The sequence below is a fragment of the Clostridium hydrogeniformans DSM 21757 genome (assembly GCF_000686705.1).
GTDB classification, from domain to species: domain Bacteria; phylum Bacillota; class Clostridia; order Clostridiales; family Clostridiaceae; genus Clostridium_Z; species Clostridium_Z hydrogeniformans.
This window is the reverse complement of the sequence record NZ_KK366005.1, coordinates 195,512-310,854: the sequence shown is the minus strand read 5'-3', so window position 1 is coordinate 310,854 and position 115,343 is coordinate 195,512. Positions and strand designations below refer to the sequence as shown.

At 28.7% G+C, this 115,343-nt stretch carries 91 protein-coding genes and 1 pseudogene (1 of these 92 cut by a window edge); 63 read left to right on the top strand and 29 right to left on the bottom strand.

The window, feature by feature from the left end; translation table 11 throughout:
• From BR69_RS0118515 to BR69_RS0118490, 6 genes are all read left to right on the top strand, one after another.
• Nucleotides 1-86, top strand: partial view of an ABC transporter substrate-binding protein gene (locus BR69_RS0118515; RefSeq protein WP_027634537.1) — the 3' end only. It extends 859 nt beyond the left edge of the window; the window shows 86 of its 945 coding nt (coding positions 860-945); its start codon lies beyond the left edge, outside the window; its stop codon occupies nt 84-86.
• A 218-nt stretch (nt 87-304) separates the two neighbouring features.
• Nucleotides 305-2,026, top strand: a complete 1,722-nt coding sequence (locus BR69_RS0118510) for an ABC transporter ATP-binding protein (protein ID WP_027634536.1) — start codon at nt 305-307, stop codon at nt 2,024-2,026.
• Nucleotides 2,027-2,253: 227 nt separating this feature from the next.
• A complete protein-coding gene (locus BR69_RS0118505; RefSeq protein WP_027634535.1) occupies nt 2,254-2,664 on the top strand; it encodes an OB-fold protein in 411 nt (136 codons plus the stop codon).
• 644 nt (nt 2,665-3,308) lie between these two features.
• Nucleotides 3,309-3,845 (top strand): sigma-70 family RNA polymerase sigma factor, encoded by a 537-nt coding sequence (locus BR69_RS0118500; protein WP_027634534.1) that lies wholly within the window; start codon nt 3,309-3,311, stop codon nt 3,843-3,845.
• Between the two features lie 12 nt (nt 3,846-3,857).
• A complete protein-coding gene (locus BR69_RS0118495; RefSeq protein ID WP_027634533.1) occupies nt 3,858-5,216 on the top strand; it encodes a DUF4179 domain-containing protein in 1,359 nt (452 codons plus the stop codon).
• Between the two features lie 356 nt (nt 5,217-5,572).
• The gene (locus tag BR69_RS0118490; protein ID WP_027634532.1) at nt 5,573-6,073 is read left to right on the top strand and encodes a GNAT family N-acetyltransferase; all 501 of its coding nucleotides are present in this window, start codon (nt 5,573-5,575) and stop codon (nt 6,071-6,073) included.
• 91 nt (nt 6,074-6,164) lie between these two features.
• Here BR69_RS0118490 and BR69_RS0118485 read toward each other — a convergent pair whose 3' ends face one another.
• Entirely contained in the window at nt 6,165-6,995 is an 831-nt protein-coding gene (locus BR69_RS0118485) for a PhzF family phenazine biosynthesis protein (protein ID WP_027634531.1), read from the bottom strand.
• 193 nt (nt 6,996-7,188) lie between these two features.
• The gene (locus tag BR69_RS0118480; RefSeq protein ID WP_027634530.1) at nt 7,189-8,451 is read right to left on the bottom strand and encodes an amidohydrolase family protein; all 1,263 of its coding nucleotides are present in this window, start codon (nt 8,449-8,451) and stop codon (nt 7,189-7,191) included.
• Nucleotides 8,452-8,746: 295 nt separating this feature from the next.
• Here BR69_RS0118480 and BR69_RS0118475 point away from each other — a divergent pair, with 295 nt between their 5' ends.
• Both BR69_RS0118475 and BR69_RS0118470 read left to right on the top strand, forming a co-directional pair.
• Nucleotides 8,747-9,847 carry a sensor histidine kinase gene (locus BR69_RS0118475; RefSeq protein ID WP_051623682.1) on the top strand — a complete coding sequence of 367 codons (1,101 nt, stop codon included), beginning with the start codon at nt 8,747-8,749 and terminating at the stop codon, nt 9,845-9,847.
• Between the two features lie 29 nt (nt 9,848-9,876).
• Nucleotides 9,877-10,503 carry a response regulator gene (locus BR69_RS0118470; RefSeq protein ID WP_207640787.1) on the top strand — a complete coding sequence of 209 codons (627 nt, stop codon included), beginning with the start codon at nt 9,877-9,879 and terminating at the stop codon, nt 10,501-10,503.
• A gap of 365 nt (nt 10,504-10,868) precedes the next feature.
• Here the strand turns inward: BR69_RS0118470 and BR69_RS22025 are convergent, their stop codons facing one another.
• From BR69_RS22025 to BR69_RS21900, 5 genes are all read right to left on the bottom strand, one after another.
• Entirely contained in the window at nt 10,869-11,006 is a 138-nt protein-coding gene (locus BR69_RS22025) for a hypothetical protein (RefSeq protein WP_162832182.1), read from the bottom strand.
• A gap of 20 nt (nt 11,007-11,026) precedes the next feature.
• Nucleotides 11,027-11,176 (bottom strand): hypothetical protein, encoded by a 150-nt coding sequence (locus tag BR69_RS21905; RefSeq protein ID WP_160169967.1) that lies wholly within the window; start codon nt 11,174-11,176, stop codon nt 11,027-11,029.
• A gap of 214 nt (nt 11,177-11,390) precedes the next feature.
• Nucleotides 11,391-11,774, bottom strand: a complete 384-nt coding sequence (locus BR69_RS0118450; protein ID WP_027634526.1) for a hypothetical protein — start codon at nt 11,772-11,774, stop codon at nt 11,391-11,393.
• A 600-nt stretch (nt 11,775-12,374) separates the two neighbouring features.
• Nucleotides 12,375-12,506 carry a hypothetical protein gene (locus BR69_RS22350; RefSeq protein WP_278246110.1) on the bottom strand — a complete coding sequence of 44 codons (132 nt, stop codon included), beginning with the start codon at nt 12,504-12,506 and terminating at the stop codon, nt 12,375-12,377.
• A 25-nt stretch (nt 12,507-12,531) separates the two neighbouring features.
• Nucleotides 12,532-12,675 carry a hypothetical protein gene (locus tag BR69_RS21900; RefSeq protein ID WP_160169966.1) on the bottom strand — a complete coding sequence of 48 codons (144 nt, stop codon included), beginning with the start codon at nt 12,673-12,675 and terminating at the stop codon, nt 12,532-12,534.
• Between the two features lie 243 nt (nt 12,676-12,918).
• Here BR69_RS21900 and BR69_RS0118435 point away from each other — a divergent pair, with 243 nt between their 5' ends.
• The 6 genes from BR69_RS0118435 to BR69_RS21300 all read left to right on the top strand — a co-directional run bounded on the left by BR69_RS0118435 (nt 12,919) and on the right by BR69_RS21300 (nt 17,314).
• Nucleotides 12,919-13,194, top strand: a complete 276-nt coding sequence (locus BR69_RS0118435) for a hypothetical protein (protein ID WP_027634525.1) — start codon at nt 12,919-12,921, stop codon at nt 13,192-13,194.
• A 764-nt stretch (nt 13,195-13,958) separates the two neighbouring features.
• Entirely contained in the window at nt 13,959-14,552 is a 594-nt protein-coding gene (gene rbr, locus BR69_RS0118430) for a rubrerythrin (RefSeq protein ID WP_027634524.1), read from the top strand.
• 91 nt (nt 14,553-14,643) lie between these two features.
• Nucleotides 14,644-15,150 carry a YcxB family protein gene (locus BR69_RS0118425; protein WP_027634523.1) on the top strand — a complete coding sequence of 169 codons (507 nt, stop codon included), beginning with the start codon at nt 14,644-14,646 and terminating at the stop codon, nt 15,148-15,150.
• A 345-nt stretch (nt 15,151-15,495) separates the two neighbouring features.
• Complete coding sequence (gene mntA / locus BR69_RS0118420) at nt 15,496-15,909, top strand: type VII toxin-antitoxin system MntA family adenylyltransferase antitoxin (protein WP_034850116.1); 414 nt, start codon at nt 15,496-15,498, stop codon at nt 15,907-15,909.
• Complete coding sequence (locus tag BR69_RS0118415; protein WP_027634521.1) at nt 15,906-16,331, top strand: HepT-like ribonuclease domain-containing protein; 426 nt, start codon at nt 15,906-15,908, stop codon at nt 16,329-16,331. Before mntA ends, BR69_RS0118415 begins: the two co-directional genes overlap by 4 nt.
• Before the next feature lie 386 nt (nt 16,332-16,717).
• Nucleotides 16,718-17,314, top strand: coding sequence for a hypothetical protein (locus tag BR69_RS21300; protein ID WP_027634520.1), 597 nt, complete (start codon nt 16,718-16,720; stop codon nt 17,312-17,314).
• A 203-nt stretch (nt 17,315-17,517) separates the two neighbouring features.
• Here the strand turns inward: BR69_RS21300 and BR69_RS0118400 are convergent, their stop codons facing one another.
• Complete coding sequence (locus BR69_RS0118400; RefSeq protein ID WP_027634519.1) at nt 17,518-18,807, bottom strand: FtsW/RodA/SpoVE family cell cycle protein; 1,290 nt, start codon at nt 18,805-18,807, stop codon at nt 17,518-17,520.
• Nucleotides 18,798-19,139, bottom strand: coding sequence for a PadR family transcriptional regulator (locus BR69_RS0118395; RefSeq protein WP_027634518.1), 342 nt, complete (start codon nt 19,137-19,139; stop codon nt 18,798-18,800). Before BR69_RS0118395 ends, BR69_RS0118400 begins: the two co-directional genes overlap by 10 nt.
• A 344-nt stretch (nt 19,140-19,483) precedes the next feature.
• On the opposite strand from BR69_RS0118395, the gene BR69_RS20855 reads away from it, so the two are divergent.
• On the top strand, nt 19,484-20,365 hold the full coding sequence (locus BR69_RS20855) for a class I SAM-dependent methyltransferase (protein WP_051623681.1): 882 nt from the start codon (nt 19,484-19,486) through the stop codon (nt 20,363-20,365).
• 342 nt (nt 20,366-20,707) lie between these two features.
• Here BR69_RS20855 and BR69_RS21895 read toward each other — a convergent pair whose 3' ends face one another.
• A complete protein-coding gene (locus tag BR69_RS21895) occupies nt 20,708-20,851 on the bottom strand; it encodes a hypothetical protein (protein ID WP_160169965.1) in 144 nt (47 codons plus the stop codon).
• Nucleotides 20,852-21,151: 300 nt separating this feature from the next.
• Between BR69_RS21895 and ybaK the strand changes: the two genes are divergently transcribed.
• From ybaK to BR69_RS0118365, 4 genes are all read left to right on the top strand, one after another.
• Entirely contained in the window at nt 21,152-21,628 is a 477-nt protein-coding gene (gene ybaK, locus BR69_RS0118380) for a Cys-tRNA(Pro) deacylase (protein WP_027634517.1), read from the top strand.
• Nucleotides 21,629-21,702: 74 nt separating this feature from the next.
• A complete protein-coding gene (locus tag BR69_RS0118375) occupies nt 21,703-22,632 on the top strand; it encodes an alpha/beta hydrolase (protein ID WP_027634516.1) in 930 nt (309 codons plus the stop codon).
• 621 nt (nt 22,633-23,253) lie between these two features.
• On the top strand, nt 23,254-23,376 hold the full coding sequence (locus tag BR69_RS22345) for a hypothetical protein (RefSeq protein WP_278246109.1): 123 nt from the start codon (nt 23,254-23,256) through the stop codon (nt 23,374-23,376).
• A gap of 486 nt (nt 23,377-23,862) precedes the next feature.
• Nucleotides 23,863-24,609, top strand: coding sequence for a class I SAM-dependent DNA methyltransferase (locus tag BR69_RS0118365; RefSeq protein WP_027634515.1), 747 nt, complete (start codon nt 23,863-23,865; stop codon nt 24,607-24,609).
• 79 nt (nt 24,610-24,688) lie between these two features.
• Here the strand turns inward: BR69_RS0118365 and BR69_RS0118360 are convergent, their stop codons facing one another.
• The 4 genes from BR69_RS0118360 to BR69_RS0118345 form a co-directional block, all read right to left on the bottom strand.
• On the bottom strand, nt 24,689-25,093 hold the full coding sequence (locus tag BR69_RS0118360; protein ID WP_027634514.1) for a hypothetical protein: 405 nt from the start codon (nt 25,091-25,093) through the stop codon (nt 24,689-24,691).
• Nucleotides 25,094-25,158: 65 nt separating this feature from the next.
• Complete coding sequence (locus BR69_RS0118355; RefSeq protein WP_027634513.1) at nt 25,159-26,049, bottom strand: RNA methyltransferase; 891 nt, start codon at nt 26,047-26,049, stop codon at nt 25,159-25,161.
• A gap of 302 nt (nt 26,050-26,351) precedes the next feature.
• Nucleotides 26,352-27,932, bottom strand: a complete 1,581-nt coding sequence (locus BR69_RS0118350) for an ATP-binding cassette domain-containing protein (RefSeq protein WP_027634512.1) — start codon at nt 27,930-27,932, stop codon at nt 26,352-26,354.
• Complete coding sequence (locus BR69_RS0118345; protein ID WP_027634511.1) at nt 27,933-29,507, bottom strand: ATP-binding cassette domain-containing protein; 1,575 nt, start codon at nt 29,505-29,507, stop codon at nt 27,933-27,935.
• 423 nt (nt 29,508-29,930) lie between these two features.
• Between BR69_RS0118345 and BR69_RS0118340 the strand changes: the two genes are divergently transcribed.
• Together BR69_RS0118340 and BR69_RS0118335 are read left to right on the top strand one after the other, a co-directional pair.
• A complete protein-coding gene (locus BR69_RS0118340; protein WP_027634510.1) occupies nt 29,931-30,431 on the top strand; it encodes an RNA polymerase sigma factor in 501 nt (166 codons plus the stop codon).
• Nucleotides 30,432-30,444: 13 nt separating this feature from the next.
• The gene (locus BR69_RS0118335) at nt 30,445-31,962 is read left to right on the top strand and encodes a DUF4179 domain-containing protein (protein WP_027634509.1); all 1,518 of its coding nucleotides are present in this window, start codon (nt 30,445-30,447) and stop codon (nt 31,960-31,962) included.
• 233 nt (nt 31,963-32,195) lie between these two features.
• Here the strand turns inward: BR69_RS0118335 and BR69_RS20850 are convergent, their stop codons facing one another.
• Nucleotides 32,196-32,564 (bottom strand): hypothetical protein, encoded by a 369-nt coding sequence (locus BR69_RS20850; RefSeq protein WP_051623680.1) that lies wholly within the window; start codon nt 32,562-32,564, stop codon nt 32,196-32,198.
• A 1,231-nt stretch (nt 32,565-33,795) separates the two neighbouring features.
• On the opposite strand from BR69_RS20850, the gene BR69_RS0118325 reads away from it, so the two are divergent.
• From BR69_RS0118325 to BR69_RS0118315, 3 genes are all read left to right on the top strand, one after another.
• On the top strand, nt 33,796-35,703 hold the full coding sequence (locus BR69_RS0118325) for an endonuclease MutS2 (protein WP_027634508.1): 1,908 nt from the start codon (nt 33,796-33,798) through the stop codon (nt 35,701-35,703).
• 320 nt (nt 35,704-36,023) lie between these two features.
• A complete protein-coding gene (locus BR69_RS0118320; RefSeq protein ID WP_027634507.1) occupies nt 36,024-36,356 on the top strand; it encodes a PadR family transcriptional regulator in 333 nt (110 codons plus the stop codon).
• 4 nt (nt 36,357-36,360) lie between these two features.
• On the top strand, nt 36,361-37,284 hold the full coding sequence (locus tag BR69_RS0118315; RefSeq protein WP_027634506.1) for a permease prefix domain 1-containing protein: 924 nt from the start codon (nt 36,361-36,363) through the stop codon (nt 37,282-37,284).
• Nucleotides 37,285-37,540: 256 nt separating this feature from the next.
• Here the strand turns inward: BR69_RS0118315 and BR69_RS0118310 are convergent, their stop codons facing one another.
• Genes BR69_RS0118310 through BR69_RS0118300 form a run of 3 tightly spaced genes read right to left on the bottom strand, consistent with a single transcriptional unit; the run spans nt 37,541 to nt 40,148 of the window.
• Nucleotides 37,541-39,430 (bottom strand): DUF4153 domain-containing protein, encoded by a 1,890-nt coding sequence (locus tag BR69_RS0118310; RefSeq protein ID WP_027634505.1) that lies wholly within the window; start codon nt 39,428-39,430, stop codon nt 37,541-37,543.
• 2 nt (nt 39,431-39,432) lie between these two features.
• Nucleotides 39,433-39,639, bottom strand: coding sequence for a helix-turn-helix domain-containing protein (locus BR69_RS0118305; protein ID WP_027634504.1), 207 nt, complete (start codon nt 39,637-39,639; stop codon nt 39,433-39,435).
• 14 nt (nt 39,640-39,653) lie between these two features.
• Entirely contained in the window at nt 39,654-40,148 is a 495-nt protein-coding gene (locus BR69_RS0118300) for a DUF2975 domain-containing protein (protein ID WP_027634503.1), read from the bottom strand.
• A gap of 395 nt (nt 40,149-40,543) precedes the next feature.
• Here BR69_RS0118300 and BR69_RS0118295 point away from each other — a divergent pair, with 395 nt between their 5' ends.
• The 6 genes from BR69_RS0118295 to BR69_RS0118270 all read left to right on the top strand — a co-directional run bounded on the left by BR69_RS0118295 (nt 40,544) and on the right by BR69_RS0118270 (nt 45,511).
• Nucleotides 40,544-41,305 (top strand): VCBS repeat-containing protein, encoded by a 762-nt coding sequence (locus BR69_RS0118295; RefSeq protein ID WP_242840718.1) that lies wholly within the window; start codon nt 40,544-40,546, stop codon nt 41,303-41,305.
• A 259-nt stretch (nt 41,306-41,564) separates the two neighbouring features.
• A complete protein-coding gene (locus BR69_RS0118290) occupies nt 41,565-41,903 on the top strand; it encodes a P-II family nitrogen regulator (RefSeq protein ID WP_027634501.1) in 339 nt (112 codons plus the stop codon).
• Between the two features lie 22 nt (nt 41,904-41,925).
• Nucleotides 41,926-43,128 carry a cation:proton antiporter gene (locus tag BR69_RS0118285; protein WP_027634500.1) on the top strand — a complete coding sequence of 401 codons (1,203 nt, stop codon included), beginning with the start codon at nt 41,926-41,928 and terminating at the stop codon, nt 43,126-43,128.
• 562 nt (nt 43,129-43,690) lie between these two features.
• Entirely contained in the window at nt 43,691-44,188 is a 498-nt protein-coding gene (locus BR69_RS0118280) for a GNAT family N-acetyltransferase (protein ID WP_027634499.1), read from the top strand.
• Between the two features lie 6 nt (nt 44,189-44,194).
• The gene (locus BR69_RS0118275; RefSeq protein ID WP_027634498.1) at nt 44,195-44,539 is read left to right on the top strand and encodes a hypothetical protein; all 345 of its coding nucleotides are present in this window, start codon (nt 44,195-44,197) and stop codon (nt 44,537-44,539) included.
• A gap of 102 nt (nt 44,540-44,641) precedes the next feature.
• On the top strand, nt 44,642-45,511 hold the full coding sequence (locus BR69_RS0118270; protein WP_027634497.1) for an AraC family transcriptional regulator: 870 nt from the start codon (nt 44,642-44,644) through the stop codon (nt 45,509-45,511).
• 56 nt (nt 45,512-45,567) lie between these two features.
• Here BR69_RS0118270 and BR69_RS20845 read toward each other — a convergent pair whose 3' ends face one another.
• The 6 genes from BR69_RS20845 to BR69_RS0118235 form a co-directional block, all read right to left on the bottom strand.
• The gene (locus BR69_RS20845) at nt 45,568-45,777 is read right to left on the bottom strand and encodes a hypothetical protein (protein ID WP_034850115.1); all 210 of its coding nucleotides are present in this window, start codon (nt 45,775-45,777) and stop codon (nt 45,568-45,570) included.
• A gap of 191 nt (nt 45,778-45,968) precedes the next feature.
• Nucleotides 45,969-46,133 (bottom strand): rubredoxin, encoded by a 165-nt coding sequence (rd, locus tag BR69_RS21630; RefSeq protein ID WP_084315574.1) that lies wholly within the window; start codon nt 46,131-46,133, stop codon nt 45,969-45,971.
• A gap of 122 nt (nt 46,134-46,255) precedes the next feature.
• A complete protein-coding gene (locus tag BR69_RS0118250) occupies nt 46,256-47,473 on the bottom strand; it encodes an NAD(P)/FAD-dependent oxidoreductase (RefSeq protein ID WP_027634496.1) in 1,218 nt (405 codons plus the stop codon).
• Nucleotides 47,474-47,774: 301 nt separating this feature from the next.
• Nucleotides 47,775-48,452, bottom strand: coding sequence for an ABC transporter ATP-binding protein (locus tag BR69_RS0118245; protein ID WP_027634495.1), 678 nt, complete (start codon nt 48,450-48,452; stop codon nt 47,775-47,777).
• A complete protein-coding gene (locus tag BR69_RS0118240; protein WP_027634494.1) occupies nt 48,453-49,805 on the bottom strand; it encodes an FtsX-like permease family protein in 1,353 nt (450 codons plus the stop codon).
• 2 nt (nt 49,806-49,807) lie between these two features.
• On the bottom strand, nt 49,808-50,875 hold the full coding sequence (locus BR69_RS0118235; RefSeq protein WP_027634493.1) for an ABC transporter permease: 1,068 nt from the start codon (nt 50,873-50,875) through the stop codon (nt 49,808-49,810).
• 167 nt (nt 50,876-51,042) lie between these two features.
• Between BR69_RS0118235 and BR69_RS0118230 the strand changes: the two genes are divergently transcribed.
• The 12 genes from BR69_RS0118230 (at nt 51,043) to BR69_RS0118175 (ending at nt 67,681) form a co-directional block, all read left to right on the top strand.
• On the top strand, nt 51,043-51,456 hold the full coding sequence (locus BR69_RS0118230; RefSeq protein ID WP_027634492.1) for an arsenate reductase/protein-tyrosine-phosphatase family protein: 414 nt from the start codon (nt 51,043-51,045) through the stop codon (nt 51,454-51,456).
• 234 nt (nt 51,457-51,690) lie between these two features.
• Nucleotides 51,691-52,047 (top strand): ArsR/SmtB family transcription factor, encoded by a 357-nt coding sequence (locus tag BR69_RS0118225; protein ID WP_027634491.1) that lies wholly within the window; start codon nt 51,691-51,693, stop codon nt 52,045-52,047.
• Between the two features lie 229 nt (nt 52,048-52,276).
• Nucleotides 52,277-53,326, top strand: coding sequence for an ACR3 family arsenite efflux transporter (arsB, locus tag BR69_RS0118220; RefSeq protein ID WP_027634490.1), 1,050 nt, complete (start codon nt 52,277-52,279; stop codon nt 53,324-53,326).
• A 19-nt stretch (nt 53,327-53,345) separates the two neighbouring features.
• Nucleotides 53,346-53,717 (top strand): arsenite efflux transporter metallochaperone ArsD, encoded by a 372-nt coding sequence (arsD, locus tag BR69_RS0118215; protein ID WP_027634489.1) that lies wholly within the window; start codon nt 53,346-53,348, stop codon nt 53,715-53,717.
• Nucleotides 53,718-53,734: 17 nt separating this feature from the next.
• Complete coding sequence (gene arsA / locus BR69_RS0118210; RefSeq protein WP_027634488.1) at nt 53,735-55,477, top strand: arsenical pump-driving ATPase; 1,743 nt, start codon at nt 53,735-53,737, stop codon at nt 55,475-55,477.
• 631 nt (nt 55,478-56,108) lie between these two features.
• Entirely contained in the window at nt 56,109-56,822 is a 714-nt protein-coding gene (locus BR69_RS0118205) for a diacylglycerol/polyprenol kinase family protein (RefSeq protein ID WP_027634487.1), read from the top strand.
• Between the two features lie 7 nt (nt 56,823-56,829).
• Nucleotides 56,830-57,615 (top strand): DUF92 domain-containing protein, encoded by a 786-nt coding sequence (locus tag BR69_RS0118200; protein WP_027634486.1) that lies wholly within the window; start codon nt 56,830-56,832, stop codon nt 57,613-57,615.
• A 532-nt stretch (nt 57,616-58,147) separates the two neighbouring features.
• On the top strand, nt 58,148-59,353 hold the full coding sequence (locus BR69_RS0118195) for a cation:proton antiporter (protein ID WP_034850113.1): 1,206 nt from the start codon (nt 58,148-58,150) through the stop codon (nt 59,351-59,353).
• A 463-nt stretch (nt 59,354-59,816) separates the two neighbouring features.
• On the top strand, nt 59,817-62,219 hold the full coding sequence (locus BR69_RS0118190; protein WP_027634484.1) for a cation-translocating P-type ATPase: 2,403 nt from the start codon (nt 59,817-59,819) through the stop codon (nt 62,217-62,219).
• Nucleotides 62,220-62,471: 252 nt separating this feature from the next.
• Entirely contained in the window at nt 62,472-63,416 is a 945-nt protein-coding gene (gene menA / locus BR69_RS0118185) for a 1,4-dihydroxy-2-naphthoate polyprenyltransferase (protein ID WP_027634483.1), read from the top strand.
• Nucleotides 63,417-64,388: 972 nt separating this feature from the next.
• Nucleotides 64,389-66,275, top strand: a complete 1,887-nt coding sequence (locus tag BR69_RS0118180) for an FAD-dependent oxidoreductase (RefSeq protein ID WP_027634482.1) — start codon at nt 64,389-64,391, stop codon at nt 66,273-66,275.
• Nucleotides 66,276-66,706: 431 nt separating this feature from the next.
• Entirely contained in the window at nt 66,707-67,681 is a 975-nt protein-coding gene (locus tag BR69_RS0118175) for a polyprenyl synthetase family protein (RefSeq protein WP_027634481.1), read from the top strand.
• Nucleotides 67,682-67,805: 124 nt separating this feature from the next.
• Here the strand turns inward: BR69_RS0118175 and abc-f are convergent, their stop codons facing one another.
• Nucleotides 67,806-69,548: a ribosomal protection-like ABC-F family protein gene (gene abc-f, locus BR69_RS0118170; RefSeq protein ID WP_027634480.1), complete on the bottom strand. Its 1,743-nt coding sequence runs from the start codon at nt 69,546-69,548 to the stop codon at nt 67,806-67,808.
• 926 nt (nt 69,549-70,474) lie between these two features.
• On the opposite strand from abc-f, the gene BR69_RS0118165 reads away from it, so the two are divergent.
• The 6 genes and pseudogenes from BR69_RS0118165 to BR69_RS22225 form a co-directional block, all read left to right on the top strand.
• Nucleotides 70,475-73,558: a GNAT family N-acetyltransferase gene (locus BR69_RS0118165; RefSeq protein ID WP_027634479.1), complete on the top strand. Its 3,084-nt coding sequence runs from the start codon at nt 70,475-70,477 to the stop codon at nt 73,556-73,558.
• A 628-nt stretch (nt 73,559-74,186) separates the two neighbouring features.
• A complete protein-coding gene (locus tag BR69_RS0118160; RefSeq protein ID WP_051623679.1) occupies nt 74,187-75,125 on the top strand; it encodes an amidohydrolase family protein in 939 nt (312 codons plus the stop codon).
• A gap of 724 nt (nt 75,126-75,849) precedes the next feature.
• On the top strand, nt 75,850-90,003 hold the full coding sequence (locus BR69_RS0118155; protein ID WP_027634477.1) for an RHS repeat-associated core domain-containing protein: 14,154 nt from the start codon (nt 75,850-75,852) through the stop codon (nt 90,001-90,003).
• A gap of 1 nt (nt 90,004) precedes the next feature.
• Nucleotides 90,005-90,349: a hypothetical protein gene (locus BR69_RS0118150; protein ID WP_027634476.1), complete on the top strand. Its 345-nt coding sequence runs from the start codon at nt 90,005-90,007 to the stop codon at nt 90,347-90,349.
• Nucleotides 90,350-92,322: 1,973 nt separating this feature from the next.
• Nucleotides 92,323-92,613, top strand: coding sequence for a polymorphic toxin type 24 domain-containing protein (locus BR69_RS0118135; protein ID WP_027634475.1), 291 nt, complete (start codon nt 92,323-92,325; stop codon nt 92,611-92,613).
• 77 nt (nt 92,614-92,690) lie between these two features.
• Nucleotides 92,691-92,924, top strand: a pseudogene (locus BR69_RS22225) (Imm53 family immunity protein); the annotation flags it as partial.
• Nucleotides 92,925-94,168: 1,244 nt separating this feature from the next.
• On the opposite strand, the gene BR69_RS0118120 reads toward BR69_RS22225, so the two are convergent.
• On the bottom strand, nt 94,169-94,699 hold the full coding sequence (locus tag BR69_RS0118120; RefSeq protein WP_027634474.1) for a YcxB family protein: 531 nt from the start codon (nt 94,697-94,699) through the stop codon (nt 94,169-94,171).
• A gap of 261 nt (nt 94,700-94,960) precedes the next feature.
• Complete coding sequence (locus tag BR69_RS0118115; RefSeq protein WP_027634473.1) at nt 94,961-95,557, bottom strand: hypothetical protein; 597 nt, start codon at nt 95,555-95,557, stop codon at nt 94,961-94,963.
• A 967-nt stretch (nt 95,558-96,524) separates the two neighbouring features.
• Here BR69_RS0118115 and BR69_RS0118110 point away from each other — a divergent pair.
• The 10 genes from BR69_RS0118110 to BR69_RS0118060 all read left to right on the top strand — a co-directional run bounded on the left by BR69_RS0118110 (nt 96,525) and on the right by BR69_RS0118060 (nt 108,047).
• Nucleotides 96,525-98,105, top strand: a complete 1,581-nt coding sequence (locus tag BR69_RS0118110) for a DEAD/DEAH box helicase (protein ID WP_027634472.1) — start codon at nt 96,525-96,527, stop codon at nt 98,103-98,105.
• Nucleotides 98,106-98,546: 441 nt separating this feature from the next.
• Entirely contained in the window at nt 98,547-100,118 is a 1,572-nt protein-coding gene (locus BR69_RS0118105) for an aldehyde ferredoxin oxidoreductase N-terminal domain-containing protein (protein WP_027634471.1), read from the top strand.
• Nucleotides 100,119-100,383: 265 nt separating this feature from the next.
• Entirely contained in the window at nt 100,384-100,692 is a 309-nt protein-coding gene (locus tag BR69_RS0118100) for a hypothetical protein (protein WP_027634470.1), read from the top strand.
• A gap of 606 nt (nt 100,693-101,298) precedes the next feature.
• Nucleotides 101,299-101,850, top strand: coding sequence for an NADH peroxidase (locus tag BR69_RS0118090; protein ID WP_027634469.1), 552 nt, complete (start codon nt 101,299-101,301; stop codon nt 101,848-101,850).
• A gap of 577 nt (nt 101,851-102,427) precedes the next feature.
• Nucleotides 102,428-102,985, top strand: a complete 558-nt coding sequence (locus BR69_RS0118085; RefSeq protein ID WP_027634468.1) for a sugar O-acetyltransferase — start codon at nt 102,428-102,430, stop codon at nt 102,983-102,985.
• A gap of 198 nt (nt 102,986-103,183) precedes the next feature.
• The gene (locus BR69_RS0118080; protein WP_027634467.1) at nt 103,184-103,546 is read left to right on the top strand and encodes a hypothetical protein; all 363 of its coding nucleotides are present in this window, start codon (nt 103,184-103,186) and stop codon (nt 103,544-103,546) included.
• Between the two features lie 162 nt (nt 103,547-103,708).
• On the top strand, nt 103,709-104,446 hold the full coding sequence (locus BR69_RS0118075; RefSeq protein ID WP_027634466.1) for a hypothetical protein: 738 nt from the start codon (nt 103,709-103,711) through the stop codon (nt 104,444-104,446).
• Nucleotides 104,447-104,836: 390 nt separating this feature from the next.
• Entirely contained in the window at nt 104,837-105,772 is a 936-nt protein-coding gene (locus BR69_RS0118070) for an ABC transporter ATP-binding protein (RefSeq protein ID WP_027634465.1), read from the top strand.
• A gap of 11 nt (nt 105,773-105,783) precedes the next feature.
• Nucleotides 105,784-106,905: an ABC transporter permease gene (locus BR69_RS0118065; protein WP_027634464.1), complete on the top strand. Its 1,122-nt coding sequence runs from the start codon at nt 105,784-105,786 to the stop codon at nt 106,903-106,905.
• Entirely contained in the window at nt 106,905-108,047 is a 1,143-nt protein-coding gene (locus tag BR69_RS0118060; RefSeq protein ID WP_027634463.1) for an ABC transporter permease, read from the top strand. The genes BR69_RS0118065 and BR69_RS0118060 overlap by 1 nt, the downstream gene beginning before the upstream one ends.
• A 185-nt stretch (nt 108,048-108,232) precedes the next feature.
• Here the strand turns inward: BR69_RS0118060 and BR69_RS0118055 are convergent, their stop codons facing one another.
• Nucleotides 108,233-108,994 (bottom strand): DeoR/GlpR family DNA-binding transcription regulator, encoded by a 762-nt coding sequence (locus BR69_RS0118055; protein ID WP_027634462.1) that lies wholly within the window; start codon nt 108,992-108,994, stop codon nt 108,233-108,235.
• Nucleotides 108,995-109,510: 516 nt separating this feature from the next.
• Here BR69_RS0118055 and BR69_RS0118050 point away from each other — a divergent pair.
• The 3 genes from BR69_RS0118050 (at nt 109,511) to BR69_RS0118035 (ending at nt 111,968) form a co-directional block, all read left to right on the top strand.
• Complete coding sequence (locus tag BR69_RS0118050) at nt 109,511-110,041, top strand: hypothetical protein (protein WP_027634461.1); 531 nt, start codon at nt 109,511-109,513, stop codon at nt 110,039-110,041.
• 617 nt (nt 110,042-110,658) lie between these two features.
• A complete protein-coding gene (locus BR69_RS0118040; RefSeq protein ID WP_027634459.1) occupies nt 110,659-110,886 on the top strand; it encodes a hypothetical protein in 228 nt (75 codons plus the stop codon).
• Between the two features lie 515 nt (nt 110,887-111,401).
• Complete coding sequence (locus BR69_RS0118035; protein WP_084315570.1) at nt 111,402-111,968, top strand: putative ABC transporter permease; 567 nt, start codon at nt 111,402-111,404, stop codon at nt 111,966-111,968.
• A 10-nt stretch (nt 111,969-111,978) separates the two neighbouring features.
• On the opposite strand, the gene BR69_RS20835 is transcribed toward BR69_RS0118035, so the two are convergent.
• On the bottom strand, nt 111,979-112,713 hold the full coding sequence (locus BR69_RS20835) for a 5'-methylthioadenosine/adenosylhomocysteine nucleosidase (protein WP_034850108.1): 735 nt from the start codon (nt 112,711-112,713) through the stop codon (nt 111,979-111,981).
• Between the two features lie 759 nt (nt 112,714-113,472).
• Between BR69_RS20835 and BR69_RS0118025 the strand changes: the two genes are divergently transcribed.
• Both BR69_RS0118025 and BR69_RS21295 read left to right on the top strand, forming a co-directional pair.
• On the top strand, nt 113,473-113,652 hold the full coding sequence (locus tag BR69_RS0118025) for a hypothetical protein (RefSeq protein WP_027634457.1): 180 nt from the start codon (nt 113,473-113,475) through the stop codon (nt 113,650-113,652).
• Nucleotides 113,653-114,012: 360 nt separating this feature from the next.
• Nucleotides 114,013-115,343: DNRLRE domain-containing protein (locus BR69_RS21295; RefSeq protein ID WP_242840717.1), on the top strand; the 1,331-nt coding region annotated here is incomplete at its 3' end.

Sequence of the window (115,343 nt, the reverse complement as noted above, 5' to 3'; positions counted from 1 at the left end):
AATTTTCTTCAAAGGCATTTGGACCTCTAGGAAAAGAGGTATTAATAGAGCAAATAGCTGATAGAATAATTAAGAGCTTTTCTTAAGAAGATTTCAAATTTAAATTAGAATAATTCTAACTCTGAGGGGATTTTATGCCCTCAGAGTTTTATGCATTTATATTATAGGTAATAAAACTAATACTTTTTATATATATGCTTATAATACTTAATGGAGTTTTGGTATAATAAAGTTTATATAAAAATTTTTAAACCATATTTGAAGTGTGTAATTATTAACATTATAAATTTATAGGAGGAAATATATGATTAAAACATTTGCAAAATATTATAAGCCTTATAAGAAGCTGTTTACATTAGATCTTATAGCAGCATTTCTTGTGTCAGCTTGTGATTTAATATATCCAATGATGACAAGGGTTATAGTTGATGATGTACAGGGAAGGAATCTTAGAACCCTTTATGTATTCGGAGGAACCCTTATTGTAATATATATAATAAAAGCAGGACTTAACTACTTTCTTCAATATTGGGGACACGTTGTAGGAGTTAGAATGCAGGCAGATATGAGACGTGACTTATTTAAGCATCTTCAAGTACTTCCTAATAAGTATTTTGACAATAATAAGACAGGTGTTATAATGTCTAGAATAATAAATGACCTTATGGAGGTTTCAGAACTTGCTCACCATGGTCCAGAGGACTTATTTATATCTTTAGTAATGCTAATTGGCTCATTTATAATTCTGTGCACAATTAATGTGCCTCTTACTATAATTGTATTTGCTTTCATACCAGTATTACTTTGGTTTACTTCTATAAAAAGGCTAAAAATGAAAAAAGCCTTTATGGAAACTAGAGTAAAAACAGGAGAGGTTAATGCAGCTCTAGAGAATAGTATATCTGGAGTGAGAGTAACTAAGGCGTTTACTAATACAGAACACGAGCTTGAAAAGTTCCATAAGCATAATAACCTATTTAAAGAAGCTAGAGAGTATGCTTATAAAGCAATGGCAGAGTTTTCATCTGGAATGGGCTTCTTTATGGATATCTTAGACTTAGTTGTTTTAGTTGCAGCAGGATACTTTGTTTATAAGGGTAAGATAACTTTAGGAGATTTTACAGCTTATCTTTTATATATAAGAATGTTCCTTCAACCTGTTAAGAGGCTTATAAGCTTTACTGAACAATATCAATCTGGTATGACAGGATTCCAAAGATTTATGGAAATAATGAATGAGAAACCAGAAAATGAAAAGGACAATGCAGTAGAGCTTAAGGATATTAAAGGAGAGATAAATATAAATAATGTTTCCTTTGGTTATGATAATAAGGAGCATATATTAAATGGACTAGACCTTCATGTTAAAGAAGGAAAAATGGTTGCTTTAGTTGGTCCTTCAGGTGGAGGAAAGACTACCCTATGTAACCTTCTCCCAAGATTCTACGAAATAGAAAATGGGGATATATTAATAGATGGTCAAAGTATATATGATGTAACCCTAGAGTCTTTAAGAAAAAATATAGGAATAGTTCAACAGGATGTGTTCCTATTCACAGGAACTATAAGGGATAATATACTTTATGGAAATCCAGATGCCACTGATGAAGAAATAGAAGAAGCAGCTAAAAGTGCTAGCATTCATGACTTTATACTTGGTTTAGAGGATGGATATGATACTTATATAGGAGAAAGAGGAGTTAAACTTTCAGGAGGACAAAAGCAAAGAATATCTATTGCGAGGGTGTTCCTAAAAAATCCTCCAATCCTTATATTAGATGAAGCTACATCAGCTCTTGATAATGCTACAGAGTATTTAATACAAAAATCTCTTGAGAAGCTATGTACAGGAAGAACTACTTTAGTTGTTGCTCATAGATTATCTACTATAAAAAATGCTGATGAGATAATAGTATTAACTGATAATGGAGTAGAAGAGAGAGGAAGTCATAAGAAGCTATTAAATACTGGTGGAATATATAGTGAATTATATAATTCACAGTTTAAGGATAAAGAAGCTTCTTAAAAAGCATTAGGATAGAACGAATCTTCCTTAAGATGGTGTTCTTTCCACCGCCTGAAGGTTAGATGAGTTAATCTAGGGGCGTAGCAACTGTTATCCCCCACCTTACACGTGGATGGGGGTGTTAAAGCTTATAGCCATCAGATAAACCTTCTTATACTGTATTTGAAGAATAGAATTAGCTATATTTGCTAAAACTATGTTCAAAGAGTGTAAGGAGGTTTTTTTGTATGAGAATAAATAAAAAATCTATGTTAATAGTTGTTATAATGTGTCTTATGGTTATTGTATTCAATAATTTATATGTTAAGGCAGCTACTGATAATGAAGAAAATAATATAGTTAAGGCAGAAGATCTTATAAAAATATATATGGAAAATAATAAAAGTGGAGATAGTATATTTAAAGAAAAAAATATAGAGATTACTGGAAAGGTAGATAGCATTAATAAAAACTTCTATGTTTCAAAAGTGAATATGAAAGGCAGTGGAGGAGGATATATAGTATTTAGACTTAATGATACTAGAAATTTATCTTCGGTGAAAAAGGGAGAGGTTATAACAATAAAAGGAGTATGCACAGGGAAGTTTGGAAATAACATTTATATAAATGAGTCTTCTATAGTAGAAAGTAAATCCTGATTACATACATTACTTTAAAAATTTAGTATTTATACTATCAAAACTGTAGATGAAAACTATAAAGCTTTTATCCTATCTAAATTTAAGCTAAGGAAAAGGCTTCTATAAATTAAGCTTACTTTCATATACAAATATAACATTAAAATATAGTTTATAAGAATGAAAAGACCTTAGAGTTAGTTAAATACTCTAAGGTCTTTTCATTCTTATAAGGCTTAAGCTTTGGAGAAGTAGATATTAATTTAGAAATAAGTTTACTACAATATAAATGAGAAGTTGCTAAGAAAAATTTGTGATTTTAATATTTATTTTTGGAAACTATATAAAACTATGAATTGTAAATCGAATTAGAACAGCTTGGATTAAGTAAAATCTTTATCTAAATTAGGTTCTAATCTAGTATAAAATAAAAAAATATATAAATATTAGAAGAAAATGTAGGTTACAAGCATCTAATATATGAAATCTTAGCTAAGGTTTATACTAGAAATAAAAGATCTAATCTAATGATTACGAATTTGTTAGGATAATAATATGACACTTATAAGAGAATTATATGTAGGAAAGAAAATTAAAAAATACAAGGGGATATTTATTAATTAGGGGTAAGGTATACCTTAAGACATATGGGGGAGGGAGATAGGTTGGATATTACATCGCAACTTAAAAAAGATAAAGTTAATAATGATTTAGATGTAAGGTTAGCTAAAAAAGGAGATAAAAATGCTTTTGAGAGAATTATAAATGATAATATTACATCCATGTATAGGGTAGCTACATCAATACTTAGGCACAAAGAAGATATTGAAGATGCTATTCAAAATACAATTATAAAAATTTATGAAAGTATAGAGGGATTAAGAAAGGATGATTTCTTTAAAACTTGGCTTATAAGGATATTAATAAATGAATGCAACAAGATTCTTAGGAATAAGAAGAAGATAATTCCCATGGAAGAAATACTACATGGAGAGGAAGTCAGTGGTTTTAATATAAACAATATGGATATATATAATGCAGTTAATTATTTAGAGGATGATTTAAGAATAGTAACAGTGCTTTTTTATTATGAGGACTTAAAACAGAAGGATATTGCTAAGGTCTTAGGAATAAAGGAAGGTACAGTGGCATCGAGGCTTTCGAGGGCAAGAAATAAACTCTATGATATTTTAAAAGATTAGGAGGGTTATTTTATGAATAGGGAAAAGATTATGGATGATATATTAAGAGATAAGATTATGGAAAATAAAATAGAAGTTCCAGAGAATATTAAAGCTTTAGTTAAAAATACTATAGATAATTTACCTAAGAAAAGTAAAAAGAAAAAAATAATAAAAAGAACTATTATTACAGCAGCTACAATAGTTATTGCCTTTAGTTTGTTTAGCGCAACTTTTCCAGCTGTAGCTAAAAATATACCCATAGTGAATTCTGTATTTTCTTTTTTAATAGAAAATAATAGTATTTCTGATAGTAGTTATATTGATTATTCAGATGATATAAAACTATCTCAGACTAGCAATGGAGTTACAGTAGTAATTGATAGCATAGTTTATGATACAATGAAGATTGCTATAGGATATACAGTTAAAAGTGATAAAAAAATAGAGGTTGAACCTCATATACTTGATAAAACTTTTAAGATAGATGGGAAAGTAGTAAGTTTTGGGTCAGGGGGAACGGGGGAATTTATAGATGAATATACTTATGTTGGTATGGATGAGTTTAGTGTAGGTAAGAAGAGTTTTCCTAAATCTATTAAAGCTAGTATCTTAGGAGGAGAGGTGGATATTCCAGACACTTTTAATATGGATCTTAATATTAGAGAATTACTTGGAGAGGTAAAGGGAGAATGGGATTTTAGGTTTAAGGTTACTAATGAGAAAGTTAAGGGAAAAGTTAAAAATATACCTTTAAACTTAAATCTTTCTAAAATAGATAAAGATATTAATGTTAAGGAAGTTATAACGACACCTATAAATACAGTGATTAGAACTTCTATGAAAAATACCACAGAATATGTTGATACTCTTAGCTATATTGTAATGGATGATAAAGGGAAGTATTTACAGATTAATGGAGCTTCAGGCAATGGGGGGATAAATACTTTTCATAACGAAGAGTATTTTAGTAAAGTCAATGATAATACGGCATCATTAACTTTTATACCCTATATTCGTAGAAGTAATGAAGCAATAAAGAGTGGTAGTAGGAAGTTTAAAGAAGAAAAATTAAATAATAAGGGAGAAACAATAATAAGCTTTGGAAAGCTAGGAGGAGTTACTGTAGAGTCTGTGGATTTTTTAGAGGATAAAACTTTAGTAAGGCATAAAAGTACAGGGAATTTAAGCTCTATGTATGAAACACACTTAGTTTTAGTAGATAGTAATGGAAAGGAATATGAAAGCACAAAAATTACTGAAGATAATGACATAATAATAAGAGAGTTTCCTAAGCTAAATCCTAATGAGAGTTATAAAATTAAGATTGCTGATTATGAATCAGAGATTAAGCTAATGGAGGATAGTTCATTTACAGTGAATATTAAATAATTATCAGTGAAGATATATATAATAAGGTTGATTTTTATGATATAGAAGATTTAAGATTTTGACATACTTAAAATATTTTAAAAAAGGATTTTTCTAAGGAATAAAGGGAATATATTTTTAGGTGAACTATGAGGGATTCATAAATAGAAATGACTTAAATATTGCTTTATTCTTATTCATAACATTATTTTCAAATAATTCTTTAAATTGAAAAAGTATTATTATATAATATAGGAATATATTTTTAATTTAAAATTTGAATCATAAGAGCAGATAATTATAAAGAAAAAGGTTCCATTAAATAATAGCTCTTGAAAAATAATGTAGTATATAAGTAGAAATAGGGGGAGAAGGTTATGGATATAGAACTTAGAGCATTAAGCTTAAAGGATGGGGAAGTCGTATTCAATATGCTTAAGGAGATGCCAGCTGTTAGCAATGGTTTTTATAATACTGGATATGAAATATCTAGAGAAGAGTTTTCTTCATATCTTATGGAGAACTACAACTGTAGTAAAGGAATAGATATTAAAAAAGGATATGTACCTCAAACCATGTATTGGCTATATGTAGATGGTAAAATAGTAGGTATAGGTAAGTTAAGACATTATTTAAATGATAACTTAAGAAAAGAAGGTGGACATATAGGCTATGGATTACTTCCAAAGGAAATAGGAAAGGGATATGGAAGTATACTTCTTAGGGAGCTTTTAAAAGAAGCTAAAAAAATAGGAGTAAAGGAAGCCTTACTAACATGTAATACTGACAATATTCCTTCTAAAAAGGTTATAGAAAGAAATGGAGGAAAGCTTCAAGATATATTTGAGGATAAATATAGATATTGGATAGAGCTATAATATGATAAAACACTATGAAGTCCATTGGTTTAATGAGACTACATAGTGTTTTTGTTTTTAATAACCATGATTAGGGTATAAAATACAAACTTTAAATATATATTTCACCCTTCATTACTATAACAGATTTACCTATTATTTTTACCCTATCTTCAATGATTTTTAAATTCATTTCGCCACCACGTGGAGAGGCTTGATAAGCACTGAGCTCTTTCTTATTAAGGATTTCTCCAAAGTAGTTAGCTAGTAGAGTATGAACTGAACCTGTAACTGGATCTTCATTTACTCCCATCCATGGATTAAAGTAACGAGATATAAAATCATATTTATCATTTCCTATAGCAGTAATTCCAATGCCTTTTACATCAAAATTAAAGGATAAGGTTTTTAATGCCTCATAATCAGGATTAATAGATAATACCTCTTCTGAAGACTTAAGTCTAAGAACTAACTTTTTAGTTTTTTCACCTAATATACAATCCTCAAAGGAAGTTATACCTAAGGCATTAAGTAGCTCAGTAGTAGGTAGAATTTTTTTAGGAGTATCTAAAGGGAAGTCTAGACTTATGCCTAGGGGGGTCTTTTTACATATGAGATCTCCGCTTAAAGTTTTAAATATTAATTCCTCATTGGAGTTTTTATATTTAGAAAATATAACTTCACATGTAGCTAAGGTTCCATGGCCACATAAGGGTACCTCTGCCTTTGGAGTAAACCATCTTAAAGAAAAAGTTTTTGCATTTTTAAGTGAAGAACCATCAATAGGTTTAACAAAAGCAGTTTCTGATAGGTTCATTTCCTCAGCTATAGATAGAAGATCTTTATCTTCTAAGTCTTCTGTCAATATGCATACTGCAGCAGGATTTCCTTTAAATTTTTTATCAGTAAACGCATCTACTTGAAATATATCTAGAATTTTCATAAGTTTAATACCTTCCATAAAATATATTAATTCTAACTTATTGCAATAAGAAAATCTTAAAAGAGTTTAACTAAAAAATTAAAGGCTAAGAAAAAGATTAAGTTTATAAAAAGCAATAAATTCCACAAGTTAGAACCTTTATCGCAATAATTTAGTATAAGTATAATTATATAACTAATAGTAAATAAATTAATTATTTTTTACATATTTTCTCTAAGATTTCTATATAGCTTTTATTTAGGTTTTCTTCATTTATAAGAAGGGATTTTCCATCTTTAACTATCCAATTACCATCAGTCATTACGTGAACAACCATAGAAGCATCCCCTTCCATTACAAGGTTATGGAGTATATTTGAAAAACCATCTTCATTTATCATAGGATATAGTCTAATATCCTTCTTATTTAAAAATACTAAGTCAGCCTTATAGCCATCATCTATAACTCCTAGGCTATCATGAACATTGAAAGCTTTGGCTCCATTTATTGTAGCCATTTTCATAATATCCTTAGCAGAAAACTCCTTTATAGGAGAATTTAATTTTAAAAGTAAATAGGATATTCTTATAACCTGCCATATATCAGTAAAAGAGAAATCCGTTCCTAGTGTTATATTTATATTATTATTTAATAAAGTTTTAATATTAGCATATCCAGATCCTGATTTTAATGTTGTCACTGGACATGTTACTACAGAGGCTCCAGTTTCCTTAAGGATATCTATATCTTCTTCTGTAGTGTGGATACAGTGAAAGAAAACTGTTTTATTATTAAGAAGATTATTCTCATGAAATAATTCAAGAGTAGACTTTCCGTAAGAATTAGATATAATATTTCGTTTTGATAAAGTTTCTAGGCAGTGAGTACAGAAAGGTGGATCTAAATGCTTCTTTATTTTTTTTGACCTCTCAAGAGTCTCTTCATTTATCTTATCTTCTTCTGGAAGATGAGCCATGTATTTAATTTTACCGTCATCCTTATCAACATGTAGATCATAGTCATCAAAGGTATCTATTCTAGCCTTTAATCCTAAGTTTTTAGCTATATCATAAAGAATTGATGGATTTCTAGTAGAAAATGGAGAGTCTTGTATAAAGGTTACCCCTTTTTTCATAAGTTCTAAATATCCTTTAATACATAATACCCTGTAGTCACTTTCTGAAAGTCCGTAGTTAAGGGCATGAAAAAACTTACTGTGAAGTTTTCCAGCATAACTATTATTTTCCCAATCTTCCATAGTCATATCTTTAAAAAGACCTCTTAAGATATTAGAGCCACTATGGTAGTGAGAGTTAAAAAGTCCAGGAATAACTATAAAATCCTCACAGTCTACAACATCCTCATATGAATCATCAATTTCCCCATTAAGAATCTCTAAAGACTCATGTTTAATAAAAATATTCCCCGTTTTAAATTCCATATCCCTATTAAGATAAGTAACATTTTTTAAATACATAAATATATATACCCCCAATATATAGTGATTTTGACTAGAATTCTAGAATAAGAAAGAGACTTACTGCACCCATTAAAATAAATTAAATTAGAATATTAAGTACTTTATTTTACCATATATTAACTAGATTTAAGAAATAATATATAACTATGATATAATAATTTTACATTGATATAATTAAAAAAATATAAAACAATAAGGGAGTTTTTTTTCATATAGGTTATTATTTAGTTGGTAAATTGGAATAGTCTGAATAATTGAAAAATTAAATAAAACTTTAAAGGAGCTAGAATTTATGTATTGGTCACTTATATTCTTAAACCTCATAGTATTTTTAAATTTTATATATAACAGTATTACTTTAGGATATAGTATAGCTCAATCTGTAATTATTGGGATAACATATATAGCTTTGTACTTGATTATGAAGAACAAATTTATTAGTGAGAAATCTATAAAAAGATTACATATAATAATTTTAATAGGACTTTTTGTGGTGATTATAAAAGTTAATTCCTATGCATATGTTTTTTTATATATTTTTTTATGTGAGACTATAATAAAGTTCAAAAAAGATATTATATTATATACCTTGATGCCTGTATTATTAAATATTAGCTTTTTAATTAAAAATATAGATACAGCTTATATGCTTCTAATAGCTCAGATTTTTATATATAGTTATTATGAAAATAAGAGTGTTGTAAATAAGGCGTGGGTTACTAATGATGAGCTTAGAGTGCATAATGAAAGGCTTTTAAGTAGTAATAGAAGAAAGGATACCTTAAATAGGCAAATATATTACACATCTAAGTTAGAAGAGAGAAATAAAATAGCTCAAAATCTTCATGATAAATTAGGGCATACCATATCAGGAAGTCTTATGCAGTTAGAAGCAATTAATATACTTATAGATAAAGATAAGGACAAGGCTAAAGAAATGCTTAAAGTAATAACTGGGGTTTTAAGAGAAGGTATGGATGATATAAGAGGAACATTGAGGGACCTTAAGCCTAATAAAGAGGAAGTAGGATTTAATAGGGCAAAGCTTATGTTAGAGGAGTTTTCCTATAAGTCACAAATTAAAACTACTTTATCATATACAGGAGATCTTCAGGTTATAGATTATGATATATGGAATGTAGTGATAGAAAATTTAAGAGAGATTTTAACTAATACAATGAAATATTCAAAGGCTACAAACTTAGGATGTAGGATAGTTATATTAAATAAACTCATAAAGATAGAGATTAAAGATAATGGAATAGGGACAAAAGCATTTAAAAAGGGTGTTGGAATAATGGGAATAGAGGAGAGGGTTGCTACTCTAAATGGAAAGGTAATTTTTCATGGTAGTGATGGATTTTCAACTGTTATGCTTTTTGAGAGAAAGTAAATAATAGGTATTATGTAAAGGAGATAATTATGATAAAGGTAGGGTTAGTAGATGATGATATCTTAATAAGGGAGAGTCTTAAGATAATTCTTAATAATGATTCAGATATTTCAGTGGTTTTTTGTGGGGAAAATGGACAAGAAGCTGTGGATTATTGCAAAAATAATGAAGTTCATGTGTTTTTACTTGATATGCGAATGCCTGTAATGAATGGAGTAGAGGCTTTAAAAATAATAAAGAATATAAGTTCATCAAAGGTGTTAGTTCTTACTACTTTTGATGAGGATGAGTTTATAAAGGATGCATTAAAGTATGGAGCTAGTGGGTATTTACTTAAGAATAACACTCCGGACAAGATAATAGGGGCAATAAAAACAGTTATGAATGGAAGCAGTGTAATACAAGAGGAAGTTCTTGAAAAGATAGTTGATGATATAAGGGAAAATAAAGAGAAACCTCATTTTATGGAGGAGATATTTACAGATAGAGAAATGGATATAGTAAGGCTTATATCAGAAGGATATTCTAATAAGGAGATATCAAGCAAACTATATATATCAGAAGGAACAGTTAAAAATTATATAACTACTATACTTAGTAAAATGGATTTAAAACATAGGACACAAATAGCAGTTGCCTATTTAAAGGGACTATAACATTCTTATTAAAAAGTATATATAAATTATAAACCATGGATAAAGGGAAGAAACTTAACTATATCCATGGTTTTATAATTAAAGATTCTGAAAAAATATCTGTATTTGATTAACCATAATAACTTCAAGAATTATTGTAATTATAATGAGTCCTATAAACATAAAAAGCTTAAATTCAGATATTTTATCTTTCATATATTTTCCCTTTATAAGAGAATAAAAATCAGGGGTGATACTGTATTTTAATGATTCATTAAGACTTTCTTTGTTTCCAAATATGATTTTAAAGTACAATTTAAATAAAAATATATCTAGAAAAATGAAGATTAAAGAAAAAATAATAGAAATCATAGCTCTACCATCCTTTACTTACCAGTGGTTTTTAGTTTTTTTAAATCTTCTACTAATATACCTATTCCAAGACCTATTAATGTAAAGCCTTGGACATTTCCAAGTATCATTCCCATGCCTATACCTATAAATAGACAAGGAGCTACAATCATTTTATACACCTCTTAAATACTTATTTAGAATGATTATTGAATTTGTTTGTATCTTCTAGAATGTACTTTATAAGCAGACCAAAGCCCAATCCAAGGATTGTTCCTGCTCCAGTGTGACCAAGTATCATTCCAATACCAATACCTATAAACATACAAGCTGGTATTATCATTTTAACCCTCCTTATATAATTAAGTTTAAAACTTAAAATCCTATAAAAAAGTTCTTTAATTAATAATATGATTGAAAAATACAAAGAGTACATAGTGAAGATAAATCTTATAATATAATAATACAGTTTATTGGAAGATTTATCTATTAGGAAAAATGTAAATTATAAGATGTTCATAGTATTTATAGATAGAGAAAAAAATAAGTACAGAGAGTTAAAAATCTCTGTACTTATTTAAAATATATGAAGAGCATAGAAAGCTTATAATTCCTCCAAAGATTAAGGCGGATAAAGATCTTAAATCAAAAATTATACCATTATTAAAATAGAAGTCATATAAAAATAAACCTACTATAGTGAGCAGAGTATATACTAAAATTCTGCTATGGCTTAGACTTTCTCTTGCAAATATATTGAAAAATGATAAAAGGCATACTATTGATATTATACACAGTACCTTTGGAAAACTATAAGATATAAAGGAGGAATCTAGAGAATCTCTATATAAATAAACCTCATAGATGAACTTTGTTATAAGAGCTATAACACCACTAATAAATGAAATTGAAAAATATCTAGCTAATAATTTATTATGCATAAAATCACCTCGTATAAATATTTTTATTGCTACATAATAGTAAGTTTAATAACAGCAATATATAATAATAGTTATTTTATATATGAATATGATTTTAAGATTTAACCTTCTGTATATGGATAAGTATTTTAAGCACATAGTGAGGTTATTTTAAGCTTCATAAAACATAGGAAGTATTATTTTATGATATGCATCAAGCTGTAATAGCTATATTTATTCCTATATAAAATCAAGGATATTAAGTGAGTTTTATATAAATATATGACGGACTTAGGTAAAAAGTGAGTAAGGAATTTTAGTAAATAAGTTTCACAAACATATTAATATAGTAAAATTAGGCTCAAGAGGGGTATAAGATATTGTTATGGTGTATAAAACCAAATTATATTAGAAATTCCATAAAAAGTCAATAGATTAAAGGGTAATTGTTAGAATATTAAAAAATAAAGTTTTACAGTGAAGTAAAATATGTATTCCTTATGAAGTCTTATTAAAAAACCAAAAAATAAAAAGCTTAAAACCACTAGCTAATCTATAAAGATTTAGTTAGTGGTTTTAAACTTTTATGATGTATTCAATTTTATTCATTTTTCCTCCAAGCTACCTAGAAAGAGTATTATTAATTCTATTCATCATTTCAATTATTTCTAAATTCACCTCATCATCTTTATTTTCTAGGGGCTCTACTTCATCACATAGGTTAAATAATTTTTCTATAAATTTTTTAATCATAGCTAGTTTCTCCTTTCCCATAGTACTATCCCATAATATTAATTTGCATGATTTGGAAAACTTCTATGGCTTCTTTTTCATAGTTCTTGTCCATTTCAAATAGTCCCTTTTCTTCCTCTACTTGAACCTCATCAGTATTGAATAACTTATCTAAAAATTTCTTAAGCATTATGTTTCCTCCTTAAATGTTTTTCTCTTACCTTATGAATTAATTATACTTTTTTTGAACTATATGAACCATTTAAGTGGATTACAATAGGGTAGTTTTCACTTACACTTTTGTAACTAGAGGGTAACCTTAATGAAATATTTAAAATAGGAGGGAAGAAAATATAAAACTTATCATAATAATATATAGATTAATATTATATTAATTGAGGATATGCACTACTAAAATAGGGGGAAGGGGTTCTTGAATATAGCGGTATTTATATCATTAATATTAATAGTTGTATTCATAATCGGTATGGCTTTAATTATGATGATAAATAATAAGAAAGTTAGGATCTCTTGGATAGAATTAATAATAACCTACATTGTAATCCATACATTTTTATCAAAGGGAATTTTTAAGTACAAAAACTTTCATATAGGAGTAAAAATAGTGGGGGTTCTAGCTACTGTGATTTTAAGGATAGGAATTATATTTATAATTATTAGGGGTTTTTATTTATTGGTTTACTTATAAGAAATGTAATACTATGAATTAAAAAAATATAAAACCACTAAGTAAAATTTATATATACTTAGTGGTTTTATATCTTTAAATTTATTATATTTATTGTATAAATCATTAAAAAATCCTTTCTATTTTTAGTTATTGTATTAAAAGATTTTAGTCTTCAACTACAACAACTTCCTTAGTATTAAATAAAGCATCTAAGATTTTGTTTAACATAATTACTTCCTCCTTAATTTTTAAAATATCTATTTTTAGAGTTTAACTTTCTAGTCTTCAACTACCACAACTTCTTTAGTATTGAATAAAGCATCTAAAATTTTATTTAACATAACTGTTACCTCCTTAAGTTCTTATCTTTTCTATGATTTAATTATATATTTTAACTGCATAATCAGCCATTTATCTTTATTACAAAATTATAGTCTAACCTTACACTTTTGTAATTTATAAAAAATATAGGGGAATGGTACAAGTAATCTTATAGTTAAAGAGTTTAGAATTAAGGATAAATCTATAATTAAGAGAATTATGGGGTGTTATCAAAGTTAGTGTTAGGTTTAAGAGATAAAGTAGGGGTGGACTTTAGAAAAAGTTAGAAAGATAAGTGATTAGATTGTAAATAAAGTGTTACCTTATAATAAACATAAAGTGAAGTTTTACATAAGGAGGAAGGATTAAGTAATATATGGTATATAATATATGTAGTAAAATAAATATTAACATATCTAAAAGATAGTGTTACAAATTTTGTTTATGAGGGGGAAGTTATTATGAAGTCACTAAAAGGAACAAAAACTGCAGAGAACTTATTAAAGGCTTTTGCAGGAGAGTCCCAAGCAAGAAATAGATATACTTATTATGCAGGTGCAGCTAAAAAAGAAGGATATAATGAAATATCTGAAATATTTATGGAAACTGCAGAGCAGGAGAAAGAGCACGCAAAAAGATTTTTTAAATTCTTAGCAGAAGATTTTAAAGATGAAGAAATAGAGATAACAGCTGGTTATCCTGTGGCTCTTAGCACTTCTACTATGGATAACTTAAAGTCTGCTGCTTCAGGGGAAAATGATGAGTGGACAAACCTTTATCCAACTTTTTCTAAAATAGCTAAAGAAGAAGGATTTATAGAAGTTTCTATAGCTTTTGATAGAATAGGAGAAGTTGAAAAATTCCATGAGGCAAGATATCTTGATTTACTTAAGAATGTAGAAGAAGGAAAGGTATTTAAAAAAGACGAGGATGTTATTTGGCAGTGTGGTAACTGTGGATACTTATATACAGGAAAAGAAGCACCAGAAAAGTGTCCAGCTTGTGTACATCCAAAGTCATATTTTAGACCTTACTCAAAGAGTTACGGAGTATAATATTTTAAAATTATTTGGAGGTGGTAGTATTGCCACCTCTTTTTATATTCAGTATAATAGGCTTTACTAAAGATAAAGAAGAGGTGTTAAAATGACTATTGAATACGAATTAACAAAGGATGACTATATAGGTTTTAATATGTATCATATAGAAAACTCTGAAAAGATAAAGAAGACTATATTTTTTCAAAGATATGTAATGTCTTTAATATTACTCCTAGCTCCTTTAATAATAGTATTAACTACAAACAAGACTTTTGGTCAGTGGTATTTTTATTTTATTATGGTTTGGGTCTTGTGGATAGTATTCTATGAGAAGAATTTTAAGAGAAGTATAAAAAGAAAACTTATAAAGATGGCTAGTAAAGGTGGAGCTAATGGAATAATAGGACACCATAAATTAACACTAACTGAAGATAAGATAATAGAACATAAAACTGAGGATTTATCCTATGATAAATCTATAATAAATAAGGTTGGGGAAACAGATAGCCATATATTTATATACATATCAGATGTTAATGCTTATGTGGTTCCAAAGAGTGCATTTGAGAATAAGGAAGAAGAGGAAAAGTTTAAAAAGCTTTTGGATATATAGTATAATAGTTACTTATATTTTAGTTAAGACAATTAAGTATATACATTTAAAATATAAGTAAGGATATTAAGTTATATTCTTTAAAGTGAGAGTTTTAAGATATATATATAATGGTAAAAATATAGTTGAATAACAAAAATAAAGTACTAGTATCATGACTATGTAATGCTCTCTGTCTATTTGACAGGGAGCATTACACTAATGAAACATTAGTGCTTTTATTGTATGTTTAATATATTAAATATGATAGAATTATATAATAAGAATAAATATGGTAAAATTTAAAAGTTGATAAATAATATATTTTATAAATAGAAATGAAATTTAAGAAAGGTAGATATAGCTATGAGTAATGAGCAAAAACTAATTTTAGAAAAGTTACAAGCCGATGAAGTAGTAAGTTTTATTAAGTCATTACATATTAATAGCATGATAGTGTTTGGAAGTGTTATAACTGAAGAGTTTACATGTGAATCGGACATTGATATAGCTATTTTAGCTAATGGAAAACTATCTATAAATGATATATTAAACGTAGAATTATTTCTAGAAGATATACTTAATATACCTATTGATGTAGTTGATCTAAATAGTAGCAACTTAGATTTGTTTATAAAAATAGAGATATTAAATAAGGGTAAGGTATTATATACAAATGACAATAATAAAGAGTTGGATAATTTTATAGATAAATTAGAGTGGACCTATAGAGAAAATGAAAATTACTTCTATTATAGAAGGAGGGATTTGTTAAGATGAATAATGATAGGTTAATAAAGATTATAGAAGACATGGCTGAAGTTATAAAGAATCTTAATGAATGCAAGGATATTTTAAAAAGTCATGATGAGAATAAAACAACTATATTTATTGAGTTTGGATTAAAACAAATATTTGTAGATTTTTTTATTACAGTAGAAAGCTTTACTTCCATGGTTCTAAAAGAGCTTAAGGAATTTAAAATAGGTTTAGATATGAAGCAATCTTTAAGGATTTTAAGAGATAAAGATATTATTAATGAGGAAGTATTTTTATTCCTAAGTCAAGCTAGACTTTTAAGAAATAGAATATCTCATAGATATAAAGAACCATCAAGAACGGAATTATTAGAATTTATCGATTCAAATATCATGAGGTTCAATGATGTTCTGGACTTAGCTAAACAGTTTGCAGAAAATTAGCCAGAAGGTAATAATGGATAAGGTTATTTCTACAATTTAAATTTAAAAAGTATAATTAAGAGTAAAATACGTATATTAAATAAGGAAGATCACTAGTAAGCTTATTAACGGCATGCTAGTGATTTTATTATGTCTTTAAAAGAGTTATTATGGTAGGATATACATAAAAGTAATAATTATCCAAATGGGGTGTGGTTGTAGTAGAAAGGGAAACTGATGAAAAAGGAGAAAGTACTGTGTTTTGGAAAGAAGATGAGGGGGTAACCTTACCCATAGTATAAAAACAGTGGTTTTTTTAAGGTTCAAATAAACTATAGAAAGAATAGAGTAGTTATTAATAGGCGGTTGGTTGATATTATAAATAAGAAGGGGAGTATTGGGGTTATATGAATAAAAAATTACTTATGTTAATAGGTTCAGGGGTAATAATAATTTGCATAATTATTGCAATGAAGTTTATGAAGGGTGTTAAGACAATAGAAGAGGCTTTAGGTATTCCAAGCAAAAATTCTGCAAAGATAATTGCTGAAGATAAAACTCCTAAAGGAAGTGTGGTTTTTTCTTATTCTAAAGAGAAAGATAGTCTTTATACAAGCTTTATAAGAAAGAGCTTATTCGGATATGAAGAGTTATATAGTGGAGTAGCAGGTGATATTACTGAGGCTTCAGAAAAACTTAAGTTATCCTATAATTATTTTCCAGCAATAAAACAAAGTTCATTACCTATCTACTTTGGGATTATGGGAGAGGATAAAATAAAGGAAGTTAAGGTAAAGGAAGCAGAAAGTAAAGATGGGTGGAAAAGTGCAAAGATAATTGAAGCTGAGGGAAAAAGAATATGGATTATATATATGGAAGGATTTAAAGGTTCAAAATTTAATATTGTTGGGATATCTGAAAGTGGAGAAGAAATTGTGAGTATAACAGATAATATCTCTCCTCGTAAAGCTGAAGATAAGCCTATAAAAAGTCCATATAAATAGACGGAATCTTCCTTTAGATTATGTCCTTTCTACTATCTGAATGTTAGAGGAGTTAATCTAAGATTGTCACAACTGTTATACCCTACTTTTAGAGTATAGGGTGTTAAAGATCCGAGCCATAAGATAGAAATATATAGGGAAATATTAATATCCTGCTTTCAATAGGAGTGAAACAATTCCATATTAAAGGCAGGATATTTTATTTAATTTATAGAGGTTTCGGGAAGGGTTTTTCCCTTATATATGTTTAGTACAATACCTATAACTAATAAGCTAATAAGAGAGCTTGATCCACTATAGCTTATAAAAGGTAATGTTACATATGCTGTAGGTACTAGATTTAAGTTCATAAGTATACTAAAGAAAGCTTCAAGGGCTAGGATTGAAACAATACCACTTATTAATATCTTTCCATAGCTATCACGAACAGCAAGAGACATTTTAATCATTCTTATAATTAAGAAAAGGAAAAGAGTAATAACAAGAGCTCCTATTATCCAACCCATTCTATATATAATATAGGTAAAAACAAAATCAGTATGAATTTCAGGTAGTATTAATGGATCAAAGTTTTCTGCCTTACCAAAGAAAACTGAAGATCTTAGCATAGAGGCTATGGTGCCACGAATTTCAGATTTTCCACTAAGGCTACTATATTGCTCTATAATCTTTAAGTATCCTCCCATTGCAAAGAATAAAAAGCTGTTAATAATAAAAGTTAAAATTATATATTTTATATTTATATTATTAATCTTCATAATCACACATAAAGTCAGAATGTAGATTATAGATAAAAGAAATGATTTTGTTGTTAAAAGCATAGCCCCAGGAATTATAGACAGGACTATAAGGCTAATCCTATGACTTTTTATATTAAAATCTATATTATGGAATAGTCCACTTAAAGCTATAATAAATAAAAACACACTAATTGTAGGCATATTAATAGTTATAGGTCCTAGGGGTAACCAACCACCCTTTCCATTTATGGTGGGATATAATAATGAGGAGAAGCCTAGCAAAATTAGAGTGATTACATATATATGCATTGAGTATTTCTTAAGTTTTCTATAATCTAAGAACATAGCTCCAATTAAAGTTATTAATCCTAGAGATGTAAAGATTAAGGTCTTTTTTAAGAAAAAGAAGCTATCTGAAAATCTTCTATAGGAATAATCGCTAGACTCAATAAAATATAGAGTGAAAAATCCAAATAGTATAAGTAAGGAAACTGTTATTATAAGTTTTAAATCTATTTTTTCCTTGTGAACACTATTAAGCTCTTCTCCTACTATATCTGAACTTCCCATTTGAGAAAGGGACTTTTTTATGGCTTCTTCTTCACTTAATCCACTTTCTAAATAGTCTAATGTCATTTCTTCTACATGACATAAAAGCTCCTGTTTAATCTCTTCATGGATTCTCTTATTCTTAACTTTTAAGCAGATATGATCCAGATATAAATTAACTTCATTGTTATCTTTTATTTGCATGGTACCACCTCCAGAAGGACTTTATCTACTGAGGATTTAAATATATCCCATTCTTCCTGCTTTTCTTTTAGATATTCTTTTCCTTCTTTAGTGATTCTATAATATTTTCTTTTACGTTTTGATTCCCCTTCTTCCCAGTAGGATTCAATTATTTTATCTTTTTCTAAGGAGTGGAGTATTGGATAGAGAGTTCCTTCTTTAAATGAGAAAACACCGCTAGATTTTATCTCTATCTCTTTAATCATTTCATAGCCGTACATTTCTTTTCTTTGTAGAAGACTTAAAATAAGTACAGAAGTACTTCCTTTAATTAGTTCTTTATTAACTTTCATAAAAACCTCCTCTTATACCTAGATTTACTATACATAGATTATCTAGGTATAATTATAAAATGATTTTATATAAATATCAATAGGGATTTAATTTTCTTTTAAAGATTTATTGCTTAAGTTTTTCAGATGAAGGAATAATATAAGTTAATGATGCTACTAAGTTTAACTTATATTATAGATTTAATAAGATAATTGCTATATAATAAAAAAATAATTTACAACATTTCATTCTAGAAGAGCTAAAAATTCGTCTAAAGTTAGGCTGATTTTATTTAAGGTATTAATATTTTAAGTTAATTTTTAATTATGTTTTTATAATTATAAGGAAAGGATTATAGATAAGTATGAGGGAGAGTAATAAAGACACCGAAAGAGATGAAAATAAAGAGGAAAATCATATACACAAGATATCTTCAGAAAAGAATCAGGAATCATGGAATAAAGAAACCTATAATGCTTGGATAGAAAGATTAGGAGAACCAAAAGATGCAGCTGATAGGATTAAAAAAAATCCAAGTAAAGTTTTATCTGTAATCCACAATAAAATGGATAGGGTAGAGGGTAAAAAGATAATGAATCTTATGGGGTCTAATGGCAATAAAGCTGTGGCATTAGCATTACTTGGTGCAGAGGTAACTGTTGTAGACTTTTCAGAGGGAAACAAAAGGTATGCAGAAGACCTGGCGAGAGAGGCAGGAGTATCTATAAACTATATTTTATCTGATGTTTTAAAAATGCCTAGGGAGGTATTTACAGGGGATTATGATATAGTTTTTGCAGAGATGGGAATAATTCATTATTTTATTGACTTAAAACCCTTTATAACCATAATAAAAAGATTATTAAAACCTAATGGAAGACTTATAATTAGAGATTTTCACCCAGTTACAACTAAGCTTATTTCCTCCAGAGGATCAACAGCTAAGATTAGAAAGCATAAAGTTACTGGAGATTATTTTGATACTTCTTTAGAGGAAAAGGAAGTAGCTTATTCTAAGTACTTAGAAAAGGGTGAAGAGGTACATAAAGTCTTACTTAGAAGATGGAACTTAGGAGAGGTAGTTACTGCTGTGGCTAAGGAAGATCTATTTATAACTAGCTTAGATGAGGAGCCAAACTTATCCTCAGAGATCTTTGACAAGGGTATTCCAAAGACATTTACCTTAGTTGCAGAGAAAAGATTTATGAAGGGTGAATATCCTTTATATGAGGATTTTATACTATAAGAAATAAGAAAGTATGGTATATAAGCAACTTTAAAAGTTTAAAAATATTCATAAGAAATACAGGGAATAAAAAAACATGGGTATATAAGTAACTAAGGGCTTCTTTGGACTCTTATTATATAAATTACTTTTATTTAGAAAATAATATTTTAATATAAAAACATTAAAATATAAAAACACCATTAAGCTACTATTAAAGTTACTTAATGGTGTTTTTCTCGTATAATATATTTTTAAATATTAGGGGGGACATCTTAAGTTTCTCCTTTAGTTTTATCTTATTAACCCTAAGATTAATACTTGTACATTTTATATTTTTCATAAGATTCTATTTAAAGTTTCTTATGCTCTTATATTTAATTGCATAGCGTAAAGAGCTTCTATTGCCTCTTTCTCATATGCCTTGTCCATCTCAAATATACTTTTTTCTTCTACTACTTCTACCTCATCAGTATTGAATAATCTATCTAAAAATTTTTTAATCATTATTTATTCCTCCTAAACCTTACTTAATCACCTTATATCCTTATTATAGCCAGTCCACATTTTTTTAAACATCGAAGGAGATTACAAAAAATAATTTTTAACTTACACTTTTGTAATATAGATATAACTCAATTTATGCCCTATTAAAAATCTTATGTAAGGCTTAAAACTTATGATATAAAATCAGGTGTAAGTATATGGTATAATTTAGTTAGAGGGTTATATTAGAGAGAAATAATATATGAAATTATCTTGATATATAAAGAGGTAATAAATTTAATAAAAAGTGAGGAAGAGACTATGGCACAAGGAAAAACTAATGCAATGAGAATATTGGATTCAAAGAATATAGAATATAATATGATAACTTATGATAATAAAGATGGAAAAATTGATGGAGTATCTGTTGCAGGTAAAATTAATAGGGATGTAAAAGAAGTTTATAAAACCTTAGTAGCCCAGGGACAGAGTAAGGAGATATATGTTTTTGTAATACCTGTTGAAGAAGAACTAGATCTTAAAAAAGGTGCAAAGGCAGCTAAAGAGAAAAAGATAGAGATGATTAATGTAAAGGATATAACAAAGCATACTGGATATATAAGGGGAGGGTGCTCTCCTATAGGGATGAAGAAACTATATAAAACATTTATAAATGAAAGTGCTAAGGATATGGAGAAAATTATAGTAAGTGGAGGTAGAATAGGAGTACAAATAGAGATAAATCCTTTAATTCTACTAGAGGTAATAGAGGGAGAGTTTCAAGATATTATTAAGTAAGATAATATTAGTAATTGATATAATAACGAAGTATAAAAGTAAGTTAGAAGATAAAATTATAGTGGAGGGAAGTTATGGGTGCTTTAATATTAATTTTCATAATTATGATTTTCATTATTTTACTTGGGAGCTTCTATTTTTATAATATTGCCATATTAAGATCAGAAAAAAAGTTTCTAAACAGCAATAGAGATTTAAAAAGCAAGGATATAAATGCTATTTGGAGAGCAGATAATAAGTGGATAAGCAATCAGAAAGTAGAAGTTATAAATCTTAAGGGTTACAAGGACGCAAATTTAAAAGCTTACTATATAAAAGCAGAGAAGACTACTAATAATACTGTAGTATTAGCCCATGGCTACTCAGGAAGAGCTATGGGAATGACTGCCTTTGGAAAATTCTATAGAGAGAGTCTTGGGTTTAATGTTCTTATGCCAGATGCAAGAGGGCATGGAGATAGTGAAGGGGACTATATAGGTTTTGGATACCATGAAAGAGAAGATTATAGAAGGTGGATTAATTATATAGTGAAAAATAAGGGAGAAGATTCAAACATAATTCTTCATGGAGTATCAATGGGAGCAGCTACAGTACTTATGGTAAGTGGGGAAGGGAGTATATATAATATTAAGGGGATAATTGCTGATTGTAGTTATACTTCAGCGAAAGATATTTTATCCTATCAGATGAAAAAGATTTATAGAGTACCTAGTTTTCCACTTATATATACCACTAGTCTTTTATGTAAATTAAGGGCTGGATATTTTTTTAGTGATGCATCACCCCTAGAGGCGGTAAGAAGAACAACTAAACCCATACTTTTTATCCATGGGGAGGAAGATAAGTTTGTACCCTTAGATATGGGATATAAGCTTTATAAGAATTGTAATAGTAATAAAAAGAAAATATATATAGCTAAAGATGCTAATCATGGTAACTCTTATTTTGTAGACAAGAAAGAATATTTAAAGAAAGTTAAGGAATTCTTACATGAAGTTATTTAAGTTTATAATGGAAAAGGGATGGTTAAAGTGTACATTTAGACACTGTAACCATCCTTTTTCTGTAATTATAGTTTAATTATATTAGAAGCATTTTTTAATAGAACGAATCTTCCTTAAGATGGTGTTTTTTCACTATCTGAAGGTTAGATAAGATAATCTAGGGGTGTAGCAACTGTTATACTCCCACCTTTAGAGGATTGGGGGGAAAGATTATAGCCATCAGATAAATCTTCTCTATGACTTATAGCTAAAGAAATTCAAGGGATGAAACTCTTTGAAGTTAGAACAATATGTTAAGAGTTTTAATAAATTTAACAAATAATTTTGTCATAAATCAACAATATGATTAATATATATTTATTAAAAGTTGGGTTTAATAAAGTTTTTAATTTTATTAAAAATAAAATAATAAGGGGAGTGGAGAATATGAGTTAATAATTTAAGTGTTAAATTATAATAGGATAAGGTTAAAGTGAGGTTATATAAAATTAATCTTATTTTAAATTAAAAAGGAGTATAAATATTAAACTTAGAATTAAATAACTAGAATATTAGAGAAGATATCTTGAGTGAAGGCCTTCGGTTATTAGACATGTCAGTTCTAAAATAGGAGGTGAAGATATGAAAAGGAGAAAAAGTGGTTTAAAAAGAAGGGAGAATATAGAAAAAAGGCTTTTAATCCTTCTAGATATCACATCTAAGTTGTTGTATATACTTTTTCTAATTAAACAAATAATTAGTTAATTAAATAAAAATAGATTCAGAGGTACAATGAAATGCAGGTTTTAAAGAGTTAAAAGATAAGCTTAGTTTAAGGACTTAAGCTTATCTTTTTTCACATAGATTTAGTAATTATATAAATTACATAATAATGCTAGAGGGTTTTAACCAATATAGATTTTTAAAATTATCTTAGGGGTTTTATGAAAGCATTATAATAGAAAATGATACTAGTTACATGAGAGGAAATAGCTATAATAGAAGCCTATAAGCACTATAAGAATTTATAATACTTGTAGCTTGATTTACTAATTAGTATCACTTATTAATAGTAAAATATATGATATAATATAATAAAATTATTAAATTAATAATCTGCTATAAGTTAATTTATATAATTTATTATATAGTAACTTGTAGTAAACTTAATATTTATATTTACTTCTTATTATAAGAAGTGTGCTTTATTTAAAACTAGGGGATTTTATTAATTAAAATGGAGGGGTAGTTATGAGTGGTAAACACAGAGAGTTTTTTGCAGAATTCTATGATATCTTACATGAGGGGAACTATAGCCATAAGATTTATGTTGAAAAATTAAGAGAGTATGGAGAAGATATACTAGAACTTGGTTCAGGTACAGGGCGTATTCTTATACCTTTAATTGAAAATGATTACAATGCTGTGGGTATTGAAAAATGTGAGGATATGATAGCTCTTTGTAATAAAAAGTCTAAGGGAAAAGCTGAGGTTATTAAGGGAGATGGTAAAATTTTTTCCTTAGATAGAAAGTTCAATGTGGTATTAGCTAGTTGTAATTTTATTAATAAATTTAATAAAATAGAAGACTTAGTTTCTATGTTTAAATGTGCTAAGGAACATTTAAAGGATAATGGGGTATTTATAATAGACTGCTCTCTTCCTTACATGGAGCTTATGGTGAATAGTAATGGACTAGAAGAGACTTTTGAGTTTTATAATAAGGAAAATAGTACTAAAATAGTGGATAAGTTTAAAGCTACCTACGATTTTACTCATTCTAAGGAGGTAAATGAAAGAATCCTTGAAGAGTATAAAGGGGAAGAGCTTTTAAGAAGGGCAGAAGTTAAGGAAGAAATAACTTATTATATGCCAAGGGAGTTAAAGGCTATAATAGAACTCAGTGGTCTTAAGATTATAAAAGAAAGCGGCTCACTTAAAAAAGATATACCTATAGAAGGGAACGCAGGTGAAATGATACTTTATTGTACTGCTTAATAATATATAATTAATAAATATATAAGTAATAAAGCTATACATGACTTAGGTCTGTATAGCTTTTATATTTTGAAAGTAATTAAACATTAGGATGTTTTTCTGGAAACATAATACGGAATAGGTAGAATATATCTGGTTTTGATTTAAAGTCAACTCTACTTTCAGTTGAGTTATCAAGTTCAGCAATGCAATAGAACTTTTCTTTGGTTTTAGCTATTTCATCCCTAATATCTGAAAAGTCTTGTCCCTCATCATTATCGTTAAAATAAAATTTAAGGGAGGTATTGTTTAAGATTACCTCTTCTTTTTTAGATAGTAATAGGTTATACCTATCTCCACCAGGCTCAATACTTTTTAGGATTTCAATTTTTATCTTACCATTGTCTGAGGTGCCTATATATTTTTTAGGAGAGAATAAGGCTGTGATGAAAATAGCTATAATAAGTACTAAAATAAGAGATTTAAAGGGGGAGCTTTTAACCATAAATATAACTTTTTTAATAATAAACATCTCCTTTTTAAAGTTATGTAATATTTATTCCCTATAAATTAAGCTCTATTTAGTAATAATTCTTTGTTTTTTAAGGTTGCCTCATAGAGTACAATAGTAGCAGCTATTCCTACATTTAAAGAGTCACAGTAACCAAGCATTGGTATAGATATACCAGTGTAATTTGTTTTATACCATTCCTCAGAGATTCCGTATTTTTCACTTCCTATAACAATAGCAATCCTATTTTTATAATTAAAGTCATAATAACTAAGAGGTGCATCAGTATCTGTTAACACCACATTATATTTATTATGATTTAACCATTTAATAGCTTCATCATAGCTACTTTCAATTATAGGAAGGGTAAAACAGGACCCCATACTACTTCTTATAAGTTTAGGATGATTTAGCCTAGTTTTTTTATTGGTTATTATTACTCCATCAATATCTGTAGCATCACAGGATCTTAGTATAGTGCCTACATTGCCAGGTATTTCTAATCCATCTAATATAAGTACAATACTGTTTCTTCTAGGATGTATATCATATAGAGAGTGGGTAGGCATATAACAAACAGCGGTTATTCCACTAGAGTTTCCTTTTTCACTTATGTAATCATAAGTCCTTTCTGAAACTATATAGGAGGATTCTGAAATATTAATATAATCCTCTATAAGCTTTTGTGACTCTATGGATTTTATTTTTTCGGGACAAACTATAAAGTGTTTTATTCTAAGAGAATGTGTTATACCAAGGGTTAATGCCCATATACCCTCTATAACTGCTAGCTTTTCAGGATTAGGTTTACTATTATTATTTAAGGCTATCACTTTATCTATAATAGGACTTTTTTTACTTATTAATTTAAAGTAGCTTCTATATCTTTCGTAAATCAATTTATGTTTTTCCTCTGGAGTATAGTTACTTAAATCGAAAAAGTTACTCACATAATCACTCTTTTCTATACTATAATAATTAACTGTAATAACCATATTAACTATCATTTTACATATGGAGAGAAGGATTGTCTATTATATTTCTTAACATATTATATAATTCTAAAAATATATTTATAGGGTTTATAAATTAAAATTCATTTCATACAATAGTTAAGTTATAGTATTAAACTCTATATAGGGTTTTTGATTCAAAACTTATCTTATGCACTATTTAGGAGCTAAGGTTTTAAAGAATTTAAGTCCATGCATAAGCTAAGATTCAAGCTAAAAATCCTATAATAAAGAACTTATCATTGAGCGGCTTTAAGAATTATATTTCTACCCATCCATCCACTATCATGGGTTATTACAATAAGAGTGGAATCTATGGAATTAAAATACTCTTTAACCTTTTCTCTAGTTGTATAATCTAAAGCGGTATCAGGCTCATCTAATATTATTAAAGAGGCTTTAGACACCATGGCATGAGCTAAAGAGATCTTTTGTCTTTGACCACCTGATAGTAAATTTCCATTATAGCCGGTTTTCTTATCTTTTATTTCATTTAGGGATAGTATATTCATAACTTCCTTAGTCTTATATTTTAAATCTTCATGGGCTAGGTATAGTATGTTTTCTTCTACAGTTTTATCTAATATAAATGGGAATTGAGAGGTTATAATAATTTCACTTCTTAAGGAAGCTAGATTGATATTTTTAATAGGAATATTATTTAATAGGATTTCTCCTTGAAAGTCTTTATATATGGCAGTAAGAAGTTTAGATAATGTAGACTTACCACTACCATTTTCTCCTTGAAGAATTATCCTCTCACCCTTAAATATAGAAAGGTTAAGATTTTTAAAAACTTCTTTATTACTGTAGGAGAAGGATAAATCTTTTATTTCTAAGGAGTTTATGGTAGTTAAAAATGTGTTACCACCTTCCTCATTTTTAGTAAGCTCTATCATCCTATCTAAATATATATGAAATTTTATAAAATATTGTACTATATCATTTAAGTAATAGGTATTGTCTTTAAGCACCATGGAAAAGCCAAGGAATTTTATAACATCAGGTATAGTCAGCATATTCTTAGATACCATATAGCTTCCTATAAAATATATAGTTATAGTACAAGCTGTTTTATAATATTCTTTTATTTCTCTTAGAGCTTTTTCTGTGGTTAGTTTTTTAGAAAGAAATTTATAATAACTCTTAAAGGCTTTTTTAAAGCTTTCTATTACTTCATTTTTTATATCTTGACTTTGAATAAAGAGAATATTGTCTACCATAGATTTCTCTTCTCCAGATATTTCAGAAAGATGGTCATTATCTTCTCTATTAAGTTTTCTTATTTTACTCATAAGAAAAAAGTCAAGAAGTATGGGAGTAGTACTTAAAAGCAAACATATTATAGAAAAAATCATATTTATCTTTATCATAAACCCTAAGGTTATAAATATTATGGTTAGATATACTAAAGAATAGCTTATTAAAAAATGTATATTGAATCTATAATTTATAGGATCCATCTCTAATCTATAAATTAAGTCACCTTTTTCATACTTATCTATTAAGGTTTTATCATTTCTTAAAAAGTTTTTAAAAGTAAATCTATCAATTGCTACACCATTTTTCATCATATATTTAACTTCTACCATTCTTAAGGAGGGAATTAATATTAAGGATAAAATTGTAGCTAAGACTATTTTCAGTGCATCCTCCTTTAAAGCGGAGATGTCCCTAGATAAAATCATATTAGCCACATTTCCTGTTACTAGAACTATATATATGGTAAGAAGCTGTTTGGTAAGTTCATAAATTATTGTGGATATAATATTCATTTTAAGTTTTTTTGTTGTGGTCAATACAAAGTTTCTTTTATCCATTTAAATCACCTCTTTTAGGGTGGTAAGATTTAATTCCTTATGGAATAATTCTTTTATATTAGGGTCATGGGTGATGACTATTAGAGTTTTATTAAGTTCTTTAATTAAAAGTTTTAGCTCCTCTATAGAAGACTTATCTAAATAGTTTGTGGGTTCATCCATAATAATAAAATCGCTATCTTTAATCATAGCTCTTATTAGGGATAATTTTTGTCTTTGGCCACCTGAGAGATGATTACAAGAAACCTTATTCATATCATCATCTGTAAGTGATAGTTTATCCATAAATAGCTTTATATCCTTAGGACTCTTGTTAAATAAAGAAGCATTTTCAAGGGGAGTACCCAAAAGGAAGAATTGATTTTGGGATATAAGAGAAATCTTCTTTCTTAAAGTACCTTTATTTATTTCATTTATAGGAGTATTATTTATTAGAATTTCTCCAGTAAAGTTTTCATATACCCCTAAAAGAAGCTTTAGTATAGTAGATTTACCACTGCCATTCTCTCCTTGGATAATAAGTTTATCTCCTTTATCTACCTTAAAGGAAATTTTATTAAGGCAGGGTTTATTTTCATAAGAGAAACTAACATTTTTGAATTCTATGGATTCTAATGATGGTATAGGAAATCCTTTAGATTCCTTCTCATGGGAGAAAACCTCTTCTATTCTTTTTAAGGATATAAAAGCATTTTGAAAATTTTTATACTCATTAAAGATATTACTTATATTAGATATAAGATATTTACCAAGAAACACCCATTGAACTCCATGGCTTAAGGATATAGCATCCTTAAGTATGAAATAAGTTATAAAGCCATATAGTGTAATCTTAGCAACATTAGAAAAACCATCACCAAGAGAGCCTTCTACTATACCAGCCTTTTCAAGATCATATCCTAGAGATTCCATTTTATTAAAGCTATCATCAGCTTTATCATAGAAATAATCATATTTTCCATGAAGTTTCAAAAACTCATAGCCCTCTATAGAAGAATTTACAGTATCTCTAAGATTCTCTTCTAAGGATGAATACTCCTCATAATAGTTATGAAACTTACCCTTAAATATCATAGGTGGAATTATAAGAAGTAGAGAAACAAAAACATTTATTAGAGCTAATGTAATATTTATTGAGGAGAGGTATAAAAAATAAGTTAGTGCTCCTAAGGTTGAGGCTATAACCACCACAAAACTATTACAAAAGCCATTGATAAATTTATCAGCATCTTTATCTAATCTATTAGCTATTTCTCCAAAGGTTCTTTTTTCAAGAACTACATATGGCGTATTCATAAGAGCTTTATAAATATAAAGCTTTATACTTTCTTTAGATCTCTGCTTGCTTAGTTCTAGTGACTTATTTACTAGAAAGGATAATAGAGAATAGAAAGCTAGTACAAGAAGTATTAAACACCCGTTTTTAAGAAGGGATAGACTCTCTCCTTCAGTAGCCATATGAAAAAGCTTTGCTAGTTTATCTCCAATAAATATATCAACAAAGGTTTTTCCATAAATCCATAGTATAGAAAGTAAAATAACAAATTTATAGGTTTTATAAAAAGTTTTTTTCATTGTTTCCTCCAGTATAAACTTAATTTAAGGAGGATAAAGACAACTAATTATTAATAGTCACTGTCCTCCAGCAAAAATAAATTTTCAAATAGTGAATATAACATTCTATTCTCCTCCTTTCTTTAAAATCATTTAAATTATATTTTAATATATTTAGGGAGTTATAACAATATATAGTAAAATTGTTAATAGAAGTTCAGGTTAGAATTTTAATTTATTACCTTATAAAAATTTTATATTAAATACATTGATTTAGAATAATGAAATAACTTTAGGGGTACGTATACTTAGTATTAATTATTAGTTAAATTATGGTCTTGAAATAAAAATAAGATAAGATTTATTAAAATTTACATATTTAGAGAACCGAAAATAAAATATTAATATCTAATGGGTGAAATACAAAATAGGGGGGACATAAACTTGGATATAAGCCTTTTAGTAAAAAGGGCTCAGAAGGGGAATAAGGAAGCCTTCTCAGACCTTATTAAAAATACTAGAAATGATATGTTTAAAGTGGCTATGGGAATACTTAAAAATGAAGAGGATGCCTTAGATGCTATACAAGATACTATACTAGATTCCTATAAAAACATAGAAAAACTTAGTAGTTCAAAATATTTTAAAACTTGGATAATTAAAATCCTTATAAACAACAGTATAAAAATTCTTAGAAAGACTGAGAAATATGTTAAGAATGAGGAGCTTTATATAAACTATAAGGAAGAAGGCTTTAGTGAAATTGAACTTATGGATATAATAGACAAGCTACCCAAGGAACTTAAGGATTTAGTTAAGGCTTATTACTTTGAAGATTCATCAATAAAAGAGATATCAAGTGAATTTAATATTCCAGAAGGTACAGTAAAGTCCAGGCTTTCAAGATCTAGAACATTTCTTAAGAATATTCTTAAGGCTAATTAAAGGAGGGATAGGTATGAAGAATAGATCATTAGAAGATAAGCTTAATGTAGCCTTAAATTCTCTAAATCATATAGAAATAAGTGATAGTGCTTTAAACAAAATAGATGAGATGCTTCAGGGACTACCTCCAAAGGGAAAGGTTAAACCCTCAAAACGAAGGCTTAAGAGTTCACTAGTTGCAGCAGGGGTTACTATGGGGTTATTAGGAGGTTTTTGCATAACATTTCCTACCTATGCAAGTAACGTACCTATATTAAATAAAATTGTAGGAGAAAAGTCTATTTTTGGATGGGATTTTGGAAGACCTTCTCAAGATTTTAGTGATGACTTAAAGGATTATTCAATCTATATAGGGGAGACAAGAGAAAATAATGGGCTTAAGGTCACCATAGAGGAGCTGCTCTTTGATGGAAAAGAAATGTATTTAGCTTATTCCGTAGAAGGGGAAGCTATAAAAGGTATAGAGGATTTATTTAAAGATATAGAAAAATATCCAATGCCTGTTAGGTTTGACTTTAATATAAATGGAGAAAGACCTCAGGGAATATCATGGGGGATAGAAGGTAAGAAAATAAAAGATGATAAGATTATGTGTATAAGTAATATTACTCTTGGAGAAGAGACAAAAGAAATTAAGGAGATATATGATATTAATTTTAAAATAAACTCCTTTGCAGATATAAATGGACAGTGGGACTTTAAATTTAGAATTAGTGGAGATGCAATAAATAAAAAGATAAGAACTTACAAAGGGGAAAAAGATAAATTTAGGGTACGAGGGGGAGAGGGATACGTGAATAATGTGGTATCAACTCCTGTGAAAACTTATGTGGAGATAGTAGAGGAAATAGGTAAAGGTAGAACCATAGAGCTTTTAGCATTTAATAGCTCCTATATATCTTTAATAGACCATAACAATGAAGTGATTAATGGAAGTAATAATAGAATGCTTGCTCATAACTCAGATGAGAAATATTTTCTTCAATATATGTTTGAGGCACTAAATCCTGAGCACAAGGTTAATTTAAAAGGGGCTGTGCTTAAAGAACACATAGAAAAAGTAAATGAAGGTATACAAGGTAAGCAAGGGGATGAGGAGTATACAAAACTTAAAAGTGATGTATACAAAAATGTATTAGAGGAAATTCAAAATAAAAAGACTATAAAATTAAGTAATATTAAGGGTGAGTTTTTAGAAAGTAAAGACTTTGGAACAATAAAGTTAAAATCTATAAGTAACTCTAAAGAAAACCTTGATAATGGTTATAAAAGTGATTACCATAGTATAGAAATGGATTTAGAAATAAGTGGACCAATGAAGGAGGCTTTAGCATTTGAAGGTATGTATGTGTATAATAAAAAATCTAATAGTTATTCTAAGATAACTGGAGCAAAGGGGAAAGCCATTATAATTAATGAAATTAAGGGTGAAAAGTTAAATGTGGAGGACTTAGAGGTGATTCTTATAGATCTTAATGAAATATATGATATGCCAAAGGAGCTTAATAAAGAAATAAACTTTAGTTCTTAATAAAAGTATAAGATTTAAGTTAATATACCCTAAGACAGGGGAGAAATATAAAAGAATATAAAAAAGAGCTATTACATTAGTTGTCATTATTTATCCTAGTATATTAGGAAAATTAACACTTTAATAGCTCTTTATAAGGTTTAATTCAGATTAAAAGTGGTCTTTTGGGTAGTAATAATCTACATAAAATAGATACTTATTAAAACTTAGAAAAATTTATTGTGATTAGTTCTTTAGAAGATAAAGCTAGCTAGGATTGAAATAAGCCCTCCAATAACGAAGGCTGCCATGCTTAGGCTGATACTTAGGGTAGTTTTAAGGGAGGCTCTACTTTTTTCTCTTTTAGATACTTCAAGATTTGCATTTGCAACATATTGAGAGTTCATTTGACCTAAAGATTGAAGGGATAATCCCATAGGATTTCCACCAAGTGAAGATAGTACCCCTATAACAACTAGTATCATGCCTTCAACAAATAAAACATCATTAAAGTTGTATTTAGTGAAATTCACAATTAAAAGTGCGAGAATAACTAAGATAATAAACCATAGCAGTCCAAAGAGGCCACATTTCAGTAATCTTTTAACTATACTATTATACATAATTGATACCTCCATTTTATTTATAGTATAGGGATTAATCATAGTATTCTACTTATTAAATATTGTATATTATAGAATAAGTTCATTATGAATGGATGGATTTTAGGAGTAAAATAAAGTAGTAACCTAAGAGAAGTTTTTTATAGTTTGAATTCATTTTACAATATTATACAAACAATTCAATAAAATGGAGAGAGGGTAACGGAATATATAAGTATATTAATTTAGTTAATGACTTATATATTATATATGGGAGTGTGTTTACATAAAATATAGGTTTATGATAAACTTTTAAAGTATTTACTATCCTTATTATATCTTATTGTGGAAATGAATAAAGTTGTCCACAGGTTTTAAAGTTTTTTATTAGAAAAAATTTAAAAGCTGTGGATAGAATCTTGGAATTGGAACAATTTAATCGCCAATGTGGTGGTTGCTAGTATAGAGTTATTAATTACTTCAAAGATATTTAATTCAGATAAATATGTAATAATGGGAAAAGAGTAAGAAAACATATATTTACAATAATATGATACTATGATAAGATTACATTAAATAGGTTTGAAAATATAAAGAAGAGGTGGCTTATGAGCGTGGTATTTAACTAGACCAAATTTAATAGAGTAAATTCTTATAAAAAGGTATTTAATATACCTCTATTTGTCATGGGGATTTATTCATTAGTCTATGAAGATACCAGATATGCTTATATTACCTCCTATGTAGAGGGTGTTTTTCTAATACCCTAAATAAGGCTTTTTTAGTGAGGAATTTTAAGCTGTGGAAACATTAAAGGTATCCACAGCTTTTTTATGCGATTTTTTATAGGACAGTGATTTTTACTAAAAGTTAAGAATTACTGTCTAGGTAAAATAATAATTAAGCATTAGGAAGAATTAATTTTCTTAAGAAAAAGCAAGGAAATATCATCTTAGTTTGGAGGATTACATTTTCAAGCCTATTTTAATAATTTAATAGTTATAGGAAGATTAAATTCATTATATCTATTAAAAGATTTTATATGATGACTAGCAGAGTTACCTCCCCATCCTCTTTAAAGTGGGGATAAGAGCTGTATGTCCCTATATAAGTTATTCTAAGATTTAGGTGAAGTGAGGCATTCCCTTAATTAAACTCCATCTAAACTTAAGAACCATTTGATATTGGTATCTTCATGATTTTAGTTATACAAAAATTAAGTAAAATTTAAATTATGAAGGAGAATCTTTAAATGAATATAGATACTTTTAATAAATTACAATATGAAGATTTAAAAGAATTAGTAAAACAATACTGTGTTAGTGGACTTGGAAAAGATCTTATAGATAAACTAAATCCAAGTAGTGATATAAATGTAGTAAATAAAAGACTTATGGAAACTACTGAGGGTAGAAACATTCTTGATGCATACTCCCATGTACCTTTAGAAGGAGTATTTAACTTAAATCCAATTATAGAGAAACTTAAAAAGGATATTATTTTAAATCCTAGTGATCTTGAAACTTTAAGTAATTTCTTAAGGGGATGTAGGACTATAAAAAGGTTTATGAAGGATAAGGAAAGCTATGCACCTAACCTTAGTAGTTATAGTAATTCTATAACAGAGCTTTTATTTATAGAAGATGAAATAAATAGGTGTATAAGAGGAAATAGGGTAGATTCACAAGCTACTAAAGCTCTTCAGAAGATTAGAAGAAACATTGATATTGTAGAGGGAAAAATTAAAGATAAATTAAACAAGTTCTTAAATTCATCTGAAAATAAAAAATATATACAAGAATTTTTTATAAGTAAGAGAAATGATAGGTATGTGATTCCGGTAAAGTCATCCTATAAACATCAGGTGGATGGAGTTGTGATTGAAGCTTCATCTAAGGGGTCATCAGTGTTTATTGAACCTCAAGGAGTAGCAGTTCTTAACGTAGAGCTAGCTACATTAAAGGCAGAAGAGAAGGAAGAGGAATATCAAATCCTATGTCATTTAACCTCTATTGCTTATGATAACCTTAAAGTCATAAGTATAAATGTAGAAACTGTAGCACAATATGATATGGTATTTGCTAAGGCTAAATACAGTAAAGCCATAGATGGAATATGTCCTAAGATAAATTGCAATGGATATATAAATATAATTAAGGGAAGGCATCCACTTCTTAAAGGGGAGGTAGTACCTTTAGACTTTAAGATAGGAGAAGATTATAGAACCCTTGTAATAACAGGACCTAATGCAGGAGGAAAAACAGTAGTTTTAAAGACCTTAGGACTTTTAACCCTTGCAGCTCAAAGTGGGTTTCATGTAAACGCAGTTAGTGGTACAGAGCTATCGGTATTTAAAAAGGTATTTGTGGATATAGGAGATAATCAAAGTATAGAAAACTCATTAAGTACATTTTCATCTCATGTTAAGAATATAGGTGATATTATGAAGGCTTCTAATAATTCTACCTTACTTTTATTTGATGAAATAGGTAGTGGTACAGAACCTAATGAGGGAGCGGCACTTGCCATAGCTATACTAGAGGAGTTTTATCATATGGGATGTATAACTATTGCATCAACCCACTATGGAGAGATTAAAGAATTTGCAGAAAGCCATGAAGAATTTATAAATGCTTCTATGACATTTAATAAAGATACATTAGAGCCTTTATATAAGCTTGTAATAGGAGAAGCTGGAGAGAGTAATGCTTTATTTATCTCAAGAAAGATGGGAATTAGGGAAAGAGTAATCTTAAAAGCTAAGAATTATCTTGAGACTAAAGACTATAATACTGAATTAGTTAAAAGAAGTAAGATAAATATAAATAAAGATGAGAGTACTACTCTGAAAGAAGAAGAAAAATATTATAGCTATAAAGTTGGGGATAAGGTGAAGGTATTAGACCATAATGATTATGGAATAGTATATGAAGAAATAGATAGCCTTAATAACCTAAAGATATTTTTTAGAGGCACAGTTATTACTGTTAATTATAAAAGATTAAAGTTAGAGATAAAAGGAGAAGACCTTTATCCAGAAGGCTATGATATAACAACTATGTTTACATCCTATAAGGAGAGAAAACTTGAGAGGGATCTTGAAAGAGGATCAAAAAAGGCTCTAAAGAAAATAAGAAAGGAAATAAAGAATAAGAATTAATATCTTTAAAGTGATAAAACTATTTTAGAAATATTAGATTTTTATTATAAACTACAATATAAGTAATTATATAAAAGAGTGGCTTTTGAGGCCACTCTTTATTTTACGTAAACTATATGATAAATCAAATTTTCTTAATAGGTTCGAAGTCAAAATCAAAAGTTTATAAGGCCTAAATTAGAAATATATATATTCAGATTTATATTTTTATAGGAAAGTTATAGAATTAAGATTTAAATAAATTTAGAAAGTATTTTTTATTATTAGGTACATTGCATTATTAAGTACTGTATGTTAATATGTTCATAGGAGGGGAAAATATGGAAGTTAATAAAGAGGTCCTTAAAGGTTATATAGATACCATACTTATGAGTTTAATAGAGACAGGACCAATGTATGGGTATGAAATAGCTAAAAGTGTAAGAGGAATAAGTGAAGAAACTTTTGAATTAAAAGAGGGAACCTTATATTTATCATTAAAAAGATTAGAGAAAAATGGTTATGTAACCTCCTACTGGCATGATGGAGAAAGTGGAGGGGGAAGAAGAAAATATTATTCAGTTACTGAAGAAGGAAAGATCTATATACAAAACAAAAGAAAAGAATGGAGTTTTATGAAGGGATTAATAGATAAATTTTTAGGGGGGGTATAATCCTATGGGGAAGGAATATATCATAAGTAATAAAGGTATAAAAGAGGTTAAAGATTATGTAGACAAGCTAACTTATAAGTTAGATGAAAGTTCTAAAGCGGTTGTGGATTTTAAGGAAGAAATACTTTTTAATCTTACTATGAGCATAAATGATCTTATAGAAATAGGGTACAAGGAAGAGGATGCAATAAGCACAGCTATAGATAGGTTTGGTGAGACAGAAGTTCTTAAGGAAGAAATAAATAGATTATATAAGAGAAAGAAAAATGTAGGCAAAAACATATTATTAATGGCTTTAATATCTCTAAGCATATCTGTTTTACTTATTACTATTGGAATAATACATGATAGAGGAAGCTTTAAGTTTTATAAAACTGTAGATAAGGCAATTAGGGCTAGTGAGTTAACTTTAGAAAATCCTATTACTGAAGAGTTAAAAGAAGAAGTTAACAATATAGTAAATAGTAACATTCATGTTAAAGGGGCGGCTATATACAATTCAAAGGTAGAGAGATATGAAAATGGAGTAATGTCATTTGGTGGCTTTGAACCTTTTAGAAAAGGCATTGAATTTGATTATAATTATATATATCCTTTAAATGAAGAAACTAAGGACTCTAGATACTTTAAGGATAATTTAGGAATAGTATTTGATGAAATAACAAATCATTACTCTAATCAGATAGAAGATTCTGATCAGGTTATTGATATTATTTTTAGGGAAAAGAAATTTACAATTAAATATTACATGTTATGTGCTATTTTATTTATAGTGTTTTGGTGTCTATTTGGGGTTTGGGCGGCTGTTAACATATTTTATGAGGAAAGAAATAAAGCTTGGATAATATCTGTATTTTTTACTAATGTTATTGGATATGGTATCTATAAAATTTATTATAAGGATAAAAAAGAATTAACATTTAATTAGAGGATTTAGGATTATTGACAAGAATATTTGCTTAGAGTATTTAGAATTAGTGATAAAAGTATTTATATGTTAAAAGTTTAAGGAAGTGCCTACATGGGCACTTCCTTAATTTAAAATTAACCTTTATCTAATGGCTATAAATTTTAACACCACCATCCACGTGTAAGGTGGGGGATAACAGTTGCTATTTCCATAGATTAATTTATCTAACCTTAAGGTGGTTGAAGGAGCACCACCTTAAGGAAGATCAGTTCTATTAATCTAAGGTTCTAGATTTTGATTCATAATAATTAGTCTCATACCATTTAGAGCTAGTATCTATTTTATTGTTACTCTTCCAGGTAGTATAGATATCATAGTCTATTATCTTTTCATCATATGCTTTCTTTATTGGGTCCATGGCATCATAGGATAACTCTGATAAGTACCATAAATCGCCATTGCCACTTTTAGAATAAATTTCGATATTTTTTGAGGCTATAAACTTGTCCATATTAAAGAAGTTTATTCCTAGATAGAACACTAAACCTAGGGAGAATACAAATTTTATAATATTAAAGCTTTTCCATATATAAACTAAAAGCATAACTAAGGAAATGGCTAAAAATATTAGGAATATAGATACCAATACCCTAAGTCTTGTGTAAGCAAAGACATCAATATATAGATTCATTTTATATAAGGCTGAAAATAACATATTAAAGGTTAATAAAGTTATAATAGATAAAAGAGAATTTAAAATTTTACTATGATTCTCCATGGTAAACATAGTTCTTACTTTAATTATAAATATACCTAAAACATTTATTAAGGCTATAAAAGCTAGATGGAAAAAGCCTTCTCTTGCATATTCAGCGTAGGATAACCCTCCAGGAATAGATTCATGATTTCCTCCATATAGGTAAGTAAGTTGAACTATAGTAAAAGTAATATATAAAAGTGTAACAATTAAACATATTGTAATTAAGGTTACAGGATGAAAAGTCTTTTTCTTCTTTCTATTATTATAGGATAAATTTTTATATCTAAGGCTCCAAGTAAGTCCAAAGATATAGAGAGAAGATAAAACTAAGGCAATTATTTTATACAGGTTAGACATATCTCTATTACTAAATATATCTGTTATATTTTTTAAATAGAAAGCAAAAACAGAGTCTGCTGAGGTTAATAAGAGAGTAAGAATAAATACAACAGGTATAGATATAATTAACCCATTTTTTATATTATTTATATTTGAAGAGGGCTTATTCTTAAAAGAATTTTTACCTAAACTAAATATAAGTTTAGGAAGTTTTAAAGAACTTGAAAAACTCTCTCTAAATACCTTTATCCTAAATACTTTTAATACCATGGAAGGATTATCCCATATATTCTTATAAGTTAAAGTAATTAATGACAATGCAGTGAGTAGAGGAAGTAGTATATGATTAATACCTCGGAGTACAGGGTTTGTATATATTCCAAAGGTTATAGATAACAAAATAGATAATATAGTAATAAATACACCTATGATATTTTTTGAAATTATAGGATTAATTGTAAGTGAATAATATAAAATAATCATAAGGGTAAATAGTGAATAAGATACTCCGCTATAACTAAAAGCAAAATCTTTATAGAAGAAACCTAGAATTATAGCTCCTATTATGGATAAAACCTTTTTATTAAGGGATACATTATTATCTACCTTTTTCTGTAGGAGATCCATTTCATATTCTTTAAAATATTTCTTATCAAATGAATTATTAAAAAGTTCTTCTTTTAATTCCTCTATAGCACTAGAGGTATAATCCTCTTTTATACACTCTTTAACTATGCCTTCTAAAGCATCAAGAGATCTAAAGGGTAAGGACTTAACTAAAGATAAATTATCAAAACCATTTAAGTCATCTAATTTGGAACTAGAATAATCTAAAAGGTAGTGAGGATACTGAGCTCCATTAGAGCTAAAGTTTTGAGGAGAAGTATATCTTAAGATTTTACTAGGTAAGGTATTAAACTTCTTATTTAAGAAGTTTAATACCTGAGTTTCCTCATCAGAGTTACTATTTAATTTAAGGCTGGGAAGTACTATTCTATTTAAAGTATCTTTACAGGTTAAAATCTTATCATCCTTAAGTATTATAAGAAAAGCTTCATTTTCCATAATTATTCATCCTCCCTATACTCTAATATGTCTCCAGGTTGACATTGAAGTACCTTGCATATGGCTTCTAAGGTAGAGAATCTTACAGCTTTTGCCTTATTATTTTTAAGCACAGATAGGTTTGCATTAGTTATACCTACCTTTTCAGCTAAGTCTTGAAGGGAAATCTTTCTTTTTGCCATCATCACATCTAAATTAACTATTATCATAAAAATATCCCTCCTTATATGGTAAATTCATTTTCTTCTTTGTATTCAACAGCTTTTTTAAATACCTTAGATAATATAAGGATAAATAACCCTGCAAATATAAAGATTATGAATTCCATGTCTGTATGAACTCCCTTAGAGTCAACATATATAAACTTAAATTCCTTAAGATCTGAGCTAAATAGAGTATTTAATATATAGCATAGAGCTATTATAAAACATTCATAGGAAATCCTACTTAGAGCTTTAACATTAGAATGAACAAAGGGATCTCCACTTTCTAAAGTGATTAAAACCTTTCTTAATCCTAATACAATTAGGAATACACAGGTTATGCCTATAATCAATAAAGATAGTATCAGTATCTTTTTTGGAGTAGATAGGATTTCAGTGCCTTCCATATAAGTGGTCTTTAGGGTAAGTATAGCAACTATAAATCCAACTATCATAGCTAAATCTAAGGATAGTTTTATTAAGGTTGATAATGACCCTTTACCATAATATTTCATTTATATCACCTCTTTAAAAATTTTATATTCTTATAAATACTTGTATATTTTATCAATATATTGAACTAACCTTATAAACAATAAGTATAGATCTTAGATTGATAGAGCTAAACTCAATTAATATAGGCGTTAATTAAGTTTAGAATTACTCTGTCAATAAAGGTTTTAGAAGTTTTTAAGACTATAGAATAAATATTACAATAAAGGTTATTAAAAAGCAATATAAATTTATTGTTTTTCAATAAACTAATACTAAAAATAAAATACAATTAGATATATAGGTTAAGATAGTAGTTAATAAAAAAGGATTTTTACCATTTTAGAGTTATATTAGGATAACATACCTGGAGTAATTACATATTATAGTAATGTAATTACTTAAAAGGAGAAATCTTATGGAATATACAAATTTAGAGGAATTTTTGGTTAGAGGAGAGGACATGCCAAAGCCTATAGTTATAGACGTGAGAATGGGAGATGTTACAGGAGACAAGGTTTATGACAGAGTAATGTTAGTTGGAAGTAAACCTTATGGAAAGAATAGTCCTTTCGTTAATAACATGTATGTAGTTGTTTTTAACTCTAAAACCAAAAAGTATATAAAAGTTCCTTTAAAGAACGATGTGGGATATAATCCAAGACTATTTTTAGGAGACTTTACAGGAGATGGAGTACTAGATATATGGGTAAGTGTGGATTCAGGAGGAAGCGGAGGATTTGCTTACTATGACCTATTTACCTACGATGGAGATGGCTTTAAGAATATATTTAACAATGATATATTTAACACAAGATCTAGATTTAAAGTAGAGTATATGGATAATTACGTAGTTAGGGTTTATGGAGGCAACAATGAAAAGAGTTATCTTATAGACATAAGGGATAAGGACCCAGAATATTTAAATGAAATATATAATTCAGATGGAACATTAAAGGCAAAGCTTTCAGGGGATGTAACACCATTAAATAGGGCATACCCTGTAGACTTTGAAAGCGATGGTGTATATGATATATATGCGATTCAAAGAATAACAGGAAGATATAATGCTGATGAAATAGGTCTTGTAAATAATGCTCTAAAGTGGGATGAAAGCTACTTCCAAGATTTCACTGAAAATGTATCTATATTCGGAAGCAATCTGGGAGAAAAGGAATAGTTAATTATAAGCCATGGTATACACTTTATGTATATCATGGCTTATAACTATTAGTTTAATTAGTTTTACTTTTAAGTCAGTTATAGATTATTAAAATTAAAGATTTTGTATAAGAAAAATAAATATATGGTGAGAAGTTAAGAAAAATAGATAGAAGGATAGTAATTCCAATATATTCAAGGGACAAGGAAGCCTAATATGGTCATATGCACCAAAATTTTACATAGCTTATGTTATCCTAAAGTAAAGGAGGTGCGTTATGGAGCTACTTATATCAGTTCTAAATGATATGAACCATGTAGAGGAAGTAATAAAATCTTTTAATGAAGTAGGAATTCATGGAGCAACAATTATTGATAGTACAGGTATGGCAGAAATACTTTCTACCATAGAGGAAGAGATTCCTATGTTTGGCTCTTTAAAGATGTTCCTAAATAAAGGGAGACATGCTAATAAGACTATTTTTACTGTACTTAAACATGAGCAAGTGGATGTGGCTATAGATACCATAAAAGATGTGGTAGGAGACCTATCAAAACCAGGAGTTGGGATAGTGTTTACTATTCCAGTTAATAGGATAGAAGGAGTTAGCCTTTAAAGAAATAAGAAGGGAGAAAAAAATGCATTCTTTATATTACTTAGGGATAGTTTTATTTACAGGTATAGTTATGGGGAAGGTTATATCTTATATAAAGCTACCTAAGGTTACAGGTTATTTAATTGGAGGGATACTAATAGGGCCTTCTCTTATGGGATTAGTTCCAGCAGCTGATGCGAGTAAATTAAATATAATATCAGAAGCTGCCTTAGGTTTTATAGCTTATAGCATAGGAAGCTCTTTAAACTTCAAAAATCTAAGAAAGGTAGGAAAAGGCATAATAACCATAACCTTATTTGAAGCTTTAACTGCAGTAGCTATGGTTAACTTTGCTATGATATTTGTATTTGGACAGCCGGTAGCTTTTAGTATTCTTATTGGATCTATAGCTGCAGCTACAGCACCAGCAGCAACTATTATGGTAATAAGACAATATAAGGCAAAAGGACCTTTAGTAGATACACTACTTCCAGTAGTAGCCATAGATGATGCGGTAGCTGTAATAGCTTTCGGTCTTTCTGTAACTGTAGCTAAGGTATTGATGGATTCTAATTCTATTATATCTATTACTACGTTGTTTTTACCATTTGGAGAAATATTAATAGCACTGATTATAGGGGTTATTATAGGATTAGTTTTATGTTTAATAGGAAGAGACTTAAGAAATGAAGATCAACTTATGAATATAACATTAGCTATAATATTTTTTACCATAGGTTTAGCTATGTATTTTAATGTTTCTCCATTACTTACATGCATGGCTTTAGGAGGAACTATAAGCAATCTATCTACAAATAACACTAAGCTTTTATCAGTGGTAGATAGATTTACACCTCCTGTATTTATAGTATTTTTTACTTTATCAGGAATAGAGTTAGATTTATCTGTATTAGGTAGTGTAGGTCTTATTGGTATTGGATATGTTGTATTTAGAATATTAGGAAAGGTATCAGGAGCCTATATAGGGTGCAAACTAGCTGGATGTCCAGAAGTTGTGCAGAAATATTTAGGATTGACTCTTATTCCCCAAGCTGGAGTTGCTATAGGATTAGCCATGGTGGTGGAGACTGCTGTGCCAGAGTATGGAGGAACAATAAGAACTATAATACTAGCAGCTACAGTGATTTATGAACTTATAGGACCGTTAATAACTAAGATTGCTATATATAAGGCTGGAGAAGCACAATCAGAAAAATCAATATCATCTAAGGCTTCTACAATATAAAATAAGAATTGAATAGTACTAATATATATTTATATCTAGGAAAAATTCTTAAGTCATATATAATGTCACAAATATTTTAAAAGGCCTATTTTAGGTAGATATAGTTTCCAAGAATATTATATCTATATAAGGAGAAAAGACACTTACTAAACAGTAAGTGTCTTTAACATCATATTTATCAGTTTTTTATTTTTCCAAGCGTACCCCGAAAAACTGCTTATATCTAGTATCGGTTTTTTATTTTGCCGAGGGCACTCCGAAAAACATCTCCTATCTTTCTTATGTAGATTATGCACGATTCCACTAAATAATGAAATATTTTTTTCTTTTGTATTTATATCATATATAGTAATATATTATTTATAATTTACTATAAATTGTTAAAATAATATAGAATCCTAGGGTAGGGATATTTGTAGATTATAAATATAACTTGGTAGATAAATAAAAGCTAATAGTTCATGAGATTATAAAGATAAAAATTCTAAAAGTTATAAATTAAATATGGAAGATAAGGTCATATTGATAAGGGAAAAGTTAATAAATAGGGGGGGAGAAAGATATGGATATAAAAATAAGAGATGTTAGGGTAGGGGATTCAGAAGAGCTTTATAATATAAGACAAATGCCAAAGGTTATGGAAAATACATTAGCTACTAAGGGAGAACCTAAGGAATTTTTAAAAAAGCGTATTGAGAATATGGGAGACAATAATTATTGGATTGTAGCAGAGGTAGAGGATAAGGTGGTAGGACTAATTTCTCTTATGGTTAATGAAAATCCAAGGAAAAATCATGTTGGATATATTGCTATAATGGTTAATAGCGATTTTCATGGTAAGGGGGTAGGTTCAGCTCTAATGGCTAAAATTATAGATATGGCAGATAATGAACTAAAGCTTAAAAGGTTAGAGCTTTCAGTGTTTAAGGAAAATGAAAGAGCCTTAAACCTTTATAAAAAGTTTGGTTTTCAAGTTGAAGGAACAGTAAGAATGTCAGCCCTTAGAAATGGAGTATATAGTGATGAATATTCTATGGGTAGAATAAGTGAAGAGGTTTAAGGATATATGAATAAAAATAAAACTAAGGTAGGAATTATTAGTTTGTTACCAGGAATAATTATGATCATTCTTATGGTAATTGCCTTTAAGAGTAGTAATATGGATTTTGGAAAACAGTTTTCAATAATGACAATAATCTTAATAAATCCATTACTTTTTATATTACAGGGAGCATTTGCAGGAGTGCTAAGAGTTAACATAATACTCACTACAATGTGTTCCATAATAGGATTCCTAGTATGCGTATTTGTATTTTTAAATAATTCTGCACTGCCTTATGTTGTATTTTATGGAGGGCTAGAGTTACTGGCATATTATTTAGTAAAAACTATGAAATATAAAAATAGCTAATCTTGAAGTAAATATTTAAAACTATCTATAGAAAGCAATATAGAACAGGATAATATTTTTGGAAAGTAATATGATTAAGTTGTAGAAGAAAGGAATGAGGATATGAATTATATTAAAGATATGAATAATGCCTTAGATTATATTGAGAAAAATATTGATAAGGACATATCCCAAGAGGAGGTAGCAAGGGTTGCTCATATTTCTAAGTTTCATTTTCTAAGGATTTTTAATATTTTAACAGGAATGACTCTTGGACAGTATATTAGGGAAAGAAGGTTGACCCTTGCAGCTAAAGAGATTATGTCCACTAATATGAAGATAATAGATATCTCATATAAGTATGGTTATGAAACTCCAGAGGCATTTACAAAAGCTTTTAAAGCCTTACATAAGGTTTCTCCTACAGAGGCAAGAAAAAAGGGTGAAATTTTAAGGGCTACTACTCCCATATCCTTTCAATTAACAGTAAAAGGAGAGAAGAGAATGGATTATAAAATTGTAAGTAAGGATAGTTTTAAGGTGGTTGGACTTTCAAGAAGGTTTAGCACAAAGAATGGAGAGAACTTCAAGGAGATACCTAAGTTTTGGGATGAGGTTAACTCAAGTGAAATAGATAATATATTAATAAATAATCAAGGGAACTTAGGGATACTTGGAATATGCACAGGATTTTGTGAGGCTAAGGATGAGATGAAATATATGATAGCGGTTCAAGGAGATGAAATTGAGGCGTTAAAGTCATATAAGGATTATGAAGTTTTTGAAATACCAAAGAGTACTTTTGCAGTATTTGAAAGTATAGGACCTATGCCTAATTCTATACAAAATACTTGGCATAAAATTTTTGCAGAATGGTTTCCTGCAACTCAATATGAGCATGCAAATGCTCCAGAGTTTGAAGCATACTTTTCAGGGGATCCTCATGGAGAGGATTATAGATGTGAGATTTGGATACCTATAATTGAGAAATAAGAAGATCTAATCAATTATTCTAAAAAGTATAATTAATTAGACCCTATTATATAGGATTAATCCAGAGAGTTTTCATCAATTTCTTTAATTTTATTAGGTGCTTTAGCATCCTTGATAACTTTATTATAGATTTTCTCTAAGAAATAAAAGGGTGGGGCAAGGAAGCCTATAATTCCTCCAAATATAGCAAAGAGTTCAGACTCTAGTGCACTACCTATAGAGAGTCCTAAAAGTCCAAGAACTATAGAAAGTAAGAGTATGTTCATAATAACCTCCATAAGCTTGTAATAAAATACATTATTAAACAATTATATCAATATAATACTATAATATGGATATTAGTATAAAGATATATTTGAGTTTCTGAGTAGTAGTTATTATGAATATAATTATAAAGGTTTATAAACTTTAAAAAGACCTTAGAGGATATTAAATTCTCTAAGGTCTTTAACACTTATTATTCTTCTACTAGTTCAAAGTCTTCTTTACCTACTCCACATAATGGACATACCCAATCATCTGGAATATCTTCAAAGCTTGTTCCAGGTTCTATTCCTGAATCAGGATCACCAACCTCTGGATCATAAATATAACCACATGGTACACATAAATATTTTTTCATTTCTCTACCTCCTAGATTATTATTATTATTATTATTATTTATTTAAAATAATTTTAAGCAGTTTAGAGTTATTTAGAATTAACTTATTCCTAATATGTTTTAATGATTTTACAATATAAACTTTAAGATTTAAGTCTATTTTTAATCTCAAGAATAAAGTTTTTAATAGATATATTCTTAAGGTTAATACCATCTAAAGATACTTCTTTTTCTATAGAAGTTTTAAAAACTTGAGAGTAAGTAACATCTCCAATGGAAATAGCACCTACTACTTTATTATTCTTAATAAAGATCTTTATATACTTATGATTTATTTCCTCTTCTATGCTATCATCATAACTTCCTTCATTAACATCACCAATAGAAAGTAAGGAAATATTAAATCCATTAAGCATGGTGATAGGAACAGCCTTTTTATATTTAATATTATTCCCTGCCATATTACTTCCAGATACCTTACCTTGATCCATAGCTTTAGTCCAAAGGCCTTCTATAGCACCTTGAAGCTCAGCTACATCACCAGCAGCATATATTCCATTAACAGAGGTCTCCATATTATCATTAACTATAATACCTTTATTCACTTTGATTTCAGTGTTTCTTATAATTTCAATATTTGGAGTTATACCTATGGAGTAAATTATGCTATCACAAGGAAGGATTTTATTTTTATTTACTGCAATTCCTTCTACTTTTTCAGAACCTAAGACTTCATCTATAGTTGTATTTAAAAATAAATTCACTCCAGATTCTTCTATTTTATTCTTTAATATAAGGGAGGCTTTTTTATCTAACTGTTTAGCCATAAGCCTATCACCTATTTCAATAATAGATACTTTTTTACCACTGGTATGTAGAGTCCAAGCGGTTTCAAGACCTTGGATACCTCCACCAATATGAACAACATTATTTCTACCCTCTAGATAAGTTCTAATATTATTTGCATCCATTATATCTCTAAGGGTAAAGACTCCCTTTTTATTGTTACCTGGTATAGGAAGACTTCTGTTATTAGCTCCTGTTGTAATTAGTAATTTATAATAAGGGATTTTTTCTCCCTCTGACGTTACTATTAAGTTATCTTTAATATCTATGCTAGAAATTCTTATATTATCAAAAACTTTTATATTATTTTCCTCATACCATTGAGGTTTTTTTAAAAGGATTTTGTCATTATTTAAATCATTCATTAAGTTTTTAGAAAGTTTTATTCTTGAATAAGGAAGGGAGGCTTCCTCTCCATATATAGATATATTACCATCCTTATCAGCATCTCTAATAGCCTTTGCAGCACTTATTGATGCAACACCACTTCCTATAATTAAGTAGTTTTTCTTCATGTTTTTACCTCATTTAACCTTGGTTAGAATTATTTTATTATATAATATTTAATATTCTTAAGTTTTTTCTAATATCCTTTATTTTTCTTAAGAAAATTCTGTTGAATTTTCATATTTCACAGAATTTTTACTATTTATCTTATCTAAAGTAAGCTCTAGGAGTATGGAATTAAGTAGAACCATTAATAGTTTCTCACATAAATGAAGAATCTATAACAGTAAAAGTCAATGGAGCTGTGGTAGAAAGAATAAAACTACAATATGATGTAGTAGATTTTTAAAGTCTATGTAGTTATATTTTTTAATGCGGAAGTTCAATTATTCCATCATCTAAATTGAGAATTCTATTGCAGTGGGATGCAATATTAGAATCATGGGTTATAATTATAACAGTTTTGCCCTTAGAATTTATGTCTTTTAATATATTCATTATTCCCTCACTAGTTTTTTTATCTAATGATCCTGTTGGTTCATCAGCTAAGATTATATTAGGATTATTTACTAGAGCACGAGCTATAGCAACTCTTTGTTTTTCTCCTCCTGATAATTCCTTTGGTGTTTTCTTTAGGTGTTTTTCAAGTCCTAGGGACTTAAGAACCTCAATAGATTTATTTTTCATAGACCCCTTAAAGGTAGTACTATAAGTAAGGGGAAGGGCTACATTATCAATAAGGGAATAATCATCAAGAAGATTAAAACTTTGAAATACAAAGCCGATAGTCTTATTTCTCATTTGGGCTAGTTCATAGTGAGATAGATTTCCAGTATCTTTATCAAGGAGGAGGTATTCTCCTTCAGTTGCCTTGTCTATGCAACCCATTATATTTAATAAGGTGGATTTTCCAGAGCCAGAAGATCCCATTATCGCTACCATTTCTCCCTCCCTTATATCTAAGGTTATACCTTTTAATACTTCAGTTTTAAGGCTTCCATCACTATAGGACTTTTTTATATCAATAAGACGAATAACATTTCTCATTTACTTTTTCCCCCTAACTAAGTCAACTACACTTAAGGTTTTTAACTTTCTTATAGCAGGTAAAATGCTAAGTATTACAACTAGTGTAATTATTAGATTTACAATAAGAAAAGGAATTAAACCTAGGTTTAATGCATAACTATAATCCGTATTTAAGGTGTAATAATCATCAAGAATATTCTTTGCATAAAGGTAAGGGATAAGAGATAAAAAGGAAGAAATAAGGACTTTAATTATATTTTCTTTAATAATAAGAAAAGCTATTTTATTTATGGTTGCACCTTGGGACAATCTTACCCCAAATTCCTTCTTTCTACTTTCTAGAGAATATAGAGTAGTTAAACCTATACCTATTATGGTAAAAAAGAATATTATTATAGAAAATACCAATGTTCCTAAAAGAAAGGTGTTAAATAAGCTTATTTCATCCCATTGATTTACCTTAAGTTCTATAACCCTCAGTGGATAGTTATTACTTTCAAATATAGAATTACAAAGAGAGCGAACAGATTTTATATCATCTTTTTCATTTACAATTAGTTGGAATTTTAATCCTCCTATAGAATTAATAAAATCACTATTATAAACTACAATTTCATTATCTTTAATTTCATAGGGGAGATTAAACTTTTCATTATATCCAGCCCTAATGGGTATATTAATTCTATCTTTAGTTTTATCAGTAAACTTATATTTCCATATACTTATTGGTGCATATATACCATAATCATTTATTCTTATATCTAAATTAGTAGAATGATTATCTACCATTATCATAGAACCAGCCTTAGCTATGCCAACAACTTTAAAATTTCTTTTATAATCAGAAATTGAATCCTCTGAATTTACCATACTCTCTAAAGTAGTGGTATCTCCAACTTTAACTTGGTCCTTGAATTTATTGCCTACAATAATAGGTATGTAATCCCAAGTTTTATTAGGATCTAATTCTTCATAGGTAGGCATAGTACCCTCTTCTAATTCTATATTTAGAGCCATTAAGTATTCTCTTGAAATTGTATAATAAGGGTAATAGTTACCATTAAACTCAAGACTGCTTTGTCCTTTATTTATTATCCTAATTTCTTTTATCTTACCATCGTCCTTAAGCTTAGTGAGGGTTGGTACTAGATTATCCCAATCCGACCATCCATGATTAGAAACAGAGCTGTTATTAACTAAGGTTTTATCTATATCAATGATTTTATCATAGATGTTTTTCTTTATACTATAGTAGTTATAGCTGTGATAAAGAATTAAGAAGGCAAGGGTGGATAAGGTTAATTGTATAATTAAGAGAGTAGTTTCTTTCTTACGTTTTCCTATGGATTTTAAGCTGCTAAAATACTTCATTTCTACTCCTCCTTTAATATAATTGATGGTTGAATATTAGTTGCTTTTTTATAAGAGGGAAGAGCTGTAATTATAGAAAGTAAGATAGAAGCTAGGGCAGATATTATAATAGTCTTAAAAGATAAAATCATATAAAAATCTAAGATCATTAGCTTGTTTATAACTGAATTTATAATAGTTATAGTTAAGAAACTTAAGGATAAAGCTATTAAATTTAATACTACAATTTCAGTAAATATCATTCTTCTTATGAGGAGATTGGTCCCCCCAACTGCCTTTCTTATAGCAATTTCTTTTTTTCTTTCCTCTATCCATATGGAGATAAAATTAACAATATTAATAGATGCAACTAAGAGGGTTATGATGCTGGTAAACATTAAGAAAACAGTATTTAGGTCATAGACGTCATTATTTTTAAGGTCAATAAATAATTCTTTAGGTGAATTAGAAATTCCTAAGGTAGATTTTATGGTACTTAAACTAAGACTGGGGCTTATGACCATCCATGAGAAGTCCATTATAGGATCATTTTTAGTAATATTAAAAAAGGACTTCATAGGTAATAAAATAGAATTTAAATAATAAGACTCCTTGCTTACTCCTATGACTTCATAAGGAGTATTGTTTATAGTTATAAAGGATTTATTATTTTCTTTGTATATTTTATTAGATAAGTTTTTTCCTATAATAGCTACATTAGTATCCTCATTTATAGGATCTTTAGAAAAAAACTTTCCACTTGTATTAGGGGTATATATTTTTTCATCATAAAATCCTATACCATGAATATCACATCTATTTTCGTCTATATAGATACTAGTTCTCAAATCTATATAAGAATCCCTAGAAAGGACTAGTATATTTTTCTCAAGATAAGCTAGCTTAGCATTATTTGCCCACTTAAAAGTAGAATAGTCTTTATCCTTAACTCCAGATATTTTAGACTTACTTTCCAGGGAGTTTATGTAAGATAGGGTGAAGGTAAGGAGGGATGTACCAATCCAGAGACCTAGAGTAAGAAATATAGTAGCTCTTTTATGGTTCTTAAAGCTTTTTAATATATTACGCAAGAAATCACCTCTAAAAATTTTCATGTTTACTAATATTATACATTAAAATTGAAATAATTAGTAAAAGTATTGACAATGACATTATGTAGGAATATCATATGAGTATAGAGTAATATGAGTATGGAGTAATGTGAGTGTAGAACCATATGTTTAAAGGAGGATATTTTATGAAGCCGAAAGTTGCTTTTATATGTGTACATAATTCTTGTAGATCTCAGATGGCAGAAGCTTTAGGTAAGGTTTTTACAAGGAATATCTTTGATTCTTATTCTGGAGGAACAGAGGTAAAGCCTAATATAAATGAAGATGCAGTTAAGGCTATAAAGGACTTATATCATATAGATATGAATGAGTCTCAACATTCAAAATTAATTAGTCATATACCAAAGGTTGATATTGTTATAAAGATGGGATGTAATGTTGTTTGTCCATTTCTTCCTTCTAAACATGAAGAGGATTGGGGATTAGATGATCCTACTGGAAAAAGCTATGAAGAATTTATTAATACAGCAAAGATTATTGAAGAAAAGGTAAAGGACTTAGGAAAAAGAATAGAAAATAATGAAATTCCTTTAGGTTAGTTATTTGAATTAATATTTAGTATAAATATAGCCAAAGTTTATTGAACACATAGAAGAATAAAGATATTTTAAAGTTAGAAGTATAGGATCTTAAGATAAGTTCTTAACTTATTCATTAAGAAATCATTGATTTATATTGCTTTAGCTAAATATATAAATTAAATTTAAAACTTAAAACCTATAGAAGTGGAATTAAAATATCTTGCAAACAAGTATTAAAGGAGAGAAAAATATATGGATATATTAGAAGTTTTAAAAATGCTATCAGATACAACAAGACTTAGAATACTTAACATACTATATGATGGGGATTTATGTGTTTGTGAAATAGAGCATGTACTAGAGCTTACCCAATCTAATGCCTCTAGACACCTAAATAATATGAGTAAGGCTAAGGTTTTAGAGAGCTATAAGGTGAATAAGTACACCTATTATAAAATTAATGAAGAATTATATAAGGATTATCCTTTTGTAGAAGAGGTTATAGGAAAAGAACTTTTAAAAAATCCTATGTTAAGAGAAGACAAGGATAACCTTATAAAATATAAAGATAGTGGCTTAAACTGTGATTGCTTAACTAAAAAGTGTTAGTACATATTTATCCCATGTTTAATAATATATAAGAATCTTGGTTAAAAGATGTAGAGATATTTATTACAAGGGATAAACTTGTCTAGGTGGACTCTTAATAGATTATTAAGTAAGGTAAATAAATTTTTTTATTAAAAATAATATATCTACTAAGAGGGTGAACTTAGAGTATATAAAATATTAAAGGGAGGTGGAGAATTAGTAAGGATATTCCTTACTAAAGTAAATTATGAGTAATGAAGTTAAAGAAAAAGGAAAAGGTCTTGGGTTTTTTGAGAGGTATTTAACCTTATGGGTAGCTATTTGCATAGTTTTAGGAATTGCTATAGGTAAGTTTATACCTTTTATACCTAATACTTTATCAAAATTTGAGTATTATAATGTTTCAGTACCAGTGGCTATTTTAATATGGCTTATGATTTATCCAATGATGCTTAAAATAGATTTTTCAAGCATAGTTAATGTAACTAAAAAGCCTAAGGGACTTATGGTTACTTGTGTAACTAACTGGCTTATTAAGCCTTTTACCATGTATTTATTTTCATATTTTTTCTTTAATATAGTTTTTAAGACATTTATACCAGAGGATTTAGCAAGGGATTACCTTGCAGGAGCAGTGCTTTTAGGGGCAGCCCCTTGTACTGCCATGGTGTTTGTATGGAGTTATTTAACCAAAGGTGATCCAGCTTATACCTTAGTTCAGGTAGCAGTTAATGATCTTATAATATTAGTAGCTTTTGCTCCAATAGTGGCTTTTTTACTTGGAGTTAGTGATGTGGCTGTACCCTATGGAACCCTTGTATTATCAACTATACTATTTGTAGTTATCCCTTTAGTAGCAGGGTATTTAACAAGAAAGAATGTTATAAAAACTAAAGGAGAAGAGTATTTTCATAATGAATTTTTAGGAAAGTTTTCTAATATAACTGTGGTTGGACTTCTTTTAACTTTAGTTATAATCTTTTCCTTCCAAGGAGAAATTATATTAAATAATCCACTTCATATAGTTTTAATAGCAGTACCACTTACTATACAGACGTTCTTTATATTCTTCTTTGCTTATGGATGGGCTAAGTTTTTAAAGCTTCCTCATAATATAGCTGCACCAGCTGGACTTATAGGAGCCAGTAACTTTTTTGAATTGGCAGTAGCTGTTGCCATAGCTTTATTTGGATTAAATTCAGGAGCAGCCCTTAGCACAGTAGTTGGAGTACTGGTTGAGGTTCCTGTTATGCTTACTTTAGTTAAAATAGCTAATAAAACTAAAAATAAGTTTTAATATAAAAGGAGAGATATTTATGAGTAAAATGGAAATTTTTGATCCAGCAATGTGTTGCTCTACAGGAGTTTGTGGTCCAAGTGTTGATAAGAATCTTTTAAGAGTTGCCACAGTTATAAGTGCAATTATTAAAAAGGGTGGAGAGGTAAAAAGGTATAATCTATCCAGTGATCCTCAAGCTTTTGTAGATAATAAGGTTATAAATGAGTACCTAATGAAGGAGGGAGTAGACATACTTCCAATAACCTTACTAGATGGAGAGGTAGTTAAGACTAAGGAATATTTAACTAATGAGGAATTTTACAAGGTTCTTAATCTTAAGGAAGAACCTCTAACCTTGAATTTAAATAAAGGAAATAGCTGTTGCTGCAACAATGACGGATGCTGTTAGAGAAAGAAGGGGTCTTTGTGTATAAAACTTTTAATCTAGATAATATTGAATTAACTAAATATATTTTCTTTACAGGTAAGGGAGGGGTAGGAAAAACCTCTACAGCTTGTGCTACAGCTGTAACTCTAGCAGATAAAGGAAATAAGGTTCTTCTTATAAGTACAGATCCAGCATCAAACCTACAAGATGTATTTAATAGAGATTTAGATAATAAGGGGGTAACTATAAGTGAGGTTCCAAATCTAGTGGTTATAAACCTTAATCCAGAGGAGGCTGCTAGGGAGTATAGGGAGTCTGTAGTTGGACCTTATAGAGGAAAACTTCCAGAAACAGTTATAAAAAATATGGAAGAACAGCTTTCAGGATCTTGCACAGTTGAGATTGCAGCCTTTAATGAGTTTTCAAACTTTATAACTGATGAAGAAACTGAAAAGAAATATGATTATATAATATTTGATACAGCACCGACAGGACATACATTAAGAATGCTTCAACTTCCTTCAGCCTGGAGTAATTTTATAAGTGAGAGCACTCATGGAGCTTCTTGCCTTGGGCAATTAGCTGGACTTGAAAGTAAGAAGGAAATGTATAAAAATGCTGTAAGTACCTTAAGTAATAAGGATAAAACTAAGTTAATATTAGTAGCAAGACCAGAGGAAACTCCTCTTAAGGAGGGGGAAAGAGCATCTTTAGAACTTAAGGAACTAGGAGTTAATAATCAAATTCTTGTTATAAATGGAGTTTTAGAAGGGTATACAAAGGGCGATGCTATATCAGAGGGTTTATATATAAAGCAGCAAAAAGCCTTAGAGCATATTCCAGAGCACCTTAAAACCATAGAAACCTTTACCATACCATTAAGGTCTTATAATGTTATAGGAATTGAAAATATAAGAAAAATGCTTAAGGAAGATTATATAGAAGAGAAGGAGAAACCTTTAGAAAAGGAAGACTTAAAGGGAATACATGATTTAATTGATGATTTATATATTTCTAATAAAAGGGTTATATTCACCATGGGTAAAGGAGGAGTTGGAAAAACTACCTTAGCTTCAGCTATAGCTCTTGGACTATCAGAAAGAGGGGTAAAGGTACATTTAACCACCACAGATCCAGCTCATCATTTAGCTTTTACCTTGGATAAAAAAGATAACATAGAGGTAAGCCATATAGATGAGGAGTTAGAACTTGAAAAATATAAGGAAGAGGTTTTAAGTAAAGCAAGAGAAGAAATGAGTGAAGATGATATTGCTTATGTGGAAGAGGACTTAAGATCCCCTTGTACCCAAGAAATCGCAGTGTTTCGTGGGTTTTCAGAACTGGTGGAAAAAGCAGATTCAGAGGTTGTAGTTATAGATACAGCCCCAACAGGACATACCTTACTTCTTTTAGATTCTACGGAAAGTTATCATAGAGAGATTGAAAGGTCTAAAGGGGAGGTACCAGAATCAGTTAAAAAATTACTTCCAAGACTTAGAGATAAGAATGAAACAGAGGTGGTAATAGTAACCCTTCCAGAGGCAACTCCGTTCTTTGAAGCTAAAAGGCTTGAAGAAGATTTAAAAAGGGCAGGGATAAATAATAAGTGGTGGATTATAAACTCTAGCTTATCTATAACAGAAACTAAGAATCCACTCCTTATGACAAAAGCATTGGAAGAGGAAAAGTGGATCAAGAAAATTAATGATCATTCTAATGGAAACACTGTTTTAATTCCATGGAGTGAGAAGGAAGTTAAGGGCTCTATGTTATTAGAATAGGAGATAATTTATATATAATATGTTTTAGAAAATAAGTTAAATTTTATTGATTAATAGCTCAGTGAGTTTCAACTGAGTAAATGGAGTTTTAATAATAAAACCTATATATTATAAAAGAGTTTATTATATTGTATAATAGTTAGAGGTTAGGCTCATTATTTATTAAGATTATGCCTAACTTTTAACTATTTTCTTTTACATTACTTTATCTTTTATAAGGCTTATATCTTTATTTTATAGAGTCATAAGTTTAAGAAATAATTTATACATGTATCTAAAGGAAAATAAATGAAGGATATTCTTAAGAAGTAAGTTAAGGGTTTATATTAAAACCCTATAAGTGTAAGTGATAAATATCAAGATTTACTTACATATTATACTAAAAAGGTTCAAAACAGAATAATATTAAGGAATACAGTGACTTAATATTAAAGATTTCTTACAATTTTCTTAACTAAATTTAATTACAATATAACTATGAAAAAAATATATTATAATATATAATAAGTGAGGTTATAGTTTTTTCATAGTATTGTATTTTATGGTATAACCATATTATGGTATATTGTAACAGCAGATATTAAAAAATGTACTTAAATATATAGTTGTTTATTACGTGCAGGAAGTTATTATGGGTGGCTACAAATTAAGTAGAAAGGAGATAGCCATGGAGAATGCAGTAGGAATTTTAGTATCATTAGCATTTGTATTTTTAGCAATAGGATTATCTACACTTCTTACAAAATTTAATATATTAAAGGATGAAGGAAGTCGTAAGTTTATACATATAGTGGTTTCAAATTGGTGGATAATAGCTATAATCTTTTTCAGAAATCCTATTTATGCATCTATTGTCCCTTTATTATTTATCATAGTTAACTATATCTCTTATAAAAAACAGGTATTTAAGGCTATGGAAAGGGATGGGGGATTAAAAGATTTAGGAACTGTTTATTATGCTATTTCATTATTTATACTTTCTCTTATAACCTTTAATGGTGATAAGACTCCTTATATAGGGCTTATGGGTATACTTGCCATGGGGTATGGAGATGGCTTTGCAGCTGTGGTTGGTGTAAGATATGGAAAACATGAATTTAAAATTCTAGGATATAAAAAATCTTTAGAAGGAACCTTAACTATGTTTTTAATATGCTCAGCACTAGCTTATGTAATTATGATGGTTTTAGGAATTAATAATTCCTTTGGAATAAGTGTTATATTAGGCTTAGTTGCAACAGCTGCTGAACTTTTAACTCCTATGGGGTTTGATAACATAACTGTTCCATTAATAACTTCAGGAGTCTTTTATTATTTAACAAAGGGATTAACTATTTGGTGGTGATTAAAAGGTGGAAACTTTAATAGGATGTATTATTTCTATTGTAATAGCAGGGCTAGCTTTTAGTAAAAAATCTTTGAATTTAAGTGGGTTTATAGGGGCTGTTATTCTTGGGTCATTAATATATACCTTTGGAGGAGCTTCTTTCTATAGTATAATGATGGTATTTTTTATATCATCCTCATTACTTACAAAGATTAAAAAAGAAAACAAGCTAGAGGATAACTACGAGAAGGATAAAAAGGGGAGAAACTACATACAGGTATTGGCCAATGGTGGAATAGGCCTTATACTTTCATACATGTTTTATAAAACAAATAATAACATCTACTATCTTATTTATTGTATATCTTTCGCTACAGCTAATGCAGATACCTGGGCATCAGAAGTGGGAGTTTTAAGTAAAAGGAGTCCAATATCTTTAATAACATTTAAAAGAATTAAAAGGGGAGAATCAGGTGGTGTATCATTATTAGGTACATTAGCATCATTTATGGGGTCAAGCCTCATTGGAATATTCTTTGTAATAGGATATTTAAATATAGGAACGGAAGAGAAGTTAGTATGCTATTTTATACTGTGTATAGCATTAGGATTTTTAGGATCTATAATAGATAGCATATTAGGAGAAACCATTCAAGTTAAATACAAAAACTCTAAGGGCGATATAGTAGAAATTTACTCAAAGGAAAATCAGCTTATTAGAGTTAAAGGGATACCGGGAGTAAATAATGATGTGGTAAACTTATTAAGTAATATTATTGTGGTGGGGATATCATTTGCCCTTATATTTTAATATTATTTAGACCGTAATATTGACTCAAAAATAATATAGTAATATAATTGTTTTATAAATTTATAGGTCATGGAGTTCGACCTTTAACCGCTTACTTTATCTGATGGCTATAAGCTGTAACACCCCCACACGCATGTAAGGTGGTGGATAACAGTTGCGACAACCCTAGATTAACTCATCTAATCTTCAGGTGATGGAAAGAATACCACCTGAAGAAGATTCGTTCTATGAAGCTAATGACTCCTACAAATGTGCATACCATATTTGTAGGAGTTTTTTGTTCTTAAAATTGATAAATCTTACAGAGTTTTAATATAGGGTTTTAAGTTTTAAACTTAATTTATATATCCAGGTAAATCAAGACAAATCAATGATATTTTTAATGGATAAGTTAAGGACTTATATTAAAATCTTATAGCTTTAAAAAATTAAAAAAGGAATAAGAATTAAGGTTTCACATAAACCTTTTTTATTAAACTATTAAGGTTATGAAAATATGATGCACAAATATATTAATATAAGGAGAAGTATTATGAATATAATAGTTATAGCTATTAGTTTAGTATTAATGGCAGTAGGAGCTAATATTTTAGGAAAGGGAGTAGAGAAGATAAATCTTCCATCCTTACTAGGAATGATGATTTTTGGAATGCTTATTGGACCATCTTTTCTAGATATCATTCCAAAGGAGACTTTAGATTTATCACCTATTATTAAGGATATAGCCTTAGTTACAGTGTTATTTATAGGAGGGCTTGGCATAAGCAGTAGTGAAATGAAATCTATAGGAAGACCAGCAGTACTACTTAGTATCATACCTGCAACATTAGAAGGCTTTGCCATAGCTATATTATCTACAGTATTTTTAGGGTTTGATTTTATTCAAGGAGCCATATTAGGATTTATAATAGCCGCTGTAAGTCCAGCTGTGCTTATTCCATCTATGTTAGATTTAATTGATAAAAAACTTGGCACAAATAAATCAATTCCTCAAATGTTACTGGTTGGAGCATCAGCAGATGATACCATAGCAATAACCTTATTTACCACTTTCTTATCCATATATATTGGAAGGGAGCACGGAGCACAGGTATCCTTAGAAAGACAACTCATTTCAATACCTATAGCTATAATGATAAGTATAGGAGTAGCATACTTATCATCAAAATTAACAAGTCCTATTATAAGTAGAGTTAAAGATATAAGAGTAAAAGCATTAATAGCTTTTTTAGTATGCTTAGGACTAAGAAGTATTGAGTCAAACTTTCATGTGGAAATATTCAACTCTCTTTTATCTATTATGATATATGGATTTTTCTTAAGGAGCACCATAGAAGAAAGTACATTTTCAATAAAGAAGATCATGGATAAGGTGTGGAGCATGGGGAAGTTATTCCTATTTACTTTTGTTGGTGCAGCTATAAATCCTTCTCTTGTAGGACAATACTTTTTAGTTGGAGTATTAATCTTAACAGGTTCCTTATGTGTAAGATCAATTGGAGTTTTAATTTCTCTTACAGGAACTGATTTAACACCTAAAGAGAGACTGTTTTGTATAATAGCTTATCTTCCAAAGGCCACAGTACAATCAGCAAAAGCTGGAATACCCCTTCAAATGGGAGTTGTTTATGGGGAAGTTATGCAAGCAATAGCAATATTAAGTGTATTAATTACTGCACCTATAGGTGCTATAGGAATAAGAATTACAGCGCCTAAGTATTTAAATAAGTCTTCTTAGACTTATGAGTTTTTATCAGTGGATATATGGCTTAATGCAAAGTATTAACCTATTTATTAGAGTATCTTTGATTTATAGTGATTTTTAGACAGATTTCTAAATTAACTTTAAAACTTAAAATCCTATACTTACTGAAGTTTAAATAGTGTTAGTTTAAAGGACTTAGTACTGTAATTTGCAGAACTAAGTCTTTAGTTTTACCTAGTAAAATCTTAAAGTATTCTTAATTTAATAGGGGATTTATAGAATATTTTAATTTATGGATTATAATATTTAATATACTTACTTTCATATGTGCCTAAATATAGAAAAATAAACTACATTTTAGGTTTATCTTTCTATGTTTAGGATTAGAAAAGGAAAAGAAGGTAGAAGGAGATAGGCATCGGATAAAAACCTATGTAATGGCAAGAATAAAAATGGTAGAGTCATAAAACTTTGAAGGAATAAGAGGTGGTAACCTTTGAGTGATAAAGATTTTAAGCAAAAAGATAAAAAACAGCCCTTTGGGCTTACTGAAAAAGAGGTAAAGGATAGAGTTAAAAAGGGACAGGTAAATATTCTTCCTAAAGCTCCTTCCCGTACTATGGCACAAATTATAAGAGCTAACCTATTTACAAGATTCAATGCCATAAATTTTGTTCTAGCAATACTTGTTATAGTTGCAGGATCTCCTAAAAATGCTATTTTTGCAGGGGTAATATTAACCAATACCATAGTTGGAGTAGTTCAAGAAATAAGGGCTAAAAGAACTTTGGAAAAGCTTTCAGTGCTCAATATGGCAGAAGCCAAGGTTTTAAGAGAAGGAATAGAAAAAATTATAAATGTAGAGGATGTTGTCCTTGATGATATTATAGTTTTAACTCCAGGAAGTGAAATTGTAGTTGATGGAGAGGTTCTACCAGGAGATAGTTTTGAAGTAGATGAGTCTATGCTTACAGGAGAAGCAGACCCTGTATTTAAAAAGGAGAAATCAAAGCTTTTATCTGGAAGCTTTGTGGTTTCAGGTAGTGGATATGGAAAAGTAACTCATGTAGGTAAGGATACCTATGCGGCTAAGTTATCTAATGAGGCTAGAAAGTTTAAGAAGATAAATTCAGAACTTGCTCAAGCCGTAGATAAAATATTAAAGGTTATAATGTGGCTTATATTTCCTATAGGAATACTTCTAGTTATAACACAGATTTTCTTCACAAATAGAACTTGGCAGGAGGCTATTATTAGTGCTGCTGCAGGAATTATTGGAATGGTACCAGAAGGATTAGTACTTCTTACAAGCCTTACCTTTGTTGTAGGGGTAGTTAGGCTTTCAAAATGGAAGACTTTAGTTCAAGAGCTTCCAGCAACAGAGGTTTTAGCAAGGGTAGATGTTTTATGTCTTGATAAGACAGGAACTATTACAGAGGGAGCATTAAGACTTCATGATATAAAATTACTTAAAGATTATAAAACTGAGGATATAGATAAGGTACTATGTGGATTAGCTTATGCTTTTCCAAGTACAAATCCAACTCAGCAGGCTATCCTTGATAAATATAAGGAAAAGTCAGACTTAGAAGTTAAGAGCACCATTCCATTTTCTTCTGATAAGAAATGGAGCGGGGCAGAGTTTAATGAATATGGTGCTTGGATTCTTGGAGCACCAGAGATGGTTCTAAGAGAAAAATATGATGATATAAAGAAAAGTGTAGAAGAGGAAGCAGAAAAAGGAAGAAGAGTTTTAATTCTTGCAAAGCTTAAAAATAGTTCCTTAAGTGAAGAGCTTCCAGAGGATGTAGAAGGAGTTGCTCTCTTACTTATAGAGGATATAATAAGGAAGGAAGCACCGAAAACTCTTGAATATTTCCATAGAGAAGGGGTTAATGTAAAGATAATATCTGGAGATAACCCGGTTACAGTGGCAGCTGTGGCAAAAAGAGCAGGAGTTAAAGATTCAGAGAATTATATAGATGCAAGGACATTGCCAGAGGATGAAAAAGAGTTAGAAGAAGTAGCTGAAAACACTACAGTATTTGGTAGAGTTACCCCTCACCAAAAGAAGGCATTAGTAAAGGCACTTCAAAGAAAAGGTCATATAGTTGCTATGACAGGTGATGGAGTAAATGATGTTTTAGCTTTAAAGGAAGCAGACTGTGGAATATCCATGGCAAATGCTAGTGATGCTACTAAGGCAGTAGCACAGCTAGTGCTTCTAGATTCTAATTTTGCATCTCTTCCAGAGGTAGTAGTGGAAGGAAGACGTATGATAAATAACTTAGAAAGTGTTTCAGATCTTTATTTAACAAAGACTGTATATTCTATATTATTATCACTTATATTCGGGATTATATTGTTACCATATCCTCTACTTCCAATACAATTAAGTTTAATTGGAGCTGTGGCTATAGGAATACCATCTTTCTTCCTTGCCTTAGGACCTAATAAATCTAGGGTTAAGAAAGGGTATTTAAAGAGAGTCTTAAGTACATCTATAACTAATGGGATTATAATAACTGGTGCTACTATTATTATATTTATGTTATCAAGTATTCACAATCTTACCATAGTAGAGGGACGTACTTTAGCTACTATTGTAGTGGGAGGAATAAGTATAATGGTTTTAAAAAGAGTAGCTCAGCCGTTAAATCTTTTAAAGACAGGGTTAGTTATAGCTATGGGAGGAGTATTTGCATTAGCTTATTTACTTCCCATTGGAAGAAGAATTTTCTCCTTTAGTATTACAGGAGATATAGTATATATATTAATTGCTGTGCTATTAGTTCTGGTATCAGAACAATTAACCACTATTGTGTTAGTTATCTATGAAAGTATTGTTTGTAGATTTAAGAATAAGAGGGAAAAAAGAAAAGAGAAGCATAGTCATTAGTTTTGTGAAAGAGACTATGTTATAGTCTATAGATTTTTTTTAATAGTTTTTAAAATGAAAATTTATATAAATAAAATTAAGAATGCTAAATCTTTAATACATAGAGATTTAGCATTTTTATTTTTGTATTAACCTTTATTAAAATAGATAATAAACATTAATTTAAACTTATAAAAAATTAAAGTTGAGTAAAATCTTAAGATGATATAAAATAATCCAAGAAGTTATAACTTAAGAAGGAGGGATTATGCTGTGAATATTACAAGCTTTTTAAAATTAGTAGAGATACAAACTAAAGTGGCAAGTATCATGCCTTTTATCCTTGGAACCTTATATTCTATATATAGATATAAGACATTTAACCTAAAAAACTTTATATTTATGTTTGTTTCACTACTTTGCTTTGATATGGCAACTACTGCAATAAACAATTATTATGATTATAAAAAAGCTACAGAGGTTAAGGGGAATGATTATAGGGAAAAAAATGTAATAGGTAGTGACAACTTAAGTTTAAATACAGTTAAGGCTACAATAGTTATATTACTTTTACTGGCTGTATCCTTTGGGATTATATTAACATTCAATACAGATGTGGTGGTTTTAATCATAGGAATGGTTTCATTTTTAACTGGAATACTTTATACCTTTGGACCTATACCGCTTTCACGTATGCCTTTAGGTGAACTATTTTCAGGGTTCTTTATGGGAGTTATCATAATATTTTTATCTATCTATATACATATATATGACAGTGGAATAATAACTCTAGGATATGAGAATAACATAATTTCTTTAACATTAAATATAAAAGAGGTTATATACATATTTTTAATGGCATTACCAGCCTTTGCTGGAATATCAAATATTATGCTTGCTAATAATATTTGTGATTTAGAAGAGGATATAGTGAATAGAAGGTTTACTCTTCCTTATTACATAGGAAAGGAAAATGGGGTGAAGTTATTTAGGGCGTTATATTATATAGCTTATTTAGATATAGCCTTAATAGTGGCTTTAAGAATAGCTCCTGTAATATTAATACTTTCTGTGTTGTCATTTAAAAAAGTTAAAGAAAATATAGATATTTTCTCTAAAGAACAAATAAAAAGCAAGACTTTTATAGTTGGAGTTAAGAATTTTGTACTTATGACTCTATGCCAAATAGTCCTAGTGGCCGTGGGAATATTTATATAGTCATAGGTAAAATTCATATTAGGATTTTAAGAGTTATTTAATTAGATATACAAAATTGAGTAATTATATAATTATATTTAGAGCTCTAGAAGTTAGAAGGGAGATACTTAAAAGTCATGATGCATGGTTTAAGTATCTTCCTTTTGGCTTTTAGATTTCAAGTCTAGTATATATTTTTAAATCTAGGGAAATTGGGATATTTTAATATGAAAATAAAGGGCTTTCAAAAGTTGAATCATACTAACCTAGTTTTAAAGTAACTGTTTAATATGATAAATATAAATAGCAAATAGTTTTATGATATTCACTATCCATTAAGAATAAAAATTAAAATTAAAGAATATTATATTTTTAAAGAATGATAGTTTATTATCATAGTTAAGAATAAATAGTAAAGCAAGTCTTTTTAATAATTAAATATCACTAGTTCTAAAATAATTTATTTTAATATTTAAAAACTCTTATAAGACTTAGGTTTAAAAATTAATTTCTATAAGTTAAAGATATTTCTAATGGAGCGATTAAGTTTTACTATTAAAATATCTTAGGCTATAAGAAAAGGTTAAGTGTTAAAAAAACTTCAATTTTTCCTATAATTTTTATAAATTCTCAACAAGAAAAATTTTACAATAGTTATATCTTAAATCACTATAGTAATATAAAAAGTATTTTATGTAATTTTCAGAAAAAAACTTTTAAAAAAATTTATGCAACAAAATTGAAAATGGTTGCAAAAGCAACTAGTTAAAGTAGATGAAAACCATATAGATTAAGAAATTGTAAACACTGGATATATTCATATGAAAGATTAATAAAGATAAAATTGCATAATAACATAAAAAGTAATTTATGAGAGGAAAAAACACAATGTTAAATGCTAGACAAAATCACTGATTGATTATAAAATGTTTTAAGAACTAGTATTTTATTATATTAAATATTAAATAATATATTTTGATGAGGTGTAGCAAAATGGACAAGAAGGACATTTTAATTTTAGGTGCGGGCTATGCTGGTGTGTGTGCAGCTAAGAAGCTAGCAAAAAAGTATAAGAAGCATTCAAATGTTAATATTACATTAATCGATAAAAATCCATTCCACACACTTATGACTGAGCTACATGAAGTGGCAGGAGGAAGAGTACATCCAGAATCAGTACAAGTTGATCTTGGAAAAATCTTTAATAAGACAAAAGTTAATGTAGTAACAGACTACATTACAAAAGTGGATAAGGATAATAAAGTAGTTACTACTAAAAATGGACAATATAAATATGACTATTTAATCATAGGAACAGGTAGTGAACCAGCATTCTTTGGAGTACCTGGAGTTAAAGAACATGGATTTACACTATGGTCTTTTGAAGATGCATTAAGACTTAGAGCTCATATAAAAGCAACCTTTGAAAAGGCATCAAAGGAAAGAGATGAGGAAAAGAGACGTAAACTTCTTACCTTTATAGTTGCAGGTTCAGGATTTACAGGAATAGAAATGGCTGGAGAGCTTTTAGAATGGAAGACAAAGCTTGCAAAGGAATATAAGATTTCTCATAAGGAAGTAAGACTAATAGTAGTTGAAGCCTTAGGAACAATACTTAACATGCTAGATAGAAAACAAGCAGATAAGGCTGAAAGATATATGATAAAACATGGTGTTGAGGTGATGAAAAATTCACCAATAGTTGAAGTAACACCAAGTGATATAAAGCTTAAGTCTGGAGAAGTTATAGATACTGAAACATTAATTTGGACATGCGGTATACAAGCTAACCAAGAAGCATCAGAGTATGGTTTTGAAAGAGCTAGAGCTGGTAGAGTTAAGACCAATGAATATATGCAGGTAGAAGGTAATGAAGATGTTTATATAGTTGGAGATTTAACTTACTTTGAGGAAACTGAAGGAAGACCTACCCCTCAGATAGTTGAGGCAGCTGAACAAACAGCTATAACTGCAGTTAATAATATAGTTGCAGATATAGAGGCTAAGGAAAAAGTTAAGTTTAAATCTAATTATCATGGATTTATGGTATCAGTAGGTGGAAGATACTGTGTTGCAAGCTTAGGGGGAATGAAGTTATCAGGCTTCTTTGCAATGGTTATGAAGCACATGGTTAACATGTATTACTTATTTGGAATTGGTGGACTATACACTGTATGTAGATATCTACAACATGAGTTCTTCCATATGGAGGACAGAAGATCTATAATGGGAAATCACTTATCTTCTCATGGTAATAGATTATGGCTTGTACCTCTTAGATTATTCTTAGGATGTATGTGGCTTATTGAGGGATTAAAGAAGTTCTTTGGAGAAGAAACATTTAAAGCAGCAACAGAAAGCTTTAGTTCTTTAAAGCAGCTATTTAATGGAATAGGTAGTGATAGCTGGCTTGCTAGTGGAAATGTAAAAATGCCATTTGATTGGCTTCAAACAGCAGCTAATACTGGTGCTAGCCAAGCAGCAGATTCAGCAGGGGCAGCAGCAAACTTCCCACAACCAATACTTAAAGAAATGCCAGGATTCTTTAAATCCATTATGGAATTTATGATGCCAAACCCAGATGTAGCAGTTTGGTTCCAAAGAATAGTTGTTATAACTGAAATAGGAATAGGCTTATGTTTACTAGCTGGATTATTCACATGGCTTGCAAGTGCAGCATCTGCATTTATGGTAGTTAACTTTATACTATCTGCAATGGCAGGATGGGAAATCCTTTGGTTCTTCTTTGGTGCTATAGCTTTAATGGGTGGAGCAGGTAGAACCTTTGGTCTTGATTACTATGTAATGCCTTGGCTGGCTAATACCCTTGGAAAATGGTGGTATGGTGAAGAAAAAGCATTATACGGAGTGGATAAGTAAGAGTAATAAGAATACTGTGATTAAATCATATTAAAAGTTATCTTATGAAGTCAATTAAAAAATTATAATAGATTTTTTATAAATTAAAGGTTAAGCCTGGCTTATTTTAAGCCAGGTAAAACTTTAGTTTTTATTATTTACATAGAATTATTAAAATTTAGATGTAAGGTGATTCTAATTTTTATTATATATATATTATATTAAACAACCTACATTCCACTGGTTGATAACTCAATAAGTTTCAGCTGAATCTAATGTAGTTTTAATATTACAACTTATATATATTATGAAGCTTACATAAAATATAGTATAATTAGTTATTAAGACTTAGTGACTAATTTGTGGATAACCATAAAGAAAATTTAACTGATATGTGGATACATTCTAAAAATTAGATTAAGATTTTAAATACATTTATAAAGGGTGGTACTATGGAAATCAATAAAATGTGGGATAAGTACCCGGAACTTAAAGGAGACTTAGAAGAAGTAATTCTTTTAATGGACAGAAACGTTAAATGTAAAGATAAAAAGATAGAGAATTCTATAAAAGAGTTAATATATTCAGGAGGAAAGCTCCTAAGACCAAGCTTTTCTATAATAGCATCAAGGTTTGGTAATTATGACAAAGAAAAAAGTAGGGCTGTGGCAGCAGCACTTGAAATCCTCCATATGGCAACATTGGTCCATGATGATATTATAGATGATGCAGATACAAGAAGAGGAAAAGAAACCATACAATCAAAGTACGGAAAAAATTATGCTGTATATATTGGAGATTATTTATTTTGTGTTTGTTTTAAGCTACTAGCAACCCATTCAGCATCCCTAGCTAGTATAAAGATGGATACCAAGGCAATGGAAAAGATATGCCTTGGAGAAATAAATCAGATGAATTCAAAGTTTTCTTTAGATACTTCTTCTAGAAAATATTTATCAAGGATATCAGGAAAAACTGCTGAATTATTTGCTCTTAGTTTTTATAGTGGAGCATCAGAAAGTGGATGCTCTGAAAAGCTTAGTAAAATGTTTTTTAATATAGGACATAATATAGGAATGGCTTTTCAAATAATTGATGATATCTTAGATTATACAAGTAATGATGAGGAACTTGGAAAACCAGCAGTTAGTGATATAAAGCAAGGTATTTTCAATCTTCCTTTAATCTATGCAATAAATGAAAATAAAAAAGCCTTTAAGTTTATTGAAGGAAAAGAATTCTTAGAGGATTCAGATGTAGATATAATTATGGATCTTGTATATGAATATAAGGGTGTAGATAAGGCTATGGATGTAGCTGTAAAGTACACTAACAAGGCATTTAAGCTTATAGATAAACTTCCAGAGAATCAATATAAATATATATTAAAGGAAGTAGTAGAAAAGCTTTTAGATAGAACTGCTTAACAAAAGTATTGTGATATACATTGCATAAAGCTATATAAAATTCAAGAAACGATGCATAGGGTGGAAAGCGATTTTTCCTATATGCATCGTTTTTATAATTTAAGAATATTATTTTTTAACTGCACTAAAGCATTGATTTTAATATACTAATTTCTTTAGAAAACTCTAGAAATTTATTATTTACTTCTATTTTCTCCTCTTCATCTAAAGACCTAGAAAGTTTTCCACTTAAGAAGGCAATTTCACATTGGAGCATCAAAATGTTATCTTTTATTTCCTTAGAATTAACATAAGAATTTTTATGATTATTTTCCTTAAGTTCTTTAGAGGTTTTTATATATTCATCATAGTTATATGGATAAAGCACAGTATTTAAATCTTTGATTTCCAGAATCTTAGTTGCTATTGTAGAGGTAAAGTACCTATCGTGAGAAACAAAGATTATATTTCCTTTATACTCTTTTAGAACCTCCTCTATTGTTTCTTTAGATTCAATATCCATGTAGTTAGTTATTTCATCTAATATTAGAAAGTTAGAATTACTTAGTAAAAGCTTTGAAAGTGCCACCCTTGATTTTTCTCCCATACTTAAGTTTTTTACAGTTTTAAACACATCTTCACCTTTAAATAAAAAGGAAGCTAAAAGGTTTCTTATATCTTTTAAAGTTACATTTTCATACAAAAGGTTATCTACTATGGATTTTTCTTCGTCTAGGCTATTTAAGCCCTGAGAAAAGTAGGATATTTTTATAGATGGATTTAGATAAACCTCACCAGAGTAATCCATATCTTCTCCAATTAAAATCTTTAATAAGGTGGTTTTTCCACAGCCGTTATCTCCAAGTAAGGCTATTTTATCTCCACGTTTTATATTAAAGGAAGCATCCTTTAGGAGAGTCCTATTTCCAAAAGACTTATTAAGATTTTTAATATAGCCTATGTGCTTTGGTAGTTTAGAGTCTAAAAGGTTTTTATTTATTAGGTTAAAGGTTGGTGATAGAACTTTAGAAGGAAGTTCTGTTCTATTTTCCTCTAATTTTTTAAGTTGTTTTTCTTTAGAACGAAGGATAGCTATATGCTTCTTAGAATGAGCTCTTAAGTTGTCATCTTTACCAGCGGCTTTATGAGCCTTGTGAAACCAAGTTTTCCTATCCTCTATCATAGATTTTAGGCTAGTAATTTCCTTTTCTTCTTTATTGTATGCTTTAGTAGATGCTAAAACCTCACGGTGAAGTTGGATCTTATAACTTGAGTAATGTCCTTTATATTCTTTTAAGGAATTATTATTAAGACACCATATTTTATTACAGGTATTATCTAAAAAGTATCTATCATGGGATATTAAAATTACAGGTATATTCAATGAAGTTATAAATCCTTCTAAAGATTTAATAGCAGTAATATCTAAATGATTAGTTGGTTCATCTAGTATTAAAACGTTAAAATCCATAATATATGCTCTGCATAGCAATACCTTAGTTTTTTCACCACCACTTAGATTTTTAAACCTTTCTTTTAATAAATCCTCTTTGAGTCCAGTCTTATATAAAAGAGATTTCAGAAATCTTTCTTCTAAAGAATAAGGGGAAGAGGAAAGAAAACCTTTTAAAACATCATGCACAGTTAGCTCTCCATTAATATTTTCATTAGTATTAAGGTATAAAACCTTCAGAGTGGAAGGGGAATAAACAATAGCCCCACACTCATAGTTTTCAATACCAGCTATTATTTTACATAGGGTAGTCTTACCAACTCCGTTTCCTCCAATAAGTCCAATCCTATCATTACTGTTTAATTTACAGTTAATATTTTTAAACACCATAATTCCTTTATAGTCTTTATATAAATTTTTTATTGTTATAGTCATATATTATATCTCTCCTTTATTTGAAATTGTCTAAAGGATAAGATAGTTAATAAATATAAAAAAGCCATAACCAACCTTGGTTATGGCGCAATAGGCATATTAAAAGTAGCACTAAATTATATCTTATACATACTCTATGATAAATTAGCCTATTACTTTAGGTAAAATCATAAAGATAAGATAATGAATACTTAAATTAAGTAAACCTTATATACATAAGGAATAAATTTTATTTAAGTTAAGTGCATAGAAAAGCTATAAGCTTTTTAGTAAGGTGCCTATGGTCCATATTTAAAACCTAATATAAAAACATGGTATATTTACTAAGAAATTTATATTAGATGTATTAATTCACCAATGAGTTGTTTTTAACTATCTTATCCTAAAAAAGTGCGCAAAAGTCCCTTGCAATTTTTTAGGGATTTTAAAATTAGATAATTAAAAACGAATAATCATATTACACCTCACAAAATTTTAAATATTATAACTTATTTTTTAAAATATTTTGTAATGTTTATAAATTAAAAATTATTTTATACAATAGTTAAACTCAGTATCTTGAATGAGTCAATATTTGTATAATTTAAGTTCTAAAATGAAAATCTTACATACTTATTATAACAAAATTATTAAATAATACAAATATAATTTAAGGAAAATTCGGAAATTATTGAAGTTATTTGATACCTTATTTATACTAAATGTATTATAATGAAATTTAAGCATTTACAAAAAATAAATATAAATGTAAAATTATTCTATAAATCTTAATTATAGGATTAAGTCTATTCTTAAATTCATGTTTAATTCAGCCGTTCTTAGTTTAAGCTAAGTTTTAAAATAATATTCTTACTTTAAATAACGGAATTTGTGATTCTAATAGGAACATAATAGATGATTTAGGGGAAACCTAGAAGGGGGCAAGTATGAAGGGATTAGAAATTATAGAATATGATAAGATTTATGCTAAAGAAATTGCAAGAATGTGGAGATTAAGCTCAAAGGGATGGAATGGTGAATGGGGTGATACCACAGAAGAAGAGATATTAAGGGCTAATGAGAATACAGCAAATATAAATACATATCTTGCAAAAGAGGGGGAAGAAATTTTAGGGTATTGTTCCTTTAAGAAATATATTTATGATGAAAATACTCTCTATGTGGAGCTGTTAAATGTTAGATTCGATAAACATGGACAAGGTATAGGAAAGGCTTTAGTTAAAAAGACAGTTGAAAGAACAATGGAACTTGAGTGGCCAAGATTGGATTTATTTACATGGCCAGGGAATACTAAATCAATACCCCTATATAAAAGATGTGGATTTTTTCTTGAGGATAAGAATGGACAGGGGCATCTTATGAATTTTATACCTTATGCAGTTAATACAGAAGCAGTAAAGGAATATTTTAAAACTTTAGACTGGTATTACGATTTAAAGAGAGAAATAAACTTAGAACCAGAAGGTAGAAAAGATAGGAATTTTGAGTTCTATGAGTATAGATGGAATAATGATGATTTAGAACTTAGAATGGAATTTGAAAGACGTTCTAGGGGATTATCCTTAATAGAAACTAAGGATTATTTAATATCATTAAGGGCAGAAAATCAAAAACTTGTATTTGGGGAAACACATAAAGCTGTATTTCAAGTAGTTAATAAAAGAGGGAAAGACTTATCTATTGAAATACAAGGAATTAATCATAAAAATATAGACTTTAACATGGAACATAAGACAAAAGTTAAGGAGAAGGAAATTATTAAAGGGGAGTTTTTTATAAATCCTTTAGATTTTAAAACAGATGATTTAAAGACTCATCCTTCAGTTAAGGCTAGGGTTTTAATTAATGGAAAGGAAGCAGAATTTGCAATAGGTATAATTCCAGAACCTCCTGTAGAGATCAAATTTAATAGAAATAATGAATTAGTATATTGTGATCAAGAGGATATATTAAATGTTGATATAGAAAATAAGTTTAATGAAGAAGTTAGTTTGAACTTTATTATACCTAAGAGTGAAGATGTAGATATAGATCGTAGAGAATTTAATTTAACTTTAGATAAAAAGGAAAGAAAGACTATAAAACTTCCCTTTATTTTAAGAAAAGCTACTTTTTTTAATCCTGATGTAGCATCTAATATAAGGGTACGAGATGGAAGAGAAATTAATTTTATTTCTAAGGTAGCATTACCTATTCAAAGTTTTTCAGGAGGCTTTGGAGGAGAGATGGAGGATAGGTATAGGATAGCCAATGGTAAGTATAGTGTAGACTTTTATAAGGGAGAGAACTCTGTATTTTTAAGAGGAGAAAAAAATATTACCCTTATGACATCTGCAATATTTTGTCCAGAAATAGGTATGCCCTATAGTGAAGAGCTTACTAATGCTACTCCTTTAGAGGTTAAGTCTTATGAAGAAAATAATGCTATGACTCTTAGATGTGTTTATGGTCTAGAAAGATTTAAGGATACTTATATACATATGATATTCTCTCTTAAAAGCAATGGAATTATGGAGAGTTATTTTGAGGTTGTTAATAAGGGAGAGGATAAAACTAATGAAGTTTTTATAAAACAACCAGTAATTTATAGGGTTAATGATGGAATTCTTCCCTATGATAATGGGATTTTAAAAATAAGAGATATAGGTACCTCCTTTATTGAGGATTTTAAAGAAGAAAAAATAACTGAAAATTGGATCTTTGGATCTACTAAGGATGAAACAAGAGGTCTACATTGGCAGAAGGGTTTAGTTCCTAGAATTCAAGATTATCTTATATATTTCCAACATGAAATAGGAGTAATAAATAAGGGAGAAATAAAGAGGTCAAAATCCATATTTATGTCCCTAGGAACCTTTAGGACATTTCAAGAACTTAGAAATTATGCAATGGGAAAAGTTTTAAGGGATTATGTAGAAATTAAAAATGACTATGATGTTAAACTTAATAAAGGTAATCCATTTATATATGATAAATTGAACCTTAAGATTTCTGAATACAAGAATTCTAGTTTAGAAGGTAAAATTAGAATTTCTTCTAAGAACTCTATAGTAGATCAATGTGAGGTTGATCTTGAAGGAGATAGTAAAGAAGTTTATCTAGATATATCAGGAGATATAAATAAAGATATTGTAACTATTGAAAGAGAAGGACGAGCTTTTTTAATAGAGGATAATAAACTTATGTTTAGGGTATTTAAAGGGGACGTTAAAAGAGAGATATATCAAGGAACAGGAGATACCATATATTCCTTAGATAATGGAATTATAAAAATAAAGGCATGTAAAGACTTTGGACCAGGGATATACTCTATGAATTATAAGAATGTAGAGTTTCTTGAAACAGCATTTCCAACACATAGTATTAAAAGTTGGTACAATCCATGGTTTGGGGGAATTCAAAGCTTTGTAGGATTAAGAAATGGGTGTAGATATTTCCTAAATGAAAAGATTAAAATGTACTTTGAAGATTTAGTAGATAATAAAGGAAATAAATGGTCAGACTTAAAAATATCTTTAAATATTAAAAACTTTGAGGAGCTAGAAGGATTAACTGTAAATGAGCATTATCTTATGTTAAAAGGGGTACCAGTATTATGCTCCTTTATGGAGATAATTGGAGATAACAATAAATATATAAGTAAGGTTACTAATACAACTATGTTCTTTAATACCCATGGAGATATAAAAAAATGCTATGCTCAGGTAATAAACTCTCAAGGGCAAAAGGTAAAATATAAGGCAGGAGTTGAAGGTATTAATATTGTAAACAAAAATACTATTTTATTTGGACATGAAGATATAAATGAGAAGCTTCAAGTATATGGTGATTTTAATAATAGGAGACTTATGAGTGATTTAAACTTAGAAGCTATGGATATGAATTATGCTGATTTCATTGGTATAGCTAAAGGAGAAAGAATAGTTTCAAACCCTATATTTTTTATAGGTACAGAAGAATATATAGGCGAATATCTTCTTAAGGATTTCAAAAATATAAGATTTTTCTAAAGTTAATATAAAGAATAGTATTATTACAAAATTAAGCTTGCTATAGATAGAAATCTATTTTATCTATTAGTAAGCTTAATTAATTAAGGGAATATATACTTCTTCTTTACATATGTAATAGGATAAATAGTAGAATTTATTGTTAGGTTCATAATAGCTAATTTTCATATTAAATATATTTTCATAAGATTAGATAATATAGAGATAGTATAGTTGGAGTTTACAAATTTAGATTGTAAATATAAAATAGGTTTATAAAAATTATCTGATGGCTATAAGCTTTAACACCCACATCCGCATGTAAGGGGTGGGATAACAGTTGCGACACCCCTAGATGAGCTTATCTAACCTTCAGGTGGTAGAAAGAACATCATCTGAAGGAAGGTTCCTTCTATAATAATTTTTAAGAAGGACATAGCTTAAATATAGATAAGAGTAACAACTTTTATATTATAAATAAGAGAAACTTTAGATATATAGGTTGCAATTTAAATATTACAATTAAAGAATAAAAATAAAAGATAAAATCTAATCATTGTTTTTATTCTTTAAACGTACAAACTTTTATGCAATATATATATTATAAAAAAGATTTAACATAATAGGATTAAGAATAAAGGAGAAGAAAATGGATAGTGAATTATTTAAACAAGGATTAATAGAAAATGATTTAAGTAAAATAAGAAAAGCATCAAAGGTGGATGTTCATAATCATTGTGGACTAGGAATGAGGTTTTCTACCTTTAATAAGTGGGCAGGAGGACAAGTTACAGCACCGCCTAAAACCATGGATGGTATTAAGGGATTAGATGAGTATATATTTGGAGAAACCTTTAAGTATATAAATAAAGAGGAGCATATAGAATTCCTTATAGAGGAAGCCATAAAAGAGGCTATAGAAGATGGCGTTAAAATAGTAGAGCCTAGCATAGATTGTAGTACCATAACATTCTTTGAAAATAGTAAAGATTTCTTTAAGTTAATAGAAGATATAAGAGAAAAATATAAGAATGTAATAGACTTTAGACCAGAGGTAGGAATGCCAAAGAGCATACTAAATGAAAATATAGAAAAATGGATGGTTCCTTGTATAGAGAGTGGAGTGTTTAAATCCATGGACCTATATGGAGATGAGGCTTTAGAGAAGTTTGAAAGATTTAAAGAGGTATATGTATATGGAAGGAAAAAGGGATTAAAGCTTAAGGCACATGCAGGAGAGTTCCAAGGACCAGAAAATGTTAGAAAGGCTATAGAAATCTTAGAAGTAGATGAAGTGCAGCATGGAATAGGTGCAGGTAATAGTAATTATGTTATGGATCTTATAAAGGAGAGGAATATTAGATTAAATATTTGCCCAAGCAGCAATCTGATACTAGGAGCAGTTAAGGATATAAAAAGCCACCAGGTTAGAAAATTATTCTATAAAGAAATAGATATAACAATAAATAGTGATGACCTTCTGATTTTTAATAGTGGTGTTTCAGAGGAATATCTACTTCTATATAAAATGGGAGTATTTAATGAAAATGAGCTTAATTATATAAGAGAAGAAAGTCTAAAGAGATAACAAATAATTAATAGGGTTAATATTAAAAATAATAATAACTAAGGATATCGAGTGAGTATAGACTTAAAGTTATAGGGTTTTAAGTTTTAAAGTTAATTCATCCATATTAGGAAAGCAAGACAAGTCAAGGATATTTTTAATGGATAAGTTAAGGGGTTATATATAATGACTGGATATTAAATAATAAGTTAAAAATATTGAGAAATCTAGATGAGTTATAAAGTGTATATTTATAATTCATCTAGATTTTTTTGCTTAAGTGAAAAGGTTAAATAGTAAGAATAAAAGCTTACCTAAATTATGTTATTTATAAAAATAATCAAAAATGTTCCAAATGTACTTAAATATATTACTTAAATCACAATTAGATTCAATATATGTAATAAAATACATATATTGAATCTGAATAAATATACATAAAATTACAAAATAAAGATAAAGTTCGAATAATTATTAAATTTATCTTTAAATAGATAGATTAATTACGGATTATTTAATATTATATTAAAAAAATTTAATTATAATTAATAAAAAATTTAAAAAGGTAATTTTTTATATTGACATGTAATGGAAAAATGTATAAAATATACCTTGTAAAATATAGAATATGAGAAATGCTTAATAAATTATAACTTAGAATCAACTTATAAATTCCAAAAATTACAATTAATATTAATTATATCTTTGTTATATTATTAAGCATTAGATTAAAAGGAGGGATAGTTTGGATAAAAAAAGCTTTTCAATTATCACCAGAATGTTATCATTTTTTATGATTTTTGTTGTATTGAGCACTTGCTTTGTAGACATTACTAGAGCTACTGAATATAATTCAATAAAAACTGGTGAAAATGAAGCTGAAAATCGAAAAATTATATTGGACGAAAATCTCAATAATATAAACCAAGACATATCCATAGAGTGGTCAAGAAATGGAGGTGAGATTAAACTTCAATGGACTAAAGTGCCAGATTTAAATAGCTTTAGTATTTTAAGAAAGGTATCAACGGAAAAGGGGTACAGTGAGATTACTTCTAAGTTAGAAGGAAACACCTATATAGATAAAGATATAAAAGAGCATGAAGAATACTATTACAAAATCAAATTATTTGATAATAGATCAATGGCACATTTGTTAAAAGAATTTTATGTACCAGCCCCAAAACATATTGTAGAGTCTATGGATGGAAATCAAGACAATAAAAACTTTAGTTTTAAAGATTCTCAAGGTATATTAAAAGAATTAAATACATTAGATATTAATAGTCTAGGAATTAATAAATCTAATAGGGATGTTAATAAGGGTATTGATGAAGATGAGATTGATGTTGAGGTTATTGATGATTCTAATAATATAACAGAAGATAAAGATGAAGAATCAAATAATGTTAATAAGAATCAATTTAATATTCACAATGATGATTTATCTATAGCTTATGCAGGATTAATCGCTAACACTTTATCATCTCTAGATAAAGATAGCATATCTGATTATTTTAACAAGATTCCTAAGGGGAAAGGTATTTGGGTAGCTGAAAAGGATAGAGAATATGTTTTAGGTAAGATAAATTCAGTTACAGATAAAACTTATTTTATAGATGAAATCGGATATTTAAGAGAAAGAGTAGAAATACCTATAAATAAAGAAAAATCAAATATATATTCAAGCATAATTGATAAGGTCATTAAAAATCAAAAAGTCATAATAGGTAAAGATATTGGAGTTACTACTTACAATGGGGAAGAAAAAAAGTATCTAAAGTCAGAGTTTAAAGACGAAAATTCAAAAATAATAAATAGTAAAGATAAGAGTAAGAAATTAATAATATTAAATAGCAAGTACTTTACTAAAAGTACTAGCCTTATAAAGGAAAAAGAGAAAGAAAATGAACTATTTAATTTATTTCAAACTCTAAGTAACAGTATAAATAATAACTTAGATCCTGTAGAGGATAAAATAAATTCAAAAGAGACAACTACTGGAAGTAATCCAAGAGAAAAGGCTACTGAAAGTAAGGTAGAAGGAAAAACTACTGAAGTCAATATAGTAGACAAGTCTGCTGAAAGTAAAGTAGAGGTAAAAACTACTGAAAGCAAAACCGTAGATAAGGCTACTGAAAGTAAAGTAGAAGGAAAAGCTACTGAGAGCAAGATAGTAGACAGTTCTACTGAAAGTAAGGTAGAAGGAAAAACTACTGAAATCAAAACAGTAGACAAGTCTGCTGAAAGTAAAGTAGAGGTAAAAACTACTGAAAGCAAAACCATAGATAAGGCTACTGAAAGTAAAGTAGAAGGAAAAGCTACTGAAGGCAAGATAGTAGACAAGTCTACTGAAAGTAAAGTAGAGGAAAAAACTACTGAAAGCAAGGCAGAAGAAGAGTCTGCTGAAAATAGTATAGAAGAAAAAACTATTGGCAGTAAAGTAGAATCAAAACCTATTGAAAACAAGATAGAAGAACAAACTTCTGAAAATAATATAGGAACTAACATAGAAACGAAAGAGACATCTTCAATAAAGCCTACAACTGGACGTTCCAGAGTCGCTAGATCTATATCAGCAAAGAGCGGTTGGGTGATGGAGAACAATAAGTGGCAATACTATCACAGTAACGGCTCTAAGGCCAAGGGATGGACAAAGATATATTGGAATAATGGAAATAGATGGTACTATTTTAATGATGATGGAATGGCATCTGGATGGCAATTTCTAGATTGGGATGGAAAGAAGAATTGGTACTACTTTGATGGAGATGGACTGATTTATGGATGGCACTCTCTAGATTGGAATGGAAAGAAAAATTGGTATTTCTTTAATGGTGAAGGGCTAGTTTCTGGATGGCAGTATCTAGAGTGGGATGGAAAGAAAAATTGGTTTTATTTTGACGGTACTGGATTAGTTTATGGATGGCAGCATCTAGAGCGTAATGGAAAGAAAAATTGGTACTTTTTCGAGGGCTTTGGAGCTTTCTATGGATGGCACCACTTAGAGCGTGATGGAAAGAAGAATTGGTACTATTTTGACGATAACGGAATGGCTACCAACCGCATAGTAGATGGATACATAATAAATAGTGAGGGGATAAGAAACGAGTTACCTTTAAGAATGAGTCTTGAGATTCCTAAAGGAGGAACTGAAGTAACACATCACACTACTTATGTAGGAGGATGGGCTTTAAATCCATCAGGAGTAAAAGAAGTAGGTATATATGTAGATGATAAGTTTATAGGTAAGGCTAATATTGGTGGAGAAAGAGCTGATGTAAATAAAACATTCCCAGGATATAAGGGTGGAGATAAGAGTGGCTTTGGATATACTCTTGATACAAAAAATATGTCAGCAGGACAACACAAAATATCAGCTAAAGCCGTAGGCAATGATGGAACAACTTTAGAGCATACAACTAATATTACAATAAAAAAGTTACCGTTAAAGATGTATGTTGAAAATCCTAAAGAAGGATTAGAAATTACTCAAAATAAAGATGTTAAAACAATTTCTATTGGAGGATGGGCTTTAAATCCATCAGGAGTAAAATCAGTTGATATATATGTAGATAGTAAGCTTATAGGTAAAGCAAATATTGGGGGACAAAGATTAGATATAGATAAAACATTCCCAGGATATTTAGATGGATCTAAAAGCGGATTTGGATATACTCTTGATTTAACAAAAATAGCACCAGGTGAACATAAGATATTAGCTAGAGCTATAGGTAATGATGGAACAACTTTAGATGATTTAAGAACAATTAAAATAAATAAACTAAAACCACTTATGGATATAGAAGCTCCTGTGAATGGTAGTAAAATAAATAATGCTACATTAATACACGGTTGGGCACTTAATGCTTCAGGAATAAATAGAGTAGAGATACATGTAGATGGAAACTTAGTAGGTAATGCACATATAAATGAAGCAAAACTCCATGTGGATAAGAAATTTCCAGGATACCTAGATGGTGATAAAAGCGGATTTTCATATATGTTAAATACAGATAACATATCTCAAGGAACTCACAAAATTGTAGCTAAAGCTTTTGGAAATGACGGTACTATGATAAGTGAGGAAAGAACTTTTGAAAGATTACCTAAGAGCACGGAAATGAATTTAAAAGTTGAAACTTATGGACTCTTTGGTGGAAGAATGATGTGGACTGGTTTCCAGCAGGATGGAGCATATGGTCCTATTGGAAGTCCTATACAAGCAATTAAATTGAGTTTAAACAATCCTTTAAAAAATATGAGTATAAAATATCAGGTTTATATAAAAGAAAATAAGGATTGGCAAACATGGAAGTCTAATGGTGAACAGGCTGGAGAAATAGGAAAAACTATTCAAGCCATAAGAGTTAAGTTAGATGGAGTAGATCATGAATATTCAATAAAATACACTTCATTTACAGAAAAAGAATCCTATAAAGAAGTTAGAAATGGTGAAATATCAGGTAATTTAGTAGATGGAGCTCATTCTATAGTTGGATTTGTTCCTATATTATCAAAAAATAATATAGATATAAACAAAGATACTATATGGAAAAAACAAGATGGGATAAAAAGTATTGATGGAATATTAGAAATCAAAGAAAATGCAACTTTAACAATAGAACCAGGAGTAGAGATTTTATTTAACAATAAAGAGGGAATAGAATCAGGGATTGTAATTTCAGGAAAATTAATTGCTAATGGAGAAGATGGAAATAAGATTAAGATAACATCATATAATAATTCCAAGATTTTAGTTAATATTAGTGGTAAATTAGAAGGAAAAAATATAATAATAGAAACTAATGGAATAAATGATGATAATATTATAAATAATTATGGATATCTAAACCTTAATAAAGTAGATATAATAAATAAAGGTAAAAAATCAAGTACAGCAATATCTACTAAATCAGCTAATGAAGTAAAAATATCAGAAAGTAAGTTTACAAACTTTAATACTGGTGTAGATAAAAAAAATTCAGGGAAATTAATTCTTGATAAAAGTAAATTTTTAAACAATACAAATGGAATTAGTATTGAAATAGCAGAAAATAATAAAAACAAAGATGATATTTTAATAGATAACAACTTTATGGAGGGAAATGACTATGGTATTAAAATATTTAATAGAGACCATAGTGATGTAAATAGATTACAAAATGTAACTATTTCTAATAACCATATAAGTTTAAGTAAGATATCAGGAATAAATATAAACTCTAAGTTTATTTCAAAGATTTATATAAATAACAATGAAATAGTTAAAACAAACTTAGATAAAAAATCAAGTGAGTCAGCAGAAGTAGGGGCTATATCTATAAGTTCAACCATAAAGGAGAATAAAGAAGATATATTCGCTAATATAAATCCTATAGATCCTAAGAAAATAAATAAGCTATCAGGAAATAATTATGATGCCATTGTATTAAACAATTTATCTATTGATGGAAATGCAACAATTGAAAAAGGAAGCTATGATTATATAATAAGAAATGGACTTAAGGTGAACAAAAATCTTAAAATAGGTAAAGGTGTAATTATTAGAGGGATAAATTCTAAGTACCCTTTATTTGAAGTTCGTGGACAGCTTTTATTAAATGGGTCTGGAACAGAAAAAATTATATTAACTAGTGTTAATGACAATAGCTACCCTATGAAGTACATAGATAATAATGATGATAATGAGAAAAAGACATCTTATATCTATATAGACAATAAGGGTGTATTAACAGGAAATAATGTTTTACTAAAAAACTTCAGTAAAAGAAACAATGATTTAGCTTCCAGCATTCTTAATAATGGAAACTTAACATTAAGTAATTCAACCATGGAAAACTCAGAAGGAATTAGAATTTTGCCAGATGGTGTATTTAATATCAATAGATTCTTTGTAAAGAATAGCTCTTTTGGTATTTATAACGAAGGAAAAGGAAGTATATTTGATTCTAGCATAATGGGTGGTAAGATTGGAGTATATAATTCAGGAAGTTTATTAATGAATAAAAACATAATAGATGGTTCTGAAACTGGAGTAAGTGTTGTATCAAATAAAGAAACAAATATACTAGAAAATCAATTCTTAAATTGTGATGTAGGAATTAATGTTTCAAAAGGAAATGTTAATATTGTAAATAATAAAATTATGAATTATAAGATATCTGGAATTGATTTTAATTCATCAGATGATTATAAAATAGTAAGTAATTCTTTTATAAATGATCAAAATTCAACAAATAGAGGAACTTATATAGCAATAGACACCAATGGAACTGGAGGTTTATGGCAAAACAATGTAGGAATCAAAAAGAATACTAAATATACATTAGAATTTAAGGGATGGAAACAAGAAAATATAAAATTTATATCCTTTATGATTGAGTATACAGACAATAATGGTAATAAATTTACAAACCAAACTATTAATTTGAATGTGGATAATACAGATGAAAAACATACTTTTACAACTTTAAATGATGATAGAATCGTTAATGGTCATGTGGGATTCTATATTATAGGAAAAGAAAGAACGGATAGGAATGTATTAGTATATTTAGATAAAGTATCCCTAAAAGAAGAAGGAACTAAGGATGGTTTACCAAAAAGAGATTTAATTCAGAATGGTTCATTACAAGAAAACTATAAGCATTGGTGGACATGGGGAGATGTAAATGTTTATAACAAATATAAATCAGATGTTGGTGGTTACATATCAATAGATACCGATGGAACTGGAGGTTTATGGCAAAATAAAGTAGGGATCAAAAAAAATACTAACTATACTTTAGAACTTAAGGGATGGAAAGAAACTAATATAAAAAGTATATCCTTTGTTATTGAGTATTTGGATAAGTCAGGAAAAGTAACATTAAAAGACCCATCAAGTGGATTAAATATAAGAAGTGGATCATCAACATCAACAAGTATAGTAGGAAATTTAAATCATGGAGCAGTAGTACAAATATTAGGCTCTGAAAATGGTTGGTATAAGATAAGCCATAATGGAAAAACAGGATATGTAAGAGAAGACTTTATAGTAATGGTAGAAGGAAATAAGTTCATAAATCAGACAATTCCTATAAGGCTGGACAATACAAATGAAAAACATACTTTCTTATCCTTAAATGATGATAGAATTGCCGATGCAAATGTAGGTTTTTATGTTGGAGGAAAAGAAACAACTTATATGAATGTAGTAGCTTATTTAGAAGGAGTATCCTTAAAAGAAGAAAATTCTGTTGATTTAATTAAAAATGGATCATTTAAGAATGATAGGCAATCATGGTGGATGTGGGGAGATGTAAAGGGATATAGAAGTGGTATATATGCTATTAAAAATAATTCTAGTAAAAATATTACTGCTCAGTACAATTATTGGGGCTCTAAATATGGACCAAATCAATTAGGAAAGCCTGATGATTCTAGAAAAGGAGTATATGTTGCTGAGAAAGTCGATTATTCAAATTATTTAGCGGAATCTAATTATGTTAATTTACCGATAAATTTAAATGAATATCAAAAGCAAATTAGCGATTATATTAATGAAACTGACTATGCTATTAAGAGACAATTTGGTGGAGATGGTATAGATATACCAACAGGAAACTATTCTAAAAAAGTTACTGATTGGTTAGGAATATCTCCAGTTAGTAATATAGAAATCTATAGAACATATAATTCTAGATCTAAGGATATAGGAACATATTTAGGAAAAGGTTGGAGACTGTCTTATGAAAGTAGTATTAAAGATATAGACCCAAGTTTTAAAATACCAGGTAAAGTCGTAACATTACCTGATGGAGGAGTTCAAAGCTTTAAACTAAATAGTGATAATACATTTACAGCCTTAGATTCAAGAAATACATTTGAAAAAATAAATAATCAATATATTTTAACAGCAAAAACTAATAATAAGTTTATTTTTAATGATAATGCTTTAATTGAAATAAGGGATAAAAATAATAATTCCTTAAAAATAATTTATAATCAAGATAAAAAAATTAGTAAAATCCATAATGAAAATGGAGTGGAGTATGATTTTAGTTATAGTGACGGGAAATTAGTTTCTATAACAGAAAATATCAATGGTTTAAAGGAAAGAAATATAGTATATAATTATTCAAATAATCTTTTAAAGAGCGTTAAAGATTTAAATGGAAATATTACTGAAACCTATGATTATGATAGTGAAGGTAGATTAAATGCTATAAATAAAAATGGACAACTTATAGAAACTATTACTTATTATGATGATGCAGCGAATAAAGGTAAAATTAAAACTCATACAGACGAATTAGGAAGTAACAGTGAGTACACTTATGATAATAGTAATAGAATAGTAACTATAACAGACTCAAATAAAAGATTTAAAGAGGTATACTATAATAATTCTATGAATGTAGTAGTTAATGTTAATCCTGATGGCACATCAGAATACATTGAATATGTATTAGATGAAAATGGTATAAATGCTTTGGGAGAGATAAAATCAATCATAGATAAAAATAGAAATACTACTAGCTATGAGTATGATAAAAAAGGAAATGTAGTAAAACAAATAAATCCAGAAGGTGGAGTAAAAGAAAATTTCTATGATGATAAAAATAATTTAATCAAAGAAATAGATGAATCTGGTAAAAAAACTTTCTATATCTATGATGAAAATAAGATTAACATTATTAAGATAGTTAAACCTATAAATGGAACAGATGAGTATAATAACTTTGATGATCATAACTTTTTAATTGAAAGATTTGAATATTATTCACCAGAAGAGCTTAAAGCAATGGGATGTAATTTTAAAGGATTACTAAAAAGAAAGATAAGTCCAGAAGGTGGAGTAAAAGAAATATCATATGACAGATTTGGAAACATTAAAAAAGTTATTGATGAGGAGAAAAAAGTTGTAGATATTAAATATAATAACTTTGGACATAAGATAGAAGAAGTTGTAGGTAATAAATTTAAAACTCAATATGAGTATGATAAGAAAGGTAATTTATTATCAACTACTTATAGCAATGGTTCAAAGAGTAAAATCATTTATGATATCTATGGAAGAAAAGTAAAGGAAATTTCTCCAGATCTATATGACAAGTTTAAAGAAACTAAAGGGAAAACTTATATTTATTACAATAATGATAAGGTAAAATCAATTACTAATGAAGAAGGTTATATAACAGAGTTCACTTATGATATATACGGTAATATTAAAAGTTCAAAATTATCTAATGGATCTTACAACATATTTGAATATGATGAAATGGGTAGAGTAATTAGAAAATATGTTAAATATAATGATAATTCTGAGCCCGTATTACTTGAAGAGTATTCATATTATGTTGAATATGAATATAATAAGAGTTCAAAAACCAAGGTAATAAAGACAATATATAGCCAACCTAATCAGTACAGTGTTACAGAGCATATTTATGACTTTAGGGACAGTATAGTAGAAGAAATTGATGAAGATGGTGTAAGGACAAAACATTATTACAATTTAAATGGTACTAAAGCTTATAAAGTCAATGAAGATCAAAGCATAACCTATTATGAGTATGATGGAATTAATAGGATTATAAAGGTCTTAACTCCTGTTAAGGAAGAAAACAATGAACTACTCTATATCTATGAAAGATTCTATTATGATAGAGATGGTAATAAGATAAAAGAAGTACAAGGAAAAGAATTAGTAAAAAAAGTTCAAGAACCTACTAATCTTATAAGTACTGAGTATTCTTATTATAAAAATGGTAAGTTAAAAGCTAAATATAATGAAGAAGGAAGAAGAACTGAGTTCTATTATGATGAAGCTAATAACTTATCTAAAGAAATTACTTTAAAAACTAAATATGATAAAAGTAATAATCTTAATCAGAAAGAATTACTTAAAAATGGCTCATTACAAAAGAATTATGAGAGCTGGTGGGTACACGGAAAAGTAAGTACTTATGATAAAGTAAAATCAAATAATGGTGCATATGTATCCATCAATGACAAAGGGGAAGGTGGATTATGGCAAAGTAAAGTTGGAATCAAGGGAGACACTAATTATGTATTAGAATTTAAAGGACTAAAAGAAAGTAATATAGATAAAACAAACTTTATTATTGCGTATATAGATGGCAAAGGAGACAGGATATTAAGACAAGAAATTCCTGTAGAGTTTGATAACACAAGGAAGATATATTATTTCAAAACTTTAAATGATAATAGAATTGAAAATGCTCATATAGGTTTTAATTTTACTGGAAAAGAAAAAACAGATAAAAATATATTAGCTTATTTAGAGAATATATCTTTAAAAGAGAAAAATCTTAATGATGAAAATACTTCAAGTATTAGTGATAAAGATGAAAAAATAGTTTTAGAATATGAGAATAATTATTTAGGGAAACCAGTTAAAAGTATTGAGTATTTTAAAGCTGGAGATATTTATGGTAACAACATAAATGATAATAAATTAATAAAGGTTATTACAGAATATACTTATGATAATAATGGAAACTTAGTCAAAGAAGTTAAAGATAAAAAGAAAGAGACTAATTATCAATATGATAACCTTAATAGAGAAACTTCAGTTAGAAAAACTCTAATAGATAAAGACAATAACTCTAAAGTAATAGAAACTAAAAAGGTCTATGACTGGAATGGAAGTGTAACAACTTCTATAGATGGCAATGGAAATTCAACTTCAGCTGTTTATGATTCTAGAGGATTTTTAAAATCTAAAACTAATGCTAATGGAGAAGTAAAAGGATATTACTATGATTTACAAGGGAGATTATTTGAGGAAACAGCTAATAATAATCCTGACAGTCGTATTAGATATATATATGACAATAAAGGTAATGTAGTAGCGGAATTAAATGTCATATATGTAAATGGCGAAGAGAGTACTTCAACTGTTAAAAAAGCATATAAGTATGATAAAAAAGGAAACAAAATAAAAGAATTAGATGCCATAGGGTTTGCTCATGGTAGTGGAGAATCTTTATATGAAAAAATTAATTCAGGTTATGGAAGAGAATATGAATATGATTTAAATAACCAATTAATTAGAGTATTAGATCCAGAAGATAAGTCTAAGAACTTAAAGTATACTTATATTTATGAATATGATGGATTAGGAAAAAAGATAAAAGAAACTAATTCTAAAAATCATGTGTTTACATTTGAATATAATAATTTAGGTGATTTAATAAGCAAGAAAGCTATGTTAAATAATAAACTTGTTGAAATCGAAAAATATAAGTACGATTTACTAGGCAATGTTATATCTAAATTTGATGGAAATGGTAACGAAACTAAAATAGAAATTAATAGTTTAAATAAACCTGGAAAAATAACATTCCCAGGAGATAATACTATTTCTGTAAACACAATAGTATATCAATATGATATTTATGGGGATGAAGTATTTAACCAAGATAGCTTAGGAAAAACTCATAAATATATTTTAGACAGTGATGGAAGAATACTTAAAGAAATAGAGCTTGATTCTAATGGTAAGAACGAAATATCAAAAGAGTTTAAATATGATAATAATGGAAATAAGGTATATGAAAAAGACGGTAATGGAAATGTTACTGAATACATGTACGACTCTTTAAACAGAATTAAAACTGTTAAATTCTATGATAATAGTATTCCTTCAAAGCCAGTTATAAAAACTAAAACTTATGAGTATGACAAATATGGTAATCTAATAAAAGAAATTAACTATATGGGTAATATAACATCATATAAATATGATAATCTAGGAAGATTAATAGAAAAGTATGATGGTGGAGGAAACCTAGTAGAAAAGTTAGAATACTATAATAACGATTCTCAAAGCAAATCAATAGATGCTGAAGGCAATGTAAAGACCTTTAATTATGATAAGAATAATAGATTGGTTTCAACTACAGATGGAGAAGGAAACAAATCTATTACTGGCTATGATAGTTTAGGAAATATTGATTATAAAACTGATGGAAATGGAAATAGAAACACTTATCAATATGATGAACTAAATAGATTAAAGGCAACATTAAATCCTAAAAAAGAATTAACTATCTATAACTATGATAATAACGGAAACCTAATAGAACAAATTGAAGGCAATGGTAATAAGACTACATTCTCATATAATGTTGCTAATAAGAAGACAAAGATATTAGAATCATTTTCTGGTAAAGAAGACGGAAAAAATAACATTGGTGAAGAATTTACTTACTATCCTAATGGAAATATAAAAACTAGAAAAGATAGAAATGGTAAAATCACGAATTTCACTTATGATATTCATGGAAGATTAATATCAGAAACTGTTGATAAATTAAGTATAACTTTTGGCTATGATAATAATGGAAATCAAGTTTCCATGAAGGATGCAACGGGTACCACTTTAAGAGAGTTCGATGGTTTAAATAGGGTAGTATCTAAGGTAGTTCCAGTAGTAGGTAAATCAACATATGTGTATGATGAGAAATTAGAAAATGGTCATTACATGGAAACTACAATTGATCCTAAAGGTAACGTAACTAAAAAAGTTTATAATAAGGCAGATAGATTAATAAAAGTAATAGCTGATGGTAAGACAGTTACTTACGAATATTACAATAATGGTAATAGAAAATATATAATCTATCCAGATGGATCAAAAGAAGAGTATGAGTATAATAAAAATAATGCCTTAAAGAAATTAACTAATAAAAAAGCTAATGGGGAAGTTCTAGAAACCTTTAACTATACCCATGATAAATCAGGAAATATAATTTCAAAAACTGATAAAAAGGGATTAACTAAATATAACTATGATGAGTTAAATAGAATATTAAAAGTAACAGAGCCAAGTGGTAAAGAGGTAGGTTATACTTATGATAAATCAGGAAACAGATTAAGTGAAACTACAACTGAAAAAGGTGCTAAAACAGTTACAATATATTCTTACAATGAAAGAAATAGATTAATAAGTACAGTAACTAAAAGTGGAGAGGTAGTTTTAGGTTTCAAAAACTATGATTATGATAATAATGGAAACATAATAAAAGAAACTACAGCTACAGCCTTGAAGGATACCACATCCACCTCCATAAGTAATGACAGTAGTAAGTTTAATATAACTACTACAGAATACACCTATGATGAGTTAAACAATCAAACTGAAGCAAAAGAAGGGAATAGGGTATTAGTTAAGAATACTTATAATGGGGATGGACTAAGAGTATCAAAGGAGAATAAAGAAGGAAAGAGTCATTTCTTATACGAAGGTGATAAGATAATATTAGAATTAGATGATAAAACTTCTTTAGAGAAAGGTAAAAATGTATACGGATTAAACTTATTGATGAGAAAAGACAAAGGTAATTTAGTATACTATATGTATAATGGGCATGGTGATGTTACAAACCTTATAAATGAAAAGGGTGAAATAGTAGGAAGTTACTATTATGACGCATTTGGAAAGGTGTTAGAATCTAAGGAGGATATAAAAAATCCATACAAGTATGCAGGATATGAGTATGATGAAGAGACAGGTAAATACTACTTAAAGAGCAGAATGTATGATCCAGAATCCGCAAGATTTATGCAAGAAGACACCTATAGGGGAAATGGAGCAGATCCACTAAGTTTAAATCTATATACTTATTGTGTAAATAATCCATTGATTTATGATGATCAAAATGGTCATTGGCCTTCATTGATTGATAAAGGAATTTCATGGATTAGAAATGAAGCTAGTTACGTAGGCAGCGTAATAAAAAATGAAGCTAGTTACGTAGGTAGTGTAATAAAAAATGAAGTTAGTTACCTAGGTAGTGTAATAAAAAATGAATACAATTATGTAAAAAAGGTATTAAATAATAATAATGATTATAGGTATATAAAAAATGTAGTAAAAAATGAATATAACTATGTAAAAAATAATTATAACTATGGAAAGAAAGTAGCAAAAGCTGTAGCTAAATATGAATATAATAGTAGAAAAGACACGGTAGTAAAAAAATGGAATAATGCTAAAAAAGTAGCTGATACATTAAAAGTAGGAGCAACAGAAGTAGCTAGTGGAGTAGTAGATTTCGCAAAGAATATTAATGTACCTAAATTAGTATTTGGAGGAGTATCAAGTATATTAGGTGTAGGTGCAATGCAAGCTGGGCTTTTATCAATGGCAGTTCCTATGATTGGAATACCAGTGTTTCTTGCTGGAACAGCAACTCTTATATATGGATCTAGTGAGGTACATGAGTCAATGACTGGTGTTAATCAAATGAAAAGTTTTTTTACTGATAATATAGGAATATCAGAAGATGCTTATTATTTTGGTGGAGATATGCTTACTGCTGTAAGCTCATTTGGTATAGGAGCAGCTATGATGGTGGCTAGACCATACGTGAAAACATCAACTGTAGGAGTAGGAGAATCAAAGTCACTTAATGGCAACTCAAGCAAGCAAATAAAAACACAAAAAAACTTTAATCGTACTTTAAATCAAAGGGATATTAAAACTTCTGAGGGTGAGGGTAAAGCTCCTTTGATTATGAATTTACAGCTATTCGGAGAAAAGGGGGTGGATGAAGCTAAGTATCAGGTTGGTGCTTATCAGGATATAAAAGGTGTAGAAGGACTAGATGCACATCATGCAGGACAAAAAGCTGTGATGAAAAAATTAGTTGATGGATATGACGAAATGACTGCACCAGCAATAAATGTTCCTAGAATAGGACATACAAAAAGACACCCAGTCAGAGGAATAGTTTCAAGAAGTACTAAGGGAATAACCGATGCAAGACAATTGCTTGCAAGAGATATAATGGAATTGAGAAGAGTCTATCCTGATATTCCAAATTCAAAATTACAAGAGTTAATTGATATGAATAAAAAACTGTATAAAGAAATGAGGAAGTAGAATGAAGGAAATTTTTATTAGAAGTCTTTACAAAACTATAGTTCAAGAAGGGAAGAACGAATATAAAGAGCTACTTGATAATACCAATGTAGAGGAAGCTACTGATAAGTATTGGATAAGTGCATTGCAATTATACGAAAATCTGACAGAAGAAAATAAAAAAAAGTTAATGGGAGTAATAGAATTAGTAATGATTGATACTATTTCAAGTATTCTAGGTATAATTGATGGAAGTAGTACATTAAGTGGGTGTAAGACTGAACCTAAATTGTATTTAGACAATATTGATACTGATAATGAGTTACAAGATTTATTTTTAGAATATGTAGAGGAAATAGAAGAATAGGCAATATAAGTAGATGCATAATAAATAGGTGATTAACTGCATAAAAAATAATAAGAGGACAATCTAGCTAAATCAATAAAAGTAATAAGATTTAATACTGCATAACTTAAATAATGCAGTGAAAGAAGTTAAAAGGTTAATGTTTCAGTAATTGGAGCATTAACCTTTTTTTCATGTGCTGAAATATTTATAAAAGCTAAGAGGACTAGGGTTAAAAACTATCGTAAGCTGAAAGCATAGGAAATCCTAGGGTCAATAATTCCACTTGAAATCGAGGGGAATTGGGAACAATAAATATATAGGGGAAAATCAATTCCACTAAAAAATAAAAAGAATTGAAAAGATAAAACATATAAATAATGGAACTTGGAACTCGGGACTTGGAAAGAGCAACGGGGGGATAGGGGGGAACAAGAACCTAAAGATAAATAATAAAAATAAAGAAAGATTAAGAAAAGATAAATTGATAAATAAAAAATAATCAGAATAAATAATAATAAGTTAATAAAAGAAAATCTAATGAGATAAGAACTAAAGTAATAATCAATGAAGAAATTATAATAAATAACCAATAAAATAATTCAATAAAATAGATAACTAAAAAATACAATACATCAATAAAGATAAATACATCAAAAAACAACGATAAGGTAGATAAAAACAGAGATTTACAAGAAGGTGAATAACAATACTATTCAGCTTGAAAAGCTGTAAATAATGGCTAAATCAACTGAATTTAAAATAGATAATTTGAGTTTACTTTTAACTCCAAAATTTTAAATAAACTAACTGCAAAAGCTATTAATACGAATGATAATTATAGAAATGATTTATCTTAAAGGATTCTAACAAAGTCGATTACTTTAGACTTACTACATAATTATTATAATGCAGTTAGCTGTAATTAAAAGAAAAACTAAATATATATTATAACAATTATAAGAGTCAATGTTTCTAATTAAGAAGCATTGGCTCTTTTTACATATAAAGAAATTGAGAGGAGTAAAGATGGTGTATAAAATAATTGAAGATTTCAAAGTAAGCCTAATTGGGATGGTAAGGGTGTCGAAACAATAGAAAGCTAAGGACTTCATATAATTTCCGATAATTAAAGACGTTGATTTCAATGATAATCTTCTAAGTTACAAGAGTTTTCTAGTATAAAGTAACTATGAGGTAGAAACAATCAATAAAAAGATAAAGGATATTCATTCATCAAACATATATCTAATAGCAAATAGGAACATGAAAAAGTTGTTGTAGTAAGTCTATTATAAAGATTATAGAATAACTATAGAGAAGCGATTAGATTTACATACTTATTGCAAAAATAATTCTTTAATTTATGATAATCAAAATGGTCACTAGACTAAACTATTTGATAGCCTTGGTTTATGGGGAAAGAACCAAAGTGACTATTTAGGTAGCAAAATAAAAGGTGGTTATGAAACAGTAGAAGAAACTGGTTCTTGGGCATGGAATAGTGCCAGAAGTTGGGTAAGTGGCACATATAATAAGATTAAGGAAATGGATTAAATGAAGCAAAGAAATATGTAAAATCGGCGATTAATATAATAAGAAATAAAGTTAAATATGTATATAATGACAGAAAAGTTATAAAGAATGCAGAAATGATCGCAGCTGAGATGGCGAAGCTAGGAATAGCTTCAGATGTTGTAAATGGATTAGACATTGCAGAAAATATTAATGTATCATAACTAGTATCTAGAGTATTAGATAATTCAATTGCGGTAAGTTTACCTGTAGTTAATATGATTTTAAATTTAGCAAAAATCGGACCAGCATTAGCAGGAGCCGGAGGAGGAGCATTAAAGTTATTTAATAATAACTCAAGTAAGAAAGAAATAATTAAACAGACAGAAACATAAAAGAGCTTTAATAGTAATTTAAGGCAAAGGGATATTAAGTTTTTTGAGGAAACGGGTAAAGCTGAGGATACTTTTATAATAGATTTGCAGCTGTTTGGAAGAAAATCTTCGAATAAGCTAAAACCAGATACACCGGCGAATGGATATCCTCATAGTACTTTCAAAACTGATCCATCAACAGGAAAAGTTACTAACTATGAAATATATAAATCAAATCCGAAGAATCCAACAGGATTAGATTTAGGAAAACGCTATGATGGAACAGGTAATCCGCATTATAATCCAGTAACTGGTGAGGATCTAATGCCACATGTGCATGATAAGTCAGTACCAGGTGGAGTAAGAATACCAAGAATTGACGAAATACCGAAATAGGAGGAAATGATTGGATGAATGTGATAAAAAAGATAGAGGAATGGTTTGAAAAAGAATGTAACTGAGATTGGGAACACAGCTATGGATTTAGAATACAAAATTTAGATAATCCAGGGTGGCTTGTTGATATTGATATAGTTGATACAGTGCTTGAGGATAAAGATTTTACACCAATAAAAATTCTAAGAAGTGGTGATAATTGGATTAACTTCAAAATTAAGGAAAAAGTGTTCAAAGGTAGGGGGGGAATTTGTAACTTAGAAGAGATTCTAAGTACATTTATAAATTGGTCTGATTGTAATAGGTCTTAGTAGAATGATTGAAAAAGTCAGGGGATACTAACCACAAAAAACAGTTGACAAGCAAGATGTAACTATAATCATTATCCAGCAATGGATTGAGAGATTAATTTAAAGTATGAACTGTTTGCATAATTTCAATAATTTAGTAAGCTGTAATAAAAGTAAAAATCAAATATATATTATAGTATTAGTAAAGGTTAATGTTGAAGAAAAAGGCGTTAGCCTTTTTTCTATACCTAAAACATTAAAAGGAGTAAAGAAAAATGAATGAACTGCTAAAAAATTAAAAATAAACTTAGAGGAAGATAGGAGAGCTTAAAGACAGTTGAAAGCTATGTTTGATATACTTCTGATTTTGGAGCATTCCTTGAAAGTAAGGGAGTTGATTTCAATGGTGAAATAAAAAGATTCTATATCACTAGTTATAGGAATTATCTAATTGAAAATCAGTATTAACTAGCCACTATTAATAAGAAGGTGAATAGTATACATTCTTTCAATAATTATTTGGTTGAAAATGGGTACACAAAAGATATGGTAGTAGACATTGCAAAAGATAAGATGAAGGTCAGTAAAAGAAATTGGATGAAGATAAAAATATAATTTTAAATAAGATTGAAAGTAGACCAGAAAGATAATACTAGCTATCTAATTAGATGCATAAAATTACTGTATATAAATGCAAAAAAGTTAGTACAATAAGTTGATAGTAAAATCAATATAAATAGCAATAAACTTCATAGCATAATATTAATAATGAAGTGAAAGAAGTTAAAAAGATTAATGTTTTAGTAATTGGAGCATTAATCTTTTTTTCATATACTGAAATATCTTTAAAAGTAAAGACAACTAGGAGTGAAATAACACCGCAAGATGAAAGAAAAGTAAATCCTAGCGTTTTTAATTCCACTTGAAATCGAAGAGCAAAAAGAACATACAATATGTAATAGATAATAGATAATAGATAGAAAAGGAAACACACTACTCATATGAATCCGTAGGTGTAAGTTCCACTAGCTAAATATAAAATTTAGGGTCTCACTTAAAGATAAAAAGAATTGAAAAGATAAACATATAAATAATGGAGCTCAGGACTAGAAAAGAGGAACAGGGGGAGGAGGAGATAAAAACTTAAAGGAAAATAGGGGGTAAAGTAGAGAAAAATAATAATAAATAAAAATTAGTTCAATTTGATATTGCAATTTATAGTTTAGGCTTTAAGTAAAAGTAAGTGATATACACTCATATGTATATCATTTATTTTTAAAATTTTTATTGATATAACCTATGAAATTAGCTGTTTTTTCTGATGATTTGAATGAGTCTATAGGTATTTGAATGCAAGATATCAATTTAGTATGTACATATATATACTTATGATCAATTATTAGATTAGTTACAGAAGACCAAGGCACTTTAGATTTAGAAGCAATAGTTTCTATAATTATTTCAGATGTATTCAATAATACTTTTGTTGAAGCATTTAAGTATTCATCAAGATTAGTAATTCCCTTAATGGATAAACGATAAGATTTTTTTGTTAGCCAAGGAAAAATTTTAGAAAGTATAAGTGTTCCAATTATACTAATGGTGATTTGTACAGTTGCTGTAAATAAAAAGTTATTATGCCATGGATAATTAGAAATAATTGTATACAGTATCACAGATGAGAAGGGTAGCCATGTGAAAACCTGTTTCTGTATTTTAAACGATTTAGAATCTTTAACAAGATGATAGTTTAGGTCAATAATATGTTGCATTTCATTTTTAAATTCAATCTCCATAAATTCTCCTTTCAAGATAAAAATTTAGCTTGAATAAATATATATATTAACTATTATATGGTATTTTGGATAAAAATCCTAGATTTTTAAAATCATAACACGTTCAATGTGGATTATATGTCAAAGTTAATGTCATTTTCATCAATCCTTGAGAAATAGGTCTAAAAATTTTCTTCTAAAATATCTACATTAAGAGAATACAACAATAAAAAGAGTCAATGCTTCAATTAAGAATCATTAACTCTTTTAAAAATATATCCTTTAAAAGTCTGGAGTATCATATAAGCTAAAACCAACAACTTCTTTTAAATAGTTATTTACATATACCTTTATTATATCTAGGTTTTTAGATTTAAATTTAACCACATCTATGGATTTATCTTTGGAGGCTTCTTTAGACAAGAAAACAAGTTCTCCATCTTTTGTTTCTAAGTTTTTCTCATATATGAACTTTTCGGCAAGGTTTTTAGCTTCTGTTTCACTTATACTTCCATCGGGAGTATAAACTAATTTAAAGAGTTTTAATAGGGTATCCTTATCTCCAAATTCTCCAACAAAGCTTATTATTCCAAGATCTTTTACCTTTTCTTTTAAGGTGCCACTAAGCCTATCACCCTTATATATGGGTTTATTAGTTTCAGCTTCTATGAGAGCATCTTTATAATCAAGGTTATAGGAAAACTTTTTTTCATCTATTTCTGTATTTAAGTAATCACTTAAAGCACTTATAGTTTTATTTTTTAGTTTATCTGTGTCTTTTGAGTAATCATCAGAAAATTTATTTATATCTATACTATCACATCCAACCAAAAGGAAGATGGGGATTATAAGAAACAACAATTTTTTAAAGATTTTCATATTATCACTCCTTTAGGGTTGAGTCTTTAACTTAAAATATCTATACTAATTAAGTTTCTATTTACAATTATTTAATATTTTAATTATATTACCTAACTCATCAGTATTTTTAAAATTAAATAGAATTAGTGATATTTGTATCATATAAGAATTAGGCAACTATAAATCCTTAATTTAATCATATTTTACCACATAATTTTAAGTTTTAAACTTACACTTTTGAAAGGTAGTATTCATTAGGTAATAACCTAATGAATACATGATTTTAATACAATAGTTTAATATATTTTAAAAGGTTTTCATTTAATAATAAGGAAAGCTTTTCACTATGGAACTAATAGGATAAATTATTTAGGTGATTTTAAGGATATAAATATGAATATAGAGGCAATAATATAGTAATAACTCTTATTTTATAACAGAGTCATTAATATGTATGGAGGTAAGTATATAAAAAAGGTATTAAGTAGAAACAGGTATGAGATAAGTGACAATTAAATTGTTATGTTCTAATAGAAGGATTGTAGTATTTTGTGGAATAATATAAAGAAGATTCATTAAGTATTTATATATAAGTTTTAGTGTAGAAGGTAGTGATAGCATAGAAGCTTATAAGGAATAAAATGAATTTTTTTCTTTAGATAGCTATGGCTTTAATTAAAAGCAAAATTCTTATCCAATCTATAATAAGAAGAATTAGCCAGTATTATACATTATAATTAGGGGAGATACTACAATAAAGTAAAATAATTACAGTAATAGAAAATAAAAAGTTTAATTCTTTTAAATTAGGTGTTGCAACTTTTCACTTTTAATGTCATACTTAACAAGTGCGTTTTTAGAATATAGGTCTCTAGAAGAATTTGTTGATTTATATTTCCTAAGTAAGTGGATACTTATGAAATATAAATCAACAAATAAGTTAGGAAGGCCTATATATACATTAAATATATAAGGATGGTTTTAGATGGAAAACAAAAAATTTAGCGATTTAGGATTAAGTAATGAGGTACTAAGAGCAATAAACGACATGGGTTTTGAGGAACCTTCAGCAATACAGGGAGAAGTAATACCTGTACTTTTAGAAGGACATGATGTTATAGGGCAAGCTCAAACAGGAACAGGAAAAACTTTAGCTTTCGGAGCACCAGTTTTAAGCTCTATATCAAAGGATGGAAGACATGTTAAATGTTTAGTATTAGCGCCAACAAGAGAGCTTGCAATACAGGTTAATGATGAACTTGTAAGAATAGCAAAGCATGCAAGAAAAAATATATTACCAGTTTACGGTGGTCAACCAATAGATAGACAAATAAAAGCTATCAGAAGAGGTGTTGACATAGTAGTTGGAACTCCAGGAAGAATTCTTGACCTTTTAAGAAGGGGAGTTCTTGATTTAACTGATATAGAATTTTTAGTTCTTGACGAAGCAGATGAAATGCTTAATATGGGATTTATTGATGATATAGAAGAGATAATAAAGTCAGCTAATGATGACAGAAATACTCTTTTATTCTCAGCAACTATGCCAAGAGAAATAAAGAACTTAGCTAGAAACTACATGAAAGATGATTCAAAGCATATATCTGTAGTTAAGAATGCTATAACTTGTAGTGCTGTAAGCCAGTTTTACTTTGAAGTAAAACATAAGGATAGATTTGAAACTTTATGTAGAGTTTTAGATGTAGATGAGCCAACAGCAGCTATAATTTTCTGTAAGACTAAAAAAGGTGTTGATGAGCTAGTTGAATCTATGCAAACTAGAGGTTACAGTGTTGAAGGAATGCACGGTGATATGACACAGAACCACAGAATAAACACTTTAAGAAAGTTCAAGGAAGGAAACCTTGAGTTCTTAGTTGCAACAGATGTAGCAGCAAGAGGAATAGACGTTGAGAATGTATCTCACGTTATAAACTATGATCTTCCACAAGACAATGAGTCTTATGTTCACAGAATAGGAAGAACAGGAAGAGCAAATAGAGAAGGAATAGCATATACATTAGTTACTCCAAGAGAGTACATGGCATTAAAGCAAATAGAAAGAGCTACTAAGGGAAAGATAAAGAGAAAAGAAATACCAACAGTAGATGATATATTTGTAGCTAAGTATAAGAATATATGCACAAGAATAACTGATACTTTAAGTAGTGAAGATTATAAGAGATTTGTTCCACTAGTTTCTGAGCTTGATAATGAATATAGCTTAGTTGACGTGGCAGCAGCTTTAACTCATATGATATATAGTAAGGAAGTATCATTTGACTACACTGAGAATAAGATAGGAGCTAAGTCAGCTAAGTTTGTAAGATTATTCTTAAATGTTGGAAGAATGGATAGTGTTAATCCAAAATCCCTACTTCAATTCTTAGGAGATCAAGGAAACATAAGAAAAGAAGAGATAGGTGATATAGACATAATGGAGAAGTTCACTTTCATAGATGCAGCTGAAGATGCAGTACAAGATATAATAGATAACTGTACTAATAAGAGATTCAACGGTGGAAGAAGAGTTAGAATAGAAGTTGCAAATAGTAAGAGAAGATAATTATTATATATAAATGAGAAGTATCCTAGGGATTTAAATCCTTAGGATACTTTTGTTTTATAACTCATTAGTTTATAACTTATAGGGTTTTAAAGTTAAAAGCTAATTTATACATTTGCTTAAAGTAAGAGGAATCAAGGAGATTTCTAATGAATAAGTTAAGAATGTATCTTAAAACCCTATACAAGGTTATTAAAATAATAAAGACTCATCTGTACCCATATAATAATAAATGTGATACGAAAAATATTTTATTAATTTATATAAGTGATAGGAGCTATTAAATTTACCTATATGTGATAAAAGTTAATGGTTTTCATGATAGAATTTATATAATGTGATTTTTTCTTTAAGGCTATGAATTCAAGTTGTTATAACAGGTACATATAACATACTTTGGTTCATAGCCTTATTCAATAATATATTTTGGGGGATTCTATTATGGAAAAAATATTATATGTAAACTTAACTACAGAGGAAATTTATACTAAAGACTATGATATAAAAAAGGAAGGACATTATGGTAGAGGACTTGCTTTAAAGCTTCTTTGTGAAAATTCATCTAAAGGCTGTGATAGGTATGATGAGGAAAATACTATTATAATTGTGCCAGGATTATTAACAGGGACTTTAATGCCTAGTACAGGGAGAATGATAGTAGCTTGTAACAGTGGAAATAATGAAGGAATGCAAGTTAATAATACCACAGGAAATATGCCACAAAAATTAGGAAGTTTAAACTATAGTGCAGTAGTTATAAAGGGTAAATACAAAGGAGAAAATCCACCTACTCTTGTAATAGAGGAAAAAGGAGTAGCTTTAAGGAGTCATAATCTTAAATATAGGAAAGTGGGGGAAACTGTGAATATACTTAGGGATATTTATGGACAAGACTCCGCAGTTATTGGAATAGGACCTACTGGGGAAAGAAGACTCCAGCTTTCTACTGTATTTAGTACTTATCCAGAAGGAAAGCCAACCTATTATTGTGGAAGAGGGGGAGCAGGAGATGTTTTTGGATCAAAGAATTTAAAGGCAATAGTAGTAAACTCTAATGGATATTTCAAGAGGAAGGTATATGATGAGAAGGCTATAATGAAGGAGGGTAAAAATATAGGAGCAGCTATCGTGAATAATCCTATATGTGGAGGAGCACTACCAGGTTATGGATCTATAACCTTAGTAAAAATGCTTACTAAAGGAAGGGATATAGAGGTTCCAGTTTTAGATAAAAAGGTTAAAAAAATATATGAGGAAAGAATAAATAAGACTTGCGCACCACTTTGTGTTATAGGATGTCTCAATAGGCATGTAGTAGGAGATAAAGAGAGCACGGTGCTGTCATCACCAGCAGAAAGTGAGGCGTATTCAGCTTTAAAGGAAATTTTTAATATAGATGATAAGGGATTTACTAAGGAAATGAACTCAAAGGCTTTTGAACTAGGGCTTGATTCTATAGAGTTTTTATTTACCTGTGCTCTCTTTTTAAAGGCAGAGAGCATGGATTATACAAGAGAGAATGTAAGAGTATTAATGGAGGAAGTAGAAAATGGGTCATTAGTAGGAAGAGTTATAGGAGGCAGAACTAAAGGAGTGTTTAACCTTTATAAAGATAGGGAAGATATAAAACCTATGGTTTCTAAACCATCTATATCTGAGGAGAAGAATTTTCAGGTAGAGCTTAAAACTAAGGGGGAAGCCTTTAAGAATTTAACTCACATGGAGTATTTATATGGACAAATTATAGCTCTTGAAAATCTAGGTTTTTGTTTATTTTCATCCTTTGCTCTTATAGATAATGAGGAAGCTATCAAGTCTATGGCAAAGGCTTTTTATTATAAGACAGGTATTAAGATTTTACCACAAGATATTATAGCCTATGGATTAAAAACAATAGAAGAGGAATTAGAATATAAAACAGGAAGTAAAAAGAAAGAAGTAGAAAAATCTATTCCTCAATTTGTTAAAGTATTATATAGATATTTCTCTATAGGTAAAAAACTAATATCATAATAGTGTTATAAAGTTAAGGATAGGTAGTAGTGAAGATTCTCCTCCTGTTAATTGTGTCTTAATTATCTATAAACCTCAGGGGGGGTTAACTTAAATTATTTTAAATTTTAAAATTAATTTATACATTTTTTTAAGGTAAGATAAGTCAATGATATTTTTATAAAACTCCTTAAATCAAAATATATATAATGGGCATAAGATAAAATATATAGGTTTAATTTATCTTACATTAATTATTTTGAAACTATAATGAGGTGGTTTGATTTTGAAGGGAAATCAGAAGAATATCTTTATTGGTATATTGATTTTTACTTTAATTATAGTAGTTTCTTTTATATTTATACTTCCTATAAAAGTATATGGAGGGTTTATATTTACCCTAGAAATTTTTATAGGAGTATGCATCCTAATATATTGGCACTCAAAAAATTATGCCTTTATATGTGGATGTTGTAACCACAAGTTTACTATTGGAGTTTTTAAGGGTGCTATGTCTATTCATAGTGCTAGGGTGAGATATCTTAAATGTCCAAGATGTAAGAAAAGAACATGGGCAAAAGAAACTCTAATTTAAATAGCTTAAAAGTTTAGTTTATAATTAAAAACTAGATTTAAATGATAAATAGCATAGATATTAATATAAAGGTATTATCACTAATAGAAACGGTGATAATACCTTTTTATCATTTAGAAATTTATTATGGCTAATTATCGGGCCTTATTAACAACCAAATTATTAATCCAATAGGACCACTTAAGAGAATTAAAAGAAAAACTAGGCAACCAGATTTGCCTCTATTAGAAGCATCGAAAGCTCCCCATAAACCACATAGTATCCAAAGTAATAAAAATAACATTTATACCAGCACCCCTTTAAAATATTACACCATATCATATTTTAATTTTATTAGAAATGGCATGTATAAACTATAGTTTTGATATATTTATCCTTAGGTTGTAATAATTAGACTTATATATTTATATTAAATTAATAAAATAACAGTAATATTACTTTAAAATAATTGAATAAAATTAAATGTAATGAGGATTTATAAAAAATCATTGAAAAGGGTTGAATTTCTATAAATTTCATGTATAATGGTTATTAATGGATATAAATTATCCGAATGTTAAAGAGAGAGAAAGTTTGATATTTTAAAATACTAGGAGGTTATATATTATGAAAAAGTTTATATGTACAATATGTGGATATGTTCATGAGGGAGAAGTAGCACCAGAAAAGTGCCCACAATGTAATGCACCAGCTTCTAAGTTTGTAGAAAAATCAGATGAGGAAATGTCTTGGGCAGATGAGCACAGAATAGGAGTTGCAAAGGATGTAGATCCAAGAATAATAGAAGGATTACAACAAAACTTCATGGGAGAATGTACAGAAGTAGGAATGTACTTAGCTATGAGCAGACAAGCAGATAGAGAAGGATTCCCAGAAGTAGCAGAAGCATATAAGAGAATAGCTTTTGAAGAAGCAGAGCACGCTGCAAAGTTTGCTGAGCTTTTAGGAGAAGTAGTTGCTGCTGACACTAAGAAGAACCTAGAAATGAGAGTAGATGCAGAGCACGGAGCTTGTCAGGGTAAGAAGGATTTAGCAACATTAGCTAAACAATTAAACTTAGATGCAATCCATGATACAGTACACGAAATGTGTAAAGATGAAGCTAGACATGGACAAGCATTTAAGGGCTTACTAGCAAGATACTTTGGAAATAAATAATAATTAGAATATAAAAATACTTAAATATATAAAATGTGCCCTATAGTTTACACTTTTAAAGTGTCTTTACTATAGGGTACATTTTGTTTTATATTGTAGATATCTATAGGGTTTTTATCTTGAATATTAACTTATACATGGACTTATATCCTTTAAAACCTTAGGTCTTAAGTAATGCATAAGATAAGTTTTGAATCAAAAGCCCTATATAGGGTTTTAAGTTTTAAAGTTAATGTATACTATATAATTCTATTAATTCTTATTTTACTTGTAGTTATAAGATAGGGTTAATTGTATAATTAAGGAATGGTAGAACTAATTTATGAAGTAGATTCTACTAACTAAATAACATACTTCTAACTAGATAACATACTTTTCTTATATAAAAATTATTAAAAATATAGACAAGTTAAATACATAGGATGACATGAATACTTGAAAATAATATTAGTAAATTAAGAAAATCTATTTTAGAATAGTGGTAAGAAGTATTAAATATAGTAAAAATATATATGAAAGGACGGTGAGACTTGGTGGGATTAGCATTTAAGGATGTGCATCTAGCCAAGATATAATAATGACAGAAAGAGAAAAGATGATAAGTGGAGAATTTTACGATGCTGGAGATAAGGAGCTTAGGGAACTTAGAAAAAATGCTAGAAGGCTTACTAGATTATTTAATAATACCACAGAGGAAGAAGGAAGCACCAAGAAAGAAATACTTAAAGAGCTACTTGGAGGGTTTCAAGGAAGGCTTACTGTAGAACTTCCTTTTGCTTGTGATTATGGGGTAAATATTCACATGGGGAAAGATGTTTTTATAAATTTTGATTGTGTTATCCTAGATTGTGCTCCGGTTAATATTGGAGACAATGTACTTATTGCACCTAATGTAAGGTTATACACAGCAACTCATCCTATAGAGCCTAACCTTAGAAAAGAAGGGGTAGAGTATGCAAAACCAATAAACATAGGGAATAATGTATGGATAGGGGGAGGAGTTATAATAACTCCAGGAGTAACTATTGGAGATAATAGTGTAATAGGAGCAGGAAGTGTAGTTACTAAGGATATACCATCCAATGTAGTAGCTGTTGGTAACCCTTGTAGGGTTATAAAGTCAGTGACAGAGTAATTAATTATAAATGTAAAACCTAGAGATTTTTATTGATCATATAAGAGTCTATCTGATGGCTATAAGCTTTAACACCCTATCCTCTAAAAGGTGGGGGATAACAGTTGTTACGTCACTAGGTTAACTCATCTAACCTTCAGATAGCGGAAAGAACATCATCTGAAGGTTAGATGAGTTTTATAATATTTAGGGGGAAATATGAAAAAAAGAAGGTTACTTATAGTGCTTTTAGTAATGCTAATTTTTATTAATAAAGCATTATATTACATCTACAGATCCTTTATATATAGCAATAATATCTTTGATTATGGAATTGCAGATTCATTTTCAAACTTTATGGCAGTTCTTATAAATACAGTGTTATCAATAATTCTTTATGAAAAAACTAAGATTCACCTAGGGTTAGCTGTATTCTCTATAACCTTAGGGTTTATAATTTATGAAATCTTACAAGGGTTAATAGTTACTTATGGAACCTTTGATATTAAGGATATAATTGCAACCTTACTAGGGGGAATAGCTAGTTATTTGTTGTTTAGTAAAGCTTCTTTATTGTCATAATAAAAATATTTATCATATTATTGTAAAGGGTTTTAAGAAGTGAGATATACTAATAGTGAGATAATAAAACTTTAGAAGTAGATTTATATCTTTATTTCATTATATTAGTAGGATAAACAAAATAATATAAAATAGATGTCATTAAAAAAGGGGATAGTATATATGAAGAAAAGGGCTATATTTATAGGAGGATTTTTAGTTATTATAGTAATAATAGCTAGTTATATCTTTGTAGGCGAAAAGGAAGAAAGAAAAACTTCTATTAAAAATGAGAATATTGTATCAGATAATAGAGAGAATAGAGACAATGAAAATATTAAAGAAGATAAGAAGGAAGAGGAAAAACTAGAAGGAAAAGATGATGAAGATAACAAGAAAGAGCTAAATAGCAAACCAGTAGAGGAAAGTAAAAGTCTACCAAAAACTAATAGTGATAAGAAATCTAATGAAAATACTGTAAGTAATAAAGTCTCTAATGAAAAGGTAAAAGAAAATATAAAAAAAGAAGTTAAACCAGAAGAAAATAAAGCAGCTGGACCAAAAGAATATGTAAGTAAGGCTTTAGGGTTTTCAATTACCTTTCCAGCTAGTTGGGTAAATCATTATAGAGTTGAGGAGTCTAAGGATGGAATCATGGTATTTTTTAAACCCAAGGATAAGCCGCTAACCTATAAAGGAGAAGGCTGGTTATTTTTAATAACTAAGAAAACAGAGGACAATGAAGAAGAACATTATGATGGAGTTGGATCACCTAAGACATTTGAAGCTAAAGGAATTACTTATTTAACAGGAGGACCAACAGATTTTCCTTTCCTTGAGGATCATCCAGAACTTAATAAGTTCAGAGAAATGATGAGTGAAAGATCTAAGGTTATAAGCACTATTAAGGTTCTTAAGTAGGAGAAGACAGATTATATATAAGATATATTAAAGAAATTAAAAAGCATCTTAGAAGTTTATTTATACTTAATAAACTCTTAGGATGTTTTTTTATCTTATGGCTATAAGCTTTAACACACCCATCCTCTAAAAGTGAGAGATAACAGTTGAGACAACCCTAGATGAGCTTATCTAACCTTCAGATTGTGGAAAGAACACTATTTGAAGAAAGATTCATTCTATATAAGTTATAAGTATATGACTTTAGTCATATATAAAACATGACATAATACACTAAAAGAATTCTGCAGTATTATATATAATTAAGTTAAGGATTAAGAGAATACAAAACTCATAAGGATTTAGATACATGAAAATTTAAGTTTTATTATATTTAGGAGGAGAGTTATTATGAAGGTATTAGAAATAAAGGATCTTTTAAAAAGATTTCAAGACTTAGTTGCTGTGGATAATATAAATCTTTCTGTAAATGAAGGGGAAATATATGGACTTTTAGGACCAAATGGAGCAGGAAAGAGTACAATTATAAACTTAATTTGTGGACTTCTTAGAAAGGACAAGGGTCAAATATTAGTTCTAGGAAAAGACAGTATTAAGGAGCAAAATTTTGTGAAGAAAAATATAGGAATAGTGCCACAAGACATAGCCATATATATGGAACTTACAGCTTATGAGAATGTAAGCTTCTTTGGAAGCCTATATGGATTACGTGGAAAAGAATTAAAGGAAAAGTCAATGGAAGCTTTAAGGTTTGTAGGTCTTGAAGATAAAGCAAAGGAATATCCAAAGAAATTTTCAGGTGGTATGAAGAGAAGACTTAACATAGCTTGTGCTATAGTTCATACTCCAAAGCTTATAATAATGGATGAACCTACTGTTGGAATAGATCCACAATCTAGAAATCACATATTAAATTCTATAAGAAAGCTAAATGGAGATGGATGTACTATAATATATACCACTCACTACATGGAGGAGGTAGAAGCTCTTTGTAGTAAAGCTGCCATAATAGACCATGGTAAGGTTATTGCAGAGGGAACATTAGAGGACTTAAAGACATTAGTCACAGATGTATCTACTGTAAATATAGGAATAGATGATACTTCAAATTGTAATGAGGAAGAAATTAAGGCTATAAAAGGAGTTTTAGATGTTTCAATTGACGAAAGTCTAGTATCCATAAGTAGCAAAAAGGAAGTAAATAACTTAGATAAATTAATAGGATATTTTATTAATAATAATATAAAAATCCTTTCAGTAGAAACAAAAGCACCAAACCTTGAAACAGTATTCTTATCATTAACTGGTAGAAAGTTAAGAGATTAGGGGGGAAACCTATGCTTAGTATAATAATAGCAAATATAAAGAGAAATTTAAGAGATATGAAAACTATGGGGATAATGGTTATAATGCCAATAGCCCTCATTGGAATGCTTGGGTCCTCCTTTAACAAAGATTCAGGCGAAGGTGTAAAAAATATAAATCTTGTATATTATTCAGCAGAGAATTCGGCCATTGTGAATAATTATGAAAACTTTCTTTCAGGAGTTTCTAAAGGAGACGCCTTTAAGGATTTTAAGTATACTAAGGCTGAATCCTTAGAGAAAGGTAGAAAGGAAGTTGAAGAAGGAAGAGCTCATGGTTTGGTAGTTATAGACGAAAAGGAAAAGAAAATAGATGTAGAGTTTAGTAAAAAACCACCTTTTGAGGCAGCCATAATAGAGATTTTAACCACATCCTTTAATGATAATATGGCATCTATAAGTACTATATATAAGGAAGATCCATCTTATGTGGAAAAAGCATTAAATAATTTTAGAAATAGTTATGTAGAACTTAATGGGATAGAGGAAGAAAAACAAATGAGTCCTATGGACTATTATGGTATAGCAATGATTACATTAATGATAATGTATGGTGCAATAAGTGGAGTATATGCAGCTAAGGAACTTAAGGAGAGTGTAGGAAAGAGAATTCTAATAGCTCCAATATCTAAGATGAGGATTTTTACTGCTCAGCTTATGGGAGTTGTATCAGTTACATCAATACAAATGATCATATTAGTCCTATTCAGTAAGTTTGTTTATAAGGTAAACTTTGGAGATAACCTAGCTTTAGTTTTCTTAATATTGCTATGTGAAATTATAATGGCATCATCTTTAGGTATAGCATTATATCATATATTTAGAAATGAAAATGTAGGAATGGCAATAGTTCAGATATTAATACCTATTTTAGGTAGTATTTCAGGAAGCTATATAGGACTTCCTGATGATAATCCATTGGCGGTTATAGGTAGATATGTATCTCCTATAAAATGGGCAAATATATCTCTTATGGAGTCCATACATTTAAATAAATTTGATAGTATTATACCCAATATTAGTCTTACAGTATTACTTGCAGTAATTTTTATATCTATATCAGCTTTAAGTTATAGGAAGGGGGATATGGCATAATGGAAAATGTATTTATGATATTTAAGCATAATATAAAAATGTATTTTAGTAAGAAGATATATATATTTTTATTTTTAATCCCTATACTCTCTACAGCGATTATAGTAAATATATTTAATAGCATAGGAGATAAAAACTATACCTTAGCTGTAGTAGATGAAGATAAATCTTATTTAAGTGAGGATATTATAGGATCATTACAGGGTCAATCTAAGTATGATTTAAAAGAATTTTCAAGGGAAGAGGCTAAGGAGAAGATAGCTAAAGGGAAGATTCAAGGAGCACTTGTTATAGAAGAGAATTTCAAGGATGATCTTATAAAAGGAAAGAATCCTAAGGTGTCTATACTAAGCCTTGAAGAAAATGAGAAAAAATATTATCTTAGGGAAGGATTAAATAGCTTTATAGGTTCTATTAGTTCTTTAAAGGACTTAGCTAAAGGAGATGAAGAGAAATTTAAAACTCTTTATAAGGATTATATAAATAATAAATTAGACTTAAAGGTCTCAAAGGATCTTCAGGATTATGAAAAAAATTCAGGGATATATAGAACAGTTCTTGGTATGTTTATAATGTTTATTATGTATACCGCAAGCAATGGAATATCTATTATTCTAAGGGAAAAGATTGATAAAACCTATGAAAGAATATGTAGTAGTCCAGTAAGCTCTAAAGCCTATATTCTTGGAAATATGATGGGATGTTATTTAATATTAGAGCTTCAAATATTGCTTCAGATTCTTCTTTTAAATATATTAAAGATAAGTTTACCTATATCCTTTATAAACCTATTTATAGTACTAAGTATTTTAGGGCTAGTTGGAGTGGCAATAGCCATGGTTATCCTTGTTTTCTCTCCATCTATGGATGCTCTTGGTATAATGTCAACTGTTATTATAACCCCTTTATCTATGCTTGGAGGATGCTTTTGGCCTAAGGAGTTCATGTCAAAGACTATGCAAAATATATCTATACTGTCTCCTGTAACCTGGGGAATGGATGCATTGACAGGTCTTATAGAAGGTAAGAAGCTTATAGATATAACAAGTAATATTGTTATAATGCTAGGATTTTCAATAGTATTATTCTTAATAGCTCAGCTTAAAATGAATAAGGAAGAAAAGGCAGTATATTTTAAGTAAAATATTATAATCATAGAGTATAAAAATCCCCATTGATTGTTAAAGGTTAATAATCAATGGGGATTTATTATAGAGTTTGCAGGTGAAAATTTAAGATATACATAGCTCTAGATGCTAATTAATCAAAGTGAAACTTTATATATAAGTTAAGAATTAAAGTAGGAACACTATATGAGAAGATATAGTTATAAAATTAATATTTCATTATCTTTAGCTTCATCTAATATACTTTTGGGAGGAGTAGCCTCTGTTATTATGCCATTAATATCATTTATAAAAGCAAATTTATGAAAGGAATCATAGGAAAACTTTTTATTTTCCATAACTATATATATTTCCTTTGAGTTTTTTATTATGGCTTTTTTAGTATTGCCATCCTCAATATCAGCATCAGTTAGGTAACCTTCAAATAAGTTTATGCCAGCAACTCCTAAAAAAGCTTTAGTAAATAAGTATTGATTTATAAAGTTAATAGTTTCACTTCCAGAAAAGCCATTAATGTCGTTAACATAGCTTCCACCAGTACATATTATCTTTATAGTTCTATGGTTTTTAAGAGCTAGAACTATATCTATCATATTAGTTACTACAGTAATACTTAGATTAGTTTCGGATAAAAGCTTAGCAAAAACCAAGTTAGTACTAGAGGTATCTAAGAATATCATATCCTTATTGTTTAAGAGGCTTAAAGCCTTCTTTGATATTATTTCTTTTGAATGAAGGTTTTCAGTATTTCGTTTCACTACATCAGTACATAAGTACTTTTGCCTTAAGGGTATAGCACCACCATAAACTCTTTTTAATTTGCCCATGGATTCTAATTTCTTTAAGTCTTTCCTTATACAATCCTCAGTAACAGAGAAAGTTTCACTTAAGTTTTTCACATTCACTCTACCTTCATCATTAAGAATAGTTAAGATTTTTTCTTCTCTCTCTTTGGCAAACATAGTATCACCTCCCATAAAATATTAGTAAGTGGTGGGAATTTATTAAAATCTTTAATTAAAATTAGGTTTTATTATTAGTCTTTCTTATTTCTTATTAATTTTTCTTGTTTTGTATTGATTTATAGTTTATCATAATATAAAATATATTTAAAGTATATAACTAAGATAGTTATTAAATAATAGTATGTTTGTAGTAAAGCTTTTAATAAGTTATATAAGAAATCTAGCGTTATAGGGTAATGCCTAGCGTAATAGATTAAGGCACTAAGATTTTCTTAGTGCCTTTAATAATGTAGTTAATAATTTTATTTAGTATAGATAAAATTAAGTATCCCAATTGAGTGTAGTTTTAATTAATTACATATTTGTGTAATATAAAATTCTATTTTTATATGTATTTCTATAGAAAATAGTAATAATATACATAAAATTAAGAAATTGTATTTACATATTATGTATTATAATATAATATGATATATAATGAAATATTACATTATATGTAAAAGAGGGATAATAATGAAAAAACATCTAATTTCAAAATTAATAATTTTAACATTAACTTGTTCAATAACAACAGCTGTTATTGCTCCAGGTACTATCGCTATAGCAGACACAGTACATATAGAACAGAATGCTATGACAGAAATAAAAGATATCAAGAAGATAGATGAAAATACAGTTGAAGTTGATGGAGTTAGATATAATTTGTTAGATATAGCAAATTATATTAAAGCAAGTTTAAATGATGATGTCACAAAAGAGTATAACGAGGATTTACAAAGGGCTCCTGGATCAAAGGTGACGAAAGAGACATTAAGAATAGCAGTAAAATGGTTGAAAGAAAATTGGACCAAAGTTTATGATAAATGTCCTAATTGGTTAAAAGGTTATTTAAAGTTTGATCTTTTCTTTAAGGCTGCAGATCAATTTATAGGTATTTCTGATACTATAGAAGATTTGATTAAGAGTGCGTTTAGATATATTGGAGTTCCAGAAACAGCTAATTGGGCAATAACTAATATAATAATGATACTGTTACCAATATAATAATAAGATGAGGAATGGAAAGATTTATTTATTTTAATCTAAAAAAATTAAGAACAGATTGTGATTATTTTTTAATTACTTTTTTATTTCTAACTCTTGTACAAGTAGTATGTTATTTTCCAATAAATAAATTAACCTTGAAGTATATAATACTAGGAATAATTCATAGTATATTATACCTATATATTATTTTGATGAAAAAGGAGTTTACCTTAAAAGATTTATGGAAAGGTATAAGTTAAAAATAAGCTTATATTTTAAAGAATTAAGGAGGGTAAAATCTTAATTTCTAGTAGTATAAGGTATATATATGATTTTATTTAAAAGAAGACTTATATTCTAAGGAGAAAACAAGCTAACCCTTAAGTTATAAGGGGTTAGCTTGTTTAATTACTCAAAATAATTTGTAAAGATATTCACAAACTCAACTCCATTAATAGTTTATTAGGAATATCTATATAAAACATGGTAAAGTATATTTATTTTTAATTAAATATGGTGAATTATGACATATAAAAAGAGATATGATAAAATGTATATAGTGATTGTGACGTTTTGAAATATATTAATAAAAAATTTATTAGGAAGTTAATATGAGTTTCTTATAGGAGGAATATATGGAAAGATTTCTTTGGTTTAATGTAAAGAAATTAAGAACAGATTGTGATTATTTTTTAATTTCTTTTTTATTTCTAACACTTTTGCAATTAATTTTCTACTTTCCACCAAGAGGAGAAAGCTTAAAACTTAAAATAATAGGAATAATCTTTAGTGTATTCTATATATACATTATTTTAATAAAAAAGGAATTTACCTTAAAAGATTTATGGAAATCTATGTGGTAGAAAAGGAGTATATTTTAAAAAAATTAAGCAATATAAAATATTAATTTTAGTAGGAGGCTATATATACTTCTTTAATATAATTCTTAGGAGTTAAATATAAAAATAGAGGCTAAACCTTTAAGCTATAAGGGTTTAGCTTGTTTAATTCCTCGAAACCAGTATCTAAATTTCTTTATAGTTTTTACTCAATTAATGAGATGCTTCTTTATGAAATATATAGGGGATTTCTTGAGATAGGATTTTAATAGCTGTAGGGGGAAGCAGATATACTAAATTAATACTAACTTAATTTATCTGATGGCTATAATCTTTAACACCCCCATCCTCTAAAAGGTGGGGGATAACAGTTGTTACGACACTAGATTAACTTATCTAACCTTCAGATGATGGAAAGAACACCATCTGAAGGAAGAACCGTTCTATAAAAATATTATAAGGTGTATAATCGGGGGATAAAATATCCTTAAGATACTAATACTATTTATAACTTTAAATATAGAAAGGATGGGTTATAAATGAGTATTTTATTAAGAGATATACCGCACTTAGGTCTTAAGGGAAACTTTTCATTAAATGAACTCTTTTTTTATTTTATAGTATATTCGTTTTTAGGGTGGTGTTTAGAAAATATATACTGCATAGTAGTACATAGAAGGCTTAAAGAAGATAAATTTCTCCAGGGCCCGTTTAAACCTATGTATGGCTTTGCACCAGTAATCCTAATAGTACTTTTAAATTATGTTTCGAACTGGTTTATGATTCTTATTTTAAGTTTTGTTGTACCCTCTTTAGTGGAGTATGTTAGTGGATTTTTACTGAAAAAATTTTTTAATAAACAGTGGTGGGACTATTCAAAAATGCCTTTATCATTAAATGGTCATATATGCTTAAAGTTTTCTGTGTATTGGGTATTCCTATCTTTTTTAACCATATATATTATACAGCCAAGGATAGAGCTTTTATATACTAGAGTCATGACATCATGGGATATATTAAGTCCTTTTATAGCAGTATACATGTTAGTAGATTTAGCTTATACATATATATATCTAAAAGCAAAAACAAGTCATACAATAGCTTAGGAGATTATCCCTATGGTGAGATTGAATCCATAGGGATTTCGCTTGTATAGTTATTATTACCCATGACCTTTAATAAACTTAGAATCAAGTTAGCAGAGTTATTGGAGGCTATAGCTTCAAATTTTTCATATTCCATTGAAGGGTTACCTTCATTATTATCAGAAATACATCTTATAATAATAAAGGGAATATTATTTATATAGGATACGTGACCAATAGCAGCTCCCTCAGTTTCAATACAATGGGGGTTGTAGTTATTTAATATTGAAGCTTTAGATAATTCATTCATTGGGAGGTTTTCTCCAGTAACAATTTTTCCATAATGAAGCTTGAAGAGCTTTGGGGTTAAGTTGTTATAAGCTAATAAGATTAGTTCCTTTAAATATTTATCTCCTTTAAAACTTTGTTTAAAAGGAAAATAGTTTTTCATTTGTATTATCTTTACGTCATGATAGGTTATATTATCACTTATAACTATGTCACATGTATTTATCTGATTTTTTAAGCTTAAAGCTATTCCGGTATTTATTATAGAAGTAACTAAAAATTTAGTGATGAGAATTTGGGTACAAGAGGCTGCATTAACCTTACCTATACCACAGGAGGTAAGGATTATATTAATACCATAGGCCTTACCCAGGTAGAATTTAAATCCACCATATCTTTCAATTCTTGAAATTTTCATATCTTCTTTAATGATTTCCATTTCTAAATCCATTGATCCAATAATTCCTAAAGCATTCAAGTTATAATACCTCCCATATAAAAAGGTAAATATATAATATGGTTTACCTTTGCCTAGATTTATAATGACATGAAACTATAAATTAGAACTTAGTACTATTACAAATGCTTTAAAAAATACCAATATATTTTTAAAATATTTATTACAATTAATAGTTTTATGAAACATTATGGTATATTATACCATAAAATTCGTCTATATACTCTAATTTTCAAAAGCATATATGAAAATTTAACAAAGATTTATCTGAAAAAAATAAAGTATATGATTAGGGATAATAATGATATAAAAAGTAAGAATAAAAGAATAATCATTATGAAAACACAAATTACAGATAAATACATTAGCTTATTCCCCCTTGGATTTTTCTTTAAAGTTATTATTTTTTAGTGTATAAAAAATACACTAAAAGTCCTAATATAACTAGAACTAACAGTAAAATAAAAGAAGTAATGTTCATAATTTTAAACATGGGTTTCACCTCACTTTAGAATACTGATAATCATTTTATAAGTTATATAATACTGTATTTATAGTTAATAGTAAATGCTTAAAAAGTATTAAATTATCATTTTAACTAATATATAGTACATTAACCAGAGTTTTTATAGGAATAGCTTAACTTTATATGTTATTTCATACCTATAGTTAGATTATTGGAGGAAAAGGATAAAATTTTTTCTCTTGAGTAAACTAAAGAGTATTAATACTTAGAAAATATAGTATTAGGTAATCTACAGAAGATATGGAGGTGGTATCATGAAACAAAGAAAAAGCACCTTAGATCAGGTTATAGTAGATGCATTAAAAAGTCAGGCATTCATAAATGCTGGAGCTATTAATGTCTATAATAATGAGATATTACCTGATGGAGAGGGGAACTTAAAGGACCAAATATACTCAGATAAGATTAATGTTCCAGAAAAAATAGAAGATTAATATAAAATTAAAAAACCATGGATAAATTTTCGTTTATCCATGGTTTTCTTTATGACAACTTTAAATACTTATTTTTAAAATACATTAACTATACGTGGTGTGCTAGTTAAAAATTTATACGTAAAAATAACTATATTAAAAAGTTATGTTCTATATAGTAGCTTTACTTAAGTAAGAAGAAAATTAATATTATTTTTCTAAAGATTGTATATATTGATTTGTATTTAAAAAGCAGTTACTCCTAATAGGTATAATAGCTATAATTATTTAAATGTATTTAAAATTTTTATATGTTTATACACAGTTTTGGTTAATTAGTAATATTATATAATAACCAAAAATAATATAGGGGGTGCTTTTTTGAGCTTCATAAAAATCCCTACAACAAATGATGTTTTTGTTTCCAGACATTTAAGTGACAAAAATTTTATAAGATCTCATTATTTGGCTGTAGGAGAAACAAAGATAAAATGTGTAATAGACTGCCTTCATACCTTAATAAAGTTTGATATATCAGATCTAGCAACTTGTGATTATATATTAAAAGCTGAGCTTAGATTACATGTTGACTCTGTTTCTTTATGTAATCATAGAGATTCAATAGGTCTTAGAGTATATAGAAACCTTGAAGATTTCAATAGTGAAGAAGTAACATGGAATACCGCACCTAATTCAACCTTTACTAATATAGAAAAATCAATAGGAAAAAATAGTGAAGGAAGATATATAGGTATAGATATAACAGAATTGGTTAGAGATTGGGCATATGGGATAGAAGAAAACTATGGTTTAACACTTAAGTCAAATTCTGACGAAGGTGCAGTAACGTTTTCTTCAAGTAGAGGAGAAAAGAGGCCTTATCTTATAATTCATTGTAGCAATATTCCATGTCCAGTATGTCCAACAGGAGCTACAGGACCAAGAGGACCACAGGGACCGACGGGACCGCAAGGCCCACAGGGATTAAGAGGAGCAACAGGTCCAACGGGACCACAAGGACCAAGAGGAGAAAGAGGTCCAAGAGGTGAAAGAGGGGCAACAGGCCCAACAGGACCAACAGGACCACAAGGAATTCAGGGGTTAAGAGGAGCAACAGGCCCAACGGGACCACAAGGTCCACAAGGGTTAAGAGGTGCAACAGGACCAACAGGACCACAAGGCCCACAAGGTCCAATAGGACCAACAGGACCACAAGGACCACAGGGATTAAGAGGGGCAACAGGACCCACAGGCCCAACAGGACCAAGAGGTGAAAGAGGAGCAACAGGACCACAGGGACCAGTAGGACCACAAGGGCCACAAGGAGTACAAGGACCAACAGGACCACAAGGAATTCAAGGGGTTCAAGGAATTCAAGGACCAAGAGGAGCAACAGGACCACAAGGACCACAGGGTGCTCAAGGGGTTCAAGGTATCCAAGGAGTGCAAGGTCCACAGGGATTAAGAGGAGCAACAGGACCACAAGGACCAACAGGACCACAAGGCCCAACAGGAGCACAAGGACCACAGGGACCACAAGGAGTGCAAGGAATTCAAGGAAATACAGGAGCCCAAGGACCAATAGGACCACAAGGACCACAAGGAGTAACAGGTGCACAAGGACCACAAGGAGTGCAAGGAATTCAAGGAGTGCAAGGGCCAACGGGACCACAAGGACCACAGGGACCAACAGGACCACAAGGAGCACAAGG

Coding starts and splice junctions, on each gene's coding strand:
- BR69_RS0118510 (WP_027634536.1), top strand. CDS start 305: ATGATTAAAACATTTGCAAAATATTATAAGCCTTATAAGAAGCTGTTT.
- BR69_RS0118505 (WP_027634535.1), top strand. CDS start 2,254: ATGAGAATAAATAAAAAATCTATGTTAATAGTTGTTATAATGTGTCTT.
- BR69_RS0118495 (WP_027634533.1), top strand. CDS start 3,858: ATGAATAGGGAAAAGATTATGGATGATATATTAAGAGATAAGATTATG.
- BR69_RS0118490 (WP_027634532.1), top strand. CDS start 5,573: ATGGATATAGAACTTAGAGCATTAAGCTTAAAGGATGGGGAAGTCGTA.
- BR69_RS0118485 (WP_027634531.1), bottom strand. CDS start 6,995: ATGAAAATTCTAGATATATTTCAAGTAGATGCGTTTACTGATAAAAAA.
- BR69_RS0118480 (WP_027634530.1), bottom strand. CDS start 8,451: ATGTATTTAAAAAATGTTACTTATCTTAATAGGGATATGGAATTTAAA.
- BR69_RS0118475 (WP_051623682.1), top strand. CDS start 8,747: ATGTATTGGTCACTTATATTCTTAAACCTCATAGTATTTTTAAATTTT.
- BR69_RS0118470 (WP_207640787.1), top strand. CDS start 9,877: ATGATAAAGGTAGGGTTAGTAGATGATGATATCTTAATAAGGGAGAGT.
- BR69_RS22025 (WP_162832182.1), bottom strand. CDS start 11,006: ATGATTGTAGCTCCTTGTCTATTTATAGGTATAGGCATGGGAATGATA.
- BR69_RS21905 (WP_160169967.1), bottom strand. CDS start 11,176: ATGATAATACCAGCTTGTATGTTTATAGGTATTGGTATTGGAATGATA.
- BR69_RS0118450 (WP_027634526.1), bottom strand. CDS start 11,774: ATGCATAATAAATTATTAGCTAGATATTTTTCAATTTCATTTATTAGT.
- BR69_RS22350 (WP_278246110.1), bottom strand. CDS start 12,506: ATGATTAAAAAATTTATAGAAAAATTATTTAACCTATGTGATGAAGTA.
- BR69_RS21900 (WP_160169966.1), bottom strand. CDS start 12,675: ATGCTTAAGAAATTTTTAGATAAGTTATTCAATACTGATGAGGTTCAA.
- rbr (WP_027634524.1), top strand. CDS start 13,959: ATGAAGTCACTAAAAGGAACAAAAACTGCAGAGAACTTATTAAAGGCT.
- BR69_RS0118425 (WP_027634523.1), top strand. CDS start 14,644: ATGACTATTGAATACGAATTAACAAAGGATGACTATATAGGTTTTAAT.
- mntA (WP_034850116.1), top strand. CDS start 15,496: ATGAGTAATGAGCAAAAACTAATTTTAGAAAAGTTACAAGCCGATGAA.
- BR69_RS0118415 (WP_027634521.1), top strand. CDS start 15,906: ATGAATAATGATAGGTTAATAAAGATTATAGAAGACATGGCTGAAGTT.
- BR69_RS21300 (WP_027634520.1), top strand. CDS start 16,718: ATGAATAAAAAATTACTTATGTTAATAGGTTCAGGGGTAATAATAATT.
- BR69_RS0118400 (WP_027634519.1), bottom strand. CDS start 18,807: ATGCAAATAAAAGATAACAATGAAGTTAATTTATATCTGGATCATATC.
- BR69_RS0118395 (WP_027634518.1), bottom strand. CDS start 19,139: ATGAAAGTTAATAAAGAACTAATTAAAGGAAGTACTTCTGTACTTATT.
- BR69_RS20855 (WP_051623681.1), top strand. CDS start 19,484: ATGAGGGAGAGTAATAAAGACACCGAAAGAGATGAAAATAAAGAGGAA.
- BR69_RS21895 (WP_160169965.1), bottom strand. CDS start 20,851: ATGATTAAAAAATTTTTAGATAGATTATTCAATACTGATGAGGTAGAA.
- ybaK (WP_027634517.1), top strand. CDS start 21,152: ATGGCACAAGGAAAAACTAATGCAATGAGAATATTGGATTCAAAGAAT.
- BR69_RS0118375 (WP_027634516.1), top strand. CDS start 21,703: ATGGGTGCTTTAATATTAATTTTCATAATTATGATTTTCATTATTTTA.
- BR69_RS22345 (WP_278246109.1), top strand. CDS start 23,254: ATGAAAAGGAGAAAAAGTGGTTTAAAAAGAAGGGAGAATATAGAAAAA.
- BR69_RS0118365 (WP_027634515.1), top strand. CDS start 23,863: ATGAGTGGTAAACACAGAGAGTTTTTTGCAGAATTCTATGATATCTTA.
- BR69_RS0118360 (WP_027634514.1), bottom strand. CDS start 25,093: ATGGTTAAAAGCTCCCCCTTTAAATCTCTTATTTTAGTACTTATTATA.
- BR69_RS0118350 (WP_027634512.1), bottom strand. CDS start 27,932: ATGGATAAAAGAAACTTTGTATTGACCACAACAAAAAAACTTAAAATG.
- BR69_RS0118345 (WP_027634511.1), bottom strand. CDS start 29,507: ATGAAAAAAACTTTTTATAAAACCTATAAATTTGTTATTTTACTTTCT.
- BR69_RS0118335 (WP_027634509.1), top strand. CDS start 30,445: ATGAAGAATAGATCATTAGAAGATAAGCTTAATGTAGCCTTAAATTCT.
- BR69_RS20850 (WP_051623680.1), bottom strand. CDS start 32,564: ATGTATAATAGTATAGTTAAAAGATTACTGAAATGTGGCCTCTTTGGA.
- BR69_RS0118325 (WP_027634508.1), top strand. CDS start 33,796: ATGAATATAGATACTTTTAATAAATTACAATATGAAGATTTAAAAGAA.
- BR69_RS0118320 (WP_027634507.1), top strand. CDS start 36,024: ATGGAAGTTAATAAAGAGGTCCTTAAAGGTTATATAGATACCATACTT.
- BR69_RS0118315 (WP_027634506.1), top strand. CDS start 36,361: ATGGGGAAGGAATATATCATAAGTAATAAAGGTATAAAAGAGGTTAAA.
- BR69_RS0118310 (WP_027634505.1), bottom strand. CDS start 39,430: ATGGAAAATGAAGCTTTTCTTATAATACTTAAGGATGATAAGATTTTA.
- BR69_RS0118305 (WP_027634504.1), bottom strand. CDS start 39,639: ATGATAATAGTTAATTTAGATGTGATGATGGCAAAAAGAAAGATTTCC.
- BR69_RS0118300 (WP_027634503.1), bottom strand. CDS start 40,148: ATGAAATATTATGGTAAAGGGTCATTATCAACCTTAATAAAACTATCC.
- BR69_RS0118295 (WP_242840718.1), top strand. CDS start 40,544: ATGGAATATACAAATTTAGAGGAATTTTTGGTTAGAGGAGAGGACATG.
- BR69_RS0118290 (WP_027634501.1), top strand. CDS start 41,565: ATGGAGCTACTTATATCAGTTCTAAATGATATGAACCATGTAGAGGAA.
- BR69_RS0118285 (WP_027634500.1), top strand. CDS start 41,926: ATGCATTCTTTATATTACTTAGGGATAGTTTTATTTACAGGTATAGTT.
- BR69_RS0118280 (WP_027634499.1), top strand. CDS start 43,691: ATGGATATAAAAATAAGAGATGTTAGGGTAGGGGATTCAGAAGAGCTT.
- BR69_RS0118275 (WP_027634498.1), top strand. CDS start 44,195: ATGAATAAAAATAAAACTAAGGTAGGAATTATTAGTTTGTTACCAGGA.
- BR69_RS0118270 (WP_027634497.1), top strand. CDS start 44,642: ATGAATTATATTAAAGATATGAATAATGCCTTAGATTATATTGAGAAA.
- BR69_RS20845 (WP_034850115.1), bottom strand. CDS start 45,777: ATGAACATACTCTTACTTTCTATAGTTCTTGGACTTTTAGGACTCTCT.
- rd (WP_084315574.1), bottom strand. CDS start 46,133: ATGAAAAAATATTTATGTGTACCATGTGGTTATATTTATGATCCAGAG.
- BR69_RS0118250 (WP_027634496.1), bottom strand. CDS start 47,473: ATGAAGAAAAACTACTTAATTATAGGAAGTGGTGTTGCATCAATAAGT.
- BR69_RS0118245 (WP_027634495.1), bottom strand. CDS start 48,452: ATGAGAAATGTTATTCGTCTTATTGATATAAAAAAGTCCTATAGTGAT.
- BR69_RS0118240 (WP_027634494.1), bottom strand. CDS start 49,805: ATGAAGTATTTTAGCAGCTTAAAATCCATAGGAAAACGTAAGAAAGAA.
- BR69_RS0118230 (WP_027634492.1), top strand. CDS start 51,043: ATGAAGCCGAAAGTTGCTTTTATATGTGTACATAATTCTTGTAGATCT.
- BR69_RS0118225 (WP_027634491.1), top strand. CDS start 51,691: ATGGATATATTAGAAGTTTTAAAAATGCTATCAGATACAACAAGACTT.
- arsB (WP_027634490.1), top strand. CDS start 52,277: ATGAGTAATGAAGTTAAAGAAAAAGGAAAAGGTCTTGGGTTTTTTGAG.
- arsD (WP_027634489.1), top strand. CDS start 53,346: ATGAGTAAAATGGAAATTTTTGATCCAGCAATGTGTTGCTCTACAGGA.
- BR69_RS0118205 (WP_027634487.1), top strand. CDS start 56,109: ATGGGTGGCTACAAATTAAGTAGAAAGGAGATAGCCATGGAGAATGCA.
- BR69_RS0118195 (WP_034850113.1), top strand. CDS start 58,148: ATGAATATAATAGTTATAGCTATTAGTTTAGTATTAATGGCAGTAGGA.
- BR69_RS0118180 (WP_027634482.1), top strand. CDS start 64,389: ATGGACAAGAAGGACATTTTAATTTTAGGTGCGGGCTATGCTGGTGTG.
- BR69_RS0118175 (WP_027634481.1), top strand. CDS start 66,707: ATGGAAATCAATAAAATGTGGGATAAGTACCCGGAACTTAAAGGAGAC.
- abc-f (WP_027634480.1), bottom strand. CDS start 69,548: ATGACTATAACAATAAAAAATTTATATAAAGACTATAAAGGAATTATG.
- BR69_RS0118165 (WP_027634479.1), top strand. CDS start 70,475: ATGAAGGGATTAGAAATTATAGAATATGATAAGATTTATGCTAAAGAA.
- BR69_RS0118160 (WP_051623679.1), top strand. CDS start 74,187: ATGGATAGTGAATTATTTAAACAAGGATTAATAGAAAATGATTTAAGT.
- BR69_RS0118150 (WP_027634476.1), top strand. CDS start 90,005: ATGAAGGAAATTTTTATTAGAAGTCTTTACAAAACTATAGTTCAAGAA.
- BR69_RS0118120 (WP_027634474.1), bottom strand. CDS start 94,699: ATGGAGATTGAATTTAAAAATGAAATGCAACATATTATTGACCTAAAC.
- BR69_RS0118115 (WP_027634473.1), bottom strand. CDS start 95,557: ATGAAAATCTTTAAAAAATTGTTGTTTCTTATAATCCCCATCTTCCTT.
- BR69_RS0118110 (WP_027634472.1), top strand. CDS start 96,525: ATGGAAAACAAAAAATTTAGCGATTTAGGATTAAGTAATGAGGTACTA.
- BR69_RS0118105 (WP_027634471.1), top strand. CDS start 98,547: ATGGAAAAAATATTATATGTAAACTTAACTACAGAGGAAATTTATACT.
- BR69_RS0118090 (WP_027634469.1), top strand. CDS start 101,299: ATGAAAAAGTTTATATGTACAATATGTGGATATGTTCATGAGGGAGAA.
- BR69_RS0118085 (WP_027634468.1), top strand. CDS start 102,428: ATGACAGAAAGAGAAAAGATGATAAGTGGAGAATTTTACGATGCTGGA.
- BR69_RS0118080 (WP_027634467.1), top strand. CDS start 103,184: ATGAAAAAAAGAAGGTTACTTATAGTGCTTTTAGTAATGCTAATTTTT.
- BR69_RS0118075 (WP_027634466.1), top strand. CDS start 103,709: ATGAAGAAAAGGGCTATATTTATAGGAGGATTTTTAGTTATTATAGTA.
- BR69_RS0118070 (WP_027634465.1), top strand. CDS start 104,837: ATGAAGGTATTAGAAATAAAGGATCTTTTAAAAAGATTTCAAGACTTA.
- BR69_RS0118065 (WP_027634464.1), top strand. CDS start 105,784: ATGCTTAGTATAATAATAGCAAATATAAAGAGAAATTTAAGAGATATG.
- BR69_RS0118060 (WP_027634463.1), top strand. CDS start 106,905: ATGGAAAATGTATTTATGATATTTAAGCATAATATAAAAATGTATTTT.
- BR69_RS0118055 (WP_027634462.1), bottom strand. CDS start 108,994: ATGTTTGCCAAAGAGAGAGAAGAAAAAATCTTAACTATTCTTAATGAT.
- BR69_RS0118050 (WP_027634461.1), top strand. CDS start 109,511: ATGAAAAAACATCTAATTTCAAAATTAATAATTTTAACATTAACTTGT.
- BR69_RS0118040 (WP_027634459.1), top strand. CDS start 110,659: ATGGAAAGATTTCTTTGGTTTAATGTAAAGAAATTAAGAACAGATTGT.
- BR69_RS0118035 (WP_084315570.1), top strand. CDS start 111,402: ATGAGTATTTTATTAAGAGATATACCGCACTTAGGTCTTAAGGGAAAC.
- BR69_RS0118025 (WP_027634457.1), top strand. CDS start 113,473: ATGAAACAAAGAAAAAGCACCTTAGATCAGGTTATAGTAGATGCATTA.